The sequence below is a fragment of the Actinospica robiniae DSM 44927 genome, assembly GCF_000504285.1.
GTDB lineage: Bacteria > Actinomycetota > Actinomycetes > Streptomycetales > Catenulisporaceae > Actinospica > Actinospica robiniae.
In genome coordinates this window covers 1,679,505-1,791,355 of the sequence record NZ_KI632511.1, presented here as the reverse complement: position 1 = coordinate 1,791,355, position 111,851 = coordinate 1,679,505, and the positions used below count along the sequence as shown (strand labels likewise).

General features: G+C 68.7%; 109 protein-coding genes, 8 pseudogenes and 1 riboswitch (2 of these 118 cut by a window edge). Of the genes and pseudogenes, 50 read left to right on the top strand and 67 right to left on the bottom strand.

All coding sequences use genetic code 11. The features are described 5' to 3' along the window. Both ACTRO_RS07740 and ACTRO_RS07735 read right to left on the bottom strand, forming a co-directional pair. Positions 1–714: the 5' portion of a sugar phosphate isomerase/epimerase family protein gene (locus ACTRO_RS07740; protein ID WP_169739852.1), read on the bottom strand. The gene continues 213 nt to the left of window position 1, outside the view; 714 of the gene's 927 nt are visible here — the first part of the coding sequence; it begins with the start codon at positions 712–714; its stop codon lies off the left edge, out of view. Positions 715–716: 2 nt separating this feature from the next. Further along, positions 717–1,751, bottom strand: coding sequence for a Gfo/Idh/MocA family protein (locus ACTRO_RS07735; RefSeq protein ID WP_034262363.1), 1,035 nt, complete (start codon positions 1,749–1,751; stop codon positions 717–719). 258 nt (positions 1,752–2,009) lie between these two features. On the opposite strand from ACTRO_RS07735, the gene ACTRO_RS07730 reads away from it, so the two are divergent. Continuing rightward, positions 2,010–2,750 (top strand): hypothetical protein, encoded by a 741-nt coding sequence (locus tag ACTRO_RS07730; protein ID WP_034262360.1) that lies wholly within the window; start codon positions 2,010–2,012, stop codon positions 2,748–2,750. 1 nt (position 2,751) lies between these two features. Here the strand turns inward: ACTRO_RS07730 and ACTRO_RS07725 are convergent, their stop codons facing one another. Beyond that, on the bottom strand, positions 2,752–3,447 hold the full coding sequence (locus ACTRO_RS07725; RefSeq protein WP_034262357.1) for an HAD family hydrolase: 696 nt from the start codon (positions 3,445–3,447) through the stop codon (positions 2,752–2,754). Positions 3,448–3,637: 190 nt separating this feature from the next. Here ACTRO_RS07725 and ACTRO_RS07720 point away from each other — a divergent pair, with 190 nt between their 5' ends. Further along, a complete protein-coding gene (locus tag ACTRO_RS07720; protein WP_211244156.1) occupies positions 3,638–5,995 on the top strand; it encodes a glycoside hydrolase family 31 protein in 2,358 nt (785 codons plus the stop codon). Here the strand turns inward: ACTRO_RS07720 and ACTRO_RS07715 are convergent. From ACTRO_RS07715 to ACTRO_RS07675, 9 genes are all read right to left on the bottom strand, one after another. Then, positions 5,989–7,017, bottom strand: coding sequence for a Gfo/Idh/MocA family protein (locus ACTRO_RS07715; RefSeq protein ID WP_169739851.1), 1,029 nt, complete (start codon positions 7,015–7,017; stop codon positions 5,989–5,991). The two genes, ACTRO_RS07720 and ACTRO_RS07715, sit on opposite strands and share 7 nt — an antisense overlap. Positions 7,018–7,073: 56 nt before the next feature. Continuing rightward, the gene (locus tag ACTRO_RS07710; RefSeq protein WP_051450477.1) at positions 7,074–7,559 is read right to left on the bottom strand and encodes a cupin domain-containing protein; all 486 of its coding nucleotides are present in this window, start codon (positions 7,557–7,559) and stop codon (positions 7,074–7,076) included. Continuing rightward, entirely contained in the window at positions 7,556–8,599 is a 1,044-nt protein-coding gene (locus ACTRO_RS07705; protein ID WP_051450476.1) for a hypothetical protein, read from the bottom strand. Before ACTRO_RS07705 ends, ACTRO_RS07710 begins: the two co-directional genes overlap by 4 nt. Before the next feature lie 155 nt (positions 8,600–8,754). Beyond that, on the bottom strand, positions 8,755–10,173 hold the full coding sequence (locus tag ACTRO_RS07700; protein ID WP_169739850.1) for a trehalose-6-phosphate synthase: 1,419 nt from the start codon (positions 10,171–10,173) through the stop codon (positions 8,755–8,757). Positions 10,174–10,233: 60 nt separating this feature from the next. Then, positions 10,234–11,709: an alpha-amylase family glycosyl hydrolase gene (locus ACTRO_RS07695; protein WP_084316061.1), complete on the bottom strand. Its 1,476-nt coding sequence runs from the start codon at positions 11,707–11,709 to the stop codon at positions 10,234–10,236. A gap of 1,433 nt (positions 11,710–13,142) precedes the next feature. After that, positions 13,143–14,303 carry a phosphoribosylaminoimidazolecarboxamide formyltransferase gene (locus ACTRO_RS07690; protein WP_034262343.1) on the bottom strand — a complete coding sequence of 387 codons (1,161 nt, stop codon included), beginning with the start codon at positions 14,301–14,303 and terminating at the stop codon, positions 13,143–13,145. A 29-nt stretch (positions 14,304–14,332) separates the two neighbouring features. Continuing rightward, positions 14,333–14,418: riboswitch (ZMP/ZTP riboswitch) on the bottom strand. Positions 14,419–14,490: 72 nt separating this feature from the next. After that, positions 14,491–15,909 carry a GH1 family beta-glucosidase gene (locus ACTRO_RS07685; protein ID WP_211244155.1) on the bottom strand — a complete coding sequence of 473 codons (1,419 nt, stop codon included), beginning with the start codon at positions 15,907–15,909 and terminating at the stop codon, positions 14,491–14,493. Positions 15,910–16,075: 166 nt separating this feature from the next. After that, complete coding sequence (locus ACTRO_RS07680; RefSeq protein WP_034262336.1) at positions 16,076–16,549, bottom strand: carboxymuconolactone decarboxylase family protein; 474 nt, start codon at positions 16,547–16,549, stop codon at positions 16,076–16,078. A 96-nt stretch (positions 16,550–16,645) separates the two neighbouring features. Continuing rightward, positions 16,646–17,029: a DoxX family protein gene (locus tag ACTRO_RS07675; protein WP_034262333.1), complete on the bottom strand. Its 384-nt coding sequence runs from the start codon at positions 17,027–17,029 to the stop codon at positions 16,646–16,648. Positions 17,030–17,244: 215 nt separating this feature from the next. Here ACTRO_RS07675 and ACTRO_RS07670 point away from each other — a divergent pair, with 215 nt between their 5' ends. Continuing rightward, complete coding sequence (locus ACTRO_RS07670; RefSeq protein WP_051450474.1) at positions 17,245–17,889, top strand: TetR/AcrR family transcriptional regulator; 645 nt, start codon at positions 17,245–17,247, stop codon at positions 17,887–17,889. A gap of 230 nt (positions 17,890–18,119) precedes the next feature. Here the strand turns inward: ACTRO_RS07670 and ACTRO_RS07665 are convergent, their stop codons facing one another. After that, on the bottom strand, positions 18,120–18,752 hold the full coding sequence (locus ACTRO_RS07665; protein ID WP_063627939.1) for a TetR/AcrR family transcriptional regulator: 633 nt from the start codon (positions 18,750–18,752) through the stop codon (positions 18,120–18,122). A 96-nt stretch (positions 18,753–18,848) separates the two neighbouring features. Between ACTRO_RS07665 and ACTRO_RS07660 the strand changes: the two genes are divergently transcribed. Then, entirely contained in the window at positions 18,849–21,047 is a 2,199-nt protein-coding gene (locus tag ACTRO_RS07660) for an MMPL family transporter (RefSeq protein WP_034262330.1), read from the top strand. 381 nt (positions 21,048–21,428) lie between these two features. On the opposite strand, the gene phoU is transcribed toward ACTRO_RS07660, so the two are convergent. Continuing rightward, entirely contained in the window at positions 21,429–22,067 is a 639-nt protein-coding gene (phoU, locus tag ACTRO_RS07650) for a phosphate signaling complex protein PhoU (protein WP_034262324.1), read from the bottom strand. Between the two features lie 407 nt (positions 22,068–22,474). On the opposite strand from phoU, the gene ACTRO_RS07645 reads away from it, so the two are divergent. Then, positions 22,475–23,134: a restriction endonuclease gene (locus ACTRO_RS07645; protein WP_211244154.1), complete on the top strand. Its 660-nt coding sequence runs from the start codon at positions 22,475–22,477 to the stop codon at positions 23,132–23,134. Positions 23,135–23,615: 481 nt separating this feature from the next. On the opposite strand, the gene ACTRO_RS43010 is transcribed toward ACTRO_RS07645, so the two are convergent. Continuing rightward, the gene (locus ACTRO_RS43010; protein WP_157435916.1) at positions 23,616–24,467 is read right to left on the bottom strand and encodes a right-handed parallel beta-helix repeat-containing protein; all 852 of its coding nucleotides are present in this window, start codon (positions 24,465–24,467) and stop codon (positions 23,616–23,618) included. Positions 24,468–24,508: 41 nt separating this feature from the next. Further along, positions 24,509–26,269: a multicopper oxidase family protein gene (locus tag ACTRO_RS07630; RefSeq protein ID WP_211244153.1), complete on the bottom strand. Its 1,761-nt coding sequence runs from the start codon at positions 26,267–26,269 to the stop codon at positions 24,509–24,511. Between the two features lie 417 nt (positions 26,270–26,686). On the opposite strand from ACTRO_RS07630, the gene ACTRO_RS07625 reads away from it, so the two are divergent. Beyond that, entirely contained in the window at positions 26,687–27,376 is a 690-nt protein-coding gene (locus tag ACTRO_RS07625; protein WP_034262319.1) for a hypothetical protein, read from the top strand. 262 nt (positions 27,377–27,638) lie between these two features. Here ACTRO_RS07625 and ACTRO_RS07620 read toward each other — a convergent pair whose 3' ends face one another. Then, positions 27,639–28,229, bottom strand: coding sequence for a TetR/AcrR family transcriptional regulator (locus tag ACTRO_RS07620; RefSeq protein WP_051450471.1), 591 nt, complete (start codon positions 28,227–28,229; stop codon positions 27,639–27,641). Positions 28,230–28,367: 138 nt separating this feature from the next. On the opposite strand from ACTRO_RS07620, the gene ACTRO_RS07615 reads away from it, so the two are divergent. From ACTRO_RS07615 to ACTRO_RS07610, 3 genes are all read left to right on the top strand, one after another. Continuing rightward, a complete protein-coding gene (locus ACTRO_RS07615) occupies positions 28,368–29,342 on the top strand; it encodes a quinone oxidoreductase family protein (RefSeq protein ID WP_034262316.1) in 975 nt (324 codons plus the stop codon). 312 nt (positions 29,343–29,654) lie between these two features. Then, positions 29,655–29,825 (top strand): hypothetical protein, encoded by a 171-nt coding sequence (locus ACTRO_RS51360; RefSeq protein ID WP_157436805.1) that lies wholly within the window; start codon positions 29,655–29,657, stop codon positions 29,823–29,825. Between the two features lie 71 nt (positions 29,826–29,896). Further along, on the top strand, positions 29,897–30,085 hold the full coding sequence (locus tag ACTRO_RS07610; protein WP_034262312.1) for a hypothetical protein: 189 nt from the start codon (positions 29,897–29,899) through the stop codon (positions 30,083–30,085). Between the two features lie 8 nt (positions 30,086–30,093). Here ACTRO_RS07610 and ACTRO_RS51355 read toward each other — a convergent pair. The 3 genes and pseudogenes from ACTRO_RS51355 to ACTRO_RS51350 form a co-directional block, all read right to left on the bottom strand. Continuing rightward, positions 30,094–30,415, bottom strand: a pseudogene (locus tag ACTRO_RS51355) (transposase); the annotation flags it as partial. A 266-nt stretch (positions 30,416–30,681) separates the two neighbouring features. Beyond that, a complete protein-coding gene (locus tag ACTRO_RS49540) occupies positions 30,682–31,149 on the bottom strand; it encodes a hypothetical protein (protein ID WP_034262308.1) in 468 nt (155 codons plus the stop codon). 250 nt (positions 31,150–31,399) lie between these two features. Further along, positions 31,400–31,561: pseudogene (locus ACTRO_RS51350) on the bottom strand (cytochrome P450); the annotation flags it as partial. 23 nt (positions 31,562–31,584) lie between these two features. Here ACTRO_RS51350 and ACTRO_RS46990 point away from each other — a divergent pair. Further along, a complete protein-coding gene (locus ACTRO_RS46990; protein WP_157435914.1) occupies positions 31,585–32,031 on the top strand; it encodes a hypothetical protein in 447 nt (148 codons plus the stop codon). A 374-nt stretch (positions 32,032–32,405) separates the two neighbouring features. Here the strand turns inward: ACTRO_RS46990 and ACTRO_RS07595 are convergent, their stop codons facing one another. The 4 genes from ACTRO_RS07595 to ACTRO_RS07580 all read right to left on the bottom strand — a co-directional run bounded on the left by ACTRO_RS07595 (position 32,406) and on the right by ACTRO_RS07580 (position 36,865). Beyond that, complete coding sequence (locus ACTRO_RS07595) at positions 32,406–32,867, bottom strand: SRPBCC family protein (RefSeq protein WP_034262303.1); 462 nt, start codon at positions 32,865–32,867, stop codon at positions 32,406–32,408. Beyond that, a complete protein-coding gene (locus ACTRO_RS07590; RefSeq protein ID WP_034262299.1) occupies positions 32,864–33,331 on the bottom strand; it encodes a hypothetical protein in 468 nt (155 codons plus the stop codon). The genes ACTRO_RS07595 and ACTRO_RS07590 overlap by 4 nt, the downstream gene beginning before the upstream one ends. A 281-nt stretch (positions 33,332–33,612) precedes the next feature. After that, positions 33,613–36,036, bottom strand: coding sequence for an ABC transporter permease (locus ACTRO_RS07585; protein ID WP_034262296.1), 2,424 nt, complete (start codon positions 36,034–36,036; stop codon positions 33,613–33,615). Positions 36,037–36,118: 82 nt separating this feature from the next. Next, positions 36,119–36,865, bottom strand: coding sequence for an ABC transporter ATP-binding protein (locus ACTRO_RS07580; protein WP_034262293.1), 747 nt, complete (start codon positions 36,863–36,865; stop codon positions 36,119–36,121). A gap of 142 nt (positions 36,866–37,007) precedes the next feature. On the opposite strand from ACTRO_RS07580, the gene ACTRO_RS07575 reads away from it, so the two are divergent. Together ACTRO_RS07575 and ACTRO_RS07570 are read left to right on the top strand one after the other, a co-directional pair. Next, positions 37,008–38,207: a sensor histidine kinase gene (locus tag ACTRO_RS07575; RefSeq protein WP_211244151.1), complete on the top strand. Its 1,200-nt coding sequence runs from the start codon at positions 37,008–37,010 to the stop codon at positions 38,205–38,207. Next, on the top strand, positions 38,204–38,884 hold the full coding sequence (locus ACTRO_RS07570; RefSeq protein WP_034262290.1) for a response regulator: 681 nt from the start codon (positions 38,204–38,206) through the stop codon (positions 38,882–38,884). The genes ACTRO_RS07575 and ACTRO_RS07570 overlap by 4 nt, the downstream gene beginning before the upstream one ends. A gap of 527 nt (positions 38,885–39,411) precedes the next feature. Here the strand turns inward: ACTRO_RS07570 and ACTRO_RS07565 are convergent. The 5 genes from ACTRO_RS07565 to ACTRO_RS07545 are packed head-to-tail and all read right to left on the bottom strand — an operon-like array spanning position 39,412 to position 44,797. After that, complete coding sequence (locus tag ACTRO_RS07565; RefSeq protein ID WP_034262287.1) at positions 39,412–40,557, bottom strand: ABC transporter ATP-binding protein; 1,146 nt, start codon at positions 40,555–40,557, stop codon at positions 39,412–39,414. Between the two features lie 5 nt (positions 40,558–40,562). Then, complete coding sequence (locus ACTRO_RS07560) at positions 40,563–42,155, bottom strand: ABC transporter permease (RefSeq protein WP_051450469.1); 1,593 nt, start codon at positions 42,153–42,155, stop codon at positions 40,563–40,565. Then, positions 42,152–43,204 carry an extracellular solute-binding protein gene (locus ACTRO_RS07555; RefSeq protein ID WP_034262284.1) on the bottom strand — a complete coding sequence of 351 codons (1,053 nt, stop codon included), beginning with the start codon at positions 43,202–43,204 and terminating at the stop codon, positions 42,152–42,154. The genes ACTRO_RS07560 and ACTRO_RS07555 overlap by 4 nt, the downstream gene beginning before the upstream one ends. A 41-nt stretch (positions 43,205–43,245) precedes the next feature. Beyond that, positions 43,246–43,524: a hypothetical protein gene (locus ACTRO_RS07550; protein WP_034262282.1), complete on the bottom strand. Its 279-nt coding sequence runs from the start codon at positions 43,522–43,524 to the stop codon at positions 43,246–43,248. Between the two features lie 58 nt (positions 43,525–43,582). Beyond that, complete coding sequence (locus ACTRO_RS07545; RefSeq protein WP_084316058.1) at positions 43,583–44,797, bottom strand: phosphodiester glycosidase family protein; 1,215 nt, start codon at positions 44,795–44,797, stop codon at positions 43,583–43,585. 270 nt (positions 44,798–45,067) lie between these two features. Here ACTRO_RS07545 and ACTRO_RS07540 point away from each other — a divergent pair, with 270 nt between their 5' ends. Genes ACTRO_RS07540 through ACTRO_RS07530 form a run of 3 tightly spaced genes read left to right on the top strand, consistent with a single transcriptional unit; the run spans position 45,068 to position 47,136 of the window. Beyond that, on the top strand, positions 45,068–45,709 hold the full coding sequence (locus ACTRO_RS07540) for a DedA family protein (RefSeq protein WP_034262277.1): 642 nt from the start codon (positions 45,068–45,070) through the stop codon (positions 45,707–45,709). Positions 45,710–45,726: 17 nt separating this feature from the next. Next, the gene (locus ACTRO_RS07535) at positions 45,727–46,167 is read left to right on the top strand and encodes a BlaI/MecI/CopY family transcriptional regulator (RefSeq protein ID WP_051450468.1); all 441 of its coding nucleotides are present in this window, start codon (positions 45,727–45,729) and stop codon (positions 46,165–46,167) included. A gap of 9 nt (positions 46,168–46,176) precedes the next feature. Next, positions 46,177–47,136, top strand: a complete 960-nt coding sequence (locus ACTRO_RS07530; RefSeq protein WP_034262274.1) for a M56 family metallopeptidase — start codon at positions 46,177–46,179, stop codon at positions 47,134–47,136. Positions 47,137–47,143: 7 nt separating this feature from the next. On the opposite strand, the gene ACTRO_RS46985 is transcribed toward ACTRO_RS07530, so the two are convergent. Both ACTRO_RS46985 and ACTRO_RS07520 read right to left on the bottom strand, forming a co-directional pair. Next, entirely contained in the window at positions 47,144–47,410 is a 267-nt protein-coding gene (locus ACTRO_RS46985) for a substrate-binding domain-containing protein (RefSeq protein ID WP_211244150.1), read from the bottom strand. Positions 47,411–47,499: 89 nt separating this feature from the next. Beyond that, positions 47,500–48,429 (bottom strand): COG4705 family protein, encoded by a 930-nt coding sequence (locus ACTRO_RS07520; RefSeq protein ID WP_063627938.1) that lies wholly within the window; start codon positions 48,427–48,429, stop codon positions 47,500–47,502. A 306-nt stretch (positions 48,430–48,735) separates the two neighbouring features. Between ACTRO_RS07520 and ACTRO_RS48775 the strand changes: the two genes are divergently transcribed. Further along, positions 48,736–48,918, top strand: coding sequence for a substrate-binding domain-containing protein (locus ACTRO_RS48775; RefSeq protein ID WP_211244149.1), 183 nt, complete (start codon positions 48,736–48,738; stop codon positions 48,916–48,918). Positions 48,919–49,078: 160 nt separating this feature from the next. On the opposite strand, the gene ACTRO_RS07510 is transcribed toward ACTRO_RS48775, so the two are convergent. Together ACTRO_RS07510 and ACTRO_RS07505 are read right to left on the bottom strand one after the other, a co-directional pair. Further along, positions 49,079–49,810, bottom strand: coding sequence for a response regulator (locus ACTRO_RS07510; protein ID WP_084316057.1), 732 nt, complete (start codon positions 49,808–49,810; stop codon positions 49,079–49,081). Further along, positions 49,807–51,414 carry an ATP-binding protein gene (locus tag ACTRO_RS07505; protein WP_211244148.1) on the bottom strand — a complete coding sequence of 536 codons (1,608 nt, stop codon included), beginning with the start codon at positions 51,412–51,414 and terminating at the stop codon, positions 49,807–49,809. Before ACTRO_RS07505 ends, ACTRO_RS07510 begins: the two co-directional genes overlap by 4 nt. 205 nt (positions 51,415–51,619) lie before the next feature. Between ACTRO_RS07505 and ACTRO_RS07500 the strand changes: the two genes are divergently transcribed. The 3 genes from ACTRO_RS07500 (at position 51,620) to ACTRO_RS07490 (ending at position 54,487) form a co-directional block, all read left to right on the top strand. Beyond that, entirely contained in the window at positions 51,620–52,450 is an 831-nt protein-coding gene (locus ACTRO_RS07500; RefSeq protein ID WP_034262265.1) for an ABC transporter ATP-binding protein, read from the top strand. Continuing rightward, positions 52,447–53,334: an ABC transporter permease gene (locus ACTRO_RS07495; protein WP_034262263.1), complete on the top strand. Its 888-nt coding sequence runs from the start codon at positions 52,447–52,449 to the stop codon at positions 53,332–53,334. Before ACTRO_RS07500 ends, ACTRO_RS07495 begins: the two co-directional genes overlap by 4 nt. A 64-nt stretch (positions 53,335–53,398) precedes the next feature. After that, positions 53,399–54,487 carry an ABC transporter substrate-binding protein gene (locus tag ACTRO_RS07490; protein ID WP_034262261.1) on the top strand — a complete coding sequence of 363 codons (1,089 nt, stop codon included), beginning with the start codon at positions 53,399–53,401 and terminating at the stop codon, positions 54,485–54,487. A 77-nt stretch (positions 54,488–54,564) separates the two neighbouring features. Here the strand turns inward: ACTRO_RS07490 and ACTRO_RS07485 are convergent, their stop codons facing one another. Genes ACTRO_RS07485 through ACTRO_RS07475 form a run of 3 tightly spaced genes read right to left on the bottom strand, consistent with a single transcriptional unit; the run spans position 54,565 to position 57,650 of the window. Beyond that, complete coding sequence (locus ACTRO_RS07485; RefSeq protein ID WP_034262259.1) at positions 54,565–56,379, bottom strand: ABC transporter permease; 1,815 nt, start codon at positions 56,377–56,379, stop codon at positions 54,565–54,567. Positions 56,380–56,382: 3 nt separating this feature from the next. Then, the gene (locus ACTRO_RS07480) at positions 56,383–57,126 is read right to left on the bottom strand and encodes an ABC transporter ATP-binding protein (RefSeq protein ID WP_034262256.1); all 744 of its coding nucleotides are present in this window, start codon (positions 57,124–57,126) and stop codon (positions 56,383–56,385) included. Continuing rightward, positions 57,123–57,650: a PadR family transcriptional regulator gene (locus ACTRO_RS07475; protein WP_034262253.1), complete on the bottom strand. Its 528-nt coding sequence runs from the start codon at positions 57,648–57,650 to the stop codon at positions 57,123–57,125. Before ACTRO_RS07475 ends, ACTRO_RS07480 begins: the two co-directional genes overlap by 4 nt. 70 nt (positions 57,651–57,720) lie before the next feature. On the opposite strand from ACTRO_RS07475, the gene ACTRO_RS46980 reads away from it, so the two are divergent. Next, entirely contained in the window at positions 57,721–58,026 is a 306-nt protein-coding gene (locus ACTRO_RS46980) for a hypothetical protein (protein ID WP_157435910.1), read from the top strand. Between the two features lie 199 nt (positions 58,027–58,225). Here ACTRO_RS46980 and ACTRO_RS07470 read toward each other — a convergent pair whose 3' ends face one another. Together ACTRO_RS07470 and ACTRO_RS07465 are read right to left on the bottom strand one after the other, a co-directional pair. Continuing rightward, complete coding sequence (locus ACTRO_RS07470; RefSeq protein ID WP_051450466.1) at positions 58,226–59,440, bottom strand: hypothetical protein; 1,215 nt, start codon at positions 59,438–59,440, stop codon at positions 58,226–58,228. Positions 59,441–59,494: 54 nt separating this feature from the next. Next, on the bottom strand, positions 59,495–60,193 hold the full coding sequence (locus ACTRO_RS07465; protein ID WP_051450465.1) for a DedA family protein: 699 nt from the start codon (positions 60,191–60,193) through the stop codon (positions 59,495–59,497). 696 nt (positions 60,194–60,889) lie between these two features. Between ACTRO_RS07465 and ACTRO_RS07460 the strand changes: the two genes are divergently transcribed. The 5 genes from ACTRO_RS07460 to ACTRO_RS07440 all read left to right on the top strand — a co-directional run bounded on the left by ACTRO_RS07460 (position 60,890) and on the right by ACTRO_RS07440 (position 65,631). Then, complete coding sequence (locus ACTRO_RS07460) at positions 60,890–61,846, top strand: M56 family metallopeptidase (RefSeq protein WP_034262249.1); 957 nt, start codon at positions 60,890–60,892, stop codon at positions 61,844–61,846. A 110-nt stretch (positions 61,847–61,956) separates the two neighbouring features. Then, entirely contained in the window at positions 61,957–62,307 is a 351-nt protein-coding gene (locus ACTRO_RS07455) for a hypothetical protein (RefSeq protein WP_034262246.1), read from the top strand. A gap of 98 nt (positions 62,308–62,405) precedes the next feature. Beyond that, on the top strand, positions 62,406–63,059 hold the full coding sequence (locus tag ACTRO_RS07450) for a response regulator transcription factor (RefSeq protein ID WP_034262243.1): 654 nt from the start codon (positions 62,406–62,408) through the stop codon (positions 63,057–63,059). Further along, positions 63,050–64,318, top strand: a complete 1,269-nt coding sequence (locus ACTRO_RS07445) for a sensor histidine kinase (RefSeq protein WP_034262240.1) — start codon at positions 63,050–63,052, stop codon at positions 64,316–64,318. Before ACTRO_RS07450 ends, ACTRO_RS07445 begins: the two co-directional genes overlap by 10 nt. Positions 64,319–64,356: 38 nt before the next feature. Then, positions 64,357–65,631 carry a COG4705 family protein gene (locus ACTRO_RS07440; protein ID WP_034262237.1) on the top strand — a complete coding sequence of 425 codons (1,275 nt, stop codon included), beginning with the start codon at positions 64,357–64,359 and terminating at the stop codon, positions 65,629–65,631. A gap of 192 nt (positions 65,632–65,823) precedes the next feature. Here the strand turns inward: ACTRO_RS07440 and ACTRO_RS43005 are convergent, their stop codons facing one another. Together ACTRO_RS43005 and ACTRO_RS07425 are read right to left on the bottom strand one after the other, a co-directional pair. Next, on the bottom strand, positions 65,824–66,417 hold the full coding sequence (locus tag ACTRO_RS43005) for a Clp protease N-terminal domain-containing protein (protein WP_084316056.1): 594 nt from the start codon (positions 66,415–66,417) through the stop codon (positions 65,824–65,826). Further along, positions 66,414–66,650, bottom strand: a complete 237-nt coding sequence (locus ACTRO_RS07425) for a helix-turn-helix domain-containing protein (protein WP_034262234.1) — start codon at positions 66,648–66,650, stop codon at positions 66,414–66,416. The genes ACTRO_RS43005 and ACTRO_RS07425 overlap by 4 nt, the downstream gene beginning before the upstream one ends. Positions 66,651–67,305: 655 nt before the next feature. Between ACTRO_RS07425 and ACTRO_RS07420 the strand changes: the two genes are divergently transcribed. Further along, positions 67,306–67,899, top strand: a complete 594-nt coding sequence (locus ACTRO_RS07420; RefSeq protein WP_051450463.1) for a UbiX family flavin prenyltransferase — start codon at positions 67,306–67,308, stop codon at positions 67,897–67,899. Between the two features lie 21 nt (positions 67,900–67,920). Further along, complete coding sequence (locus ACTRO_RS07415; RefSeq protein ID WP_034262231.1) at positions 67,921–69,408, top strand: UbiD family decarboxylase; 1,488 nt, start codon at positions 67,921–67,923, stop codon at positions 69,406–69,408. 702 nt (positions 69,409–70,110) lie between these two features. Here the strand turns inward: ACTRO_RS07415 and ACTRO_RS07410 are convergent. Next, on the bottom strand, positions 70,111–72,636 hold the full coding sequence (locus ACTRO_RS07410; RefSeq protein WP_157435906.1) for a glucuronyl esterase domain-containing protein: 2,526 nt from the start codon (positions 72,634–72,636) through the stop codon (positions 70,111–70,113). Between the two features lie 1,118 nt (positions 72,637–73,754). Here ACTRO_RS07410 and ACTRO_RS07405 point away from each other — a divergent pair. Then, entirely contained in the window at positions 73,755–74,018 is a 264-nt protein-coding gene (locus ACTRO_RS07405; RefSeq protein WP_034262226.1) for a hypothetical protein, read from the top strand. A 17-nt stretch (positions 74,019–74,035) separates the two neighbouring features. Here the strand turns inward: ACTRO_RS07405 and ACTRO_RS07400 are convergent, their stop codons facing one another. Together ACTRO_RS07400 and ACTRO_RS50845 are read right to left on the bottom strand one after the other, a co-directional pair. Further along, complete coding sequence (locus ACTRO_RS07400; RefSeq protein ID WP_157435904.1) at positions 74,036–74,350, bottom strand: hypothetical protein; 315 nt, start codon at positions 74,348–74,350, stop codon at positions 74,036–74,038. Between the two features lie 155 nt (positions 74,351–74,505). Further along, positions 74,506–74,751, bottom strand: a pseudogene (locus ACTRO_RS50845) (peptide-methionine (R)-S-oxide reductase); the annotation flags it as partial. 546 nt (positions 74,752–75,297) lie between these two features. Here ACTRO_RS50845 and ACTRO_RS07395 point away from each other — a divergent pair. Next, positions 75,298–75,660, top strand: a complete 363-nt coding sequence (locus ACTRO_RS07395; protein ID WP_034262221.1) for a nuclear transport factor 2 family protein — start codon at positions 75,298–75,300, stop codon at positions 75,658–75,660. A gap of 141 nt (positions 75,661–75,801) precedes the next feature. Here ACTRO_RS07395 and ACTRO_RS07390 read toward each other — a convergent pair whose 3' ends face one another. Genes ACTRO_RS07390 through ACTRO_RS07380 form a run of 3 tightly spaced genes read right to left on the bottom strand, consistent with a single transcriptional unit; the run spans position 75,802 to position 78,540 of the window. Further along, positions 75,802–76,647: a helix-turn-helix transcriptional regulator gene (locus ACTRO_RS07390; RefSeq protein ID WP_034262219.1), complete on the bottom strand. Its 846-nt coding sequence runs from the start codon at positions 76,645–76,647 to the stop codon at positions 75,802–75,804. 57 nt (positions 76,648–76,704) lie between these two features. Next, entirely contained in the window at positions 76,705–77,583 is an 879-nt protein-coding gene (locus ACTRO_RS07385) for an NAD(P)-dependent oxidoreductase (RefSeq protein ID WP_342673754.1), read from the bottom strand. A 30-nt stretch (positions 77,584–77,613) separates the two neighbouring features. Further along, entirely contained in the window at positions 77,614–78,540 is a 927-nt protein-coding gene (locus ACTRO_RS07380) for an SDR family NAD(P)-dependent oxidoreductase (protein ID WP_034262213.1), read from the bottom strand. 934 nt (positions 78,541–79,474) lie between these two features. On the opposite strand from ACTRO_RS07380, the gene ACTRO_RS07370 reads away from it, so the two are divergent. The 5 genes and pseudogenes from ACTRO_RS07370 to ACTRO_RS50840 all read left to right on the top strand — a co-directional run. Then, positions 79,475–79,966 carry a DUF4265 domain-containing protein gene (locus ACTRO_RS07370; protein WP_051450462.1) on the top strand — a complete coding sequence of 164 codons (492 nt, stop codon included), beginning with the start codon at positions 79,475–79,477 and terminating at the stop codon, positions 79,964–79,966. A gap of 167 nt (positions 79,967–80,133) precedes the next feature. Then, complete coding sequence (locus ACTRO_RS07365; protein WP_051450461.1) at positions 80,134–80,565, top strand: SMI1/KNR4 family protein; 432 nt, start codon at positions 80,134–80,136, stop codon at positions 80,563–80,565. A 432-nt stretch (positions 80,566–80,997) separates the two neighbouring features. Beyond that, the gene (locus tag ACTRO_RS07360; RefSeq protein ID WP_034262204.1) at positions 80,998–81,624 is read left to right on the top strand and encodes a TetR/AcrR family transcriptional regulator; all 627 of its coding nucleotides are present in this window, start codon (positions 80,998–81,000) and stop codon (positions 81,622–81,624) included. An 87-nt stretch (positions 81,625–81,711) separates the two neighbouring features. Then, entirely contained in the window at positions 81,712–82,404 is a 693-nt protein-coding gene (locus tag ACTRO_RS07355; RefSeq protein ID WP_034262202.1) for an alpha/beta fold hydrolase, read from the top strand. 216 nt (positions 82,405–82,620) lie between these two features. Next, positions 82,621–82,773: pseudogene (locus tag ACTRO_RS50840) on the top strand (IS982 family transposase); the annotation flags it as partial. A 210-nt stretch (positions 82,774–82,983) separates the two neighbouring features. Here the strand turns inward: ACTRO_RS50840 and ACTRO_RS43000 are convergent. Together ACTRO_RS43000 and ACTRO_RS07345 are read right to left on the bottom strand one after the other, a co-directional pair. Next, positions 82,984–83,337, bottom strand: a complete 354-nt coding sequence (locus ACTRO_RS43000; RefSeq protein WP_157435902.1) for a hypothetical protein — start codon at positions 83,335–83,337, stop codon at positions 82,984–82,986. Positions 83,338–83,583: 246 nt separating this feature from the next. Beyond that, positions 83,584–84,837, bottom strand: a complete 1,254-nt coding sequence (locus ACTRO_RS07345) for an MFS transporter (RefSeq protein ID WP_084316054.1) — start codon at positions 84,835–84,837, stop codon at positions 83,584–83,586. 71 nt (positions 84,838–84,908) lie between these two features. Between ACTRO_RS07345 and ACTRO_RS07340 the strand changes: the two genes are divergently transcribed. Next, complete coding sequence (locus ACTRO_RS07340; protein WP_034262200.1) at positions 84,909–85,751, top strand: LysR family transcriptional regulator; 843 nt, start codon at positions 84,909–84,911, stop codon at positions 85,749–85,751. Between the two features lie 154 nt (positions 85,752–85,905). Here the strand turns inward: ACTRO_RS07340 and ACTRO_RS51345 are convergent, their stop codons facing one another. The 4 genes and pseudogenes from ACTRO_RS51345 to ACTRO_RS07335 all read right to left on the bottom strand — a co-directional run bounded on the left by ACTRO_RS51345 (position 85,906) and on the right by ACTRO_RS07335 (position 87,901). Next, a complete protein-coding gene (locus ACTRO_RS51345) occupies positions 85,906–86,061 on the bottom strand; it encodes an AMP-binding protein (RefSeq protein ID WP_084316052.1) in 156 nt (51 codons plus the stop codon). A 110-nt stretch (positions 86,062–86,171) separates the two neighbouring features. Next, positions 86,172–86,366: pseudogene (locus tag ACTRO_RS51340) on the bottom strand (AMP-binding protein); the annotation flags it as partial. A 35-nt stretch (positions 86,367–86,401) separates the two neighbouring features. Beyond that, positions 86,402–86,515, bottom strand: a pseudogene (locus tag ACTRO_RS50835) (1,4-dihydroxy-6-naphthoate synthase); the annotation flags it as partial. 174 nt (positions 86,516–86,689) lie between these two features. Next, complete coding sequence (locus ACTRO_RS07335; RefSeq protein ID WP_051450459.1) at positions 86,690–87,901, bottom strand: MFS transporter; 1,212 nt, start codon at positions 87,899–87,901, stop codon at positions 86,690–86,692. A gap of 48 nt (positions 87,902–87,949) precedes the next feature. Between ACTRO_RS07335 and pdxR the strand changes: the two genes are divergently transcribed. Then, positions 87,950–89,365, top strand: a complete 1,416-nt coding sequence (gene pdxR, locus ACTRO_RS07330; RefSeq protein ID WP_034262197.1) for a MocR-like pyridoxine biosynthesis transcription factor PdxR — start codon at positions 87,950–87,952, stop codon at positions 89,363–89,365. Between the two features lie 230 nt (positions 89,366–89,595). Here pdxR and ACTRO_RS07325 read toward each other — a convergent pair whose 3' ends face one another. Further along, on the bottom strand, positions 89,596–90,108 hold the full coding sequence (locus tag ACTRO_RS07325; RefSeq protein WP_034273588.1) for a YceI family protein: 513 nt from the start codon (positions 90,106–90,108) through the stop codon (positions 89,596–89,598). Positions 90,109–91,230: 1,122 nt separating this feature from the next. Here ACTRO_RS07325 and ACTRO_RS07320 point away from each other — a divergent pair. Continuing rightward, positions 91,231–91,671: a hypothetical protein gene (locus tag ACTRO_RS07320; RefSeq protein WP_034262194.1), complete on the top strand. Its 441-nt coding sequence runs from the start codon at positions 91,231–91,233 to the stop codon at positions 91,669–91,671. Here the strand turns inward: ACTRO_RS07320 and ACTRO_RS07315 are convergent. Genes ACTRO_RS07315 through ACTRO_RS07305 form a run of 3 tightly spaced genes read right to left on the bottom strand, consistent with a single transcriptional unit; the run spans position 91,617 to position 96,710 of the window. After that, a complete protein-coding gene (locus ACTRO_RS07315) occupies positions 91,617–94,376 on the bottom strand; it encodes a bifunctional YncE family protein/alkaline phosphatase family protein (protein WP_034262192.1) in 2,760 nt (919 codons plus the stop codon). The genes ACTRO_RS07320 and ACTRO_RS07315 overlap by 55 nt on opposite strands. A gap of 22 nt (positions 94,377–94,398) precedes the next feature. Further along, on the bottom strand, positions 94,399–95,772 hold the full coding sequence (locus tag ACTRO_RS07310; protein WP_034262189.1) for an ABC transporter permease: 1,374 nt from the start codon (positions 95,770–95,772) through the stop codon (positions 94,399–94,401). After that, positions 95,772–96,710 (bottom strand): ABC transporter ATP-binding protein, encoded by a 939-nt coding sequence (locus tag ACTRO_RS07305; protein ID WP_034262186.1) that lies wholly within the window; start codon positions 96,708–96,710, stop codon positions 95,772–95,774. Before ACTRO_RS07305 ends, ACTRO_RS07310 begins: the two co-directional genes overlap by 1 nt. A gap of 114 nt (positions 96,711–96,824) precedes the next feature. On the opposite strand from ACTRO_RS07305, the pseudogene ACTRO_RS50830 reads away from it, so the two are divergent. Continuing rightward, positions 96,825–97,601 (top strand): annotated as a pseudogene (locus ACTRO_RS50830) (ATP-binding protein). On the opposite strand, the gene ACTRO_RS07295 reads toward ACTRO_RS50830, so the two are convergent. Beyond that, complete coding sequence (locus ACTRO_RS07295) at positions 97,573–97,905, bottom strand: hypothetical protein (protein ID WP_034262184.1); 333 nt, start codon at positions 97,903–97,905, stop codon at positions 97,573–97,575. The pseudogene ACTRO_RS50830 and the gene ACTRO_RS07295 sit on opposite strands and share 29 nt — an antisense overlap. A 178-nt stretch (positions 97,906–98,083) precedes the next feature. Here ACTRO_RS07295 and ACTRO_RS42995 point away from each other — a divergent pair, with 178 nt between their 5' ends. From ACTRO_RS42995 to ACTRO_RS07275, 5 genes are all read left to right on the top strand, one after another. After that, complete coding sequence (locus tag ACTRO_RS42995) at positions 98,084–98,359, top strand: hypothetical protein (RefSeq protein ID WP_051450458.1); 276 nt, start codon at positions 98,084–98,086, stop codon at positions 98,357–98,359. Positions 98,360–98,364: 5 nt separating this feature from the next. Beyond that, positions 98,365–98,604, top strand: a complete 240-nt coding sequence (locus ACTRO_RS42990) for a sensor histidine kinase (protein WP_051450457.1) — start codon at positions 98,365–98,367, stop codon at positions 98,602–98,604. 64 nt (positions 98,605–98,668) lie between these two features. Then, complete coding sequence (locus ACTRO_RS07285) at positions 98,669–99,238, top strand: LuxR C-terminal-related transcriptional regulator (RefSeq protein WP_051450456.1); 570 nt, start codon at positions 98,669–98,671, stop codon at positions 99,236–99,238. Continuing rightward, the gene (locus ACTRO_RS07280) at positions 99,235–99,468 is read left to right on the top strand and encodes a hypothetical protein (RefSeq protein WP_034262180.1); all 234 of its coding nucleotides are present in this window, start codon (positions 99,235–99,237) and stop codon (positions 99,466–99,468) included. Before ACTRO_RS07285 ends, ACTRO_RS07280 begins: the two co-directional genes overlap by 4 nt. Positions 99,469–99,520: 52 nt before the next feature. Continuing rightward, positions 99,521–100,507, top strand: coding sequence for a hypothetical protein (locus ACTRO_RS07275; protein ID WP_034262176.1), 987 nt, complete (start codon positions 99,521–99,523; stop codon positions 100,505–100,507). A gap of 165 nt (positions 100,508–100,672) precedes the next feature. Here ACTRO_RS07275 and ACTRO_RS42985 read toward each other — a convergent pair whose 3' ends face one another. Next, positions 100,673–101,020: a hypothetical protein gene (locus ACTRO_RS42985; RefSeq protein ID WP_051450455.1), complete on the bottom strand. Its 348-nt coding sequence runs from the start codon at positions 101,018–101,020 to the stop codon at positions 100,673–100,675. Positions 101,021–101,218: 198 nt separating this feature from the next. On the opposite strand from ACTRO_RS42985, the gene ACTRO_RS07265 reads away from it, so the two are divergent. Continuing rightward, on the top strand, positions 101,219–101,497 hold the full coding sequence (locus ACTRO_RS07265; protein WP_034262173.1) for a DUF7660 family protein: 279 nt from the start codon (positions 101,219–101,221) through the stop codon (positions 101,495–101,497). Between the two features lie 155 nt (positions 101,498–101,652). Here ACTRO_RS07265 and ACTRO_RS07260 read toward each other — a convergent pair whose 3' ends face one another. Continuing rightward, the gene (locus ACTRO_RS07260; RefSeq protein ID WP_157435898.1) at positions 101,653–101,898 is read right to left on the bottom strand and encodes a hypothetical protein; all 246 of its coding nucleotides are present in this window, start codon (positions 101,896–101,898) and stop codon (positions 101,653–101,655) included. 759 nt (positions 101,899–102,657) lie between these two features. On the opposite strand from ACTRO_RS07260, the gene ACTRO_RS48000 reads away from it, so the two are divergent. Then, positions 102,658–102,819, top strand: coding sequence for a hypothetical protein (locus ACTRO_RS48000; RefSeq protein ID WP_169739846.1), 162 nt, complete (start codon positions 102,658–102,660; stop codon positions 102,817–102,819). Between the two features lie 112 nt (positions 102,820–102,931). Here the strand turns inward: ACTRO_RS48000 and ACTRO_RS49530 are convergent. The 5 genes and pseudogenes from ACTRO_RS49530 to ACTRO_RS42965 all read right to left on the bottom strand — a co-directional run bounded on the left by ACTRO_RS49530 (position 102,932) and on the right by ACTRO_RS42965 (position 104,967). Further along, positions 102,932–103,305 (bottom strand): annotated as a pseudogene (locus tag ACTRO_RS49530) (peptide deformylase). Continuing rightward, complete coding sequence (locus ACTRO_RS48760) at positions 103,274–103,489, bottom strand: hypothetical protein (protein ID WP_051450453.1); 216 nt, start codon at positions 103,487–103,489, stop codon at positions 103,274–103,276. Before ACTRO_RS48760 ends, ACTRO_RS49530 begins: the two are co-directional and overlap by 32 nt. Positions 103,490–103,582: 93 nt before the next feature. Further along, positions 103,583–104,452 (bottom strand): formyltransferase family protein, encoded by an 870-nt coding sequence (locus ACTRO_RS07250; RefSeq protein WP_051450452.1) that lies wholly within the window; start codon positions 104,450–104,452, stop codon positions 103,583–103,585. 12 nt (positions 104,453–104,464) lie between these two features. Further along, entirely contained in the window at positions 104,465–104,707 is a 243-nt protein-coding gene (locus ACTRO_RS42970) for a hypothetical protein (RefSeq protein WP_051450451.1), read from the bottom strand. Next, positions 104,683–104,967, bottom strand: coding sequence for a hypothetical protein (locus ACTRO_RS42965; protein ID WP_281177962.1), 285 nt, complete (start codon positions 104,965–104,967; stop codon positions 104,683–104,685). Before ACTRO_RS42965 ends, ACTRO_RS42970 begins: the two co-directional genes overlap by 25 nt. A gap of 115 nt (positions 104,968–105,082) precedes the next feature. Here ACTRO_RS42965 and ACTRO_RS07240 point away from each other — a divergent pair, with 115 nt between their 5' ends. Genes ACTRO_RS07240 through ACTRO_RS07225 form a run of 5 tightly spaced genes read left to right on the top strand, consistent with a single transcriptional unit; the run spans position 105,083 to position 109,591 of the window. Continuing rightward, a complete protein-coding gene (locus ACTRO_RS07240) occupies positions 105,083–105,736 on the top strand; it encodes a methyltransferase domain-containing protein (RefSeq protein ID WP_051450449.1) in 654 nt (217 codons plus the stop codon). 20 nt (positions 105,737–105,756) lie between these two features. Then, positions 105,757–107,007 carry an MFS transporter gene (locus tag ACTRO_RS45445; RefSeq protein WP_169739844.1) on the top strand — a complete coding sequence of 417 codons (1,251 nt, stop codon included), beginning with the start codon at positions 105,757–105,759 and terminating at the stop codon, positions 107,005–107,007. Next, the gene (locus ACTRO_RS46975) at positions 107,004–107,963 is read left to right on the top strand and encodes an AMP-binding protein (protein ID WP_169739843.1); all 960 of its coding nucleotides are present in this window, start codon (positions 107,004–107,006) and stop codon (positions 107,961–107,963) included. Before ACTRO_RS45445 ends, ACTRO_RS46975 begins: the two co-directional genes overlap by 4 nt. Before the next feature lie 51 nt (positions 107,964–108,014). Continuing rightward, a complete protein-coding gene (locus tag ACTRO_RS46970; protein ID WP_157435890.1) occupies positions 108,015–108,800 on the top strand; it encodes a phosphopantetheine-binding protein in 786 nt (261 codons plus the stop codon). Next, positions 108,797–109,591: a thioesterase II family protein gene (locus ACTRO_RS07225; RefSeq protein WP_211244145.1), complete on the top strand. Its 795-nt coding sequence runs from the start codon at positions 108,797–108,799 to the stop codon at positions 109,589–109,591. Before ACTRO_RS46970 ends, ACTRO_RS07225 begins: the two co-directional genes overlap by 4 nt. Here the strand turns inward: ACTRO_RS07225 and ACTRO_RS07220 are convergent. The 3 genes in view from ACTRO_RS07220 to ACTRO_RS07210 are tightly spaced (at most 2 nt apart) and all read right to left on the bottom strand, a layout consistent with a single transcriptional unit that may run on beyond the window. Beyond that, positions 109,495–110,031: a retropepsin-like aspartic protease gene (locus ACTRO_RS07220; protein WP_034262167.1), complete on the bottom strand. Its 537-nt coding sequence runs from the start codon at positions 110,029–110,031 to the stop codon at positions 109,495–109,497. The genes ACTRO_RS07225 and ACTRO_RS07220 overlap by 97 nt on opposite strands. Further along, complete coding sequence (locus ACTRO_RS07215; protein ID WP_034262164.1) at positions 110,024–111,292, bottom strand: MFS transporter; 1,269 nt, start codon at positions 111,290–111,292, stop codon at positions 110,024–110,026. The genes ACTRO_RS07220 and ACTRO_RS07215 overlap by 8 nt, the downstream gene beginning before the upstream one ends. 2 nt (positions 111,293–111,294) lie before the next feature. Continuing rightward, on the bottom strand, positions 111,295–111,851 hold the 3' portion of the coding sequence (locus ACTRO_RS07210; protein WP_034262161.1) for a phytanoyl-CoA dioxygenase family protein. The gene runs 337 nt beyond the window's last position; the window shows 557 of its 894 coding nt (coding positions 338–894); the start codon falls outside the window, past its right edge; the stop codon is at positions 111,295–111,297.

Below are 111,851 nucleotides of genomic sequence, written 5' to 3'. Positions count from 1 at the left end.
AGGCTGCAGGAGGTCGAAGGCTTGGTTCAAGATCTCGATTTGCCGGCCGACGGTGTCGGGGCTGAGCAGATTTGCCGGATCGAACACGATGCCCAGGGGTGCGTCGTCGCCGATCTCATGCAACAGGCGGGCCGCGAGCGCGGCGTTCGCGATCACATTGCCCGGCTCCGGCTCGACGCCGAGCCGCACGCCGGCGGCAGAGGCCGCCTCAAGCAATTCGTCGAGCGTACGCCTCAGATCGGTCCACGCGTCTCGGCTGCCATTGTCCGGATGCGCGTGCCACATGTCGTCCGGGTCCCGAGTTCCGCTGCACAGGGTGACAACCTCCGCGCCGAGCAGCGGGGCTAACGCTACGAGGCGGACCGCCTTGCGGACGGCGGATTGCCGGGTCGCAGGGTCCGGGTGCACTGCGTTGAACGTCGCCGAGACGCTGGGGATCTGTAGACCGTACGCGCGGAACGCATCGCGCACCTCTGTGAACTGTGAGCCGTTGACTTCGTCCGCGAGTGTGGAGAGGCCGATGGCGGCGAAGTTCCAATGCGCGAGAGAATAGCCGGCTTCGGCGACAGCTGTTGCGACCTGCGCGGCGCTCTGTCGGCGGAAGGTCCGGGCGAAAATGCCAAGTCGCGCTTCGAAGGCCACAGGCTCATCTTGAGCGGCGCCGTCCAGCGGCGCGCGCGCGATCGCGGGATCGCCGTCTTCGAGTTCTGCCACCACTACAACGTCACCGTATGGCCCGTTGCCGCCGCCGTTGTGATGGCGTCGATCAGTTCAAGCGCGGCCACGCCATCCGCGGCGTCCGGTGTAGTCGGGCCGTCTTCGCGGATTGCACGGACGAACGCCTCGACCTGTCGTTCGTAGGCATCCCCATCGGGCAGAATCGGCTCGATGATCCCGCCAGCGCTGTAGGCGCGCACTGTCGACGCGCGCCGGTAAAATGGGAAGTGGGTGTCGACGCGCACGGACCCCTCCGCACCGAAGACCTCGATGCCTTCGGCCGGGACTCCGGGAACGTCTACGCTCAGTGTAAGTGTGCCCATCGCGCCGTTGGCCATGGTGAGCAAGGCTGTCCAGGCCTGATCTCGGCCGTATCCGCGATGCTGCGCAGTGACGGTCGCGACGTCTCCAAGCAGATATCGCACTGTGTCCAAGACGTGGGCGCCATGGGTTGCGAGCAGGTAGCGCTGCCGGTCGGCCTTGATCTCTGCCTCCTTCGGCGCCGCGGCCTCGTCCGCGAACACGACCGGAAAGAGAGCTGCCTCGATCTGCGGGCGCATGTCGCCGATTCGGTACCAGACATCGAAGGTTCGGGCCTGGCCGAGGGATTCCGCGACGAACCGGCGCGCGAACTCCAACCCCGGATCGTGTCGTTTCATGGCCCCGACCTGGAGCTTGAGCGCTGTGCCGGTGACCTGGACGGCCAGGGCACGACCTTGCGTCGCGTCGGCGGCCAGGGGCTTCTCGACGAGGACGTGCTTGCCGGCGCCCAGCGCCGCGGAGGCGAGGGCGTAGTGGAAGCGATCCGGCGCGGCAATGAGCACCGCCTCGACGTCCGGATCGTCGAAGATCGCCTCGGTCGCGGTATACGCGGCCGGCACTCCGTACCGACCAGCCACCGCCTCGGCCAAGCCTGGCCCTGGGTCGCTGACCGCGACCAACTCCACACCGTCTGCCTTTTCCAGTGCCGGCAGGTGCGCGACCTGGGCGATCCGCCCAGCGCCGATCAATGCCAGGCGCACTCGCTCCGACACGGCAGCGCTCCTCCCGACCCGTCCGGGTCACCGTTGTACGCGGGCAACATTAGCGAAGCAACGCATCCGCGTCGAACATAAACGAGAGGAGTCAAAGGTGTGTCAGATGTCGGCAACGCAGAAGGTGGATCGGGCTGAACCACACACACTAGCCCACGAACTACAGTAGCCTCATACGGTAAGCCAATGGCCGGCGCAGCCGGGGTGGGTCTGGCGCGGGGAGGAGCACGCGTTATGGATCGGGCTAGGTACCAGGAGTTGCAGTTCCACACGCTGCGGAAAGAGATCGAAAACTGCCTCGACCGCGCGTTCAAGATCATGGTCGGCAGTGCCACGCTCATTCCCGCTGTCGTCGGCATCGTCGCCTACTACTCGGCGACCCCCATCCTCATAACCCTGCCGATGGTGGTCGTCGTCACCGTGCTGCTCTACCTCAATCAGTGGAACAGTATTATGCGGTGCGGCCGTTACATCCGGTTGAACATCGAAAAGGAGATCATGGGCAGTGATGGGTGGGAGGCCTGGCTCGAGTCCACCTATGACCCCAATATCGGATCGGTCGACAACCGTCTCGTCGACACATATCTCGTCTCCGCATTCTACCTGCTGGCCGGCGCGTACTACTTCGCCACCGCGTACATCGCATTCGCCTTCGCACGACATGCGTACGGGGCCTCGGCAGGCTGGGTCGTGGCCGCCGTCTACGCAGTGATCGGCGTTTCGATGGGCACCATCATCTTGCGAAGGGTCCCGACGAATACGACGACGCAGCAGGAACGGGCGAGCAAGGCGCTGCAGCTCGGTAGCGAGGGGGATGGCCACGCGCCCGCACCAGTCGTGACACCCGTGACCGAGGAGTCGGAGCCGATCGAGGAGTCGGGGCCGGCGGTCGAGCTCGAACAGCCGCCCACCGAATCACCGGCGCCGGCCGCAGCGTCGGAGTGGACTGCGGAGCAAGAGGCGACGGCGGTGCAGGAGGCGACTGCGGCTCCCGCGTGAGTCAGTCGGTCCCCGCGGATCCGACCTGCTCCAGCAAGCCGAGAACCGCTGCCAGCCCGCGCGGGCGCTGGCGCAGGGGCTGGACGGGCAGGAGGAGGGTCGGCATCCCGGCGAACACGGCACCGCCGTCGGCCACCGGGTCGTCGCCGACCATGATCGTGGACGCTGGATCCGCCGCGAGCAGCTCGCACGCATGCCGGAACAGATCCGGGTCAGGTTTCTCCTTCGCCATCTCGTAGGAGAGCACGAACGACGAGATCGCCCGTTCCACTCCATAGTGACGGAAGACAAACCGGATGTCCCAGCCGGTGTTGCTCAGCACTGCGACCGGCACGCTGCGCCGGGACAATTCAGCGAGCACCGGCGCCGTGTCCGGAAAGGGAGACCAGAAGGGCGGAGCACAGAGCACCGTGTACATAGCTTCGACCAGCTCGGGATCAAGGCCGGCGTGCGAGAGCCAGCCGCACGTAGCCTCCCGATGCGAGGCCCTGGACAAGTCCCGGCCCTGCTGCAGGCGTACGACATCAGGATCGTGCCGCGCCTTGGCCGCCTTCGACCAGATGACTGCGGCCCCCTCGAGATCCAGCTGCCGCCCGATGTCGGCCGCTGCGTGCAGCACCCAATCGGGGCCGTCCTGGAAATGGAACAAGGTGGCGTGGAAGTCGAACACGACCGCATGAACCTTGGGCCCGTCCAACCTGCACCTCCCTACCTGGCGCCTACCCTGATATCGCGTTACGCATCCGCACTCCATCCGACGACAATGGAAGACCGGCTACGCGATGTTGAGATTTCACGCCTTCGGGCCCGACGCCGCCGCTGACCCGCGGTGCGTCGTCCAAGGTCCAGGCTATCGCTTCTCCGTTTTGACCGACCGGCTCATCCGTATGGAGTGGAGCGACCGGGAGGAGTTCGTCGACCTGCCGACCCAGCTGGCGGTCAACCGCCGCTTCCCAGTGCCCGAGTTCACAGTCACCGACGAAGGGGGAACCCTCAATCTCTGGACGCGCTCCCTGCATCTGAGCTACAACCGAGAGCGGTTCACCCCGGAAGGGCTCAGCATCTCGCTGCGCACGAAGCCGCCGACCGCCCTGGTGACAACATGGCGATTCGGCGAGACGCTGCCGTGCCACCCGACCGCCCTGGACAACCTCGGCGGCACGGTGTCGGCACTCGACGACGCCGACGGCCCGGTACCGCTCTCGTCGGGCGTTCTGTCTGCGAACGGGCTGGCCGTCATCAGCGATCCGCGAGCGATGCTCTTCACAGCAGACGACTGGTTCACTCCCGGCCCCGAGACCGGGGAAGACCTCTACTTCTTCGGTTACGGGCGCGACTTCCGCTCCGCGCTACGCGACTACTTCCATCTCACCGGCCCGAGCCCGCTACTGCCCCGGTATGCTCTGGGCAACTGGTGGAGCCGCTACCACCGGTACCGCGACGAAGAATACCTGCAGCTCATGGACAGGTTCGCCGCCGAAGGCATCCCCCTGTCCGTCGCAGTCCTGGACATGGACTGGCATCTCGTCGACCTCGACCCGGAACTCGGCGCCGGGTGGACCGGCTACACCTGGAACCCCGAGCTCTTCCCGGACGCCCCCGCGTTCCTGCGTGAATTGCACGAACGGGGCCTGGCCGTGTCCCTCAACCTCCATCCCGGTGATGGGGTGCGCCGACACGAGGCAGCGTACCCTCAGCTCGCCCGGGCGCTCGGTCAGGACCCGGCCACAGGCCGCGAGGTGGCCTTCGACCCTGCCAGCCGGGACTTTGCGGAGCACTACCTCTCGCTCCTGCACCATCCGCTCGAAGAACAGGGCGTGGATTTTTGGTGGGTGGACTGGCACTGGCAGGCCGGCGGCGCCACACGCGCCCGCGGCGTGGACCCGCTCTGGTTGCTCAATCATCTGCATTATACGGACTCAGGGCGCTGCGGACGTCGGCCTCTGACGCTCTCGCGCAACGCCGGACCCGGCGGCCACCGCTATCCGGTCGGATTCTCCGGCGACACCATTGCCACCTGGGCCTCACTCGCCTTCCAGCCGTACTTCACCGCGACTGCGGCGAACCTCGGCTTCTTCTGGTGGAGCAACGACGTCGGCGGCCACATGCTCGGTGCCCGGGACGACGAGCTCGCCGTGCGGTGGTATCAGTTCGGTGCTTTCTCGCCGATCAACCGGCTGCACTCCAGCCGGAGCCGGTTCGACTCGCGCGAGCCGTGGCTGCGTGGAACCGAGGCAGCTGGGATCATGGCCGACTTCCTGCGTCTGCGGCACCTGATGGTGCCGTATATGTACAGCGCCATGTGGACCGCGCATACTGATGGCCTCGGCGTTGTCCGCCCCATGTACCACGACTACCCGGACCAGCCCGAGGCTTATTGTGTTACGAACCAGTACATGTTCGGCCCCGACCTGCTGGTCGCTCCCGTGACAGCGCCGGCCGACGCCGTATCCCACTTGGCTACCGTGTCGGTCTGGCTGCCCGAGGGGATCTGGTTCGACTTCTTCACCGGTCGCCGCTACACCGGCGGCCGACGCTTGGTGCTACACCGCCGACTGGCGCAGATGCCTGTGTTCGCCAGAGCGGGAGCCGTGATCCCGCTTGCAGCCGATCCCATGGCGTCCGCCGACGCCAATCCGGCTGCAATCGTCCTTCGGGCCTTTCCCGGCTCTTCGGGATCGGCGGTCCTCTATGAGGACGACGGCTCGGCGTATCCGACGACGGCTGAGCGGCACGAAACGCCGGTAACCACGCATTGGTCGGACGTCGGAGACGATACCGCCGAACTACACCTGGCCATCGGCCCCGTCAAAGGTCAGGGCAGTTTGACAAAGCGCATTGTGCTGCTCGATCTCATCGGCGTGCAGACGGCGCCGGTCGCTGCCGCACTCAGCCGTCCGGCCGCCGGCGAGGAGCGGCCGGTCAGTGGGTCGGACCGGGTGGGCGTCGGGCCGCTGCCATCCGGCGTGATCGTGGACCTGGGCTGCCTCGATCTGTCCGTCGCCGTCGCCCAGGTATCCCGGCTGCGGCCGCTCAGCCGCACCACAGCGGAGGACGTGTTCGACATCCTCCAGGAGGCAGCAATCGACTATGAAGTCAAGGAACACGCGTACGCCGCCGCCGAGCGATACGCGGCAGGCCGGCTCTCTGGGACGGCGCTTGCCGGGCTCTGGCACTCCCTCGCGCTGCCCGGCAACCTGTACGGCGCCCTGTTGGAGATCATCTCAGCTGCCGACGACTACTGAGGACAGTACCCGCCAAGCTCGACGAACCGCCCTGAGGCTATGGAATCCTCGATGGCGAACAGGATCCGCGCGGCGTCGAGGGCCTCGGCGGCACTAGTTCCCAGCCCAGGCGCCGACCCGTTCAGCGACCTGCAGAAGTCCTCGACTTCGCGGCGGTAAAGGTCGTCGTCTGCGCACGCGATCTTCTTGACGTGCCCGGCCGATTGCGCTTTCGCTCCGACGACTTCGACGGCGGGCGCGGCTCGCTCGCCGAGGAGGCCGCGCGCGTGCGCCGTGCCGCGTTCGAACACGATGCGCACGTCGTTTCCGGCGGCCGCGGCTGCTTGGGAGGCGACGATCGTGACCGCCAAGCCCGGGTAGTCGAGGACGACAGTCACCGCATCCTGCACCGCGGCGCCATTGATCCGGTGCGCGGTGGCGCCGGCTCGGGTCGGCATGCCGAACAGCAATAGCGCCAGATCGATGGCATGGACCCCGCAGTCGAACATGGCGTTCGAGCCGCCGAGCGTCGGATCGAGTTTCCATCGGGCGTTCGATGCGGCATGGTTCATCAGAAAGCACCAGTGCAGGTCGGCTGCGACCGGAGCACCCAGGTCGCCGCAGCTGATCAACCGCGATAGTTCGGCGACCGCCTGCTGGTGCCGGACCTGGTGAGCGAGAGCGAACGGCAGGCCGCCTGCGCCGAGCAGTCCGGCCAGCCGCGGATAGTCCGCACGGCGAGCCGTCAACGGCTTCTCGCAGATGACCGGAGTGCCAAGCCGAAATGCGAGTTCGAGGTGCGGCAGATGCAGAAACGGCGGCGATCCGATGAAGACGACGTCGTAATACGGCCTGAGCTCGGCGAACTGCGCTTCGCTCGCAGCCAGACGGATAGTCGGATCAACGGCAGCCACCGCCCTGAGCCGGTCCGGGTCGCGCCCGTGCATGACGGTCACGCGGCAATCCGTCGACGCAAGAAGCGCCGGAAGCGTACGCTTTAGTACGGTACCGGTTCCGGCCAGGACGCCGATCCTCCACGACACATCGTGCGGTGTCCTCGAGGCGCCCCTCGAGGACACCGGGTCAACCCCTTTCGAGGTCACTTCCGTGCGCTCGGCGGCTGTGGCTCGTGTTCAGCGGCGATACGCCCGGCACCGCGGCCCGTGTCGTCGGCGAGGCGCACAACATCATCGAGCTCTGGTGTGGACACCTCCACGATCACGAGATCGGTGACGGCCTCCACACGGTGTACCACGCCGGGCAGCACGTGGACGATCTGCCCGGAAACGAGCGGATGCACGGTGGCTGGCGCGTCCGGGGACTCGGCCCGGTGCAGCCGGCCGATGCCGGACAGGACGAGGTTCGCCTCCTCCTTGGCGCGGTGGTACTGCAGGCTGGTACGCAGACCTGCACGGACGATGATCAGCTTGAAGCCGAACGGCGCACCTTCCGGCACCAACCAGCGCTCCTCGCCCCATGGTTTGCGCACCGTCTTCGCCTGCCCGGCTGACAGGCTCCCGGACGGCGCCTCGCCGCCTTCCGGCCATGTGGCATTGTTGAGTAGGTCAGTCAGGATGTCCGTCATGGCAGCGCTCCCCACGCTAAATCGGCGTACCGGCCGAGGCAACGGTCCAATGCCTCGCCGAGCACTGTGTCGACGGATGTGCGCCGGGCCCGGCCAGCGTGGTCCGCGCGTTCCTTCAATTCGCGGAACTCGTCCGTGCCGAACACGTAGTGGCCGGCCAGGACGGCACGCTCGAAGTCGCCGGTGTCCTCGGCCGCCCATCTGCGCCACCTGCCGGAGTCGTAGGCGAGTCCGAGGAACCGGTCACGCTCGGCGGTCAACTGGGACTGTGTCAGCAGATCGAGGAATGCTCGGGTCTCGCAGACCCCGAACTCAGGCGCCACGTTGACCGCCCCGGTCCCGCGTCGAAACAGCTCGCCGACGGCGCGGGCCGGCAAGTAGTCGACGTTGTGCGCCTTGAGCGCGACACCGGAGTCGCGGCAGCGGCGAGCGATCTCGCCTACGGTGCGGCCCACGTCCTCCGGCGAACGAGCCATCAGCCCGCGGTTGCCAGCCGCGACCACCATGGTTCCGGTCTGCGCCACCACGAAGGTCGGCTTCGGCAATCCGCGCGCGGAGATCTCCTGCATGATCTGGTCGAGCCGCACGGCGAAGCGATCCGGGTCGTCAGTGTCGGGTACCTGCCGTTCGAGGCCGATCTCGTAGGCGACGCGCTGCCCGGTCGATTCCGCGTAATTCTTACAGGCGTCGTAGAGCACGAGCAGACGCTGCAGGGCCCTGTCGAACTCGGCCTCGCCCGCACTGTCATGCGAGGTATCGAGATGAAGCAGATCAAACCCCGAATCGATGTCGGCGCGCAGGGAGATCAGGCAGCGACCGATGGCCCGGGCCTCCGCGCGGTCCGGCGTATCCGATGCCAGTTCACCGGGAGCCGCGTCATCCGGGTGCTGCCACGGTCCGCCGTGATCCCGGCACAGCAGCATCAACCCCTTTGGGTCGTGCTCTCTGACGTATCCGGCGAAGCCGGAGGTCGACCACTGCTCGACGTAGCCACCGCCGAGTTCGACGCACTCGATCTGGCCACGGCTCGCCACGAGCATCACGTGACGCTTTCGGCGGTATGCCAGGCGAACCGCCGCGTCGACGACGTTTCTGGATACCGGTCCGATCCCGAGCCGCGAGGGTACCCGCGGGGGCTCCGTCCGAACGTCCACTCTCCCCTCCCTGGGACGCATACGCACGAACCGGGACGCGGTCAGCCTCCAGACGTGTGGAGAATCGCCTGTAGCCACGTCGCCGCGGTCTCGGACCGCACTGCGGCCGCTACTTCGCTAGCACCGTTCAGTGTACTGCGAAACAGCGTGCTTTCCAGTGCGTCAGCAGTCGAACTCACATCGAAAGGCTGAATCGGCACTGCGTGTCCGGCCAGCTGCGGGTACACCCCGGCGTTCACGGACAGCAGCAGCGGAGCGTCGGGGTTGAGCACCACTGCCTCCTTCGCGACCATGTTCAAGCCGTCGAATGTCGGGTTGACGAACACGGCGGAAGCCAAGGACAGTGCCGCGGCCGCCCTGTTGCGCGGGCTGCCGGAACCGTCCGGATAGACGAGGGTGACCGCGTCGCGCCCTGCCCCGCAGGCGTCGTTGGCGCTACGCGCCAGGTCTTCGCACAGGGCCCTGTACTCCCGGTGGCGTTCGGTGACCAGCCTGGGCATCGAGACGATCGCGCAGAACCAGTAGTCTTCGGCGATGGCAGGGCGCCGGGTGATCAGCTCTCGGTAGGCGGCGAAGCCGCGGGCCACGTTCTTCCACAGGTCCATCCGGTCCACCCGTACGATGAGGCGCCGCCCGCCCGCCTGGGCAGTGAGGGATTGCCGCCACCAGTCCGTCTTCGGGTCGCGGGAAAGCTCATCGAGAACAGCGGCGTCGATCGGTCCAGGCGCCACCGTCACCACCGTTTCGCGCCCACGATAGGCGATGCGACGTCCGTCGACGACCGCGTCCGGCAGAAAGCGTTCTACACAGCCCGCGAACGCGTCGGCCCACCGACCGCTGTGGAATCCGACGAAGTCGCAGGTGAGCAAGCTCTCCAGGATACGAGCGATCATCCAATCCGGAAGCAGCCCGAAGTAGTCCGGCTCGCACCAGGGGATGTGGTGGAAGTACGCGAGCCGGCCGGCTCGGCCACGGGTACGGGTACGGGCGGCGAGGAGGCCGGGGACCAGCATCAGATGGAAATCGTGCACGAGCGCCACTTCGTCGGCCCCACCTTGGAGCGCTTCGGCCATGGCGTCGGCGAATCGCCGGTTCACCTCTTCATACGCGCCCCAACCCCGAAGCACGTCGGCGCTGAACAGCGGCGCCGTGGCTGTGTCGTGGAGGTAGTGGAAGGTCCACAGCAGGGTTCTGATTGTTATGGACTCCCGCTGCTCGTCGATGAGGGCCTGGTCCAGCGCCAGCGGCTGCCAGCGGACATCCCTCTCATAGGCTGTTCGGTCCGGCCGCTCCGGAGCCTCGCCGGAGCTGAGGCCGGGCGCCGAGAAGATCCAGCGCCCGCCGACCTCGCTGAGCAGGGCGGTGAGGATCGGTACCAGCCCCCCCGGAGTCGCTTGCCCGGCCGCCAGGACGGAGCCGTCCGGGCCAACCTGCAGTCCGCTGTTGGAGCATGTGACCAAACGCATAGGCGGATCCTTCCGAATCGCCGGCCTGGTCTGCCCGGCCGGCCTGGTGACGATCTATCTCTCAGAGGGCTGACCGCCGGTGCTGTCGGGGTCGGCAACCTGAACGACGGCGGACCTCGGCCCGAGGCGCCCGGGCTCGACACGCCCGGTCATGTAGACCAACTGACCGGGCCCGAGTTCGTGGTCCTCGTCCCCGAGATTGAGGCTGATCGTATGGCCGCCGCGGCGAAAAGCCAGGAATCCAGGTTCGGCTGCCACGATCCGCACCGGCCCGCGCAGTTCGCGCCGGAGTCGGATGAGCGTCCGATACTGCTCCAGGGTCGATCCGGCTGCTCCGCGCTGGTCCTCGACGTTGCACACCTCGGGGTCGATGAAGGGGAGCCACGGCGTCCCGGTGGTGAAACCACCCGACCGATTCCATTGCATGGGGTGGCGCACCGCGTCCCGCCCGCTACGGTCGCGCAGGTCCGGGCCGCCTGGGCCGTCGACCATACCGATCTCGTCGCCCTGGTAGATGAACGACCATCCCGGCAGGCTCAGCAGGAGCACCGCCGCGACACCCGCCAAGTCGCGGCCCCACCGACTGACCATCCTTGGCTGGTCATGGTTCGAGAGCGCCCAGGCCAGATTGCCTCGTCCGGCTAGCCCGGCGCCATCGATCACACGGGCGAGGGCGACGCCGTCGAGCGGGGCTCTGATGAAGTCGAAGGCGAAGGAGCAGTCGGCAAGCCGCATGTAGGGCAGCAGTTGCTCGTTGGGCAGATCTGCCTCGACCACCAGGGCGGCATCCGGAAACGCTGTGGCGATCTCTTTGAGCTCGGTGAGCACCTGGGGCAAGTTGCAGGTGTGGACGTGCTGGAGGCTCCAGTACTGTGCCCAAGGGTCCCGCTCACGGCCGCGCAGGGCCGACGGATCTGCGAGCGGCTCGTCCTGAAGCCCGGGATCGACGGCGATACCGTCCAACGAATCCAGCCGGAACCCGTCAACACCGCGGCCCGTCCAGAAGCCGAGGATCTCGTGGACCGCCCGGCGTACCTCGGGATTCCCCCAGTTGAGGTTCGGCTGCTCGGGATAGAACCGATGATAGTAGTAGCGGCCGGCCTCCTCATCGTGCCGCCAGGCCGATCCACCGAAGACGGACAGCCAGTTGTTCGGGATCTGGTCCGCCCAGATATACCGGTCGGGGTGCTCACGGAACCAGAAGTGCTCGATTGAGGTATGCCCGATGATTACGTCCAGAATAACCGCGAGACCACGCGTATGTGCCGCGTCGATCAACGCATCCATATCCGGCATCGAACCGTACTCGACGTGAATGTCGAGATAGTCGGAGACGTCGTAGCCGAAGTCGAACTGCGGCGAACGGAACACAGGCGTAAGCCAGAGGCCGTCCACGCCGAGATCGACGAGATGGTCGAGACGGGAGGTCAGCCCGGCGAGGTCACCGATACCGTCGCCGTTACTGTCGGCGAAGGACCTCAGGTAAACCTCGTACAGCACCGGGTCCCGGCGCAGCCGTTCCCTTCTCATGGGGTGGCCGACTCGGTCGACGGGATCGCCGTGCAGACAACCGCTCCGGCGCGTTGACTACCGCGGGCGTTCTCGGCGAAGCCGTGCGTCGGTGCGTGTAGGTCGCGCGGAAGCTCGGTAGCGCCGGGCCGAAGAGCGCTGCCGGCGCCAGTCGCCGCTCCGATGCTCCGGGCATCCGTGCCGGGCACAATCAGGTCAATCAAAGATGCGCCATTTGCCGAGGACACTGGAAGTACCTTTTTCTTCAAAGGTGTGCCGACGTTGCAGTATCACGAAGGTTACCAGAGCAGGCCGCGTGGCGCAGGCTTTTCGAAGCAAAGGTCAACCGGATCGAAGGAATGGGAATATAGCAGAGGTAGGCCAATAACAAGAAAGACTAGCCAGAAGTCGATTCGTTCCGCCACGCCCTCCTTCGACAGTCTTCTGACGTTCACCGACGCCCGGAACGGGATCGGCGAGTGTCGAGCGACCGGCCGAACGACGAACTGGTGTCCTCAGCAGCCCTCGTACGACGCCGTCGGCGGCGGTCGGGGCCGGCGGGCGTAGGCGTCGGCGAGGTCGTCAACAACACCGTTGGAATCAAGACCGCCAGAGGATCGTTCCACGGCAAGACCCGGATCGTAGCCTGGACGCCGACGGAACGCCGCCCCACGCTTCCGCGGACGCCTGAGCCGAACTCTCGCAACATCCACATACGGACCCGGCTGCCACGCCTGCGTGGCAGCCCGCTCCAGCAGCGCGCCCGCAGGCTGGATCCACGCCCACGCGGGCACTGATCCAGAAATCGCCACTGAACACTCGCCGGCTTGACGAAGACGATAGGGGCATCTCCCTGATCACGCCAGGGCGATCCCGCGGTGACGGGCAGGGGTGCGACGGAAACACGGCCACGCTGGGCCCGAAGCCTGCCGCAGCATACGCGCCGGTCAATCCGGTCGCGCGTGCCTGTCACCACCGGCGGCGCTGCGCGGTACCCAGGTGCCGGCAAAGCCCCGCGCCAGACTCAACACACAGCTTCTGACCAGCCGAAACAGTCAAAGTCCGGCTGGAATACTAGGGCCGGGCTTCATCATCACGATCAAGAGTTCACGCGATCGGAGACGACGGCGAGGACGTTCATGTGGATCGCGGTGCCGCTGGCGAGGCGCTAGACCCTACAGGGCCGGGTACAGTCAGAAGACCCCTGACTGTACGCCGGCATATCCATGCCAGCCCTGCCCAGCTCTGCCACGCGGGCCACACCAGACGCGCTCCCTCGTTATCGTCGACCTAGACGGTATGTAGGTGCCGGTTTGTGAGGCCGGGCCTCGCTCGCAAGTTGTCGTGGGTTGCCGGTCGGCGCAGCCTGACCGGTAGTGCCTACATCTGCGGGAGTCCCGGTGTTTTCTGAGCGTAGGTCGTGGGGGTGATTTCAAAGGGCCGGCCCGCGGCGCTCAGTGGTGGAACAGGCGCAGGCCGGTGCGGGCGAGGACGATGTCGTGTTCGCGGCAGGCCTGTTCGACTTCGGAGGAGCGGGTGGATCCGCCGGGTTCGGCGATGTAGCGCACGCCGTGGCGTCGGGCATGGTCGACGTTGTCGCGGAAGGGCAGGGCACCGTCGGAGGCGAGGGCGACGCCGTCGAGACCTGCGATCCACCGCGAGTGCGCGTCGGCGGTGAGTGCCTCGGCGGGCACGGACAGGGCCTCGGCGAAGCGGGTCGCCTCCTCGCCAGTCAGCCCGCCTTCGATGAAGCGGATCTGCCAGTTGATCCGCTCCTGGCGGCGGATTTCGGGACGGAAGGCCATAGCGCGAACGGACGGGTGGCGCCGCAGCCACCACGTGTCCGCCTTGGCGCCGGCGAGCCTGGTGCAGTCGACGCGGGACTGCTGCCCCGCGCCGATGCCGATCGTCACCCCGTCTCGTACGTAGCAAACGGAGTTGGACTGGGTATAGCGCAGGACGACCAGCCCGAGCAAGAGATCGGCGACGGCCCGGGGTGGCAACTGCTGCCCGTCCACGGCGCGGGTGAGTACGTCGGCCGTCACCGGTGCCGTGTCGCGGTCCTGAGTCAGACGAAGCCCGAACACCTCGCGCGTCTCGCGTGGTGGCGGGCTGTAGCCCGCGTCGGCCTCCATCACGAGGAACCGGCCGTCCTTCTTACGGCTCAGCTTCGCGACCGTGCCCGGCGCGTATCCGGGCGCGATGATCCCGTCGCACACCAGCCCGCTGAGGACCTCGGCCAGCGCCTCGTCCACCGGCTCCGAGACGGCGGCGAGGTCTCCGTACGACGATTTCGGATCCGCGTCGCGGGCACGCAGATAGGCGCCGGCCACGGCGCTCAGGTCCGCCGCGGACACGCCGTAGAGTTCGGCGATGTCGTCCTCGACGGGGCCGGAAGTCGCCGCCCCGGCGGGCGAGACGTGTTTGAACGAGGTGGCGACTTCCCGGCCCAGGACTCGGCGCGCCTCGCGGACCAATTGCCATCCGTTGAGCGCGTCGAGCATGTTGATGAGCGAGGGGTTCCCGTTGAGCACACGCAACGGCCATCGGCCTTGCGAGACCGGCGCGGCCTCCGCCGCGCCCTGGTGCGGGTTCATGCCATAGCGCAGTTCCATAACCCTGGCCTCCTCAGCGGCATCGCTGACGGAAGCGCCCAGGCGGTCGACGCTCGCATCGGATCCAAGCCGCTTCCCGGTGGTCACTCCACCCTCGCCAGTCGCAGCTGCACGCAACCTTATCGGTTCCGCGCGCCCGGCGCCCGGATACTTCGGCATACGCCCGGGAGGCGACGAGTCAGGCAGCCTACTGATCCGCCGGGATGACACCCGTTTCGGCGAGCTTCGTGTACCAGAGCGCGCTGTCCTTCCGGGTGCGTTCCTGGGTCTCGTAATCGACGTAGACGATGCCGAACCGCTTGGAGTAGCCGAAGGCCCACTCGAAGTTGTCCATCAGCGACCACACGAAGTACCCGGTCAGCGGCACTCCGGCCTCGATCGCGCGGTGCGCCGCCACGAAGTGGCGCAGGAGGTAGTCGACGCGTTCGGGGTCGTGCACGCGCTTGACGCCGTCCTCGTCGACGACGTGGTCGCGGTACGCCGCGCCGTTCTCCGTGACCACGATCTCGTATTCGGGGTACGCCTCGTGCGTTGCGACGAGCAGGTCATAGAGACCCTGCGGCGCGATGTTCCAGCCCGTGTCCGTGCGCGGCCCCGGCTGTTCGACGGGCTGGACACGCGTCGCGCCCGGGTATGCGGTTCCCTCGGTCGAGTGCTCGGAACTGCGCTGCGCGGTGCCGGTGCAGTAGTAGTTGACGCCCAGCACGTCGATGGGCTGGTGGATCAGCTCGAGGTCCCCGTCCTGCACGAACGACCAGTCCGTGATGTGCTTGGTGTCCTCGAATAGATCGGCCGGGTAGAAGCCGCGCAGCTGCGGGTCCGTGAAAGCCCGGTTCTGCATCGTCTCGATCTGGCGCTTGGCATCGACGTCCTCGGGGTTGGCGGGATCGGCGGCGTAGGCCATCGCCAGGCAGTGGGTGACCGAGAACGTGGCGTCCGGCCGTGTGACGACCTTCCGCAGTTCGATGAGTGCCAGGCCGTGTCCGAGGTTCAGATGATGCACGGCCCGGAACGAGTCGGCTTCGTTGCGGCGGCCGGGGGCGTGTTCGCCGCTCGCGTATCCGAGGTAGGCCGAGCACCAAGGCTCGTTGAGCGTGGTCCACACCGCGACCCGGTCACCGAGGCGCTCGCCCACGACTCGCGCGTACTCGGCGAAGGCGTAGCTCGTCTCACGATTGGTCCAGCCGCCACGGTCCTCGAGCGGTTGCGGAAGGTCCCAGTGATACAGCGTCACGACGGGCTCGATGCCGCGTGCGATCAGGCCGTCGACGACCTTCTCGTAGAACGCGAGGCCGGCTTCGTTGACCTCGCCGGTCCCGGCGGGGATGACGCGCGGCCACGCGATGGACAGACGGTAGGCGGACAGGCTCAGGCTCTTGATGAGGTCGAGGTCTTCCTCGACGCGGTGATAGAAGTCGACTGCGACGTCACCGGTGTCGCCGTTCTCGACGTTGCCCGGAGCGTGGCTGAAGGTGTCCCAGATGCTCGGTCCGCGTCCGTCCTCGGTGGCGGCGCCCTCGATCTGGTAGGCAGAGGTCGCGGCGCCGAACACGAACCCCTCGGGGAACTTCAAGCCGCTCTCGCGAAAGTCGTCGGTCCCACCCATGATCTCCTCCATCTTTCTGCCGACTGTCGAGCCGGTTGTCCTTCAGCTGTCATGCACCCGCCGGTGAGGCTGCGGCCCGGCGCAGCCTGAGGGCCCTTACTTCTCCGTGTACGCAATGATCTCGCCGCACCCGGACGTACGGCGTCATCCGGTATTCCGGCCGGAGTCAGGCGTGCCGGCCGGCCCGGTAGCCGCCTGCCGGCTGCCGGATGATGAGGTTGCCGCGGTTGAAGGCGTTGATGAGCGAGATGGTGGCGACGAGTGCGGCGAGTTGCTCCTCGTCGTAGTGCAGGGCGGCGTTCTCCCAGGCCGCGTCGGTGACGCCGCCGGCGGCGTCGGCGACACGGGTGCCCTGCTCGGCCAGTTCGAGCGCGGCACGCTCCGCATCGGTGAAGACCGTCGCCTCACGCCAGGAGGCGACGAGATTCAGCCGCTCCCACGACTCGCCGGCGTGGACCGCGTCCTTGGCGTGCATGTCGGTGCAGAAGCCGCAGCCGTTGATCTGGCTCGCCCGCAGCTTGACGAGCTCCTGGACGGAGCGCGGCAACGTCGAGTTCGCGAGGGACCGGTCGGCGGCGATCAGATGTCTGGCGAACTCGCTGAAGGTCGGGCTGGCGACGGGGTTGAGCCGTGCGTGCAAGGCGGATCTCCTCAGGTGGTCGGGCTGGCTGTGGATGTGGATGTGGATGTGCTGCGGCCGCGGGTGTCGGCGCGGAGGGCTTGAACGGGGATGCGATCAGCCGGCGAGGTGTGCCGGGCCCAGGCGGCCCCACGCGATGAACACGGCGAGGGCGAGGTAGGCGAGATTCACTCCGACGAGGGCGAGTTGACCGAGTCGGCCGTGCGTGATCATCGCGCCGATCATCAGCGCCACCCAGCACAGCGCCGTCACCGGCACCATCACGGGTGCGATGTGCAGCACGGCGGGCAGGATCAGCCCGAACGCGGCGAGCAGTTCCAGGGCGCCGAGGCCGGTGATGAAGGTCGGGCGGGCGTTCGCGGTCCATTCCCCGCCGCGTGTCGCGGCCAGTTTCTCCTTGGGCACGAACAGCTTGCTGGCGCCGCCGACCAGGGCCACGACGGCGAGCAGGCCGGTGGTGATCCACAGTGCGAGGTTCATGGGGTCTCCTTCGAGGGCGCATGCGTGGCGTAGACGTGATGCATGGGGAGCGCTTGCGTGGCACGGCGTCATATTGCAGCACCGTGCATTCACTGCACTACTGTGCATCCAATGCACAAAGGTATACGCTCGTGCCGAAGGGCCGTCAAGCGGATTCCGAAGGGCCGTCAACCGCCGTTCGGCGCGCAGCGAGGACTGGAGAGCAGGAGAACACGATGACGACCACCACCTCTGAAGATCCGGCGCGCCGCGGCGGGCGCGAGGCCCAGCGCCGGCGCACCCGCAAAGCGATCGTGGACGCGGCGATCCGCCTCAGCGCCGAGGGTGCCGCGCCGTCCATCGACGAGATCGCGGCCGCGGCCGACGTGTCGCGGCGCACGGTCTACCTGTACTTCCCCACCCTCGATCAACTGCTGCTCGACGCTGCTCTCGGCGCGCTCAACGAGCCCGCGGTCGACAAGGCCCTGGCCGACCCGGCCGTGGACGATGCCGGAGACCGCATCGAGGTACTCGTCAAGACGCTGTTCCAGCAGAAGCCCGACTCGCTGCCGATCGGCCGGCGCCTGATCCGCCTGACCGTCGATCCGCCTGCCGGCGGCGCCCAACCTGCCGCCGCGCCGCGGCGAAGCCCGCGCCGGATCGCCTGGCTGGAGCAGGCCTGCGAACCACTGCGCGCCACCCTCGGCGAGGAGGCGTATCACCGCCTCATCTCAGCCCTCTGCGCGGTGGTCGGCTGGGAGGCGCAGATCGCCCTGCGCGACGTGCGCGGCCTCGACCCGCAGGCCGAACTGGACACGGTCATCTGGGCCGCCCGCGCGCTCATCGCCGCCGCGATCAAGGAGAACGCCGGTCGCGCGTAGGACGGTAGCGCGCAGGACGCTCGTCGGCATTGACTTCGGCCGTCCGGCGTCCTCGAATTTCAGCTTTCGAGTTCCAGCTCTCAGCGACTATTCCGCATCTCCAGCAAGACCGCGGTAAGTACTCCAGCCGTAGATCGTGATCTGACTTAAAGTCATCTACCTTGTGGCGCAACGGACGTACCGTCGGCGGCTGCGCGCCTCGTCGTGGGTGACGCCGCGGCGCGTTGCGATCAGGGGGATGATGGCGCCGCAAAACCTTGTCGTAGCGCTTGTCGGAGCGCGGTGCCGGCTTGGGAGCTGGTGAGGCGCTCGGCGCGGACTTCCTCTCCCGCGGCGTGGCCGAGTGCGATGGTCGCGGCGATGATCCAGCTGGTCGGCAGGGCGGGATCGAAGTCGCCTTCGCGCTGCCCGCGCTCGACGAGCTCGCGGAGCAGCGCGGAGACCGGTTCGTGCCGTTGCCGTTCATCGTGCGGGTCGCGCGCCGGTCTCGAGGCGTCGAGCAGCGCGGGTTCGGATTCGAAGGCCTCCCAGCTGATCTGGATCAGCCGCTGCAGCGCCTGTGCCGCCGAGCCGCGGCTCAGGTCGACGGCTTCGAGCGCCGCGGTGACCCGGTCGGTGGCCCGGTCGGTCAGAGCCCGGGAGAGCGCGTCGCGCGAGGGGAAGTGCGCGTAGACGGTCTGCCGGGTCAGGCCGGCGGCCTTGGCGATCTCCGCCATGCTCGCGCCCGGGTCGCGGGCGAGCACCTTGGCTGCCGCATCGAGGATGGCCGCCACGCTCCGGTCGGCATCGGACCGGCGGCGGCGCTGCCGGTCGCCGTCGTCCCGGCCGGGCGCGCCGTCCTGGTCGCCGCTTAAGTTTGACACAGTTGACAAGGATAGCAGACGAGGTTAGCTTTGACACTCCTGTAAGAATTAATGCCCCGGCGGGCGTTCCCCCGGGGCACTGTCGAAGGACCCTCCATGCGTCGCATAGCTCTGTTCTGCTCGGTCCACGCGCGATGGGTGATCTTGGCATGGGCCTTGGTCGCGGTCGCGGGCATCGCCGTGACCGCCGGCGTGTCCTCGCGGCTCAGCGCCTCTTTCACCCTGCCGGGAGAGCCCGGATACGAAGCCAACCAGGCCATCCTGAGCGCCGTCGGCTCCGGTGGCGCGCAAGACCCCGCGCTGATCGTGGTGGGCGTGCCGCCCGGGCAGGAGGTGACCTCCAGCGCCGTGGCGGCCGCGCTCGCCCGGGGCGACGCGGCGCTCACCAAGGCGCTCACCGTGCCGGGGCGCCACGCCCCGCGCGTGATCTCGTACGCCAGCGCGGGCGACCGCGCTCTGGTCAGCCGAGACCTGCGCACCACGTTCGTGCTGGCGTATCCGCCGAACGACGGTGGCGTCGACGTCAAGCCGCTCGGCCAGAGCGCCGGGGCGATCTATGCCCGGGCCGCGGATCTCGGCCCGGGCACCACGGTCGGAGTGACCGGGATCGGGGAGCTGACCGGCTCCAGCGGCGGCGGGACGGGCGTGCTCGCCGAGACGGCGATCGGCGCCCTGGGCGCCATCCTGATCCTGGGCTTCGTATTCGGGTCCTTCCTCGCCATCCTGCCGCTGATCACCGCGCTGGCCTCGATCCTCACGACCTTCCTGCTCGTCGGGACGCTGACCACCGTCGTGGACGTGTCCGTCTTCGTGCAGTTCATCGTCGCGCTGATCGGCCTGGGCGTCGCGATCGACTACTCGCTGCTGGTGGTGACCCGATGGCGCGAGGAACGCGGCCGCGGCCGCACCAATCAGGACTCGGTTCAGGCGGCGTTGCACACCGCAGGCCGCTCGGTCCTCTACTCCGGGCTGACCGTCGCCCTCGGGTTGCTCGCGCTGGTCGTGCTGCCGGTACCGTTCCTGCGCTCGATCGGCTACGGCGGCGTCCTGATCCCGCTGGTCAGCGTCCTGGTCAGCAGCACCCTGCTGCCCGCCCTGCTCGCCACCGCAGGGCCCTTTCTGGACCGGCCCCGCCGCCGGAACGCGCGCACCGGCCCTTCGCGCGGGTGGAGCGCATGGGCTCGGCTGGTCATCCGCCATCGCAGGATCGCCGCAGTCGCCGGCCTCGCCGTGCTGGCGGCGCTGCTGGTACCCGCGTTCTCACTCGTGGCCGGCGAACCTTCCTCCACCTCGCTCGCCTCCTCGGGCACGACGAGGCAGAACGCCGAGCGGCTCGCCGACGCGTCGATCCCCAGCGGGGTGCTGACCCCGATCCAGATCCTGACCGACCCCGGCCACGCCGACGCCGTCCTCGGCACGACCCGTGCGCTGCCCGGCGTCTACGGCGTCCTGCAGACCGGCACCCTTGCGGATCAGGCGCACGGCGTCGCGGTCATCGACGTACTGCCCGAGCGCGAGACCAACGCGGCCGGCGGGACAATGCTGATCGACCAAGTCCGCAGTGCCACCGCCGGAATGAACACGCAGGTCGGAGGTTCGGGCGCTCAGTTCCAGGCATTCAACCACGCGGTCTACGGCTCGTTTCCGCTCATGCTCGCCCTGATCGCGGTGATCTCCTTGATCCTGCTGACCCGGACCTTCCGCTCCCTCGTCCTGGCGGTCAAAGCCCTGGCTCTCAATGCCCTGAGCGTCGGCGCCACCTACGGCGTCCTCGTGCTGGTCTGGCAGAAGGGCCACGGATCGAGTGCGCTCTGGAACATCGCCGCGACCGGAGCGATCACGAACTTCGTGCCGCTGATGGTCTTCGCGTTCCTGTTCGGGCTGTCCATGGACTACGAGGTCTTCATCCTGGCCCGCATCCGCGAGGCATACGACGCCGACCCGCAGTCCGGCACCGACACCGCGATCGTCGAAGGGCTCGGGCGCACCGGTCGCCTGGTCACCAGCGCCGCCCTCATCCTCGCCCTGTCCTTCTTCGCACTCTCCCAGGCACCGGACACCGACCTCAAAGTTCTCGCCACCGGCCTCGGCGCGGGCATCCTGCTCGACGCCACCATCGTGCGCGCCCTGCTCGTCCCGGCCCTGCTATCCATGTTCGGCCCCTACAACTGGTGGCTCCCCACCCGCTTCGCACGCCTTCTGCACATCCCGCCCAGCTCGCCGCGCCCGCCGGCCCGTCACGAGATTCCGGCCCAGCCCGAGCAGACGGCGCCGACCGTATCAGGAACCTCATGACCGCCCGGCACGCGGTACGACCACCGGGCCCCGCTAGGTCGCCGGCGAGCCGCTCGAGAGAACGCGCGCCACCGCGGCTCGAACGGCAGCCGTTCACTCGATCGTGGCTGCCGCCAGCCTGCGATTCGTCAGACTTATCCGAAATCTCGTGCTACACGTCCGCCGATGGTCGGCCGTCGTGTACTTCCCGGTCCGCAAGGTGACGAAAGCCGAGGTCGAGGTGTCGAGGGACGTGGTGTGGATGGGCCGCCTGGTCCGCCGGATGTTCAAGGGCGCGGCGCTGGCCAACCCGGTTCTTCAGAGCCTGACACCGAGTGAGCCGGCCCGGGCGCACGCCGTGTTTCCGCCGTTCGCGCAGCCGGGCCGGGGGGCTGGACGAGCCTACTGCTCCCCGGTGACGAGGAAGACCAGCCGACGGGCGACGGAGACGGCGTGGTCGGCGAAACGCTCGTAGTAGCGGCTGAGCAGCGTCACGTCGATCGCGGACTCGATGGTGTACGGATTGTCCTGCGAGAGCAGGGTGGTGAACACCTCGCTGTGGAGCCGGTCGACGGCGTCGTCCTCGGACTCGAGCGTGCGGGCCGCATCGACGTCCTGGGCCTCGACGATGTCCGCGACCCGTTGCGCGAGCTGCGTCCCGATCCGGCCCATCCGCTCGAAGACCGGACGCAGTTCCTCGGGCACCGCGTGCTCGGGGTGACGCATCCGGGCGATCTTGGCGATGTGCCGGGCCAGGTCGCCCATGCGCTCCAGGTCGGCGCTCATCCGCAGCGAGGTGACCAGGGTGCGAAGGTCGCCGGCCACCGGCTGCTGGCGGGCCATCAGGTCCAGCGTGCGCACGTCGAGTTCGCGGTGCAGCGCGTCCACGGCGTCGTCCGCGGAGATCACCGCTTCCGCAGTGGCCAGGTCGGCCTCCAGCAGGGCGGTGGTGGCCCGGGACAGGGCCCGGCCCACCAGACCGGCCATCTCGACCAGGGTGTGGCCGACCGAGTCCAGTTGCTCGTGGTATTCGTCGCGCATGGCGCGGGCGCTCCGTTTCTCTTCGCCGTGTGGCGTTTCTCCGAACGCCACACGGTACCGGCCGCAGCGTGCAGCGCGCCGTGGCCGACATGAACGGATGGCAACGGGAAGCTGAATCCTGTCGGCGCGCTCGGCCGGCGCGCGCCGCGGCCATCACTGGGTACTGCAGCGTGATCTACCGTGTGCTAGGCGGAGAGCAGCACCTTCAACGCGCGCGCTTCAGAGCGCCGATCGATGATCTCGCGCGCCGGTAGGCCAGATGCAAGCCTTCTGATTTGCTGGACGAAGCCGCGCGGATACGCCGTGCCGGGCCGAGGAGCGAGATGGCGCAGCAGCTCCGAACGACGAAGACGTCCCAGGCGAAGGCGACGCGAGCTTCTCGCCGTGGCGCCTCGGAGCCTGCTGCGATGGCGATGCAGCAGCCCTCCGGTGTGCGCGGCGTGGTCATCGTGCCTGTCGGTTCGTTCCTGTGCACGATAATCCTGACGTTCGTCATCCCGTCCCTGGCGTGGCTGTGGTGGCTGGTCAGCGGGGTGATCGCCGTGTGGGCGATACTGTCCGGGCCGATCAGACGAGGCAGGCGGGAAGCCGCCGCGGAGCGTGAGCGTCGCGCCGGGATCGCGGAGGCCGACCGGTATCGCCGGCTTGTGTCGCTGGATGCCATGGCCGGCACTGATTTCGAGCGTCACGTGGCCAACCTGTGTCTGCGCGACGGCCTCGTGATCGTACGGTCCGGCGGCGGCGCGGGCGACTTGGGCGCGGACGTGATCGCCAACCTGCCCGACGGTCGCCGCGTGGTCATCCAGTGCAAGCGGTACCGGGCCTCCGGATCCGTCACCGGACCCGAGATGCAACAGTTCCTCGGCACGGTCCGTGCCGAGCACGGCGCCGACGTGGCCTTGTTCGTCACCACCGCACGGCGCTTCACCCGGCAAGCCGCGGAGCTGGCCGGCCGCCACCAGGTCTACCTCATCCAACGCGATCGACTCGCATTCTGGAACAGCGGCACCTCCTTGCCGTCCCTCCTGGCCAGCTGGGAAAACCATCGGGCAACCGGCGAGCGCTGACCAGCGCCGCGAACGTCTGTGCCGACCAGGCCACAGGCCGCGACCAGTGGACTCGCCCGGCTCGAGCCGTCCGCCCATCGAACAGGTGAACGCGTTGACGACGCTTCCCGGCCTATTCATCCTCACCGTCGAAAGAGCCGACGGGGTGCTGATCGCGGATGCCGCCGGTGAGATGGCGCTGTCGGCGCCGAGTATGCGCCCGACCCGGCGCCTTGCGGGCGCACGCGCCAGACGCCGCGGCCTGATCCGACGCTAGTTTGAAGATACGGTTGGAGCGAGTTGATGATCGGCTGGGTGCTCGCCGCTTCGCGTCGCCCGGGTTTCATCGATCCACCCGTCCACCTGCCGGGAGGTCAAGCGGCGGTGGCCCCCGCGTGCTGTTTTCCTTATTGCACGCCACGGAGACGCTCACCAGATGGAGGCGTCCCTCCACGAGCCGTAATCGGCGGACAGATTCATCCGCGGCGCATATCGCGATGGCTCACGGACAGAGGTCGGCTGGGACGCAGTTGTCGGGGTTGTTGGAGGCGACGAGGGTGCGTGTCAGTGTGCTGGTCGCGCTGGCGGCCTGGTAGATTCCGCCGCCGCTGCCGGGGGTGGGGGCGGCGGTGTTGCGGGTGATGGTGCTGTCGGTCGCGGTCATTGTGCCGGCGCCGTTGTAGATGCCGCCACCGGTGTATCGGGCGGTGTTGTCGGTGACGTAGCTGTGGGTCAGAGTGACGGTGCCGCCGAAGTTGTAGATTCCGCCGCCTTCGCCGATCTCGTACTCGGCGGTGTTGTGGCTGACGGTGCTGGCCTGGAGGGTCAGAGTGCCGCCGTCGTTGAAGATTCCGCCCCCGCGTGGGGAGGTGTTGCCGGTGACGGTGCTGGTGTTCAGGGTCACGGTGCCGCTGTAGCTGTTGATTCCGCCGCCGCGGTCCGCGTCTCCGCCGGTGATGGTCAAGCCTTGGAGGGTGCTCGTGCTGCTGTCGATGGTGAACACGCTTGCGTGTGTGCGGCGCCGGCCTTCGACGGTGACGGTGCCGGGGACGGCTTCGACGGTTAGTGAGGCCAGGGCGGGGGCGTCGATCTCGTCGTTCTCCGTGTACGTCCCGGCGGCGACGACGACGGTGACGGCGTCTCCGGTGTAGGTGGCGGCATTGTGGATGGCGTAGTAGAGATGCCGGCAAGGGTGGGCGCGCGCGGTGCAGGCGTTGTCGGCGTCGTGGCCGTTGGTGGCCACGTACAGCGTCTTCGCTTCCGGCGCCGACGCGTACGCGGCGGGTGACGCGGCTACGATCGCCGCGAGGGCCGCGGCTGCGGCGGTGGCGGGCCGGCTGAGAGGCGGTCTCATCTCGCGGCGTTCCTTTCGGTGGGGTAGCGGGTCGGTCGCGGTCAGGCTCGCTCGATCGTCCACGGGCGCATCAGGTCGTCGTCTTCGTGTTCGAGGATGTGGCAGTGGTGGATGTAGGTCGCGGGGAATTCGGCGCCGCTGCCCGGGATCCCCGCGAGCGTCTCCGTCGGCGGATCGAACTCCTGGATGACGATCCGGGTGACCATCTCCGCGTACGCCTTGACGGTGTCCTTGCGGCACAGCGCCTCGTCCGGGTCCGGCGGGATCGGGGGACCGGTGAAGTAGTCCGCCAGCACCGGCAGGTCTGCCGGACGGCGGCCGCCGTCGATCCACCTCTCGTAAGCCGCCTGATAGCCGAACGCGTCGATCGGCTGCCGGTTGAGCACTTGGAAGTTGACCAGGTGCACGTGCATCGGGTGGGCGTCGTGGTTGGGGTTGATGTACTCCCAGATCTCGGTCGAGCCCGCTTCGATGAAGTCCTGGGACGGCGCGGCGAACGGCACCGCGTTGAGCGTCATGGTGGCGAACATCTCATGCTGGTAGATGACCCACTCCCGGCGGCGGGTGTCCGCGGCGACCTGGATCGGTTCGACCGCCGGGAGGTTCAACTCCCGCGGTCGCCTCGTCCGATCGGGGCCGGAGAGCGGCTTGGTGACCTGGAACTGCATGATCTCGCTGATCTCCGGTCCGACGCCGCCGGGGAAGTGGACCGGTGCGTTGTAGTTCGTCAGCGTGACGTTCGTGCCCATGGGCAGGTCGCTGAAGTCGACGATCAGGTCGTAGCGCTCAGCGGAGGAGAAGAGGAAGTTGAGCATGCGCAGCGGGGCGCGGAAGCCGCCGTCGGTTCCGATCAGCCAGAACGGGAGTACCCGCTCGGGCAGCACGCCCGGCGGGACGGCGAATTTCAGCCGCCAGAAGCGCTCGTTGGAGGCGTTGAGGAAGCGCAGTCGGTAGCGTCGCGGTTCGACGGCCAGGAACGGAAATGCCTTTCCGTTGACGACCGGGGTGTCCTCGCCCTCGCGCTCGGTCATGGTGTACGCGAGCGAGCCGTCGGGGTGGAAGGTGCGGTCCTGCAGGATCAGGGGAACCTCGAACTCACCCTGCGGCAGTCCGAGCGACGCCTCGGCGGGATCGCGGACGAGGTACAGCCCGGCCAGACCCGCGTAGACGTTGACGCTGGTGAGCCCCATGCCGTGGTCGTGGTACCAGAGCATCGAGGGGTGCTCGTGGTTGGTGTAGCCGAAGATCGCCTCATTGGGTTTCACGCGGCTCGGGTCCAGGGTCGAGTAGGACTCGGCGTGGACGCCGTCGGGGCTGAAGGACTGTTTCGGCATGCCGTCGGACTGCGGTGCGGTGTAGCCGCCGTGCTTGTGCACGACGTTCCACACGTTGACGTTCGCGGGGAAAGGCATTTCGGTCTGGTAGGGAGGCGGGGGGATCGGGGTGAGCTGAGCGTTTCCGCCGCGGATCTGGTCGACCACGTACTGGAACAGGTGGGTGGTCGGCAGCTGGTTGCGGGTCATCAGGACGATCGGCCGGTCCACGGTCGCGTTGATGGTCGGGCCCAGATAGCCCATGCCGATCGGCTTGCTCAGGTCGTTCGGGTCGGCGGCCCAGTAGCCCCATACCCTCGCCGGCCCGAGATCGCGGTGGAACCGCCAGGTGCCCGGCCGCATCGCGATGTCGTAGTAGTCGGCGCCCGGATACACCGAGGGGTCCGGGACAGCCGTCAGCGGCAGTGGCAGCGGGTCGACGTACTTCGCCAGCGGAGGAGTCTGCGGGATCGAAGCGTCCGCAGACATCGCTCCGTCAGCAGAGGCCTTCGGGCGCCCGGCCGCGAACGCGGCCGCCTGCGCTCCCGGCGCACCTCGTCCCAGCACTGCCGCGCTCCCCATGGCGCCGGCCGCGAGAAATCTCCTGCGCTCAACCATCGTCTCCAGCCTTCACTCGCCTCACCTGGCGCTTAAAGGAATACAAGGCTGGTTCCGGCTGCTTCAGCGGCACGCCGGAAGTCGTGCGAGAGTCACCCGATGAGCCGAGCCGGGCAGGGGCTCGACATATATCAGGGTAGGAGTATATTGCCACAATCTCGACTCGTGGTGGATCGGTCACCGCGGGCCCCGGCGGGCGACGTCGCGCCGCATCCCGGTGGGGCTGTCAGGGTGACCTTCCAGCTCGGGTCCCTCGGCAAGCGGAGGTCGAGCGCTAGAAAACCAGACATGAAACCTCTGACGCGCATCCTCGTGCCGACGATCGTCGCCGGCGGCATCGCTCTCGCCGGCGCTATGCCCGCGGCGGCCACTCCTGCGGGTCCTGCCATCCCGCACCTCGTGCCACACCACGACGGCCGGAGCGCTGGGCCGAGGTCAGCCGATCTGGCCTGCCGGGTGTTCGTCGAACAGGACGACTTCTTGTTCCCACTCAACAAGAACGGCATCACCAAGTCGCCGAATGAGATCAAGGGCGCCACGGTGGGCTGCTCGTCGCCGAACGGCGAGTTCGCCCGCGGCAACCGCCACCACCACCCCGTCCTCCTGTCGAGCAGCTACACCTCGGTCGGCGGGCCCTCGGTGAACAACGTCACCGAGCTCAACCACGACTGCACCAGCATCGCGCAGAACGCCATGCTCGAATTCACCTGGAACACCGGCGATAGGAGCATCGGCCGCCTCACCATCGACGCCGCCGGAAACGTGACCTCGAAGATCCTCGCCGGCGTGATGACGGGCGACAGCTTCACCTTCACCGGCCCGGCGGTCGACCACATCGACTCTTACGTGACCTACCTGGGCTCATGTAGCGCCAGTCGTACTTCCGGCGAAGAGGACGGCTTCATCTTCAACTCCTGGCTGCCCGGCGCAACCGGCTCGAACGGCCACGAGATCGGTCTCACCTTCACCCACAAGTGACCTTCGTCAGGACTCGGCCACCGTCACCCGATTTCGCCCGGCCTCCTCGGCCGCGTACATAGCGTCGTCGGCGGTGCGCGGCCGCCTTAAGCTCGAGCGCCTCGAGCAGTTCGCGCCGGTTGGCCTTCGTCGCCATGGCCACGGGCTTGATCGCGCAGACCGGCAAGGGCGCAGTGACCGGTTGAACTCGTGACGCGTAGCGTCGACGCCCGCAACCGGCAGGAACCTGCTGTCGGGGGTGGCAGGGTTCGGATGAACGGCTTCAGGATGCGCGGCCGGTCAAGGCTTCCGAGCGGGCCAGGTCCATCCGTTCCAGCGTCGTCCAAAGCGCTGCGCGCCCGGCCTCGTCAGGTTCGCCGGCGGTCATCTCGGCCATCATCAGCTCAGCCGCCATCGCCACCACCAGGCGCGCGGCGGCGCGTGGGTCCGGCCAGCCCATCGCCTCCAGGTCGGGCTCGGCCAACTCCACGAAGACCGCGTTGCGCGCGTCCACCTTCGCGGCCACGCCCGGCGCGTTGCGCACCTCCAGGGCAAGGGCCTTGACGCCGCGGTGCCGCATGGACGATTCGAAGTAGGCCTCGATCATCTGGCGCAGTCTGCGCCAGCTCGGCGCGTGCCCGTCCATGGCCGCTGCGACCGCGGCGCCGGACTGCTCGGTATAGCGCCGGTGCAAGGCGTCGAGAAAAGCGTCGCGATCGGCGAAGTGTACGTAGAAGGTGCCTTTGGCGACCCCGGCGCCGGCGACCACCCGGTTCACACTCATCCCGGACAGGCCGTGCTCTTCGGCCACCCTCAAGCCCGCGTCGAGCAACGCATCCCTGGTCGCCAGCGCTGCTTCGGCCCGTGCGGTCATGCCGTACAGGATACGCGCAGCTTGGGCGACGGTTCGTTGACCGCGGTCTCCACCGTCGGATAGAGTGACCGACCGGTCGGTCATCCAAATTGGCCGATCACTTCAGAACGCCGGTTTCCCTCCGACAGAGGCGGTTCCATGCGCGCAGCGGTAGTCCACCAGCACGGCCTCGCCCCCGAACTGGTCGAGCATCCGGATCCGGTTCCGGCCCCGGGCCGCAGCCTGATCCGGATCACGGCGGCGGCCGTCAACCCGATCGACGTGACCATCTCCGCCGGCAAGCACCCGCTGGGCCGCCCGGCCCTTCCCCACGTGCCCGGGATCGAGGGCGCGGGCGTGGTCGTCGAGAGCGAGACCCTCACGCCCGGCGCCCGGGTGCGCGTGCAGGTGCCCGGCGGATTCGTCGGCGGGACCCTCGCGGAACTCGTACTCGTCCCCGATGCCGCCTGCCTGCCCGTCGCGGACGGAGTCGAGGACGACCAGGCGGCCGCCCTCGGCGCGGTCGGTATCAGTGCCCTGGTGGCGCTCGAAGACCTCGCCGCGCTGCGGGCCGGCGAATCCGTGCTCGTCCTCGGCGCGACCGGGGCTCTCGGCCGGGTGTCAGTGCAGCTGGCAAGGGCATTGGGCGCGCAGACGGTGCTCGCCGTGGGGCGTACCGCCGAACGGCTGGCATCGCTGCCTCCGGCGGCCGACGGGGGACCCGACGCGACGATCCTGCTCGATGCCACCGATCCGCAGGACCTGAGGCGACGGCTGGCCGAGGCCGGCGGCCCGGTGGATGTGGTCATCGACTCGCTGTGGGGCCCGTACGCCATGCCCGCGCTGTCCGGACTCGCTTTCCGCGGACGCTACGTCAACCTCGGCCAGAGCGCCGGCGCAGAAGCCGCCGTGGACTCAGGACTGCTCCGGCACCAGTGGATCAGCCTCACCGGGCTCAGCGGAGCGGCGATCCCACCCGATCGGGCCCGAGCCGCTTTCGCCTACCTGATGAAGCTCGCCGCCTCGGGCCGGCTGAGCCTGCCGACCCACGTCCACAAACTCGACGACGTCGCACGCGCGTGGCAGGCGCAGGCGGTCGGATCACCCGGCGCGAAGTTGATCGTCCGCCCCTGACTCTGATCAGGGCCGTCGCCGGGCTGGGCGGGGGAACGCTTCGGTGAGCAACGAATCCGACCCCGTGAACCGCGCGGGGCGTGACGACGCCGCACGTCTGCACCGCCTGTTCGAGTTCTTCGGCGCGACCCAGTGCCACGGCCGATCAGCCGTCGATGAGACGCTCAGCCGAGCAGCGGCGGCCGACTCCGCACTGCTCGGCCTGCTCCTGGACACACCTGGCGAGCAGCGTCGGCCGAGTCTGCTGTTCGTGAAGCGATCCGCGAGGCCCTGCGACACGGCGCGACGCAGACGAACGAGACCTAGCGCTGCATTGCCCTGCGCCTGGGTCTGGAACATGTGCGCCGGCGTTGGCCGGGACCGGTAGCCCTCGTGGAGGTCGGCGCTAGCGCCGGGCTGAATCGACCAGCACCCGATCGACCTCACCAGGCGAACGGCCCTGGCATGGCTGGAGGCGTTCATCTGGCCGCAGGACGCTGCTGAGCTACCTCGGCGCCGACGCCCGCTCCGCCTTCGTCGCCCAACTCGACGCGATAGCGCGTACCGGGCGGCGCGTGGCGTGGGTGTTCTGCGAGGCGCCAGGCCTGCTGGCCACGACGGACCTCCAGATCGCGGCGCTGAACGGTCCGGTCGGGCAGCGGAAGAATCTGTGCGCGCTCGGCGTCAGTCTTCGCGGTACAGGAAACGACGACACGCTGCTGGCGCTCGCGGACCCGTACTTGCGCTGGCTCGAACCGCGCTGAGCGCCCGATCAATTCAGGGTCTGTACCGGAGCCCATGAGTGGGGCCGGTAGTCGAGACTAGTTGTTGACGGTGGTGCGGTCTTCCTAGTACAGGGTGGCGTGTTGATCACGCTTCCAGCCGACGGTCTGCCGTCGGCGTTCTTCCGGTTAGGCCGGTGGTCCCGGATGGCGAGGTGGCGGCCCTTGAGCGCGGCGTCCGGAACGGGGAAGTGCCCGCCGCGGCGGTGGCCTGTCGGAACCGGGTGTTGGGGACTCTATCGCGTTGGTAGTGTAGATCAGGCGCCTGATCTGAGGTGGGAAGGCGAGGAACGGGTTGAACGCCTCCCACGAGCTCTGTTCTGAGGCCGAGCGACCACCAGAGTTCGATGGATCTGGTGGCTTGACCGAGCGCGGCAGCCCGGCGCCGACGTCCGCCCAGCTCGGTTCCTCTCATCGGAGAGGGGATGAGATCGAGGCCCGGGCCGCGGGTCACCGGATGAGCACGTGGATGCGCGGAGTGCTGGCAGCGTCCCGCGAGTGGGACGAGTACCGGCGCGGCCTCAGCCGTTTCCACGCGCTGATGCCCGGTGTCCCCGCCTGCCTCGGCCGGCGGGGCCCTACGAGCAGCCCGCGGGAATGGACTCGATCAGGTTCCTGAGTGGCTTCGCGGGGATGGCATCCAGGTCGTATCCCGGGTTGTCCATCGCCCACGCCACTTGCATGCAGTAACCGGGATCGGTCACCGCGATCTGCTCCAGCCAGGAGAGCATGGGGGTGCAGTCGGTGTGGTTCACCTCCCCGTATTCATCGACCTTGGGCACCTGGTCTGGGGAGAGGTAACGCACGAACAGGTCCTGGTCATCGACCAGCGAGCAGGACGGTGAAGGCGCGGCGCTCGTGGCCGCCACCGCCGCGACCGACCCCGCCGGCCGCGCTCCCGTCGCCCCGCTCGATCCGCCGCACCCAGCCAGGGCCGGCAAGCCGGTGAGGGCGAACACGAGCCAGGAGGCGCGCGGCGAGAGACGAGCCCGGCCCGGCTCCGGGTACTGCGGGAAACGGCCGGGACCCGGCCTCTGGCGCGCCATGCGGACTCCTTCGAAGGTGCGACGACGGCCGGGACCATATCCGCGGACCCGACCCGCCGTCAGGGCGACTCACGCTCCGTGATCGGACCGCGACGCTATGTTCGAGCGTGTTCGAAGTTTGATCGTGCAACGGCCGTATGGGCGCGGCGCGGCAACCCGGTCCTCCTACCCGAACCGCCAGCCAGCGGGCACAGGCAGGACGATCTGTGTGCGCGCCGCCGCGGAGTCGTTGGGGCGCACGGCGAAGGTCGAGCCGATCGGGGTCCGGGAAGGCGACCGGGTCCCGGTTGCCGATGGTGTTGGCGAGGATCAGGCCCTCGCCCGTGCGGATGACCTGGCCGTCCAGTTCGATGTCCTCGAGCAGGGCCCGGCGCAGTCCGGCTTGCACGACGCTGAGATTCCGCAACAGCTCTTCGACCGCGTTGGCGAATCTCTGTGCAGGTCCAGCGCCGCGCGCGGGCGGCCGAGCTCGCCCGGGTGCTGGAGAAGCGCGAACGTGCCGAGCGCGATCATGTGCGCGGTGGTCTCGTGCCCAGCCACCAGCAGCAGTACGGCCATCTGCGTCACGTCATCGTCGATCAGTTCACCGGTCCCGATCCGTCCGGCGAGCAGGGAGAGCACGCCGTCGTCCGGTTCGGTCAGCTTCCGGCTGACGAGCTCGTTGAGGTAGTCGGACAGGCGGGAGCGAAAGGCTTCCCGCTCCTCCTTGCCGGCGCTCGCTCGGATCAGGATTTTGCTTTCTTCCTGGAAGAGGGTGACGGCTTGTTGAGCGCTTTGACGAACAAAACGCTGGTGTCGGTGGGCAGAGGTCCGTGGTGTCAACGTCTCGTGAAAACTGACCCCGTGCGGGCTCGCGGCATCCTGATCGAGCAGGCATCATGACCCGGCGCTACATCATCTGGCACGACCGCCACCGCGAGGACCAGCGGCCACGTCGCATCATCGCCCGGGCGAACGTGGCCTGACTCCAGTGCCCGGACGATCATCGCGACGGCCGTCGCCGCGTCCCCGGCCTCGGCCTGATCCGAGGCCCCAATGAAGAACGTGGGCTGCCCATCCGGATACGTATCCACCTGTGATCCACCCCGGCTTCTGAGGCGGCCGTGAAGCAAGGTTTGCAGGCTGGTGTTCGAAGGCTGAGCCTTGAGCAGTTGGCAGGTGAGCACATCTTCAACGCCGAAGAGCTCGGCTGTTCCTGTGGCCGCTGCATGGTGATGACGGGCGTGTGCGGACGGCGCGCGGGGGAGTACCGCCCGTCAGCTTCCGTGGATTTGCTGGAGTTGCGCGAAGCGGGTGAGCGCGTGCTGCAGCGCCCGTGCGAGGACCGGGCGGGCGAGGACGAAGCCGTACGCCCCGAGTCTGCCGCCGGGAATCTCATAGCGCTCATGCCACGTCAGGGTCGAACCGTCGGACTCCTCGGCCACCGGGACGATCTCGAAGGTGGTCAAGCCCCGCACGATCTTGCCGGTGTGGCGCATCACGCAGCGGGTCGGCGGCCTCCACTCGGTCACCTCCATCGGGTCCGCGAAGCCCAGGCGGCCGAACCCGGTGTACGCCACGATCCGACCGCCCACCGCCCTGCCGTCGCCGTCGACCGTCTGCACGGTTGTCGCCGGCATCCATTCATCATGCGCCGGCCAGTCGGTCAGCGCGTCCCACACCGCCTGTGCACCGGCGCGCACTCGCACGCTCACGGCCACCTCGTGCGTGCTGTTCACGCCCGAGCCCCGTCGCCGGAGACGGCCTCGTAGGTCCCGAGGCCGTAAGCCAGGTGGGGCAGCGCGTCGGAGAGCCAGTCACCCACGGACCAGGAGCGTGGATCGCTCACGCCCAGCCGCACTATCGGGAGGTTGCCGGCGGCCATCGCGAGTGCGGCTACGGTCGCAGCGCCTGCCCACAACGGCAGGCGCACACCCATTCGGCGCAGCCCGGCGCTCAGCACGCCGACCCCGGTGCCCACCGCGATTCCGCTGAGCGCGCCCAACCCGGTCACCCGGGCCTGCCGGTCGGGGCCCGCGCCTGGGATACACACGTTCGCCCGGGCCGCCACGGCCTCGGCTGTCTCCTCTGGAGTCGTGCTGGAGGGGCGGCCGCGCACTGCCATATCCAGGTGGGTTGCCCCGTTGAGCGCGCACGTGCCCGCGGCGCCGGCCATGACGCCTCGCACGATCGTGTTCATCATGCGCGGCTGGTACCCGACGTTCCGGCTCTTCACGCGATCGCGGCGGGAGGGAAAGGATAGTCTCCCCGAAAGGAGCAGATCGCCCGGCCTGGGGCGTCGCGCGGAATCTGATCCCTCTGCTGGGTGCCTCTCACGCCTTTGTGTAAGGAAACAATGTCGGAATGCCGACCTCCTGATGGTATTAGCCGGGGGAGGTCGGCATTGCCGTTCTTGCCGCGCCGCGCCGCGCCGGGCACGCACTTGCTGCTGCGGTCGGCGCCGCCGCTCGATCGTGCTCTGTCCTACTCGGTCCGCAGCGCGGTAGCGGTCCGGGTCCGCGCCGCCCATCTGGCCGGCAGCAGTGCGCCGAGCAGGGCAATCACGATCCCGCCGGCCAGCAGGGGGATGAGCAGCCCGGCGGTGTAGACGTGGGACACGCTCGGCGGCAGGTGCCGGCCGATCGCGTTCCCCATCGGGGTCAGCGTCGCCTTCTCCACCGCCACCCCGAGCGGGACCCCGATCAACCCGGCGATCAGGCCGGTGAGGGTCACCGAGGTCAGAACCATCGCAATGGTCTGCTTGGGTGTCATCCCGAGGGCCTTGAAGATCCCCAGATCATGAACCCGCTCCCGGGTGTCCTGCACCACCATGCTCAGCACGCCGAGCGCGGCGATCGCCGTCATCATCAGCGTGAGTGTGGCCACCAGGGCGCCCATGGTGATCACGATGATGTTCTTGCCCCCGCCCGAGTTCGGCTGGACCGAGGCGTTCAGGGGGGTCAGCGCGGCGACGGCCGAGGCGGACCAGTGCGCTCCGTCGACGTTCGCGGCCAGCTCGACGTTGAACTGGTCGATGTGCGGGGTCAGGCCCGCGGCGGTGAAGGTGGCCGCATCCGTCATGACTGTGTAGTCGCCCTGATTGGTGTCGAAGTTGACGCCGACGACCTTCAGTGTCAGTTGCTTGTTCTGCTGCATGACGGTGACGTCGTCACCGACGTGGATCCCCACCGTCGAGGCCAGCTTGTCGCCGACCACGGCCTCGCCGGGGGCCGAGTACCAGCGACCGATCAGCAGTTCCATGCCCGTCCAGGAGAAGTCGCCGGCGGTCGTGAACACCTTCGCCGTTTCGCCGCCCGGTGGGGCGCCGACCATGGTCGCGCCGCTGTCGCCCCAGCCGAACGCGGCCTTCGTGCCCGGGATCCCGGCGAGCGCGGCGGCCACCTTGGCGGCCCCTGCACCGTCCAGGTGCACGTTGCGCGGGTCGTTGGGGCCGTAGAAATCCCCGGACCGCCACTGGCCCGCGTCGGCGCTGGGGATCACGAACTCCGACGCGACGCTGAAGCCCGAGGTGCTGGCGTCCAGGTACCTGTTGAACCCGGTCTCCAGCCCTACCGCGAACGTGACGCTCACGACGCCGAACAGCACCGCCGTACCGACCAGCACGGCCCGGGCCGGCCGGGCGAACGGCTGGGCCAGCCCCAGCGACACGGCCCGGGGCAGCGGCAGCCGCGAGGCCAGACGCTGCGCAGCCTGACCGCCCCCGGCCATGGGGGCGTGGCCGACCACCAGAGCTCTCACCGCCGACATCCGGCCGGCCCGCAGTGCCGGGATCAGAGCCGTGACGCCGACGATCAGCAGGGCGCCCAGCGGCATCACGGCGCTGACCCACAAGGGAATCGAGGCACTGGCCGCGCCGAGCTGCTTGGTGGCCCCGCCCAGGATCGGCACAGCCAGGAGGTTGCCGAACACCGTGCCGAGCACCGCGCCGAGTGTCGCCGGGATCATGGCCTGCGCGGTGTGGGCGCGGGCCACCTGCGAAGGGGTGAAGCCCAATGACTTGATGATTCCGATGCGCCGGATTCCCGAGGCCACAGCCCCGCTGACCACGATCGAGATGATCAGCACCGACATGAACAGCCCGAGTATCGCGAAGGCGATCAGGAACGGCACGTAGGCCTTGGCGTTGCCGGTCGCCTGCTGTTCCGTGGTCAGGTACGACTGTGCGGACTCGACCGACCCGGCCGGCGCGGCGGCGGACACCGCCTGCTTGTCGGCGGCGATGTCGGCGCCGGTCCCGGCCTTGGCGAACCGGTAGAGCATCTGCTCGTCAGACTTGGCGCCGGCAGCGGTGAGCCGTGCGAAACCGTCGGCTGTGACGAAGCCGGTCGCGCTGCTGGTCACCGAGTCGGCGAAGCCGACGACCTTGAACGAGGGCTTGTCCGGCAGGGAGGAGAACACCACCGAAGCGCCGAGGCAGCCGGCGGCATACTGATTCCACGGCAGGGCGATCTCACCCGGGCTCATCGGCCAGCGCCCCCGGGTCAGCGCCAGCTGGTCCATCCCGGAGGTGCGACCCGGGTCGGGCCGGGTGGTGACGGTGATCGGACCGGTGTCGTGGCCCGCGAAATCCTTGTCGGGGCAGTCCGTGCCGATCGTCGTGTCCAGGGCGGCGGCGATCGGGTACGGTCCGGCCGCCTCGGTGACGCCGGCCGCGTGCGCGGTGGTGGCGGCCTGCGCGGCCGTGACCTTCGAACCGTCGAACTGGACCGCCAGGTGCGCCCCGTTCCGAGCACTGAAAGCGTGGTCGAACGGGGCCTGTACGACGGCCAGCAGGCCGAGGGAGAGTACCGAGGACGTCACCGCGGCGAACGTCGTCAGGGCCATGACGAGGGACTGGACCCGACGCCGGCCCACGCCGGAGCGCACGACCTTGCCCAAGGCGCTCACCGGCTCACCGCCGGCAGCAGGCGGGCCGCGGCCCGGAATCCGACCTCGAAGAGGCGCCGGAGCATCGACGGCTTGCGCAATGTCATCCGACCGCTCCCGCCGGCCGGGTCAGCGGCGTGCGGGCGGCGAGGCCGGCACCGCTGTCGCCGTTGACGACGTCCCGCTCGACCGCGCCGTCCACCAACTCGATCGTGCGGCGCGCGGTGCTCGCGGCCAACTGCACATCGTGGGTCACCAACAAGATGGTCTGACCTTCGCCGTGCAGGTCCAGCAGCAGCCGGCGCACGTCCTCGGCCGAACTCGAGTCCAACGCGCCGGTGGGCTCGTCGGCCAGCAGCAGCGCCGGCTTGTTCATCAGGGCCCTGGCCACCGCCACGCGCTGCCGCTGCCCGCCGGACAGCCGCTGCGGGTAGGCCTTGGCGTGCTGGTCGATGCCCAACGAGCCGAGCAGCTCGAGGGCCCGCCGCTTCGCTTCGCCCTTGCCCATCCCGGCCAGCTGCGCCGGAACCATGACGTTGTCCCACACGGTCAGGTCGTCGAGCAGATTGAAGAACTGGAAGATCATGCCGATCGAGGCCCGGCGGTACTTCGCCGACCCGGCCTCACCGAGCTGGTCGACGCGGGTGCCCTCGACGGTCACGGTGCCGCTGGAAGGCTTGTCCAGACCCGCGACCAGGTTCAGCAGCGTCGACTTGCCACTGCCGGAGTGGCCGAGGATCGCCACGCACTCACCGGACGCCACGGACAAGGTCACACCGGCCAGCGCGGGCGGGCCGTCGCCGTACTTCTTCGTCGTGTCGCGGAGGTCGATCATCGGTGCATTCGTCATGGCGGAGAACCTACGAACGCAGTGCCATCCCTCGCGTCGGCCGGTGGATGTCACCTTTCCCCAGGTCATCGGCCCGAGGGTGTATCGCGCGTACATCCCCGGGCCGACGCGGAGAGCCGACGCCACTGACTACGATCTTCGTATGGAAGAGCTTCTCCAGCGTCTCTCGACATCGAAGCGCGTGACCTGGCTGACGTCACAGGGCGTGGTGCTCGCCACCGCCTGCATCTACGCGCTGATGCTCGCCTTTTCGACGCCGGGCCCTGACGACGGCCTGTTCCGGTTTCCCGACCTCGGGGCCTACCAGACCATTGGTCTGTACGTCGTGCTCGCACTTCCGGTCCTGCTGGTGCGCCGCCTGCCGGCGACCGTCTTCGCGGCGATCCTGGGCGAGTCAGTCCTCGGCGACATCTTCGGCGCGCGGCCCATCATCGTGTTCGTTCTGCTCGTCGCCTTGAACGGGTACCTCGCCGCCCGGCGGCCGAAGGCTGCCGCCGTCGGCTCCGTCGCGGGCGTCGCGGCCGCGTTCGTCAACGACATCCACGTCCCCGGGCAGTACGTCGGTGACGCGGCCCAGTGGGCCGGTGGGTTCGCGTTGTGGTTCGCGGTCGCGTGGGTCTTCGGCGGGGTGTATCGCAAACGCCGCGAATACCTCGAGGCACTGCAGGAGCAGACCGCGGCCCGCATCGTCATGGCCGAGCGGCTGCGGATCGCCCGTGAACTGCACGACAGCGTCGCGCACAGCATCGGGATCATCACGGTGCTGTCGGGTGCGGCCGCGCGGGTCGTGGAGACCAAGCCCGAGCAGACGCGGCAGGCGCTGACCGGCATCGAGACCACCAGCCGGGAGACGCTGCTGGAGCTGCAGCGCATGCTCGGGGCACTACGCCGCGCCGAGCCGGACGACGCCATGCCTCAGGCCGCTCCGCTGGCGCCGGCCGGCAGCCTGGCCGACGTCCCCCAACTCGCCGAACGCACGGCCGGCGCCGGGGTTCGGGTCCACGTGACCTGGCAGGGCGAGCGGCGTCCACTGCCGCCGGAGATCGAGCTGTCGGCGTTCCGGATCATCCAGGAGTCGGTGACGAACGTGGTGCGCCATTCCGGGGCGCGGACCTGCCGGGTCGCGGTCGGTTACGAGCCGACAGGAGTGAGGATCGAGGTGGTGGACGACGGGGACGACGGTCTCGCCGGGCCGGGCCGTCCGAGGTTCGCGGCGGGGGCCGGCGGGAGCGGCTTCGGTCTGCTCGGCATGCGCGAGCGGGTGACGTTGCTGTCCGGCCAGTTCAGCGCGGGCCGGCGGCCGGAGGGCGGCTTCCGGGTGACGGCGAGCCTCCCGGCATGAGCGTGCGGGTGCTGCTGGCCGACGACCAGCCGCTGATGCTGGTCGCGCTCGCGATCCTGGTCGGCGACACCGACGACCTGGAGGTGGTCGGCGAGGCCGGCGACGGCCACGAGGCGGTACGCCTGGTACGTGAGCTGCGGCCGGACGTCGTGGTGATGGACATCCGGATGCCCGGCATGGACGGGATCGAGGCGAGCCGGCAGGCGACCGCCGAACCGGACCCGCCCAAGGTGCTGGTGCTGACGACCTTCGACGACGACGAGTACGTCTACGGCGCACTGCGCGCCGGGGCCAGCGGATTCCTGCTCAAGAGCATGGCCCTGAACGCGATCCTGGATGCGATCCGCGTGGTGGCGGCCGGCGACGCGTTGATCGCGCCGAGCGTGACCCGACGCCTGATCGCGGACTTCGCCGGAACGTCCGGCCCCACGGCCCCCGGCGACGCCGAGCCAGCCGGGGACTCGAGTGCCATCGCGGGGATCACCGACCGGGAGCGCGAAGTGCTGGCCCTGGTCGGGCGGGGACTGTCGAACGGCGAGATCGCCGAGCGGCTGGTGATCAGCGCGGCGACGGCGAAGACGCACGTCGCGCGCCTGTTCGCCAAGCTCGAAGCCCGGGACCGCGTCCACCTGGCGATCATCGCCTTCGAGACCGGACTCGTACCGCGTAGACGCTAGCCGAGCTGGATTCTTGCGGAGTGGGGGAGCGCAGGTGACAGTCGCCCACTCCGAGACTGCTGAAGGTCGGCTCGGCAGGACTTCCCAGCGTGCTGGAACGCTATCAGCGTCGCACGTCACGGCTGGCCGGTCAGATCTGTGTTGTTACTCGAGAAATGGCCGGGCGCGCGAGCGAACCCACGTGCTGCCCGACCGCAGCGACGACACGCTCGAGGCCTGGCTGCGCGCGCATCCCTGTAGGACATGTGGGACCGCCGCCCGAACGGCGTTCTGATCAGGGCGAAGGCCAGGCCGCCCAGACCTGTTGATTGATTACAACGACCGCTACAGGTGTGGTGCACGAAGTCCGCAGAGTTAAGCCGCATCACGCGCATGGTGCGGCGAGACTACGTCGGCTTCCGGTGTTCTCGTGTGGAAAAGGGGCGACGGCAGCGCTCTCCTGGCGCCGGATGCATCCGGCCTCGGCCCAGGGCGGCGTGGCCGGTTCGTGCGCTGTGGCCCGGTTGCATCGACCCGTGGGCTGCACCTTAGGCCGAGTGTTCTTCGTCGTGCGAAGGCATTGCCCAGGTGGTTACCGGTCCGCGCACGCTGACGGTGACCGGCGTGCCTGCCGCGATCGGAGCGGCTGCGGAGAGTCTGGCGATCAGGGCCTTCGGCAGGCGCTGGCCGTTCGCTGCGCTCACCTCCGGGTGCGGGCGAATCGTGAGCATCATGTCGTGGCCGAAGTAGTCGCAATGTTCGACGACTCCGTGCAGGTCCCCGGGTGTGCCTTCCTGGTCGGTCTGGCCACTTTCCGGTATGTGTACCGCGAGTTGTTCGGGGCGGATCAGCGCGATCGCGGGGCCTTCGGCTGGTGCCTGCTCGCGGGGGGTGAGCAGGCCGAGCGCGCCGGCGTCGGCGCCACGTGGGGTGAGCGCGACCGGCACGAGGTTGGCCTCGCCGACGAAGCGGGCGAGTTCGGGGTCCACGGGTGCGTCGTAGAGTTCCTGCGCGGTGGCGTGCTGGATGACCCTGCCGTCGCGTAGGACGGCGATGCGGTCGGCCATGGACAGGGCCTCGTCCTGGTCGTGGGTCACCAGGATCGCGGTGCAGCCGCTGGCGCGCAGGATGCCCAGGACGTCGGCGCGTACGGCGGAGCGCAGGGTGGCGTCGAGGGCTGAGAAGGGCTCGTCGAGCAGGACGAGGTCCGGGTTCGGGGCCAGGGCTCGGGCGAGGGCGACGCGTTGTTGCTGTCCGCCGGAGAGCTGGTGCGGGTAGCGCTCGGCCAGCGCTGTCAGGTCGGTGAGGGTGAGTAGTTCGTCGATGCGGCCGGTGCGGCGCTGGGCGCGGGCGAGGCCGAAGCCGATGTTGCCGCGTACGGTCAGGTGCGGGAAGAGTGCGCCGTCTTGCGGGACATAGCCTATGCGGCGCTTTTCCGGCGGAACGGCACGTCGTGCGTCGTCGACGATGTGGCCGTCGAGTTCGATACGTCCTTGGTCGGCGCGTTCGAATCCGGCGAGCAGGCGCAGCAGCGTGGTCTTGCCGCTGCCGGAGGGGCCGAGCACGGCGGTGAGCGCACCGGTTTCGATCGTCAGATCGATCCCTCTGAGCACCGGTGTGGAGCCGTACGCCTTGTGCAGGCTGTTGATGTTCACGACCGCGGTCTGGGGGCGCGTCTCGGTTGCGATCGCCATCGGGGTCACGCTCCTCGTTTCTTGTCGAACCAAAGACCCAGCAGAAAGCTCGGGACGACCGCGATCGCGACGATCGCGGTCGCGTAGGGTGCGGCGGCGGCGTAGGACTGGTCGTTCTGGTAGGCCCAGAACTGGGTGGCCAGGGTTTGGACTCCGGTGGGCAGCAACAGCAGCGTCGCGGTCAGTTCGGTGACCACGGACAGGAATACCAGGCAGAAGCCTGCGGCCAGTCCCGGCGCCATCAAGGGCAGTGTCACCCGAAGCAGGGCGACGGTCGGCCGCTTGCCGAGCGAGCGTGCCACCTCCTCCAGGCGGGCGGGGGCATGGGTGAGCGAGGAGCGGGCGCACACCAGCGCGAGTGGGCAGAACAGGATCGAGTAGCCGGCCACCATCAACAACGGGGTCTGGTACAGGGCGAAGGCGAATCTGACGCTGAAGAAGACCAGGGCCATCGCGATCACCAGGCCGGGCAGTCCCTGCACGCTCAGGGCCGCCGACTCCAGGGTGCGCGAGAGCCGGCTTGGATGGCGGTCGACGAACATGGCGACGGGCAGTGCGAGCAGGCTCGCGCCCAGGGCGGCGAGTAGCGCGTAGAGCAGCGTGGTCTCGGCCGCCGCCGGCACCGTGGCCAGGGCCGGGAGGGTGGTGGATCGTGGTTGGGTGAGCCAGTAGACCAGGGTGGAGATCGGCACGCCGAGCGAGAGCCCGGCCAGCAGCAGCAAACCGGCGGTGACCGGGACGGCGCGGGCGCCGAGGCGGTGGCGGTTCGGCGGACGCCGCGTCGCGCCGGTGCGTACCGCGCGCCCGCGGTGGTCGGTCGCGAAGTGCCGCGCCGCCAGCACGCCCAGCCCGAGCAGCACGAGGACCAGGGCGAGCGCGCTGGCGGCGGAGGAGGAGAACGCGCGGGTGAACTCGGTGTAGACCGTGGTGGTGAAGGTGTCGAAGCGCAGCACCTCGAAGGCGCCGTACTCGGCCAGCAGCGCCAGGCACACCACCAGGCACCCGCCGAGCAGGGCGGGGCGGATCTGGTGCAGCGTGACTTTCCGGAAGACCGCGACCGGCCCGAGGCCCAGTGAGCGCGCCGCCTCCTCCAGCCCCGGGTCGGAGGCGCGCAGCGATGCCGCGACCGGGAGGTAGACCAGAGGGTTGAGGCTCAGGGTCATCACCAGGACCGCCCCGCCGAGCCCGTGCAGCGAGGGCCAGATCGAGGACCAGGTGTAGCCGACGATGAAATCCGGGATCGCCAGCGGCAACACGATCAACGCCGACCACACACGGCGCAGCGGCAGATCGGTGCGCTCGGTGGCGAACGCGGCCGCGGTGCCGATCACCGCGCACGCCGCGGTCACGCACACGGCGAGCTCAACGGTGTTGACCAGCAGGTGTGCGGTCAGCGATCGGAAGAGCAGCCTCAGGAGCGGGGCCCAGCCCGCCTGCGCCGTCTGAACGCACAAGAACACCAGTGGCAGGAGCGCCAGCGCCGCCGCGGTCGCCGCGAGCGCGGATATCAGCGGGGGACGGCGGGCCCGGCGCGTGCGCACGGGCGGCGCCGCCTCGATCGCGCCGCCGCCCCAGGCGGTGTCAGCCTGCGAGCTCACAGCAGCTGCGCCTGCTGAAGCAGCGAGATCGCGGTCGATCCGTCGCCGAGCGCGTCGATCGAGACCGTGCCCGGGTGCAGGGTGGCGAGCGCGGGCAGTTCGCTGTTGGCCGCGATGCCGGGCAGCAGCGGGTATTCGAAGCTGTCGGAGTCGGCGATGATCTTCTGGGCCGTCGGCGAGGTGAGGAAGGTGATGAACGAGGCCGCGGCGTCCTTGTGCTTGCTGGAGGCGAGGGTCGCGATGCCGGAGACACTCACCACGTAGCCCGGGTCGCCGTTGGCGAAGAACGCGATGTGGGAGCCTGCCTTGGCGGTGCCGCCGTCGTCGGCGGCCTGCCGGTACCAGTAGTAGTTGTCGACGACACCGATCTGCACATGGCCGGCGTCGACGTCCTTGGCGACGGTCTCGTTGTCGGGCAGCAGGTAGCCGGCCGCGTTCGCCTTGATCCCGTTGAGCCACTCGGCCGCGCGCTGGGTGCCGTACTTCTCGGCGATCGCGGTGATCATCGGCTGCAGGTCGGTCTCACTCGGGGCGAAGGCGAGCTTGCCCTTCCACTGCGGATCGGCGAGCGAGAGCGCCGAGGCGGGCGTCTGCGCGGCCGTGACACCGTTGGCGACCACCATGCAGGTCACCCGGGCCGTGATGCCCACCCAGTCGCCCTTCGAAGAGTCGTAGCGGGACGGGATCGCGCTCAGCGCGCCGGTCGGTGCGGCGGCGAGCAGTCCCTTGTCCTGGAGTACTTCGAGGGCCGGGGAGTTCTCCGCGTAGAACAGGTCCGCCGGAGACTTCGAACCCTCCTGCTCGATCTGCTGGGAGAGGGTGCCCTCATCGTTGGAGCGGACCGTGATCCGTACCGCCGGATTCTGCTTCTCGAACGCGGCCACCAGCGCCTGGGTCGTCTGCTCGTGCTGGCCGCTGTACATCACGAGTGTGGTCACACCCGATTGCGCCGCGGCCGGAGCCGAACCGCCGAGAGCGCTGCACCCCGTGGAGGCGATGGCGAGGGCGAGGGCCGGAAGGGCGGCCGTGAGAAGGCGGTGACGAGGCATCGGCGGTTCCTGTCGGTCATGAATAATGAAGACCAGATGAATTAGGCGAGGCTTACCTTAGCACTGCGATCGTCGGGCTCGACGCGGGCTGCCACCGCAGCGATCGGCGCCGTGCGCAAGCCCACGACCATCCGCTCAGCAACGAGATCGACGGCCGCGGTGCCGGGTGCGAAGGCGGACAAGACCGCGCCGCGGTTGGCTTCTCGGGCTGTCTCAAGGTGCTCGTCAGGGTCTGCGAGGTAGGCGCCGAGGGCGGTGACTTGCTGTTCAAGCTGCGGGATGCGTCGTCTGAGCTGGACGACGTCGTCGAGTGAGCCCAAGCTCTGCCGAGCACCGATCCGGCGGACCGCACCCGGGGTCTGATACCCGGCAGGACGGTCAGCGCAAGTGCACGGAGACGAAGTCGCGACTGGCCGGCTGCAGGTACCGGTCGGCGGGCTGGGTGAAGTCCCAGAGCTTGCTCGGGTGGGGATCGCGGGCGTTACCGCTGTAGGTCATGAACGAGACCCACGCGGGGTTGATGTCGAGTTCCATCGCGTTGACGGCGCCGGCGGCTTTGAGCAGGTGGGCGAGAGTACTGACCGAGAGCGAGGGTCCGCTGACATAGACGATGTCGCCGGAGGCGGTGATCCCGACACCGGAGCGGGCGACGAAGAAGTTGTTGTTGATCGTGAAGCCCCACTGGCTGCCCGAGCCCGCGAACGAGCCGGCCTGGATGCTCCCGTGGTCGACCAGGAGGCTCAGATTCTGACGGACTGCGAGTACCTCGGGATTCATCGACAGGCCGCTGCCCCAAGCGCCGATCCGGAGCGAGCCGTCGCGGTAGAAGACCTCTGAAGCCTTGCCGGTCACGAGGCGTGCGGCGGTGACGCCGCTTGCGTAGTAGCCGCCCCGCGCGTCGTCGGGGTGGATCTTGAATCCTCCGTTCCATGTCGCGACCAACCCGTCGAGGGCCGCACCGGATACGGAGTCTGGAACGGGCCACCTCCCGCCGGGCTGTTGGAAGCCGGGTTGGAGCGTGAACGACAGCGACTTCTGGTTCATCCACACCGCATAGGCGAGAGCCGAGGTGTGTTGGGAGTCCGGGCGTAGCGCGGCCTCCTCGAGGACGGGGCCGCCAGTCGGGCCGTACTTCACCGGATGCCATACGCCCTCGCCGGGCAGCGGGTGTGCCGCCTGCGCCGGGATGTCCGTCGGCAGGTCGATCAGTGCCGAGGTGTCCGGATGCGGGGACGGGGACTGGCTGCCCAACAGGGCCTTCTGCTGGGCGGGGCTGAGCGCGCCGCCGGTGGGCGGCGGGGTGTACGTCGAGTCCTCCAGCCACGTCACCGCCCAGCTCAGGTGGTGGTCGCGTCCCCATTCGGCGATCCGTGCCGCCACGCTGTCGGTTCCCGGCGCGCTCAGGTACGGGTAGATCGTGACGCCGACGTACCCGGCCATCATCAGCACCACCGCGGCTGTGCCGCGCAACGCCCAGATGAGCGGCCTGCGAAGACGCGCCGGTATGAGGGTGCGTATCCGGCTCCGCCCTCGGCCGCGCGGTGCGACTCGCGAGCTGACGCTGCTCGGCGGGGAGTCCACGTCTTCGGGCATCGGTACCTCCTGGGTCGGCTTCCGCGGATGGGGCCGTCTCTTGAGAAGTGCGGCGGGCGATCGCGACGAGCCCTAACTTCTACAGTCGTGTAGTATTTCTACAGCGCTGTAGTAGTTCTGCGCCAGGCGGGCGACCGTCGAGGCGCGGCGGCGAACATTTACAAGCGTGTAGAATTAGCTCCGGCCGGGGACAGCCGGACCGCCCCTCCATAGGGCTGTCCCCGGTCGGCCCGCCAGGATCGGCCGCTCAACCCGAAGGACTCCACGGACATGCAGAGTTTCATCGCCCACTACGGCTACCTGGCGGTATTCGTCCTCATGCTCGCCGAGTCCGCCTGCATCCCGATCCCATCCGAACTGATCATGCTGTTCGGCGGCGCCTTAGCCTCCGGCGCGGTGGCGGGCGGGCACCTGAACCTCATCGGGGTGATCATCGCCGGAGTCGTCGGCAACGTCGCGGGCAGCTACCTGGCCTACTACGCCGGCAGCTACGGCGGACAGGCCGCGCTGCGCCGCTGGGGGCGCCGGATCCGCCTGCGCGAGCACGACCTGGACCGTGCGACCGTATGGTTCGAGAAGTACGGTCCGGCTGCCGTCGGCTTCGGCCGGTGCCTGCCGGTCATCCGTACCTTCATCTCGCTCCCGGCCGGCATCGCCCGGATGAACCCGCTCCGCTTCGGCGTCTACACGGTGGTCGGGTGCATCCCGTGGACGGCGGCCCTCGGCTGGGCCGGATACGCGGTCGGCAGCAGGTGGGATTCGATCGCCAACGACTTCCATGGCCCGACCTATGCGATAGCCGCCGTCGTGTGTGCCGCGGCGGCTATCGGTATCGCGCTCTTTCTTCGCGCTCGCCGCGCCCGGCCGAACGAGTCGGCCCCCGCGGAAACGGCTGAAGTGCGACGAGACTGAAGAACGGAGAGTCCGGAATGGAACCGATACACCGAGACAGATCCGCGCCGCAGAACGAGACGACGCGACGTGCCGCAGGCGCCTTGGAATCCGCCGTCATGGCAGTCCTGTGGGAGGCAGGAACGCCCCTGACCGCGGCCGAAGTGCGCGAACGGTTGGACATGCGTTTCCACACGGGGCCAGATGGACTGGCGATCTCGACGATTCTCACGATCCTGGGTCGGCTGCGCGAGAAGAACGTGCTCTCCCGTGAACGCCGAGGCCGTGCCTTCCGGTACGAACCGCTGGCCGACGAGGCCGGACTCGCTGCCCGGCGATTGACGGCCCTGCTCGACGCCGTCGCCGACCGCGGCGCGGTGCTCTCCCGCTTCGTCGAGGACCTTCCCGATCACGACGAACAGCTTCTGCGGGATCTGCTCGATCTGCGAACCCCGACTTCGTCTCCCGACCTCGGCTGAGGGCGATCCATGCGCGTGTTCGTCTACGTCACACTGGTGTTTCCGCTTGCGGCCCTGCCATTGGCGAGGCTGGCCACCGCCCGATTGCATCCGCGCCACGCGGCCTGGGTCCTCAGCGGCGCCGCGGTGGCTCTCGCGGGCACGAGCTGCGGCGCACTGGGCCTCCTGGTGATCGCGGCACTCGTTCGCGTTCCGGTGCTTGCCCGGCTCGCGCATCTGTCGAGAAGGGTCGTCGGAACCACCGACCCGACGTCGGGCTTGGTCGCGGTGTGCGCGGGGATCCTCTTCGGCGCCGCACTTCTGGGCACGATCGCGTTCGCCGTCGCCCGCATCCGCGCCCTGGCAGCGGCGTTCGGGCACGCCAGAGCTCTGCCTGGCCGACATGATCTCGTGATCACCGAAGACGATGCCGCGGACGCTTATACGGTTCCCGGGCGCCCGGGGCGGATCGTGGTCTCCACCGGGATGCTCGCCGCGCTCGACGAGCCTGGCCGACGGGCGCTGCTGGCCCACGAGCAGGCGCATTTGGGTGGTCGGCACTATGTCTTCGGCACTGCCGTGCGTCTGGCCGCGGCCGCCAACCCGCTCGTGCGTCCGTTGGCTGTCGCGGTCGACTTCGCGCTCGAGCGCTGGGCCGACGAGCATGCCGCCCGTGAGATCGGCGATCGTCGGCAGGTGGCCGCCGCCATCGCCGCGGCAGCGATCGCGACCAAGCGGACCAGGCCCAGCCGGAATCCATTGTTGGCGATGGGAGCCGTACTCAGCCGCACCGGCGACTTGCGACTCGATGGTGCCGGCCCGGTGCCTCGTCGGGTTGCGGCGCTGCTCAGCCCGACTCCGCGTTCCAGCGTGATCGCGCTCATCGCGGCTCTCGCTGTGATGGCCCTTGCCGCCTTCTGTGCGCTGGAAGCGGCGAACGACCTGCATGAACTGATCGCGCTTGCCCACATCGAACGGGCGCGAAGGTGAACGGGGCTCAGGTGGATTCTCGTAGGACCAGGTGACCGGCGCCGAAGGCAAGCCTGGTGAGGTCCAGGCCGAGGATGTGTCTGGCGGCGGCGCGGCCGTGAGCCTCCGCATCGATGTGGACGCTGGTGAGCGAGGGCTGGAAAAGGGCGCCGTGCTCGCCGGCGTCGAATCCGATCACCGCCACGTCCTCGGCGACGCGGAAGGCCCGCATCACTTCCTCGCCGGCTAAGCCGTTCGACGGGAGGGACAGGCGTATCAGAGGCTGGAGGCCCAAGAGCGCACCCGCCTCGGTGGAAAATCCAAGCCGGGCGTCGACAACGGGTGACGGCTTGTCTGGCAGCGCGAAGGCCCAGGGCGCCGATATCAATGCCCTTCATGTGGCATTGCTCGGCGGCCCGGGTCACGTGCCGCAGTTCCAGCCGTGCGTGCAGCGGCATCCGTGTGCTGCACGTCTTTCTTCGTGGTGGCGAGGTAGGTGACGGCGAGGGCGATGAGGAGGGTGAGTGCGGCGGTGACCGGTCCGTCGCCGAGGCCCATGCCGCTGAGGTTCTTCGGTTTGCCGAGGCCGTCGGCGATCGAGGCGCCGAGTGGTCGGGTGAGCACGTATGCCGACCAGAAGCAGAGCACTGGGTTGGCGTGTCGTGTTTTCCATGCGGTCAGGGGGATGAGGATGAGTCCGGCGAACAGTGCTGCGGAGGGCCAGTAGCCGAGTTTGAGGGTGACTGCGGTGAAGTCGCCGATGGCGGTGCCCATGGCGAAGGTCGCGACGACCGCGGCCCAGTAGAACGCTTCGCGGCGTGGGGTGTTGATGCTGTGGATGTCGAGGGTGTGCTCGGTGCGGCGCCAGGCGGTGAATACGGCTGCGAGTACGAGCGCGTAGAAGATGCTGGAGGCGGTATACGGCACGTGCAGGGCGACGTGCATCACGTCGGCGGCCATGGTGCCGAACACCCCGACCATGGCGACGCAGGTCCAGTAGGGCCAGGCCCGGTAGCGGGCCTGTTTGAACTGGATGATGAGTGCGGCGAGGAAGGCGAAGAAGCCGAGCACTACCGCGATCTGGGCTCCGAGCGAGGAGTTGACCAGTGCGTCCGATGCGCTCTCGCCCAGCGCGGTGGATAAGGCTTTGACGATCCAGAAGGCGAGCGCGACTTCGGGTACGCGCAGTGCGCCGCAGCCGGTGCCCTCGACCGCCGGCCCGGACGGCTGCCCGGCCGCTCGCCCGGTCGGCTGTGGCGGGCGCCACAGCGCCGGTCCGGCCACGTCCGCCTGCCGCCACTCGTCCCGGCTCACGCCTCAACCTCCGCATGATATCTACATAGTTGTAAATCTTATCGTGCGGGAAGACGCGCTATCGGCGGCTTCAGTTCCGCCGACGCGGGCCGTGCGATCGCGGAGGGTCCAGGCGCGGTTTTGCAGCCGACCGTGGAGGCCCGCGCAAGCTTAGTTGTACGTGAAGGCCCTATCTATGATCGCTCCGCGTGTTCAGCCTCTCCGCCAAGTGAACTGCCTAGGGAGGCATGAGCAATGACGCTTATCAGGCAACGTCGGCTGACATCTGTGGTGGTTGCGGTAGCCGCGTCCGTGGCCTCCGCAGGCATGAACTTGCACGTGTGCGACGGTCAGGGCCAGCCCAGCACCGTCGCGTCCTGCGTGAGCCCGGCCGTCACCGCGATCGCCGCGTTCTCCGACGTGATCGCGCTTCGCGCACTGAGCGCGGCACACGACCAGGGCTTGGCCGTCCCGGGAGACCTCGCCGGCGCTGACCTCCGTGCATACTGACGCCGAGGTATACGGGCGTCTCGCGGCCCGCAACCTGCTCGGGCTGGCCGCCGAGGGCCTGACGCCGGAAGGGGGACGCGTGGTCGAGCGCGAATGCGTCTGAACGCGCCGGTCGATCCCAACGGCGACGGGCGTCGCCGTAGCCTGAGCGAGGAGGGGATCAACGCTTCGCCGTGGGGCTTGCCTCAGGCATCGCGTACCTGTGTTCCGGACGGCCCGTGGAGCCGTACTTCAGCTGGATGCGGACCATCCCGTTTCGGGCCAAATGGCTGAGATACCGCTGTGCCGTGGGCCGGCTGATCCCCACTTGCGCAGCCACTTCGCTCGCCGACACATCCCCGTGGGCGGCGCGCACAGCGTCGCGGACGAGCTCCAGCGTCGGCGCACTGTGGCCCGGCGCCGGCTCGCTCGACGGGACCGGACCGCGCAACAGGCCGAAGAGGGCGTCCACCTCGGGCTGGTCGGCCTCCGGTCCGAGCCCGGCGATGCGTTCACGCAGGTTGCGGTACGACTCGAGCCGCTCGCGTAGCGCGTCGTATCCGAACGGCTTGACGAGATAGTGCACGGCGCCGATCTGCATCGCGGCGCGCACTGTCGTGACGTCGCGGGCGGCGGTGATGACGATGAAGTCGGGATGCTCGGCCCGCTCCACCAGGCCGCGTACGACGCTGATGCCGTCGCCGTCGGGCAGGTACACGTCCATCAGCACAAGCTCCGGCCGTAGTTCGTCGATGGACTCGAGCGCTTGAGCCGCGCTGTGGGCTGCTCCTACGACGCGGAACCCCTCGGTCTTCTCGACGAATGCGGCGTGGATACGGGCGACACGGAAGTCGTCATCGACGACCAGGGTTCTGATTCCTTCGGTAGCCGTCGTCTCCTCCAGGGCCGTCACACCAACACCGCCACTTCCGCCGGGATGCCGACCTCGAACGTCGCGCCCGGCCCCACGCTGACCGAGATCGTCCCGCCGAGCCGCTGGACGATGCGGTGGACAAGTGCCAGGCCCAACCCGCGGCGCAGGGACCCTGACTGAGGCTTCGTCGAGAATCCGTCCAGGAACACCGCGTCGACGTCCTCGGCCGCAATGCCCGGACCGTTGTCCGCGACCTCGATCGTGATGCGTCCCCTGTCCTCGACGAGGAGCACCCGCACTCGTCCCGGACGGTCTGCCGGATATCCGCGGGACCCGACCGCGTCGAGGGCGTTGTCGATCAGATTTCCCAGGATCGTGGTCAATGCCTGCGTCTTACCCGGAACCTCACCCAGCCACGATTCGTCGGCCACCTCGAGCTCGATCCCACGCTCGGCGGCGACCGTCGCCTTCGCCAAGAGCAGCCCGACGATCAGCGGGGCGCCGATCCTGGCTCGAAGCCGCTCGGCGACCTCGGTCTGCGCAAGGCTCAGATCGGTCAGATAGTGCAGCGCCTCTTCGGCCTCGCCGAGTTCGAGCAGGCCCGCGACGATGTGCATGCGATTGGAGAACTCGTGCTGCTGCGCCCGTAGCGCGTCGGTCAATCCGCGCACGCTGTCGAGCTCGCGCAGCAGGCCGGCCAGCTCGGTACGATCGCGCAAAGTGACCACCGAGCCGTGCAGGCGGCCGCCGAGCACGACCGGCATCCGATTGACGGTCAGGCAGTAGGCGTCGGTGAGTACGACCTCGTCCCTGCCGTCGATCGCGCCGGAGAGCACTTCACGCAGCCGTCCGGGCGCCACCACGTCCTCGATCCAGCTGCCCACACCGTTCGAGCCGAGCTCGAGCAGCCGTCGCGCCTCGTCGTTGACCATGGTGATCCGCCCGGCCCGGTCGAACGCGATCATGCCCTCGCGGATGCCGTGCAGCACGGCCTCACGCTCCAGCAGCAGTTTTGCGATCTCGTCGAGCTCGAGCCCGAACGTGCGCCGCCTGAGCCGACGGGAGAGCAGCCAAGAGGCGAACGCACCCATCACCAGGGCGAGGGCGAACCACAGGACGTAGGGCGGAAGGACACGCCAGAGCGTTGTGGAGATCTTGCTCTCCAGAATCCCCACCGATACCTCCCCGACCAACGTGCCGTCCGGGGCATACAGCGGAACCAGGGCGTCGGCCGAGCGGCCGAGGCTGCCGTCGTCGGTCACGACGTGCACCTTGCCGTCCTCGGCAACGACCGGTTCGGAGACCTGCTTGCCGATCAGCGCAGGATTGGGATGCGAGTGGCGGACCCGGTTCATGTCGATGACCACCACGTACGCGGCACCGGTCGACTGGGTCACGCGCTCGGCGATCCGCTGCTCCTCGTCGCCGCACGGCGGCGCTGCCGCCTCCAAGCACGCGCCGACCGCGTCGATGTCGGCGGTGGTCTCGGCGATGGATACGGCCTGCTGTCCGGCCTGCCAATCGAGTTGTGTGCGTTCCTCCCGCGCGAACAGGACGAATCCCACCAGGACCGTCGCGACCAGGATCGCCACCTGGCCGACGAAGATCTGGCTGGAGAGCCTGCGCATCGCGCCTCGTCGCACCTGAAGGATTGTGGAAGCGGCGCCTATGGCCGGGCAAGGAAATCCGGGAAAAGCATTCAATCCGTTATCCGATATTCCGTGAACTCAATGCACAAAACCCGGGGAAACGCGGGGAACGCGAGTTACGACCACAAGCGAGACAACCCCGATCCGCCGCTCCTAGCGTGTGGCCTCCCCGATCAATGAAGACAGGAGGCGATCCGAGATGACCGCGACGACATCCGCGGGACCCGGCGCCCGGATCGAGATCGCCGGCGTGACGAAACGTTTCCTCACTCCGGACGGCTCGATTTTCACCGCGATCCACGACGTGACCTTCGACGTGGAACCGGGTCAGTTCTGCGCGGTGGTCGGGCCGACCGGCTGCGGGAAGTCCACCACGCTGGGCCTGGTCTCCGGACTCGACCGGCCCAGCGAGGGCACGGTCCGCGTCGGCGGGCGCGCGGTCGAGGGCATCGCCGACGGTGTGAGCTTCATGTTCCAGGCCGATGCCCTGCTGCCGTGGAAGACCGTGCTCGGCAACGTCGCGCTCGGCCCCAGCTTCCGCGGTGTGCCCAAGCGCGAAGCGGAAGCGTCCGCGCGCGACTGGGTGCGCCGGGTCGGCCTGGCCGGCTTCGAGGACCGGCACCCGCACCAGCTCTCCGGCGGGATGCGCAAGCGCGTCGCCATGGCGGCGGCGTTGATCAACGAGCCCCGGATCCTGCTCATGGACGAGCCTTTCGGCGCTCTCGACGTGCAGACCAAAGCGATCATGCAGACCGAGCTGCTCGGCCTGTGGGAGCAGTTACGTCCTTCGGTGCTGTTCATCACGCACGATCTCGAGGAAGCCGTGGCTCTGGCCGACCGAGTCGTGGTGATGACCTCCTCGCCGGGGTCGGTGAAGGCGGTCTATGACATCGACCTGCCACGCCCGCGCGGCGCCGTCCAGGACATCCGGTTCCAGCCCGAATTCCTCGAGTTGCACCGGCAGATCTGGCAGTCCCTGCGCGAAGAAGTCGAGCTCGCATACGCCCGCACGGCAGGAGCCGCAGCATGAGCCACCACGCCCCCCGACTCGAAAGCCAGGTCGTGCCGTCCTTCGAGGTGGGCAAGACGAATCCCGGCCGCCGCATCGCGCGCACGCGCAGATTGCGGGTGCTGGCCGCGCAGATCGTCCTCGCCGTCTTCGTCATCGGCTCCTGGCAGCTCCTGACCGCCTGGAAGGTCGTCGATCCGTTCTTCTTCGGCCAGCCGAGCGGCATCGCCAAGCAGCTGAGGGACTACTTCGCCCAGGGCGACCAGGCGACCGAGTTCGGCTCGTACTGGTCGCAGATCTTCACGACGCTGCGCGAGGCGGTCTTCGGCTTCCTGGTCGGTACCGCCGGTGGCATCGTGTTCGGCGTAGGCCTGGGCGTGAGCCCCTTCCTGGCCAAGGTCATCGGCCCGTACATCAAGATCATGAACGCCATTCCGCGCATCGTGCTCGGCTCGATCTTCCTCGTCGCCTTCGGCCTCGGTCCGACGCCGAAGATCCTGCTGGCAGCGGTACTGGTGTTCTTCGTGGTCTTCTTCAACGCGTTCCAGGGCGTGCGCGAGGTCGACCGCAACATCCTCAACAACGCGCGGGTACTCGGCGCCTCCAAGCTGCGCATCGTCCGCGACGTGACCCTGCCCTCGGCGCTCACCTGGATCATCGCGAGCCTCCACACGGCCTTCGGATTCGCCATCGTCGGGGCGATCGTCGGCGAGATGCTCGGCGCGCAGAAGGGCCTCGGCCTGGTCATCGCCACCGCGCAGAACCAGTTCAACCCGGACGGGGTGTTCGCCACGATGTTCGTCATCGCCGCGATCACGCTCGTCGTCGAGCTCCTGCTCACCCGCGTCGAGCGCCGCCTGCTCTCGTGGCGCCCGCCCTCCCCGTCCGAGGCCGCCGCGATCTGAACCGCGGCCCCGGGTCAGCGTTCCACCCCGTTACCCGTCAACGAAGACATGGAAAGGCTTTGCCATGCTCAGAAGGACCCTCACCGGTGCCGCCGCCGGCGCCCTCGCCCTGACCGGTACGCTCACTGCCTGCTCGAGCTCCGGCTCGGGCTCCGGTTCCGGCGGCAGCGCGGCGCTTCCGACCGTCACCCTCATGGTCGGCGGAATCGACAAGCAGATCTACCTGCCTTACGAACTCGCCCAGCAGCTCGGCTTCTACAAGAAGTACGGCGTCAACATGGTGCTCACCACCGAGGTCAACGGGGGAGTCGGCGCCGAAGACGCGATGGCCTCGGGACAGGTGGAAATGGCCGGCGCCTGGTACATCCACGCCATCGACTTCCAGTCCAAGGGCAAGGCTGTGCAGGACATCGTCCAGCTCTCCGGTGCTCCGGGTGAGCGCGAGATGTGCGCCACCGGCAGCGGCATCCACTCGGCCGCGCAGTGGACCGGCAAGACCCTCGGCGTGACCGACCTCGGATCCGGCACCGACGAGCTGACCCAGCTGCTGGCGAGCAAGTCCGGGCTCACCACCAAGCAGTACAGCCGGATCGGTGTGAGCGACGGGGCCACGGCCATAGCCGCGCTCAAGACCGGCAAGACCCAGTGCCTGATGACCACTCAGCCGACGGTGCTGCAGATCGAGCAGCAGAACATCGGTTACTCGGCCATCGACCTGGCGACCGCGTCCGGTGCCACTGCCGCCCTCGGCGGCACCTGGCCCTCAGCCGGCGTGCTCGCCCGCACCGACTGGGTGGACTCGCACCAGAAGGAGGCTCAGGACGTGGTTGACGCGCTGGTGGCGACGATGCACTGGATTGCGACGCACTCGGCGACCGACATCGCGAACGCACTGCCGCAGACGTACGTGCAGAGCAACGGATTCACCAAAGCCGAGTACATCACCGCGCTCACTCAGGACAAGGGGCAGTTCCTGCCCGACGGCATCATGCCGGCCGGCGGCCCCGAGACTGTGATGGCCACCGAGAAGGCGATCGGCGCGAATGTCGATTCGGTGAAGTTGAGCGACACTTTCACCAACACCTTCGCGGTCGCCGCGAACAAGGCTGAGGGATTCACGACCTCTTCGACGCCGGAGCCGGGCAACGGCTGATCAGGTGATGACCGCGTGCGGCGAGGCTTCGGCCTCGCCGCACGGCGGTCTGCCCCAGGGCAACAGCGCAGCCTGGATCACCCCGTGGCTTTGAGGGAGTGTGCGACGGGCCCGCGGGCGCCGATGCGGACGGGAATGATGGTGAGTAAGCTGACAGCGAGCGGCGTGAAGAGCACGACGAGCGCAAGACTAGGTGCTGGTGGCACTGTTGTCGTCGCGCCGTGGGGCGTGAAGGCATAGTAGATCCCGATTCCACAGGGGATGCCGAGGATCGCTCCGATAAGGGTCAGCAGTCCCTGGGTTGCGGACAGGCCCGCGACGATTTCTCCCGCGGTTGCTCCGAGAGCCCGGGTGAGGGCGGTGGTGGCTCGCGCCTCGAGGGCTGTGGTCCAGGCAATGAAGACGGCGTTGACCACCGCGAAGACGGTCAGCGCTGCCGAGAGCATGACAACGGCCGCGTTCAGACGGGCCTTGAGCGGATCGCTGGGGGCGATAAATTCCGGGTTCGCTTGGGTCGCATGCATGATCAGCACAGCCGTCAAGCCGCTCACGGTCACCGTCGTACTGGCGACCGTCAGAGCTGCCCGCCTGGGCCGGCGGGCAGCCAGGCGCGCACCGACCAGAAGTGGAGCGGGCAGGTGGGCGGAGAGCTTGATGCTTGCCGCTCTGCGCCGCGGAGTCCGGGGCTGGTCCATGAGGGAGGAGACAGTGCTGCGGCGTGTCGCGTGCAGGGTGGGAAGAAGAGTCGCGGCGGTAGCCAGGAACAGCCCCAGTGCCGTCACTGCAGCGACGGCCGGAAGGTCTATGCCGGCGGTGGTCGTCGCGGCGAGCAGGCCGGCGCCCGGTCCGCTGATAGACGGTGCTGCCAGCTGCCCGAGGAGGAGGCCGATTCCCGCGGCGATCAGTCCGATGACGCCGTTCTCACACAGCAGCACGAGGGCGACGAGTCGCGGTGTGCCTCCGACGGCTTTGAGGAGTCCCACTCTGCGACTCTGCTCAGCCATACGCCCTCCGACCAGCACGGCGACGCTGGCGAGAGCGAGGAGCATGAGCAGGGAGCTGCCCGTGAGCAGGAAGAGCTGGACGTTGGCGAGAACGCGGGCGTCCGCGTCTCGGACGTACTGCGCGGTGTACAGGACCAGGTGGGAGTGCGTGGGCTTGGTCAGGGCGACGGCATCGGCGAACGACTTCGCGGTGGAAGGATTGGTCAGCCGCAAGTTCAGGTAGTAGGCGAGAGGTGAGGACGAGGCGGAGCGGCCGATTGCCACCGCTTCGGCTTCGGTCGTCCAGACCAGGCCCGGGTTGTAGTGGCCCATGGTGAGCACGCAGGTGAAGGCGCAGATATCGGGATAGTCCGGGACGGCGGCGCTGACCGCGATACCCACGACCTCGAGATTCTCACCCCCGAGGATCATCCGCTCCCCGACGTGCACACCGAGGGCCTCGGCGAATCCGGCTTCGAGGACGACGCCGCCGGGCCGCACCCAGCCGCCCTGGATCAGCTTCGGCTGATCGACCGCGGCCGGCAGCTCGCTGCGCCCTTCCACCTCGGCACCTTCGCGGGCCTGCCCTCGCTGAATCAGCGTCCAGGTCACCGGGAACGGCCCGCTGCTCGCGGCCACGCCAGACGCGTGTTCGAGGGTAGCAACCTGCCCAGGGTCGATTCGCGCACCGGCGTGCGGACCATCGGGCAGGAGCGTTGCGATGACGTCGGGTCCGTTGGTGGCGGTCTGGGTGCGGGCGTAGGGGTTGTCGATCGCGCCTCGCAGCGCCAGCCCCAGAGTCAGTGTCGTCGCCGCCGTCGCGATGGCGAGCGTGAGCAGGAGCGCCTGCGCGGGACGGCGGCGCAAGTCCTTGGCGACCAGGCGTCGGATGAGGAGCAGCCTTCCCATCGGTCAGCCCTCCAGCCCGGCGAGATCGGCGAGGCTCGCGCGCGTGCCGCCGGTCAGCCTCATCTCGTCCACGAAGGCCCCGTCGCGCATCGTGATCAATCGGTCCGCAGTGGCGGCGATGCGCTCATCGTGTGTTACGACCACAACGGTCAGTCCCGACGCATGTAAGGCCTCGAACAGGCGCAACACGTCCAGGGTGGAGGCGGAGTCCAGATTGCCGGTCGGCTCGTCGGCCAGGACGATCGTCGGCTCGTTGGCCAGCGCCCGAGCGATGGCGACGCGTTGGCGCTGGCCACCGGAAAGCTGCGAGGGCAGGTGCTGGGCGCGGTCCGTGAGCCCCACCTGGTCGAGAAGCGTTCGGGCGCGCTCGCGGGCCGCGCACGGGGAGCGCCTGGCCAGCAACGCCGGAAGTTCGACGTTCTCCTGCGCGGTCAGCTCTTCCATGAGGTGGAAGGACTGGAAGACGAACCCGATCTCGCTCTGCCGGACCCGAGCGGAGCCGCGCTCGGAGAGCCGGTCGGTGCGGCGTCCGCCCAGCCATACCTCCCCGGCCGTCGGCCGGTCGAGGCCGCCGAGCAGGTGCAGGAGGGTCGACTTGCCGCATCCGCTCGGTCCCATCACCGCCACCGACTCGCCGCTCGCGATCTCGACGTCGACCTCGTCGAGCGCGCGTACGAGTGCTTCCCCCGTGCCGTAGTCCTTGCGCAGACCGCGAGCGCACACTAGCGCTCCCCCCGTGCTGTTCATCGCTTTCCCCTTCGTTCGGTCCATGTACGTTCACACGCCTCGAGCCAGCGCAGGTCCGCCTGAAGCCTGAGCACGATGCCCTCCAGCAGCAGCACGGCTTCGGAATCGCCCGGCTCGGCCATCGCGGCGCGCTGTGCGTCGCGCAAGCGGCGAAGCAACTCGCGACGCTGCACGTCGACGAGGGCGATCGGATCGGCCAGGCGGCCCTGGTCGGCGACGATGAGCTTCAGGTGGAAGTCGGCTTGATCCTGTTTGGGCCACGTGACGTCGGCGAGCCACTCGGCCAGCCGCTCCCGTCCTGCCGGTGTGAGGCGGTAGCTCTTGCGGTCCTGCCGTTGCGCGGGCTCTTCGGCTCCATCACGTTCCACCAGCCCGGCCTTTTCCAAGCGGGCGAGGATGACGTACACGTGGCCGGCGTTCAGCCCGTCACCGACCGGCCCGAGTGCGGCCTCCAGCCGGGCGCGAAGCTGCGAACCATGGCGAGGCTCCTTCGCGAGGAGCGCTAAGACGACTTCCTGCTGCACCGACCGCTCACCTCTCTAACGGTTATAGTCTAACCGTTAGAGAGGTAGGCTTGTCAACGGACCGACGGCCGTGGCCAGAGGGCGGCATGGCCCTGGCGGTGCTCAACCAACGGCTGGTGCGCAACGCGATCTCGAGGTCTTACTCGGCATCGCGGATGAGGTCGGCTACCTGGGAGCCGTATGCGCGCACAGCGGTACGCGCATCGCCCCCGAGCTCGCGGAGATTCTCAGCGCGGCCGACGCCGATGCGCTGCGCGCCGTCGGCTTCGTACGCGGACCGGCGCATGTGGAGCTCAACATCATCGCTTTGGCGAGGGGAACGGTAAACGGTGGGCTGCCGTTCGGGCTCCGGCATCAGTGCCAAAAGCGGTTGTGATACCCGGATAGTCCGGCAGCCCACCTGGCAGGTCAACCCAGGACCCACCATGTACGGGCAATCCCAGTGCCCGCGCCAGGATCTTATTTGCGAGTATTTTCAGAACTGGCAAGGAACCTGCTCAGATCCGGTTAAGATCTTCAACGCTCATCAGCGGAACGCTGTGTCTGGAAGCCGGCGCACCTGGCCGCATTGCCGGTTATCGCAGCGTTGCGAGGCGATTGTCCGTGGCTGGCGTATGTGTGCTTGACGCCGTCGGCCCGAACAACAGGGCGCAGGTGAAGGCGATGACGAGCGATAGTCTCATCTGGCCGCGCAATGCGGCATCGGAGATGAGCAGGGGCGTTGCGGCGAGAACGGCGCCCGACGCGACGGTCCAGATCGGCATCCACAGACCTGAGCCGACGAGGTCCCAGAGCAGCGCTCCGAGCAGCACGCCCGCGGTGTAATAGCCGTATACGCCGGGATCCAAGGCGACGCGCGCGCCGACGCCGAGCAGGATCAGCGCAGGCCAGCGTCGGCGGCGCACGGCCTCGGCGCCCAGCAGACAGGCGAGAGCGATCTGCGCCGCACGGTCCCATCTCGGTGTGACCGGATCGCCGACGCCGAGGGCACGCAGGGCCGAGTCGCGCTCGTTCGTGATCGTGAACTGCGATGCGGCCGCGACCGTGTGGAAGTCGGCTGCGACGAATGGGAGCCAGCCGAGCATCACGACGAGTGTCGTCCATGCTGCCGCGTAGTGCCATGCTCGGCGAGGCAGAGCGAGAATCATCGGGAGGAACACCAGCGACCACGGCTTGGCATCAACTGACAGGCCGAGGCAGACTCCCGTGAGCGCGGGCAGGCCGGCGGCGACCGACCAGAGTGCGACCAGCGCGAAGATTAAGGCGAGGACGTCGTCGAGGTGAGCGTATGCCACGCTCAGATCAGTCCAGCCGATCATGAAGGGCGCCCCGCCGACGAGCATCGTATGATGCCAACGCCGGTCGCCGATCGCCTCGGGGCGCGAGGCCGCAGCGATCCGTTCGATGACGTGCAGCGCGACGAGCCCGAGGCCCGTCATGAATATCTCCGCCGCGTACAGCCCGTTCGCGGGCCCCATGTGCCGTAAGCCCTGGGCGACCACGAAGCTCACCGGGCCGATCTGCAGCTGGGGATAGTCGGCGTAGATGTGCATCCCTCCGGTGGGGGCGCCTCCGCTCGCGCCGTCGAACAGCAGCGCGCTCCCGTGCACGAAGTAGTGCCAGGAATAGCCGCCGCGGCGGGCGAACCAAATCGAAGTCAGCGCGGCCCATATCGTCAGCGCGCCCCAACGCTGTAGCCGGAGCCGCTTCGTTTCGGCCGGGTCAGCCTGTGTTCGGTCGCTCGGGTCGACGATGGTCTCAGGTAGCGGTGTTTTCGGCGCTCGCGTCAAAGGGCTCACCCCGTTCGCGTTCTCGGGTCCGACGGTTGAGCGGATTACTGGGTTTCAGTGCGGCGCAGTCGTGGCGGCGAGGTCCGGTTCTCCTCCGACCGCCAATCGCGGCATCGGGGCGGTCGGGGGTGTAGGTACGAGGGCCCGTCGCGCCCGCAGGCAGGTGAATATGAAGCCGAGTGAGGCGGCGACCGGGAACGAGAGCGCAGCCAGCATGAGGACTTCCGGGACGAAGCGTTCGAGCCCCGGAGCTACGCGCCCGATGAGGTAACCGCCGGAGATGAGGGATCCGGTCCAGGCGAGTCCGCCGAGCGTGGCCCAGCCGGTGAATCGCGCGACCGGGACACGTAGCAAGCCGGAGAGGGGCCCGGTCGCCGACCGCGCCAGGGGGATGAACCTGGCGGCGACCAAGGCCGGCCCGAACCCGCGCCGCGCGGTGAGCCGTTCGAACCTCTCCACCGCTCGCACGACGTGGCGCTGCGGGCGTCGTGGTGAGAGCGCTCGCGACCCGAGCCTTCCGAGCAGAAGCCCGGCGTGCGCTCCGAGCACTGCGCCGCTCGCCGCCGCCGCGAGCATCCAGGGCAGCGGCAGGATTCCGGCGGCGCAGACGAGGCCGACCGTGAAGAGCAGAGTGTCGCCAGGCAACACGAATCCGATCGGTAGCGACGATTCGGCGAACATCACGGCGAACACGGCGGCGGGAGCGTATGGCCCGGTCGTGCTCAGGAGCGCGTTCGGATCGAAGAAGTTCACTTTGCCCTACCTCCCGGAGAGCCGGCGGCGGCGCTGGCTGCGCTTCTTGCTTCTACAAGCTTGTAGTATTTCTACATCGCTGTAGTAGTTCCACGCCACTGCGCGCCCGACTCGGCGGGGTCCCGCGGTGGGTTGCAAACGACACGGCGAGGCGGCTCGCCAGCAAACATCTACAAACGTGTAGAATTTGGAGTCAGCCGGAGACGGACGGCCCACCGCCCCCTCGACGCCGTCCGCCTTCGGTTCCTTTCCACAGCTCGCGGCTGCACGAGAAGCGAAGGACATGAACGTGCAGGATTTCATCGCACATTACGGCCATTCGGCTGTCTTCGCGCTCGGCTACCGCACTGGCGCCTGCTCGGCGGGCCGCGTTGCGCCCGTTGGGTCGGGTGCGGCCGCTAGCCGGCTTTGCTCGTCGCTGACGACTGCCATGGCCCGACCTGCTTAATCGGCCTATGTGCCCGTAACCGCCGCACGGCGGTCATGGAACAGAACGCCGCCAAGGACGAGTACCGCTGGGGAACGGAGCATCCACGATGTCACGAGGACGCGAAGGGCGAGCAAGCTGTCCGGGCGGGTCAGTAAGCCACGCCGACGAATTGGAATCGGCTGTCGTCACCGTCGTGCGGCTTTTGCGCGAACTACTCGATTCGCGCTCTCCGCTGCCCCGCCCAGGCAACAGCTAAGGACGAGCCCGTGCGCGTGTTCGTCTACGCAACGCTTCTGTTCCCGGCGACGGCCATGCCGCTGGCACGGTTGGCCACCGCCAGGCTGCATCCACGTCACGCAGCGTGGCTGCTGAGCGCGTCTGCGGTGGTGTTGGCCGGTACGAGCTGCGGGGCGCTCGGCCTGCTGGTCATCGCAGAACTCGTACGCATTCCGGAGCTCGCCCGCCTCGCGCACTTGTCAAGGAGGGCGATCGTCAGCAATGACTCGACCTCCAGCGCAGTCGCGGCGACCGCCGGGATCCTCCTGGGCGCCGCACTGCTAGCCGCCCTCACGTTCGCCGTAGCAAGGATCCGCGCCCTGGCGGCCGCGTTCGGCCACGCCCGCGCCCTGCCTGGACGGCGCAGCCTGGTGATCACCGAGGACGAGGTCGCGGACGCGTACACCGTTCCGGGACGGCCCGGTCGGATCGTGGTGTCGACCGCGATGCTCGAGGCGCTCGATGAGCCCGGGCGGCGGGCGCTACTCGCTCACGAGATGGCGCACGTGCGCGGTCGCCACTACATCTTCGCCGCCGCCGCACGGCTTGCCGCTGCTGCCAATCCGCTGGTGCGGCCGTTGGCCGGCGCGGTCGACTATGCGATGGAGCGGTGGGCCGACGAATACGCCGCCGACGAGCTTGGCGACCGTCGTCAGGTGGCCACCGCGATCGCCACCGCAGCGATCGCGACCAAGCGGACCCGCCCGCACCGCCGGTCCGCACCTGTCCTGGGGGCCGTGTTCGGACGACCAGATGAATCGCGCGCCGACGGTGCCGGGCCGGTGCCTAGGCGTGTGGCCGCGCTGCTCAGCCCGGCCCCGTGTACGAGTCCGTTCGCCTTGGGCGTGGCTTTGAGCGTCATCGCGCTGGCTGGATTCTGCGCGTTGGAAGCGACCGACGATCTGCGTGAGCTGATCGCACTCGCCCGCATGGAGCGGCATCGGTGACACGGTTGTTGCCAAACCCTGACGACCCGGGGTCTGGCCGGTGATCTCGCGGCCGCCATTGAATCTACAATCTTGTAGAAGTTGTTGGTCGGATACGCAGAGGAGAACGCGTGAACCGTCCCCTGGATCATGCCGATCCGCTGATGCCTGTACTCGCGGACGCGCAGTACCTCGGCAATCCGGTGCTCGGAGCCGATCCCCAGCACTGGCCCGAGATCATCCGCTGCGTGCGCCGCCGCTGGGGCTCGTTTCAGCACCGTCATCCGGCTCCGGCGCCGGACACGCGCGCGGCGCGCGTCGAGGACCTCGCTCGAGGACTGCTCGTACGTTGCACGGCGATAGGAAGAGGTCTGATCGAGATCTCAGACTGCCGGGCACTGGCAAGGCGACTCGCGCTGGTACTCGAGCCGCTGCCGGAGGTTTTGGGCGCCGACCCCACAGCGACTGAGGCGTCGCGATGAGTGGCCGGCGGTCCGAGGCCGGCTCGCGTTCCCCACGTCTCGACAAGTGGGCCAGGGCCTTGGTGCTGTACCTGGCGAAATAGGAAAGGGTCCGACAGGTGCCTTTGATCTTGGTCTGTGAAGATGATCCGACGGTTCGCAGTGTCCTCAAGCGTGCGTTAGAGCATGACGGCCACACCGTCTCCGTGGCCGCCACGGCGGACAGCCTGCTGCGCCGGTTGGAAACTGCGCCTCAACTGATCATTTTGGATCTCGGCCTCCCGGACGCCGATGGCCGCGACGTCTGCGTGGCCGTTCGCGCTCGCGGCGTCGACACGCCAGTGCTGATGCTCACTGCCCTCGACGGCCTGCATCACAAGCTGGGCGGCTTCGAGGCGGGCGCCGACGACTACGTGACCAAGCCCTTCGACATACCGGAACTGCTGGTCCGGGTCCGCGCGCTGCTGCGACGGGTCACTGTGGCTCCTGCTCCACGCGAGGTCGCTCTGGATCCGGCGAAGCACGTGGTGACCTACAACTCGATGAGCGAGAGCCTGACTCCGACGGAGTTCCGGCTTCTGGGGCGTCTGATCGGCGCCCAGGGCGACGCGGTACGCAGGCACGCCCTCATCGCTGCCGGCTGGCCGCACGGGGCGCAGGTCAGTGACAACACCCTCGACTCCTTCGTGCGCCGACTGCGGGCCAAGCTCGCTCCACTCGGTGTGGCCGAGCGCCTGGCGACCGTGCGCGGTGTGGGCTATCGATGGCAGTGAGGGGCTTTCGCGGCCGGATCGTCGTGCTCACAGTGCTGATCGCCACCGCCGTGGTAGCGATACTGATCGTGCTCTCGCATGTGCTGCTGACCAAGGTGACGGACGCCGACGCGCACGATCTGGCGCGTAGCCGCGCCGATGCCGTCGTGGCGAGCGTGACTGTCGTGAGCGGCCGTGTCATGTTGACGGAGAACGGCAGTGAGGCACTGGACGAGGTTGCCTGGGTGTATGCCGACGGACGCCTGATCGACGGGAACGTGACACCGAGCGTGGTCGACCGTGCCGAGGCGTTGGTTCGGGCCGGCAAGTCGCAGAGCGCCTACATCGACGACTATCTCCTGTACGCGCAGGAGGTGCCGGCCGATGGCCACCGGGTCATGGTGATCGCCCGCGTGAACCTCACGCCCTACGAGACATCGAAGCAGCTCAGCCTGACGCTGTCGCTGATCCTTGGTGGCGTGGCGATCCTCCTCGCCGGCGGTGTCGCGCACCTCGTGGTGCGCCGGGCTTTGCGGGTCGTGCGCGAGATGGCCGCTCTTGCCGAGGATTGGGGCGATCACGAGCCAGGGCGCCGCTTCAACCTGGGCGTACCCCGTGACGAGTTCGGAGCGTTGGGCAGCACCCTGGATCACCTCCTGGAGCGTGTCGAGAACGCGCTGGCGGATGAGCGACGGCTCACCGATGAGATCGCCCACGAGCTGCGGACGCCACTCACGGTCTTGCGGGGAGAGGCCCAGTTGGCGCAGTTGTCCGACAGGCCGTTGCCGCCAGAGGCGGTGCTGAGCGAAGTCGACCGCCTCGATGCGGCGATCACCACGATCCTGCGTGCGGCACGCGCGCGGATAGAGGCCGGGACCCGCTGCGATCTCAACTCGGCCACCCGGCAGGCGATCGCCGGTCGGGCGATCGAGGCGGTCGTTCCGCCGAAGGCCGAGGTCGCCATGGCGGGCGACGTCGTCGTGGCGCTTCTCTCGCCGCTGTTGGAGAACGGCCTGCGGTATGCGCGTTCGCGCGTGTGGATCACGGCGCGGATCGAGGGCGAGGTGATCGTGGTCGATGTCCTGGATGACGGACCCGGATTCGATCCCGCGGATGTCGAGCGGGTCTTCGAAGCAGGCGTGACCGGCAACGACGGGCACGGGCTCGGACTGCCCGTGGTCCGGCGCATCGCCGGCCCGGCAGGCGCTGCGGTGCGAGCGATCGCCGACGGGCGCGGCCATGTCGAGGTGACGCTGCCCGCGTCGCGGGTCGGCGCATAGTCAGGTTGTCTGCAGGTTGCCTCCGCAAGGCTCGCCGCATGACAACGACGACGGAAACGCGCACACACGCCGGGCCGCTCATGTTCAACAAGGTCCCGGAGATCACCGTCTGGTTCTGGGTGATCAAGGTTCTGTGCACGACGGTGGGTGAGAGCTTCGCCGACTGGATCAACATGCAGCTGGGCGTCGGCCTGGTGAACACGGCCTGGATCTTCACCGCGGTCTTCGTACTGGTCCTGGCCGTCCAGCTGCGGCTCAAGCGGTATGTCCCGTTCCCGTACTGGCTTACCGTCGTCGTCGTCAGCGTCACGGGCACTCTCTACACAGACATCCTCACCGACCAGCTGAACGTGCCGCTGTGGATCAGTTCCGCGGTCTTCTCCGTCCTGCTCGCCGTGGTCTTCGGCACCTGGTGGCTGCGCGAGCGCACGCTCTCGATCCACTCGGTCACCACCCGGTCGCGCGAGTCGTTCTACTGGCTGACCGTCCTGGTCACCTTCGCGCTCGGCACCGCGACCGGAGACTGGACGCTCGAGCTGACCGGCTGGAGCCCGGGCGTCTCGGTGCTGCTGCCGCTCGGCCTGATCGCCGCGATCACGGCGCTGTGGCGATTCGGCGCGAACCCGGTGCTCTCCTTCTGGCTCGCCTACATCCTGACCCGCCCTCTGGGCGCCAACATCGGCGACTGGCTCGCCTCACCCAAGGTCGCCCAGAGCCCTGGCGATCCGACCGGCCTCGCGCTCGGCACGTTCACCACCAGCCTGGTCTTCCTCGGCCTCATCCTGGCGACCGTGGTCTACCTGACGGTCACTCGTTCGGACGTGACCGAGACCTACGAGGCGGCCCACGACGGACACATCACCTCCAACGTGGGCAGGGAACGCACCGCGCTCCTCGGCTTCGGGCTGCTGGCTGCCGCCACCGCAGGCCTGCTGGTCTGGGCTCACGGTCAGCCGCACGTCGGCCCCGCGCCCGAAGCCGATGCCACCTCCACTGTCCAGCTGGCCCCCGGTCAGGCGGTGAAGAAATTCCCGCCCGCGGAGGTCGGTGCGCTTCGGGCCCTCACATCGACCTCGCTCAAGGATGCGCGATCGGGGGACCCGGCCGGCGCTCATGCGGCCGTGCAGTCGCTGCGTGATCTTTGGGACGCTGATCAGGAATCCCTGCAGCCCCTGGACGACACCGGCTGGACCTCGATCGACGCCCAGATGGACAAGGTGCTTAAGACCTTCGGCATCGACCACTCGAACCCACCGATGTCGGCAGCCCAGCAGGAGAGCGAGCTGAGCGCCCTCTTGGCGGACCTCGGCTGATCTCCCGCACAGCGCCCCGACTCTGACCGGCGGGTCCATCGCGCCGAGGGCAGCCGCGCCGAGGGCGGCGAGAGATCTCGCTGGCTCGGCGCGGGTCACGCCCTTCAAACCGGTCTGACACCGAGCAATCAGGCTCCTCGGCCGTCTACTCCCTTTCCTGCACCCACTGCCTGCCAGCCCTCTGATGCGGCACTATCCGAGCTGCTCGATCTCCGCGGCCAGTCGCGGAAGCGAGACATCGAGGCCGGCCAGGACGGCACGCAGTGCGCTGGCGGGTGAGCGGAGCAGCGCCTTAACGAGTGCTGCGGAGTCCGGGGCGGCGGCCGGGTCCGCTGTGGCTGCGATCGAAGCCGCACGGTCTAGGCACGACCGTGCTTGCCGGGTGATAGGCAGGTGGCCGCTCGGGGCCCGGCGGCCGTCGCGGCGCGTGAACCGCGCGCGTCGGGGGCGTCGGGCCGGCCGATCGAGGCTGCCGGGGCCGAAGGCGTCGTCAAGGCGCGCGCGGACGACATCGAGGTCGATGCCGATCGCCGCGAGCGCGTCGCGGTCGAGGTCGCCGAGGGTGGTCGCGGTGGCGGTACGGCCGTAAATCAATACCTGAATTTCCCTTCCGACGCTGTCCGGAGTCACGCCGTGTCCGCGCAACGTGCTCCCGATACTGTCGTCGGCGCCGGCCAATCCGAAGAGCAGGTGCTCGCAGCCGATGAATCCCTGGCCCAGGTAGCGTGCCTGAGCCTGTGCGCGGATCACCGCCGCACGCGCTTCGCCCTCTATGCGTCCTGTCATTCTCGCCCCCGAACTCTCGGGCCGTGCTTGCGGTGCACGGTCTGCTTGGTCACGCCCAGTCGCGCCGCGATCTGCTGCCAGGACCAGCCCAGTCGGCGCGCGTTGTCGACTTGCAGGATCTCAAGGCGCTCGGTGAGTTCGCGCAGCGCGGCCACGGCACGCAGCCCGACGTCGGGGTCCCGGCTGGCGGCGTCCTCGGCGATCTCGGAAGAGCTTTCCACGTCCGTCAGCATATGCTGACAGACGTGTGCCGTCAACAAAAGCTGACAAACCAAGGTCCCCACCCGCGGCGCGGCGGCCACCGCCCCACGACCCGCATGACGGCCGTAGGCCGCAATTGAGGCCGAGGCAACTCGTAGAGCGCGGTTGGATGGTGGAGGCGGCTCCGGGAGTTCAGCGCATACCACCCCAGGTTGCGGGGCATCGGCAGTGCTCTGCGGCTTCGTGCGACCGTACCGGGCAGCGGACGGTGGGCGGTGGTGGAGGAACTCGGGCTCGTCGTCTGCCACGACGCAGCTTTGCTGAGACGTCCGTGGAAGCGCCGGGTGCGTTGGACTACTCCTCAAGGACCTTCGTCTCGTGTGCCAGCACGTCGCCGGCGAAGCTGTGCCAGATGTCTGCGTGCTGAGCCGCGGACATGCTGTTGATCGCTGCTTAGGCTATTTGATCAGGCTTTCCGCGCCAGGGCTTCCAGTGTCGGCCACGACGGCGACGGTACTACCGGCGATCGTGCGGGTCGCGGGACTTCGCGGCGTGGCGTCGCTGTCGGGACTGTGCGAAATGCACACTCCGATCGGGTACTGCGGCACTTCAGCCCGCTCCTCGCAAATGACAGGCTCAGAGCGCTGACACCACCGCCCGGAGCTGAACAGGAGAGAGCGCACCGCCATGACGAACGACTCCGACCACGGAGATGACAAGCACCCGCGGCGCCTGGTGGTGGGGATCAGCGGCGCGACCGGGATCGCGTACGGGATGCGCGCGCTGGAACTCGCTCGAAAAGCCGGGGTGCAGACGCACCTGGTCGTCACACCGGCCGGCCAGCAGACCCGCGCCTACGAGACGGACCTGACCGCGGCCGATCTGGCCGCGATGGCGGATGTGACCTACCGTCCGGCGGACGTCGGTGCGGCGATCGCCAGCGGCTCCTTCCGGACCGCGGGGATGCTCATCGCGCCGTGTTCCATCCGCACCCTGTCGTCGGTCGCGTACAGCGGCAACGACAATCTGCTGACACGGGCGGCGGACGTGACGCTCAAGGAGCGGCGCCGGCTGGTCCTGCTGGTGCGCGAGACACCGCTGACGCTCGGCCATCTCCGGGCGATGACCGCGGCCACCGAGTCCGGCGCGATCGTGATGCCGCCTGTGCCCGCCTTCTACCTGCGGCCGCGGAGCCTGGACGAGGTCGTCGAGCACACCGTGGGCCGTGCCTTGGAACTGTTCGGGATCGAGGTCCCGGACCTGCCCCGCTGGGGCGAATGACCGTCTTGGGAAGGACATTACGTGAAGCACCTGCGCAGCCAGCGCGAGTTCATCGAGGCGCTCGAAGAGATCGGGGACCTGCAGCGGATCGAGGAGGAGGTCGACTGGAGACTGGAGATCGGCGCCGTCATCCGCCGCTCCTACGACCTACGCGCGCCCGCCCCGCTGTTCACCAACATCACGGGATATCAGGGCACGGGCTTCGGTGTGCTCGGTGCTCCCGGCGCCCTGTCGGGGCCCGGCCACCCGCTGGCCCGGATCGCGCTGGCCCTCGGGCTGCCGGCCGAGGCGACCGGGCCGCAGATCATGGAGACGATCGTCGCGGCCCGCGCCCGGCCCGGGATCGCGCCGCGGGTCGTCGCCGCCGAAACCGCGCCGTGCAAGGAGAACATCGCGCTCGGCGACGACGTCGATCTGCTGAAGTTCCCGACGCCGCTGATCCACGGCAACGACGGGGGCCGCTACATCCAGACCTACGGCATGAACATCGCCCGCACACCCGACGGGTCCTGGACCAACTGGTCGGTCAACCGCATGATGATCGCCGACAAGAACACCCTCGGCTGCCTCATCCCCGGCCCCCAGCACCTGGGCATCATCCGCGCCCAGTGGGCCGCGCAACGCAAGCCGCTACCGGTCGCGCTGGCCCTCGGGGTCGAACCGGCGCTGCCGTTCGTCGGCGGCATGCCGCTGCCCGAAGGCGCCGACGAGTCCCACTTCCTCGGTGCGCTGTTCGGCGAGGGCCTGGAGGTGGTCCCCGCCGAAACCGTGGACCTGATGGTGCCGGCCACCGCCGAGATCGTCATCGAGGGCCACATCGCCTTCGACGAGACGGTGCTGGAAGGGCCGATGAACGAGTACCCCGGCTACAACGCCCGGGAGAAGTCGCTCAAGCCCGTCTTCCACGTCTCGGCCGTCACCCACCGGAACGACGCCGTCCTGCCCGTCGTCGCAGCCGGACCGCCGGTCGAGGAAGACCACACCGTCACCGGCACCATGCACGCCGCCGAGATCCTCTACCAGCTGCGCGAAGCCGGTCTGCCGGTCGCCTCCGCATGGTTCTCCTTCGAGTCGGCGATGCACTGGCTGATCGTCTCCGTGCGATCGGACTGGCACGAGGAGACCGCCGTCCCGTCGACGGAACTCGCCCGGAAGATCGGCGAAGTGGTCTTCACCGGCAAGGCCGGCTTCGGCGTCCCGAAGGTGCTGCTGGTCGAGGACGACATCGACATCACCGACGTCAACGACGTGGTGTGGGCCTTCGCGACCCGGACCCACCCCGAGCACGGCGAGGTCCACTTCCCGGCCCTCCCGCACGTCCAGCTCTCGGTCTACCTCTCCGAGGCCGAGTCCCACTCCTACCGCGCCGGAAAGGTGCTGCACAACTGCCTGCTGGCCGACCTGTTCGCCAAAGAGGACCGGCCGGTCAAGGGCAGCTTCGAGAACGGCTGGCCCACCGACATCCAGCAGCGCGTGCTCGCCAAGTGGGAGACCTACGGCTATCGGTGAACGGCGGGAGCCGGGGGGAGTTCCTATTGTCAAGACCTGTAGATGGTGGGGTCCCCGTTCGGGCTGCGAGGTTCATCGAGTCACGCTCGGGCTGCCGCCTGAGCGGTCGAGGGGTGTTGGGGATCCTCGGCGATGTACTCGGCCCATTGCGGATTGGCAACGCCGTTGCCGGCTGCACGTGACCAGACGAACAGGACGCGCAGGAATCGCCGGGTGGTGGCCTCTTCCCCGGACTCGGCAAGGGCGTCTCCCGCGTTTCTGAGTCGTTCCGGCTTCCATCCACGGCTCCGTCCTTGGTGCAGGTCCGCGAGCCGCTCTGAACTGCAGGCCGAACGCTCTACCGTGGACGGAAGCCGGTGCGATTCACAAAGGGTGTACGGCGAAGTCTCGGGTTGGTACACCCTGTGATCCGTGGGGTCGGGGTATCACTTCCTGTGATCTCAGTAAGTCGCGTGTGTCAAGGAGCGTGCGGGAGGACTCCAACGATGAAACAGGCTTCTGCCGATCTGGGCCGCACGCCTCGCCGCGCGCTGAGGCTGCAACCGACCTTGGAGCAATGACGAGGGGCCCCGGCCGGTACGCATCCGCCGAAGCCCCTGAGGCCGCACCTGGTCAACCCCGGACGCGCGTCTCCACAGAGACGAAGGGCGGGCCGGCTATGCCGGCCCGCCACATCAGAACACGATGACTTTCACTAGGCTGCTACAGGGCGAGGCGCACCGGCCCGCCGAGCATGTTCCCGGCGGCGTCCACTGCACGGAACACCACCACGGACCCCGCGCGGAAGGAGACCGGGCGGGCGTAGACGACCTGGACGGAGGTGCCGTCGGAGGCCCAGCGGGTGCTCCACGACGACGCCGCGTCCATGCCGATCCCGAACTCGCCCGGGTCCAGCGGCTGGTCGAACCGAAGCGTGAACCCTGCGGAACTCACGTCGCTCACCATCATCTTCGCGGTGAAGCCCGTCGTGGCAGGCACCGACACGGGTCGCGCACCGGTGTCGGTGGCCGAGTTCGGATACAGCGGCCAGCGGCCGTGGAAGTTCCCGGACAGCGGCGTGTTCTGCAGGTTCTGCGACGCCCAACTGGGCTTCTCGCCGAGCGCTGAGGTGAACCCGTCGGTGTTCACGCCGGCGTAGTTCGGCACCTGCGCCTTCGTCAGCTTCAGATCCACGGCGAAGGTGAAGCCGGGAAGCGCCTGGAGCTTGAGATTGCGTGCGCCGAACGCGAAGCTCACCGTCCCGTCCCAAGGGCCGTCCGGCGCACCGGTCAGCTTCAACGACGCGCCGAAGCGCTCGACGTAGCCCTGGTGCTGCCCGTCGTCGACGATGCTCGCCGTCAGCCTGTCACCGTTGACGAACATCTGTACCGGGTCGTCGGCCGAACCCCAGTTGGCCAGGGGGCTGGAGAACCCGACCGCCATGCCGTCGGGCACGCCGCTGGTGAGATTCAGGCCGTGGCGCAGAGCGTCGCTGAGCGAGAAGCCGGCCAGCTCGATCCGGTTCTCGTCCTTTCCCGGCCCGCTCACGTCGGCGACGTACCGGCCGAGCTTCGTCTGAGCCCCGGAGAGCGAGAACGTCGCGACACCGTGGGGCGCGCCACGCACGAGGCGGGTGCCGTCGGGCAGGGTCAGCCGCACCTGGTGCGCGTCGGTGTGGAAGCTCAGCTCCCGCGCCAGGCCCGCGGTCACGAACGTGTCCTCGCTCCACAGCACGAACTTGCCCGGCCGCGCCCACGGCACGAAGAAGTTCTCGAGGTCGTAGGGATTGCGGGTCATGTCGGCGATCGAGGCGAACGTCGCCTCCGGGTAGATCACGCCGCTGCCATCGATCGCGGCGCCGTTGGAGCCGGCGAGCGAGTCGAAGTGCCGGCGGGTGAGCGCGGTGCGGCGGCCGAAGGCCTTGTCCATGATCGCGATCAGGTCCGGCAGATCCCGGTCCTGATTGGCGTGCTGCGCGTCGCGCACCACCCAGCCGATGTTCCCGCCGGCCCCGAGCAGTTCGTACGCCTCCTTGCCGGCCTGCATCGAGAGCACCGAGCTCGGCGACCCCAGCCAGGCCTGCTGCGCCTCCCCGGTCCAGAGGATGAAGGGCCGCGGGGCGACGAGCGCGGCGACGGCGTGCAGGTCGAACGGGGAGTGATCGGTCTTGTCCGGCAGGAAGTCCTGGGCCTTCGAGCAGAACCACGCCGACTCGCTCGGGTTCCCGATCGCCCGCTGCACCGTCTCGTTCAGCGAATAGATCTGGTCGTATCCCGAGGGCACGTTGTAGGTGAACATCTCGCTCTCGGTCCGGTTCCGGAAGCCGGTCAGACCGCCGCCGCCCGGGTCGCTCGGTGCGGCGACGGCGATGCGCGCGTCGAAGGCCGCGGCCAGCGCGGCGGCCTTGCCGTTGCGCGAGACGCCGGTGACGGCCGTACGCCGCGGGTCCAGGTTGAACCGGCCGGCGCCTGCCGCGTCGTTCGCGATCGCGTCGAGGATGCGGCTGATCCCCCAGGCCCAGCCCATCAACGCGCCGCTGTCGAACTCGTACACGCCCGCCTGGTACGGGTAGAGGACGTTGTAAGCACCCGTATGCGGGTTGTTCGCACCGTCGGAGTAGACCGAGCCGGTGTTCATGGCGATGTACCCGTACCCGTTGGCCTTGAGGGTCGCCACCTGCTCCGCGGACAGGCTCCCGACGACCAGGACGGACGGGTAAGGCCCCGGGATAGCGGTGTCGACCCCTTGTTCCGGCACCGAGAACGCGTCGATCTTGATCGTGGCTGTGGTGCTTTCGGGGGCGGAGGGGTCGGTCACGTCGACCACCATCTGCGTCGTCGCCGGCACCGCGACGAGCAGGCTCGCGTGCGAAGGCGTGCTCCAGCTGTCGCCCACCGCCCAGCTCTGGAAGCCGGAGGGAGCCGTGTACGTCGAGGTCGCGATGAAGGACATGACCGGGCTGATGACGAATGTGGAGGGATCGAGCGTGTACGAGCCCGATGGCAGCGTCACCGTGAAGGTGGAGAAGTCGAAGGCCGCGGAGAAGTCGACGACGGAGGTTGCCGGAACCTGCACCTGCCGGAAGATCGACCCGGCGGCCGGCGTCGGGTGCTTGTAACCGTAGAGGTAGTACTGCATCAGGTCGGAGAGCTCGGCGGCACGCGCGGGCCACTCCGAAGCTCGCGTCACCCGACCGCGACCGGGCTCGAAGAACGCGAACAGATCCGGCAGGCTCCCGGTCGAAGGCATCCGCGTGACGTCCGCGGGAAAGTACGACCGCGGCGCCATTGCGCCGCCGACACCGGCGGCGGAACCCGACCCCGCTGGTGCGGCCCAGGCCGTCCCCGCCGCGGTCACCGTCTCCAACCCACTCACCCCGAGCGCGGCGACCCCCACGCCGCTCAGGAACATCCGCCGTGAAACACCGGGCCGCGCCGTCGACCGAGGATCCGACATCGCACCCTCCCATTTCCGAAAGTTTCGAATGTTTCTATGAAAACTATCTGCGCAACTCGGAGCCTGCCCGCAGGTCAGCGCACTGTCAAGAGCCCGGATGTGAGCCCTGAGATGGATGTGACGCGGCGTCGGCGCCGATGGGCCCCCTGACGTGTGTCGCGGGGCCGCCGAACTCGACTGAAAATTTTCCGAAAGAAGCTCGAACGTTCGCGCCTGTCTCACTCTGTGACATGACCTCGTGCTCGGGCCCGACGGCCGTGCTCTACCCCGCCGCCGACCGCGCTGAGGCGCTGCGCATTGCCCCGCACTGGCTCGCCGGCTGTGATGACGCGGAGCACGAGTGACACGCGAGTGGAAACGGCAAAACAGTGCCCTCATACGGTGCGAAGGCCAGGAAGCAGGCTTCATGTATGTGGAGATGGTGGGCGACCGCCAAGGTTGCGGATTGGAAAGGGCCTACCACGCCCTCGTCGGCCCGTAGCGGGAACTGTTGCGATGTCCCAGACAAGGCAGCTCGCGAATCAAGGCTCGTAGGCGCCGGCCATGCTTATGCGTGGAAACATAGGCTGGCCTGGCGCTCGATCAGAAGCGTGGGCGAGGGCAGCCGAGCCGGCGGGCGCCGCAGATTTCAAGCGCAGAGCACTGGTTTTGCGCGAAGTGCTTGCGAGAGCGCGCCGACGCTCACACCCACGATGGCGAGGAATCGCCATGGCCGACTGGGCGACGAAGCATCCGTCGGGCAAGTCGGGATCGGCGATGCGTTCGAGCGTGACGTCAAAGAACGCACGAGCAGCGGCCACGAGGTCCGAGCGGCACACGCCAGGGCGGCGTAGTACTTGCCGCCATAGCGCGCGGCATAGGGATCAAGGCAGCGTAGAGAGAGCTTCTCCTTGCCGCCGAGATAGGCGTAGATGGAGTTGCTGCGTTCGGTCGAGCGCTACCTACACAACCTCCCCGGGGCCGATTTGGGCGCGGCGCGGGCGATCGCACGAGTGAGGACGACCGGCGCGCTCTATCCGCAGATCAAAACCAACTACGACCCGTCGTCTTCGGCACGTTCGAGCATAGCCTCCGTTCGACCCATGACCGCGGCGAGCAAGCACCTTCTTCTCCCAAGCCAGGAGGGCATCGTCGATGCGATGCTGGGCTCGGCGGGCGTGATCGTGCGGTGTTGACCCGGGGCGCCGGGCTTCTAATCTGTGACGGGTAAGGCGCTGCCAGGAGCGGTCAGCTCAGTGACAGCGCCCAGGTGCTCTCCGTCTGTCCCGATCATGTGCACGGCGTGGAGCACATGAGGGTTGGGTGTGAGGTGGGGCGGGACCATGAAGTAGCCGTCGGTGACGGTCGCCACTGCTTCGCATTGTTCGGTGACCACCCGCACCGAGGCCGCGATGTGGGTACCCACCGACCCGATGACGAGGCTGCCGGCGCGCCCCAGGGAGATGTGGTTGCCGGGTTCGGCGCACGCGCCGAACCCGGCGGCACTCTGGCCATCCGGGCCGATCACATCCACGTGGTAGCAACGGGATCTGACTCCCTCGGCCGTGCCTCGTACTGGCGGTACTTGATTCGCAGAGCGTGCACGCTGCTGCGAAACGTCCGGCGGCTACGCCCGGTAAGCGGCGGCCTCTCATGCAGCGTCTGGATCAACTTCGGTGCGGTTCAGTCTGGCAAATCTACTGGATTCAAACGCAGCGAGAGACCGTTGATGCAGTAGCGCTTGTCAGTGGGCGTGGTGAACCCTTCGCCTTCGAAGAGTTCGCCGAGATATGAGCCACACTGGGTGCACAGGACAACAGGGGCCTGCCCGAACGACGACCCGACCGTCACTGAGTCGAGGCTCTTGGGGTCGAAGAACGACGGCCAGCCGCAACGGGAGCCGAACTTCTCTTCGGAAGTGAAGACCTCGGGTACGGCAGTCGGACTTCGTGGACTGACGTAAAGTCAGTGCTTTTGAGCTGCAAGGTTTTTCAGCTCAGCGAGCGGCTGCGGCAGCAGCGGGAACGGAAGCGGGCCGCTCCGTGATCTCCATGTTGTGACGCAATCGGATCAAGGAACGGCCTTCTCGGCCACTCTGGCGGGAGGGAGCGATCGGGCACGAGCGCCCCGACCAATTCAGGACGCCAAGCAGTCTGTCGGCCTGGATGAGACCCAGGTGCGCGGCTATCGCGCTTGGAAACGGCACACCGCCCTCGCCCTGGCCGCCTACGCGCTGCGGGCCGTCGCATCGGCCCTGGCCAAAGCGGCCCACCCACAACCCGTCCTGCCCGACGACGCGGACCAGCGGGCACCCGTGGACTGTGGCATGACCGCATTGACCGTTCCCGAGATCCAGTGCCTCCTGACCAGGGCCAACACCTGGCGAATACCGGCGAGACAGGACCTTGAATTCCGCTCACGGCGTAGTCGCGCGTCTCGGCCAACGAGGCGGGCCGGCGCGGCTACGCTGTCCCCGTGATCGATCAGGACGCCGTACAGGCGGCGGTAGACGGGGAACTGCGGCTGCTGGACCCCGGCGTGCGCGCATCTGCCGCGCTGAGCTCACAGCTGCTGGATCCCGAGTTCGTCGAGTTCGGTGCGTCCGGAACACGCTGGGACCTTCCATCGATCCTCGCGATGATGAGCTCGGAATCACCCTCGACCGAGCCACCTATCGAGGTCAGCGAGATGTCGGGAACCGTCCTTGCTCCGGGCGTCGTCCACCTGACATACCTGTCCGACGGAGCCGGGCGACGCGCACGGCGCAGCTCCATCTGGCGTCAAACGCCGAAAGGATGGCGCCTGTACTTCCACCAAGGGACTCTGACAGGCGCTTGACGCCCTGCTCCCATCAGCTGTCGAACAACGTCCTTCGCGGGCTTACAGCAGCATCAGCCCACGAAGTGCGACTGCCGACCCAGGTAACAGCATGAGTCTCTGGCCCGCCCGGCCCGGCCGACGTCGTTGCGAATGTCATCGTCAGCGCTGTCCGGAATGGACCGCTGAATCGTTGCCGAGCTCGGTGAGCTTTCGTGCCGATGGGCTTCCCGGCGCCGCGTGATAGACCACGATGAGCTGGCCGCTGGTTCCTGCGACGGCAAGCCGCTCGAACTCCAGGCTCATCCGGCCGACTACCGGATGGTCGAAGTGTGAGACGCCCGATCCGCCCGGGCTGACATCGTATCGAGCCCATAGGTCTTGGAATTCTCGGCTTGCCGTAGACAACTCGTTGACCAACTCCACCACGCGGACGTCGTCGAGTTCCGTGCCCACGAGCGCGCGTAGGCTCGCCACGGCACGGCTGCTCATCTCGTCCCAGTTCAGGTAGAGCTTGCGCAGGTCCGGATCGAGGAATGCAGCGCGGATGACGTTGGATCCCGGCTGGTTGGTCGGGGTAAGAGCTCTGGCGAGCGCGTTGGATTCGAGGACGTCCGCGTAGCGATTGAGGATAATCACGGGAGTGGACGACCACCATGTCGCGATCAGCTCGCGGATTCCCGCGCTCACCTGGTCCGGCTCCGGCTTGGAAGGTCTGCTCGGCCGGCGAGGCGATGGGCCGGCGAGCGCGTGGAGGTGGGCGACGGCAGCCGCGTCCAGGCGCAGCACACGGGCCAACCCATCCAGAACCTGACCGGATGGATTCGTGTCGCGCCCTTGCTCCAGTCGCAGGTAGTAATCGGGGCTGATTCCCGCGAGCAGCGCGACTTCCTCCCGGCGCAGACCGGACACGCGCCGCCTGCGTTCCCCAGGGGACAACCCGACGTCCTCAGGCTGGACGACCTTCCTGCGCGCCCGTAGGTAGTCGCCCAGCAGGTTCCCGCTCATGACTCCTACGGTACGTCGCGCATGCCCTGGTCTGCCAGAAAGGGCCGTCGCCGCCTGTCAGTCCTGGTCGCCTGCGACCAACCGCGCCGCCAGCGCCAGGCCGTGGGCGCCTTCGACAGCCTGCCGAGTCATGTCGGGTACGTCCCGGCCCAGCGCCTTGACCGCGGCGTCGAAGATCTCCATGTCGATGAGCTGCAGCGTCGACAAGTGCTCGGCGTTGTCTGTTGTCACCGGCCCGCCAAGCGCCTGCAGAGCGAAGCTCGAGCCGCTCCCGGCCAGCAGGATGTCGACGAGGGCCTCGATCTCGAGTCCCAGATCCTTGGCCAGACCAAGGATCTCTTGGACATTGCGCTGGTTCATCATGAGTAGCGTGTTGTTCATGAGTTTGCTGAGCTGGCCGGACCCGGTGGGCCCCATGTAGGTGACTTTCTTCGAGAACGTTTCGAAGATCGGACGGCACCTCTCGAAGATCTCCGCCGAGCCGCCCACCATGGTGCTCAGTCGGCGCGCCACCGCGCCGGCGTTGCCGCCGCTGACCGGCGCATCGAGTACCTGGATGCCCTTGGCCGCGGCCAGCTCGGTCATCTTCGCGGCGAACTGCGGCAGGCCAGTGCCGTGGTTCACGATGACCGAGCCAGGCTTCATGCTCTCGAGGAGGCCTCCTCCGGTGAGGACGTCCTGGATATCGGCGTCTTCGCGTAGGCAGAGCCCGACCACGTCACTGGCGCGGCCGAGTTCGGCGACGCTCTCATGGATTGTGCGGGGGAGCCCTTCAAGCGCGGTGAGCGAGCGACTGCGGCGGGCCCAGACGTGGAGCGACTCGCCGGCGCCGGCGATTGCGCGGGCCATGGGGGCACCCTGGTCGCCCAGACCGATCCACCCGATCTGATCTCTCGTCACATGGTCATTCACGTCATTCTCCGTTCCCCAGAAGATCCCGGCGTTTCAATGCGCTCGACTGGGGTGTCAGCGCCCGGCTTCGCGCAGGAAGCGGTGCGATGTCTCCCAAATGCGGTCGGCGTTCTCGGCGTCGAGTGCGTACGGCGCCACGCCGCGCGCCCATCCGTTTCCGTCCAGCACCTGGACCGCCTCGTTGCAGTCCTCGAAATAGCGTCCGCCCACGCCGGCGAGCTGAGGCGAGGTCGCCACCAGGATCGTGGTCGCTGCACCCTGCTCCACGGTCTTCCGCTGCTCCTGGGGCGTGCGCAGCCCGCCTGTGTGCTTCTGGAGATTGGTCGCGATCGCACCGGGCGCCAGAGCATTGACGGTGATGCCGTCGGCAGCCCATCGCTTCTGTGCGGCCACTGCGAACTGCACGGTCGCGGTCTTGGACTGACCGTAGGCTCCGATCGGCTCGTAGGCACGGTAACGGTAGTTGATGTCATCGAAGACCACCGGCGAAATGAGGTGCCCCTGGGACGCGACGACAACCACGCGCGCGTCCCCATCAGCGGCCAGGGCGCCGTGCAGACCGTTCGCGAGGGCGAAGTGGCCCATGTGGTTGGTCGCGAACTGCATCTCCCACCCCTCAGAGGTGCGCTGGAGCTCCGGGATCGCCAGTACGCCCGCGTTGTTGATCAGCAGATGCAGTGGCCCGTCCCACGAGTTGACGAACGCCGCGACCGAGTCCTGGTAAGAGAGGTCGAGGCGAGCCACGTGGATGTTCTTGTTCCCCGTCGAAGCCGCGATCTCCGTGGCGATCTTGTCACCGCCGTCCGTGTTGCGAACAGCGAGAGTGACCTCGGCGCCCACGGACGCCAGCACCCGCGCCGTCTCGATGCCGATCCCTGAGGACGCACCGGTGACGACCGCGCGCCGGCCGGTGAGGTCGATGCCACCCGCGACCTCGGCAGCCGTGGTTGAGAAACCGAACGGAGTGGTAATACGAGTCATCGTGCCAGGCCTTACCTGTAGATATCTTCTCCCGGGCGAGTGCACGCCATGGGCGAATCGAACCGACAAGCCCATGATGCGGTGGCGGCCAGGGCGCAGCTAGAACCCTCTTAAGCCTAGGACTAGCGGGACCAGGTCAGCCGACCCCCGTGTTCGGGCGACGCAGACGCGCGGCGGCAGATGTCGCCCGAGTGGTGCAATCTCCGCGACGGGGTGTGTGTGAAAGTGGGTCTTTCGCACGTCAGGCGGTGTGCGTCGCGAGGAGAGGGCGGCGAGCGCTGGTCAGATCAGCTTCTTCCCCGTAGACAGACTCAGGAGGCTTCCGTGTCCGCTTCGTCCAAGTCCACCTCGGCCGCGATCCGGCCGTTCACCGTTCCGACCGCTTCGGAGTCCGAGCTCATGCCCGGATTGGCAGAAGGCGGCATCTGGTAGGGCCGAGCGCTCAACTGCGTTCAACGGGCACCGGGCCGCAAGCTGGTGCGTCCCAGTGTCGTCCGCTGTGGTCTGCTCTTGATCGACTGTCGTCTGACGGCTTCTGCTGTCGTCTGTTGCCGGGGCTTTCGCTGACTTCCTGCTGACTGCTCGGCCTGCCACGATAACCTCGTGACACGGGATGGAACCGGCATCTGGGCGCTACTCACGCTTGAGCGACCGTGGCGAACCGTGGCCGATGGAGTTGCTTCGGAGTCGCTCATTTCCACAGTGTGGTCACAGCGCTGGACTGGCCGACCGACTATTGGCCCGCCCTCGCGCTGAACCGGCTCGAGGAAGGCTTTCCCATCGACGCAGCCATTGTGGAGGCGCTCCGCAGCCTCCATGAGCGGCCTGACATGTCTCAGCACATCAGACATCGACGGGCACGCATCGGGCACGTCATGTTTGTGCGGTGACCCCTGGTTGGTGCCAACCGCTCGTAGTCCGCCATGCTGGCCTGGTGACTTCTGATCAAGCTGAGTATGTGAAGGTGCGATTCGCGCTCGAACGCGATGCTGATGGTTGGCCTCCCGCTGGTAGTGAGGGATTGTGGGCGGTCGACCTCGGCGACGGGCTGGTACGGATCGACAACAATCCGTGGTTCGCGCGCAACGTGGCTGCCGGTGACGTTGTTCGTACATCGACTGACGATGACGGGGTCCTGTGGTTCGCGGAAAAGGTCGAGTGGTCCGGCAACTGCGCGATCCGTGTCGTGCCGTTCGCCAAGGGCGCGCTGGCCGGCAGCCGTCAGGCGGTCATCGACCTGTTCGCGCCGCTCGGGGTCGACGGCGAGGGAATCGAGCAGTTCGGCATGGTCTCGCTCGGTGTCCCGCCCGAAGCCGACCTGCCGCGGGTCAAGGGCCTGCTGGTTCGCGGAGTCAGCGAGGGATGGTGGGACTACGAAGAAGGTTGCATCGGCGACACCTGGGCAGAGGTCGAGCTCGCCGAATGACGTGACCCTCTCGATGCGAACTCGGGGCACTTGGGTGACGAATACGGGCATAACTCCGCGAGGTAGGTCGGCGAACGTCGTTTGACCGCGCCTTCCAGCAGGCCTGTTGCTGTACTTCCCTGCTGTACTCGCTTCGCGTCCGGCCGGCGTAGGCGAAGATGGCGCCCATGAACGACGACGAGCTCGTTGCGGCGCTGCGGGCCGACGCGGTCAGGTCCGGGAACCTGCAACCGTCAGCCACACAGGACGCGCTTGCTGAAGCCGAGCGAATCATCGGGCTTCCCATCCCGACATTGCTCCGTCGCCTGTACCTCGAGGTCGGCAATGGAGGCTTCGGTCCGGACCTGATGGGCGTGCGGGGCGGGTTCCCGAGCGCGAACTTCGATGACATCGCGGACCTCTACCAAGACGGCCCCGACCCGGACGGCGTGATACCCGATGGGCTCGTCCTCGTGTACGACTGGGGTTGCTCGATCTGGTCGATGGTCGACTTTCGCGACCCGGTCGGGCCCGTGTGGCGCGCAGAGAGCGGCGCACTCTCTCAAGAGACCACAACGCTCGCCCAATGGCTGAACAGCTTCATCGAAGAGTCCGACTAGCCGGCTCGAGCAGTGGCACGTGCCGCGCACACGCTGGGCCACATTCGACGCAGCGGGGCTGCTCGGATCAACCCCGGGGGCTGCGCGACGACTATGTCGCCGTCCTCGTCTGCCTGATCATTCCCTAGAGTGCAGGACCCCTGGAGAGGGCAACGTGACGCGACACTGCTACGTGGCCGTCCCCGACCGGCCCCGCGGATGCGGGGTATCGCATCGAGCAGTGTGAACAGTCGGGTGCTGTCGTGCCTGTTGCCGCCGGTCAGGCTCGCGGCGAGCGGGATGCCCCGGCTCTCCCGTATGCCTTAGCGGTTCTCGAGGAGTCTGTTTCGCGGCGGCGCCCTGGGTGCCGCCGGTCGGGCCGGATACGCGCGGCTTCCTGCGTGTTAACCTCCGTGATGAGAGGCGACTCTATTCATCCTGCGGAGGAGCACCATGGACGCGACCGCGGCGCGGGCCGAAGGCGGCCGGGTCAATCAGAAGAAGCGCACCCGCGACGCGATCGTGCGCGCGGCGGCGGAGCTGATGCTCGCCGACGGCGAGTTGTCCATGCCCGCGATCGCCGCAGCCGCCCTGGTCTCGGAGGCGACCGCGTACCGGCACTTCCCGGACCTGGCCGGCCTGCTGCGCGAGGCGATGAACGATCAGCTGCCTGATCCCGCCACCGCGCTGGCCGCGGTGGCGGATTCGCCCGACCCGGTCGAACGCGCGGGGTATGCGGCGGAATTCCTCGCTCGGCACGTGCTCGCCCGGCAGAGCGCGGTCCGCACCATGATCGCCGCGACGATCGCCAAGCCGGGCGCCACTGCCATGCGGCCCGGTCTGCGCGTCGGCCTGATCGACTATGCACTCGCCCCCGTCACCGACCGGCTGGCGGCCGCGGATCCCGAGCGCCTCGCCCGGCTCAAGCAGGGCCTGTCGGTGGTGATCAGCGCCGAGGCCGTGCTTTCGCTCCTGGATCTGTCCGGCCTCTGCGCCGAAGAGGCGGTCGCGAGCGTCGCCCACACCGCGAAGCTGCTGACCAGTGCAGCCATGTCCGAGGCGGGTGGCGCACAGGAATGAGAGCTGACTCTCATCAGTAAAGCTGGCTTGCATCAGTGGCCCGGGTTGGCTAACTTCGTGAGAGTCAACTCTCATGAAGGAGTAGCCATGGTGCCCACGTTCCTTTTGCTGCACGGTGGCGGCGGCCCGGCGACGGTGAGCGCGTTCGCCGACCTGCTCGCGGCCCGCGAACAAGTCCGCGTGCTCGCGCCGACCCACCCCGGCTTCGCCGGCACCGACCGGCCCGAGCACCTCGCGAGCGTCGCGGCACTCGCCCGGCACTACGCGGATTACCTCGACGAACAGGACGCGCAGGACGTGATCGTCGTCGGCAGCTCGCTCGGCGGATGGATCGCCGCCGAACTCGCCCTGCTCGGCAGCCCCCGCGTCCACGGCGCCGTGCTGGTGAACGCCGTCGGGATCGAGGTGGACGGCCACCCCGTCGCGCAGGTCGCCGGCCTGAGTCCGAGGGAACTGGCCCGCCTGTCCTTCCACAACCCCGCCCTCTCCCCGGCCGCGAACGCCCCCGCCGGCCGGCCCGCGGGACCCGGACCGGACATCCGTGCCCTGACGGCCTATGCCGGGCCGACGATGTCCGATCCGACCTTGCGTGAGCGGCTGGCGAAGATCGAGGTGCCGGTGACAGTGGTCTGGGGAGAGAGCGACGGCATCGTCGACGTCGCCTTCGGACGCGCCTACGCCGAGGCCATCCCGGGAGCCCGCTTCGTCCTGCTGCCCGAGACCGGCCATCTGCCGACCGTCGAGTCGCCCGAACGACTGCTGGCCGTGGTACGAGCCTAGTGTCCCTCACCGCAAATTCGCTGCAGAAATCGGCCCCAGCGCCCGCCTGGCTGCGTTGCCGAAATGCCCACAGACGAGGCGAGTATGAGGGCATCCCGGCGCCTTGCCAGACGAACGCTGGAACCGATTTCTCATGCAGCGAATTTCCGGATCGGGACACTAGACGACGTATTCCAATCGCCTGCGCGATGAGGTGAGGGGGTCCAAGCTCTGTTTTTGACGACAGGCCTGGACAACCTCATCATCGCACCTACGTGAAAATCGACGACGACCTTGCCGGAATCCGCCGAGTCGGTCGGCCGCCGCAGCTCACGGACAGCGAGCTCGTCTGCCTGGCCGTGGCCCAGGCGCGGGCCGGCTTCGCCTCCTACGGCTACTGCGCCTCCCACTCCCGATTCCTCTGGGGCCTTACTTCCCCCCATACCGATAGCGAGCCGGGCCACCCCACTCACCGGGCGACCGACGCAGCAGCTCGATCTCATCCCCGGCGAGCACCTCGCTCGCCGACACCGCATCCTCCGTCATACACCGAGCCCACCTACGCTTCAGGTCCCCGCAGCTCACCCGCAGCACACCCCCTCAGCGGCCGGGATCGGCCGGCTCAGTAAGGCAGGCGGCCGCTGGCGAGCGCACGGTGCGGGCCCATGCGTCGAAGTCGTCGCGCAGGTAGCCGGGGTCGACCGGTTTGAGCCGGATCCGCGGTCGCTGGTCGAGCCACCAGACCTCGAACTCGGTCCTCGTTCCGACCGTCGGCCACTTCGACACGTCCAAGGGCAGCATCAGCACATCGACGAGCCCGCCGACCGCCAGGCCCACATCGACCCCGATCCCGATGCCCCCGGGCCGCGGCACCCACACCACAGTCCCGGTCAACCGCTGGCCCAGCCTCAGATGCGACCTCAACTGCTCCCAGGACTCTTCGACCGCAGACACCTCGCCATCGTCCACCACCCGAGCGGATCGCGCACGCTGCGGACGTGATCGCCTCCCCACGCCGAAGGAGCCGATCCAACGCCGAACCGTACTCGCAGGCCTCATCAACGAGTGCCGGTCAGCATCCTGAAGCCCCAGGTCGCACCATCGGTGGAGTTCTCGACCACCATTACAGGGTCAACACGGTCCCGGCGGTCTGGTGATCAGGACGACAAGGGCCGTGTAACGGGAGACTGTGACGGCTCGTCAGTACGCCGTGTGGGCGGGGGAGTGGGACGCCCCGCACGGCTCAAGACCCGGCGCCTGGTCGAGGTTGGGGTCGTCGAGGCCAGGCCGTGTTCGGACGGGCGGGCGGCGCGAGAGCAGGAATCCGGTCAGTGCGGTGGCCAGGCCGGCCAGCCCTGCCGCCGCGAAGCCCCCCGCCGGAGCGGAGAGATCGATCGCTGCCCCCGCGATCGGGGCGCCGAGTGCGAAGCCCGCGCTCAGCGCCGATGACTGCAGGCCGGTCGCCTCACCCCGGACACCGGCGGGAGCGAGCCGGCTGACCGCGTCGGCCACGGTGGACAGGGTCGGCGCCGTGAACACTCCCGCACCGACGCCGGCCACGCACAACCAATGCCAGTCGTGAGCCAGCCCGGCCGGAATGGTCGCCACAGCGAGCAGTCCGAGCAGCAGCCACGTGGGCAGCGGCCGCGACCACGTGCCATACACCAGCCCGCCGATGATCGATGATGCGCCGTAGACCACGACGACCACGCCGGCCCAGGACACCTGGCCGGTGTCTTTGAGCGTGGCGATGATGGCCAGTTCGGTACCGCTGAGCAGCACCGTGGCGCCGAACGCCATCACCAGGACGGCGATCATGCCCTTGCCGAGCCATTCCCGGCGGCCGTGTCGGCCGGCGTGCTCGGCGCCCATCGCGTGATCGGTCCGCAGCACCGGGTCGAGCAGGGCGATCCCGACTCCACCCGTCGCGATCGCGGCGCCGGCGCCCCACACCATCACGTCGGGGGACAGCTTCGCCGCGCAGAGGATCACGATCGGCGGGCCCAGCACATACGACAGCTCGCCTTGCACCGACTCCAGCGCGAACGCGGCCCTGCGCTGCCCTGTCGTCGTGGCCGCGGTGATCGCCTGCCTGGTCACCAGTTGGGCCGGGACCATCAGCAGACCCGCTGCGAAGGCGGCGGGTAAAAGAACCGGATAAGCCAGGACGGGCACACACAGCCAGAACGCGACCTGCACCGCGGCGGTCAACAGCAGCACGCCGCGCGCGCCCCGCCGGTCGATCAAGCGACCGAGCAACGGCCCGCCCAGCGCCAATCCGGTGGTCAATGCCGCTGCGGCACTACCGGCTGCCGCGTAGCTCATATGCAGGCCCAGCACGACATACAACGTCAGTGTCATCATGTCAGCCGCGAGCGCGGCGCGGGCGATCAGCGAAACACTCAACAGCGACGCCAATCCCGGCACGGCAAGAACTTGTCGGTAACTGGTCACGCCCCGAGGCTAGGATGCCGCCGGGGCCATAGGAAGCCGCGAATCCGTTGTCGGCGGCATAATGGATGCTTATGGCAAGGGACCTTGAGACCGCGCTGCTGCGCTCGTTCGTCACCGCCGTACGGGCCGGCAGTATCAGCCGCGCCGCGACCGCGCTCGGGCATACGCAGCCTGCGCTCAGCCAGCAGTTGCGCAAGCTCGAGAGCACCGTCGGGCGTCCACTGCTTCACCGCTCGCCCTCCGGAGTCACACCGACCCGAGCCGGCGAGGATCTGCTGCCCTACGCAGAACGCATCCTGTCACTGTCCGAGCAGGCACTCACCGAAACGCGACGCGCGCTCACCGGCCACTGCGGCGTAGGCCTGCTCGAAGACCTTGCCCTATCCCAGCTCCCGCAGACACTCGCCGACCTCGCCCGGCTACACCCCGGCGCGAGGTTGGAGGTGCTCAGCCTGTCCAACGCCGAGATGCGCCAGGCCTATGACGCACGCCGCGTCCAACTCGTGCTCGACGCGGTGCAGGACCTGCCCGGGCCGCCACGCTGGACGGCACGTCGCCCGCTGGCCTGGGCCATCGGCCAGGGCGTGGACGCGACTGCTGATCCGCTGCCGGTGGTGTTGTTCTCGCACCCGTGCTTCTGGCGCACCTCATTGCTGGAATCACTCGAAAGCACAGGCCGGCGCTGGCACATGACGTTCGAAAGCAACAGCCTGGCTGGAGTTCTCGCCGCGCTGCGCGCCGGGCTCGGCGTCGCGGCCCTGACGGCTTCGAACCTCGAACCGGCCATGCTCGGCCACGGCCACGACACCCTACCTCCCCTACCCGACATCGAACTCGGTCTCTCCCGGCACCCGAGCGCCGACGGGGATCCGCTGGTCGACGCTGTGGAAGCCGCGCTGCGACGCATGATCTGAGCTGCGGGGGTCGACCCCCGGCGTAGTGCCGAGAAACGTCCGCTGCGCGTCATCACCGCCGGTCCCGTGCCCGTGGCCGCTCAGCGGACACGGGCACGGGGTCTGGCTGTGCGCGCTCGCGGTGCGCGCCTCAGGCCTCTGCGTTCCAGACGGCTCACACCTCGGCCTCGAACGCGAGCGAGGAGAAGACCGCGAACCGGGTCCCGGCGTTCACCGAGAAGCGGCGCGCGGCCCGCGCGGTGTAGTTCGCCAGCGCACGGTGGTCGATCTCCACGCCCTTGGGACGGCCGGTGGAGCCGGAGGTGTAGATGAGGTAGGCGAGGTCGTCCGGCCTCGGCGCCCGCGCCGCGTCGGAGCCGTCTGCGCCATGTCAGAGGCCTGGGCCAGGCAGTGCCGCGCGCCCGAGTCCGCGAGCACGTCGGCGAGCCGGGCGTCCGGGTGGTGCGGCTCCAGCGGCAGATAGGCGGCGCCCGACTTCAGGATGCCCCAGAGCCCTGCGATCGTCTCCGGGGTGCGGTGCGCCATCAGCGCGACCACCGACCCCGGTCCGGTGCCGAGCGCGGCCAGATGCGCGGCGACGGCACAGGACCGGGCGTCGAGCTCGGCGAAGGTCATCGAACCGCCGGGCCGGCGCACCGCCTCCGCTTCGGGGCGATCGTGACCCGCGGGGGCTCGGCGTCGGGGAGCAGTCCCCGCGCCCACGCGTGGTCGACGAAGGTGTCGTTGGGACACGGCGAGTAAGCGATCGTCAGCGGGGCGGGCATCAGTGGCCTGCCGGCCTGTTCCGGGGCGTCGTGCCCGCGATCAGTGGGCTCATGGCGTCCTGCTCTCCCTCCGCTTGAGCCGTCGTGGCCGGGCTCCAGCGAAGCACACCCGGCCGCGGCCGCGGCCGCACGAGCGGGCCGGGCCGGGACTGGGAGTTCCCCCGGAATCCGTGCTCAGGCCCGCCTCGTGGTCCGGCCGGCGCGGGAGCCGGCGGCCGGCACGGCGGCGAGCATCACGGCGCCCGTCATGATGAAGGCCGCGGGATACCCCGTGTGCCCGACCACGAGCCCGAACGCCGCCGGGCCGGCACCGTAGCCCGCGTCGAAGGCGAGGTTCCACAGCGCACTGGCGGTGCCGGCCTCGGCGGACGGCATGCGCTCGATCATCAGCGCGAAGGTGGCGTTCTGTACGATGCCGAAGCCCACGCCGAACAGGGACATCCCGACGAGCACGGCCACCGCGGAGGTCGGCCAGAGCATCGCGCCGAGCGCGAGCGCGGACAGCAGCAGGGAGGGCGCCAGCAGGCGGGCGTGGCCGTGGCGGTCGCCGAACCGTCCGGCCCACCACCGGCTGACGGTGGCCGTGAGCGACTGGGCCAGCAGGCCCGCCGCGGCCAGGCCGCCGGAGACGCCGGCGGCCAGCGGCAGGAAGGAGACGACGATGCCGGCGGCGACCGTGGTGGACGCGAAGATCAGCGCCAGCCGGATCTGCCCGCTGCGCCGGATGCTCTCCAGCAGCGGGGTGGGCTGCGCGTCCGCGGCGGCTTCGCGGGCGCCTCGGTCCTCGCCCCCCGGCAGCCAGGGGAGCCCGGCCAGCGGGACGAGCGCGGTGACCGCGGTCGCCAGGATGACCACGCTGCCGCCGAAGTGCCCGGCCAGCCAGACGCCCAGGGGTAGCGCGACGATGCCCGGCGCGGTGGCCACCACCCCGTACAGGCCCAGTCCTTCGCCGCGCCGTTCCGGCGGAAGCAGCATCGCGGTCAGCGCCCCGGCGACGACGGTGCTCAGGCCGAAACCGATGCCGCGGACGAGGCTGACCGCCACGATCACGCCCAGCGCGCTTCCGGGGTGCAGCAGGAGTGCCGGGACACCCAGCAGAAGGGCCCCGGCCACGAGCACGCTGCGGTGCGCGAAGCGCCGCATCACCACGGCCGAGGCGAGCTCCGCCACCACCGTGCCGGCCAGCAGCACGCCGGTGACCAGACCCGCGCCGCCGCTGCCGGCGGTCGCGGCGTACACCGGGGTGACCGAGACCAGCAGGTAGAAGCTGCTGAGCGCACAGAACTCGGCGAGGAAGACCAGTGCCAGCGGCCGGCTGACGATGCGCGCGGCGGCTTGGCCCGTGCCCGTCTGCGGCTGGGGATCCGTCTGCGTCAACGTCGTCATACCTTCGAAGGTAGGTCGGCAGGCGGAGCGCTGGTAAGGTCCAATTCCATGGCGGTCGAGTGGTCCGGTTTGAGTCCGGCGCTGCTGATCCGGCTGGACCGGGACAGCGGGCAGCCGCTGCGAGCCCAGCTCGAAGACCGTCTGCGCGAGGCGATCCGCGGCGGTCGGCTGCCCGGGGGCGAACGGCTGCCCTCCTCACGCGAGTTGGCCCGCGAGCTCGGCGTGTCACGCGGGCTGGTCCAGGACTGCTACCACCAGCTGCTCGCCGAGGGGTATCTGACCAGCCGCACGGGCTCGGCCACGCGCGTCGCGCGGTTCGCCGCCACCCGGCCGCCGTCGGCACCGGCACCGCAGCCGCCGCGACCGGCCCTCATCGCCGACTTCCGGGCCGGAGTGCCCGACCTGGCGAGCTTCCCGCGTGAGGACTGGGTCCGCGCGGTGCGCACGGCCTGCGCGAACGTGGCCAATGCCGACCTCGACTACGGCGACCCGCGCGGCCACGAGGTCCTGCGCCGGGTGCTCGCCGGGTACCTCGGGCGGGTGCGCGCCGCGGCCGCCGTGCCCGAACAGCTGATCGTCAGTTCCGGGTTCGCGCAAGGCATCAACCTCGTCCTGCGCGCCCTGGTCGAGGCCGGCATCCGGTGCGCCGCGTTCGAGGACCCCGGCTACGGCAGCGTCGAGAACAGCGAGACCCTGCGGGCCGCCGCCCAGCTCGGACTCCGGGTCGTGCACGTCCCCGTCGACGAGCACGGGATCGACGTCGACGCCCTGGCGGCCGGCGGCGCGCAGGCCGTCGTGGTCACTCCGGCACACCAGTCGCCCACCGGGGTCGTGCTCGCGGCCCGGCGCAGGCAGGCGTTGGTGGACTGGGCGGTGCGCGAGGACGCGTTCGTCATCGAGGACGACTACGACTCCGAGTTCCGCTACGACCGGGAGCCGGTCGGCGTGCTGCAGGGCCTCGCCCCGAGTCGGGTGTTCACGATCGGGACCGTCAGCAAGACGCTCGCCCCGGCCGTGCGCCTCGGCTGGATCCTGGCTCCGCCGGCGCTCGCCGCCGCGGTCGCCGCGCACAAGCAGGTCGGCGACCGCGGCTCGTCCACCCTGGACCAGCTCGCCCTGGCCGAACTGCTCGGCTCCGGCCGCTACGATCGGCACCTGCGCCGCATGCGCTCGCTCTACGCCGTCCGCCGCAGCGGGCTCGTCGACGCGGTCGCCGAGCACGCCCCGAGCGTGCGGCTGACCGGCCTGGCCGCGGGCTTCCACGCCGTCGCGCACCTCCCGCCGCATGCGCGCGAGCACGAGGTGGTCGCCGCGGCCCGCGAGCGGCTCGTGGGCCTGCACGCGATGGGCGGCTACCGAGCCGTCGACCAGGACGCGCCGGCGCAACTCGTCCTCGGCTTCGGCAACGTCCCCGAGCGCGCGATCGCTCCGGGCATCGCCGCCGTCGCCGACCTGCTGTGCTGAGGCAGAGCCTGTCGCCCCGCCCCAGTTTCCTGCGTCACGCGCGCTCTCCGACAGGCGAGCCACGTGTGGTCCCCGGTCCGCCGAGGGACGAACTCGATTCACCATGACGGAGCCTGCGGGGGACGGACCCGAGCGGAGAAGGCGGTGCGGCACCGCGTCGACGCCGGCACCACGCACCCCACGCGGCCGGGCACGCGGCAGTTGCGTGTCGCGGACGCTCGGCCGGCGGGTCAGGCCGAGGGAGCGAAGTACAGATCCACGGCCACGGACGTCAGGCCGCGGATCATGCCTATCTGATTCCAGGTCAGGCCGTACTCCTCCCGGTCGATCGCCGCGTTGCCGCGCAGAGCGATCGCGTCGCCGTCCGCCTTCTCCGCGCGCGCGGTGAACGAGAGCGGGCGGGTGGTGCCGCGCACGGTCAAAGTGCCCTCGACCTCGACGGTGTCGCCCTCCCGCGGCGTGATGCCGCGTGCGGTGAAGACGATGGCGGCGTGGTTCTCGGCGTCGAGGAAGTCCGCGGAGCGCAGGTGTTTGTCACGCATGGGCAGCCTGGTGCTGAGCGAGGCGGAGTCGACGGTGAGCGTGCCGGTGGCGGCGCCGCTCGGCGAGACCTCACCTTCTCCGCTCACCGAGGAGAACCTGCCTTTCACGGTGACCAGACCCCAGAATGTCTTGTGCCGGAACCTCACGGTGGAGCGGGCAGGGTCGAGTTGCCAGTGTCCTGGTTCGGGGGTGAGCGGCATGGCGGCCTCCGAGACTGAGGTGAAGCGGGATCGTCCGGATTCGAGCACTGCCAAGCTACCCGAGTCGCGCGGCTTCACGGCGCGTGCCCGCAGCCTGATACCTGCGGCGGGGGTGCGGGGATTTCGAATGTGGGGAGACTGCCAGAGTCGCCTGCTCCTTGGCGGCGGGCGATGCAGGGATCGAATCCACGACCTCTTCCTCCCGACGGGCACGCATCGGGCACGACGTCTCGTCATGCGGCCGTGAGCGCCAGTCGTCCGTCTGGTTCCTCGACAACCTTGACGTCGATCGTCGAACCTTCGTCCTCGAGCAGCCGGAGCGTGAAGTACGGAGACAAGTCCGAACAAGTCCGGCAGGAACGGCCAGCCATCCTGCTGGTCGTAGTCGAGCTGCGAGGCGAACGTAGCGGACGCGTGCCATCCGCCGGCATCGGCCGTAACGCTAAGCTCGACGTCGACGGATCCCAGGCAGGTGCTTCGGTTCGCCCACCACTCCAAGCGCGCGGGTCCTTCGTAGCGATCCATGCTGCGAGTACGGCGACTTCGCGGTTCGCTGGCGTGACCCCTCGATCCGAACTCAGTGCAACCCATGGGCAAATCAGGGCATACCCAAACGGGCTACCTCAGCTAGCGTCGGCCTGAACCGCTGATCGTCGTGCTCGTTGCTGTACTCGACTGCGGTACCGCCATGCAGATCTAGCGCGCCGTGCTTCTGGCGTGGCGCCGAGACCTTTCGGCCCGTGAGTCCCCGCGATTCACCGTTTGGCTGCTTCCCGACGGGCAAGCATCGGGCAAATCTAGAGTCTCGGCAGTTCGTAACCGTCATCCGGGTCCGCCTGTGCGGCGGCGGCAACCGCCTCGACTTCGGATCGGGTCTTCGGCTGGCGAAAGATGAACTCGTCCAGTCGTCGTCATCGTGCACGGTGGACCCCGCCTCCGGCGCCGCCCGCCGCGGCGGACTGAAGGGCATGCGGCGCGCCGGCTCGCCGCAGGTCGCAGGACTGGTTTGTCATGCGACGATGCGAACAGCCAGGCCCCTTCCACTACAAGACACGGTGCGCTTCCGATGCGCTTCCGGCCGGACGTGGCCCTCGGCGTGTGCTCTGCTCGTAGGACGATCGCGTGGATGACGAGGGCCAGCACCCTGATCCGGCGATCGCTACGATCCACGGTCTGGCCCCGACGTCGCATTCCCAGCTCCGGCGGCTTGTCAAACCCGACGTCGCCTTCCTCTTCGATTGGTCGCCGAACGCGAGCATGATCGCCGCGAGCGATGCTGTGGCCGAACTGATCGAGACCATGGATTTGAGCGTTGCCGAGCCGTTCGCCGCGGATGACGCCGCGCTGGCGGAGCTGGCCTTGCGAACGCCGACGCCCGGCCGGATGTCCCGGCCGGGCGCGTTCGACGTGCGACGGCTTACTCAGTGCTCTCGATCATTGCCCTGCTTCGGCACAGCGTGGCTGTGGTTCTTCAGTACCGCAGCGCCGCGCTTCTCCAGCGCCGTGGTTCAGTCGCCGTCGGCGGACGGGATGAAGGCGCCCGGCACGTCGTTGGGCGCGTAGATCTTGCTGTCGCCCGGGTACGGCTTGGTCCAGCCGTTGTTCTGGTAGTACGTGTAGCGGTTCATCTGCTCCGGGTTGGCGTAGTCCGGAACGGCGGTCGACCCGGTAAGGTGCTGCTGCTTGGCCCAGGACTGCCACTCGGCGGCCACCGACTTCTCGGCGGTCGGCACGCTGACGGCGGCGAGGTTCGCCTGGGCGACGGAGGCGGCGGTCTGGCCGGAGGGCACGTTCTCGCCGCAGGAGGGCTCGGTGGACAGGCCGAGGGTCAGCGAGGTCTGGTTCGGCACCGCGTTGAACGGCGTGTAGTTCGGCTTGTCGGTGAACGCCGTGGTCATCGGGGTGGCCGCGGAGTCGAGCTGGTTCATCGGCTGGATGCCGAGGATCTGCTCGATCGTGCGGACCATCGTGATCTGCGTGTAGTACTGGTCGTCGACCACGCCGTGCTGGGCCCAGGGGCTGATGACCTGGACCGGGGCGCGGTGGCCGTCCACGTGGTCGAGGCCGGCCTGCGAGTCGTCCTCGACCACGAAGATGACCGAGTCCTTCCAGTACTTGCTGTGCGAGATGGTGTCCACGATCTGGCCGAGGGCCAGGTCGTTGTCGGCGACCTGGGCGGCCGGGCTGGTCGGGCCGCCGGTGTGGTCGTTCGAGAGCCAGAACATGTTCAGGTTGGCCGGGCCGTTCTGCTCGAAGTCCTGCTTCCAGACCTGGGCCTTGTACACGTCCGGCACGGACAGGTCGAACTGCGGGAAGCCCGGCACCGTCACCGCGTTGAGGGACGGGATCGCCGAGCCCTCCTGGATCGGGTACGCGCTCGGGTCGCCGGTGGCGGCCATGGTCTGCGACTCGCAGTAAAGGTTCTGCCAGGTCGCGCCGGCCGGCTTGCTCTCGATCGAGTCGAACTCGCCGAAGTCCTTGACCGTGTCGCCCGCGGCCTCGGCCCCGGTCCAGATGAAGCCGGACTCCTGGTGGCCCAGGACGTCGCTCTCGGTGTCGTAGCTGCGCAGGTACTCGCCCGCGGAGGACTCGGTGTACTCCGGGTCGTCCGCCTGCATCAGCCAGTTGTGGCCCTCGGCCGAGTTCGTGCCGGCGTCGTAGAAGTTGTCGTAGAGGCCGAACTGGTCCGCCAGCGCGTGCTGGTTGGGGGTCACGGCCTCGCCGAACTGGGTCAGCGCCGGATCGCCGTTGCCCTGCGGCATGTCGCCGAAGACCTGGTCGTAGGTCCGGTTCTCCTTGACGACGAGGAACACGTGCTTGATCGTCGAGGGGTCGCCGATCTTCGCCGGCACCGGGACGGCCTTCTTCGCCCCCTTGCCCTGGGCGTACTGCACCGAGTTCTTGGTCCAGCCGTTGTACTGGAACACCTTGCCGGTGTAGCCGCGGATCGCCTGGTCGCTCGGCAGCGTGAAGTGGGTGACGCTGCCCGTGGTGTCGTGGGTGTTGTGGCCGGCCGCGGTGGTCGGACGCAGCGCGTCGATGCCGCGGGTGTTGGCCACCACGATCTGGTTGCCGTCCACGGCGATCTCGGCCGGGAAGTAGCCGGTGGGCAGCAGGCCCACGTAGCTGACCGGCTGCCGGGCCGAGGAGAAGCGGTAGACCGCCACCGCGTTGGCCCGGCCGAGGGAGACCAGCAGGTGGCCGTCGGCGGTCAGGGTGATCGCGTCCGGCTCGTAGCCGACCGAGGACTCCGGCCAGGGCTGGGTCGAGATCGTCTGCATCACCTTGCCGCGGGTGGCGTCGATCACCGAGACGGTGTCGCTGTTGGTGTTGGCCACGAAGATCGTCTTGCCGGCGGCGAACACCGCGGTGGGGTGCAGGCCGACGGCGATCTGGCCGACCGCCGCGGTCGGGTGCGCCGGGTCGATGACGCTGACCTCGCCGGTGGTGGAGGAGCCGGTCTTGCCGTTGGCCGGCACGGCGGTGCCGTAGGAGTCCATGGTCGTGTCGCCGGCCTGGGCGGTGCGCCCGCCCTCGTCGGTGACGTAGAGCTTGCCGCCGACCATCACCATGCCGCGCGGGGCGATCCCGGTGTTCCAGCTCTGCGTGATGGCGCCGCTCGCGGCGTCGATGGCCACGACCCGGTTCTGGCCGTTGACCGCCGCGTACACGGTCGAGCCGTCGGCGGAGAAGAGCGCCTTGGCCGAGAGCGCGTGCATCGCGCCGTCGGCCGCGATGGCGACGTTGACCGGGTTGGCCAGGCTGCCGTCCGCGTTCACATTGAACTTGGTGTAGCCGTCGGTGCGGCCGATCCACAGCGAGCTGCCGTCGGGGGAGTAGGTCGGCGAGGCCTGGCCGACGTCGTTGCCGCTGATCTTCAGGTCGGCGGTCGCGGAGTTCCCGATGACCTGCTGGACCGTGTAGGTGCGCAGGTCGATGATGACCAGCGCGACGCCGCCGTCGGTGACGGTGGCGGCCATGTGGCTGCCGTCCGGGCTGATCGAGGCGGCCATGATCTTGCCCTGGTTGAGCACCAGGCTCGAGCCGATCGGGTTGAGGTACTGGTCGTCCGGGAGCACCTGGCCCTGGTCGGTCTGCTGGCCGACCTGCTGGGTGCCGAACTGCTGGGTGGACGCGGAGCCGACGCCGGCTCCGGTCAGGACGAGCACGACGGAGGCGGCACCGGCCGTCCTCAGGCGGCTGCGGGTCCGGCCGGAAGTGGGTTCTGCTGTCTTGCCCTGCGGCAGCTTGCGTCGCGTTACCTGCATCGGTGGGATCCTCCGGTGGGTTTCAGGGGGTGGCAAGCAGGTCGACGTTCCCGTCGAACTGCCAGAGCGGGTTCGGCACGTCCCCGTCCGCGGTGTGCACCAGGAAGTAGCCGTTGACTTCCTTCGGTCCGTCGCCGTCGGCGATGTACCGTCCGTTCGGGGTGACGTCGAGCTGGTAGATCGCCTGTCCGGTGAGCGCGGCGCCCGGAACGTGCCAGGAGACGGTGCAGCGCCAGTCGTCGCCGGGACCCTCCTGCGCCGAAAGCCCTTCGGCCTTGACGCAGGACGCTGAGGCTTGCAGCTGCGTTTCGGTGACCGGCGGACGGTGCAGCTGCTGTTCCTGCAGGCGGTAGAGGTGCGCGAACTCGGTGGCGAGCGAGCGCTGAAGACCGGCCTGGTCGATGCCGGAGCCGGTGGCCCCGGTCGCGCCGGCGATCACGCCGGCGCAGAGGGCGAACACGCCGATCAGCGGCAGCGCGCCCATGGCCAGGGCCTTGCGACCGGATCCGTCGTGGGTGAGGTTGGTGAAGTCGCGGCGGACGAACAGCAGGTATGCCAGCGCGGTCGCGGCCGCCGCCCAGATGAGGCTGACCGCCACGCCGATCAGCAGCGGACTGAGTTGCTCCGGCTCGGCGAACAGCCCGTTCCAGGAGATGAAGGCGTAGCCGGGCAGCGCGAGCCGTACCGCGACCGGCAGCGGCAGCATCTGTGCCACCTGCATGCCGAGCCCCACGATGACCGGCAGCAGCAGGCCCATCGGCGAGCGGCCGAGCGCGACGGAGCCGAGCAGCCCGATGCCGGCCAGGGCGAGGGTCGGGGCCAGCGCGCAGGCCCAGGCGAGCAGGATTCTGCCGGCCGCGTCTCCGGCGGCGAGGGTGTGCCCGTCCAGGCCGATCAGCGGGTGGCTGCCGGCCGCGATGAGCCCACCGACCAGGCTGGAGGCGATGAGGCCGGCCACCAGCAGCACGATCACGCTGAGGCTGGCCAGGGCTTTGGCCGCGAAGATCCGCCGGTGCGAGCGGACGGCGACGAGCAGATGGCGCCAGGTGCCGAGCCGGTCCTCGGAGGCGAACACGTCCCCGGCGACGAGCGAGGTGATCAGCGGCAGCCCCCAGGTGCCGGAGAATCCCAGGGCCACCAGCGGAGCGGCCCACGCGGTGGCGTGCAGTTCGCGGCCGAACAGGGTGTCCGAGGGCAGATTCGCCTGCTGGTCGATGCCGATGACGACGATCGCCGGGCCGAGCCAGCAGATCAGGATCAACAGGCGCGTCCGCCACGGAGAGAACTGCTTGACCAGTTCGAAGCGCAGCACGCGGTGGACCGGAACGGCGCCGGCGGTCTGATGTCCGGAGGGCGGGTTCTCGGCCGAGGGGGCTTCGGCGACGACGGCGGCCATCAGTTCTCTTCCTCCTGCTCGGTGAGGGCGAGGAACGCGGCCTCCAACGGAGAGATCACCGGGGCCAGCTCGCGCACGGCGACGTCCGCGCGCACGAGCCGCGCCACCGCCTCGTCGAGCGCGCTCACCTGCGCGCTCAGCACGATCACCGCCGGGTCGTGGCGGTTGACCCCGTCGGAGCCCGACAGCACCCGGATGCCGGGGACGTCCCCGGCGACGGCGCGCGCACGCTCCGGATCCGAGGTGCGCAGCCGGTAGTCCAGTTCGCGGTTCTCGGCCGAGAGCTTGGCCAGCGGGCCGGAGAAGACCACGCGGCCGGTGGCGAGGATGGTCACCTCGGAGCACAGCGCCTCGAGGTCGTCCATCCGATGGCTGGAGAGCACCACCGTGGTCCCCTCGTCGGCCAGCCGGCCCAGTACGCCGCGCACGTGCTTCTTGCCGGCCGGGTCGAGGCCGTTGGACGGCTCGTCGAGCACCAGCAGCCGCGGCCGGGTGAGCAGCGCCGCGGCCAGGCCGAGCCGCTGGCGCATGCCGAGCGAGAAGCCGCGGACCTTGTCGTCGGCGACCTCGGTCAGCCCGACCTGGTCGAGTGCCGCCTCGATCCCGGTGGAGCGCGCGTCCCGGTGACGCAGTGCGGCGAGCGCGGCGAGGTTCTGCTTCGCGGTGAGGGTGGGGTAGAGCCCGGGGCCGTCCACGAAGCCGGATACGCCGTCGGGCGTGGACAGCGCCCGTCCGACCGGGGTGCCCAGGATCTCCAGCCGGCCCTCGTCCGCCACGGACAGCCCGAGCAGCAGGCCGAGCAGGGTCGTCTTCCCGGCTCCGTTCGGCCCGACCAGTCCGTGGATCCGGCCCTGCGCCACGTCGACGTCGATATGATCGAGTGCCACGACATCACCGAAGATCTTGGTGATGCCGCGGCCTCTCACTGCCACAGTCATGTCCTGGGTCCCCTTCTCACACGGCTTTCAGAAACCTAGGCACGCCGCGTGACGATCAGCCTTGATATAACTGAATCCAGGGGGAACGTGAGGGGTCGGGGCGTGGAAGCCGGCATGCTCGAAACCTTCGACGCCCGCCCGGCCCAAGCCCACGGCGGGGACCTCGGACACCTCGAGTTCCTCCAGATCCTGTGCGACGACGAGATCGCCGCCGCGAGGCCCAGAGCATGGCCCGCCGCCTGGCCGCGCCCGCTTCGAGACCGCCGCCACCCTCGAAGGCTTCGACTTCACCGCCTCCCCGAAGCTGCCTGCGGTCCAGATCCGCGACCTCGCGGCCCTATGCCGGCTGCACGCCGGCGAGTCCGTCCTGGTCTACGGTCCCGTCGGGGTAGGCAAGACCCAGCTCGCCCAGGGCCTGGGCGATTTCGCGGTGCGCACCGGCGCAGAGGCCCGTTTCCACAAGACCAGCAAGCTGCTGGCCGACCTCGCCGGCGGACACGCCGACGGTACCTTCGCCAAGCGCCAGGCCGCCCACGCCAAGCCCGCCGTGCTCATCCTCGACGACTTCGCGATGCGCGAGTTCACCGCCCAGCAGGCCGACGACCTCTACGAACTCGTCTCCCAGCGCATCACCGATCACGCATCCCTGGTCATCACCGCCAATCGGGCGGCCCAGGATTGGTACGGGCTGTTCCCCAACCCGTCGTCGCAGAATCCTTGCTCGACCGGCTCATCAACACCAGCCACCAGGTCTTCATGAACGGACCCAGCTACCGGCCCAACAAGCGGCCCAAGGCGAAGACCCGATGCCCACCGCCCAGCCGCCGACCTTCACGGGTGCGTGGAAGGAAACTTCGGAGTGTCAGCGACCGCGCTTCTTCCGCGAGGTGACAGACAGGCCGCAGAGAAACACGAAGGCCATCCAAGGCCAGAAGAAGACTGAGCTCGCCAAATCGGCGACCAGCACCGCGGCCACGACCCTGGCGCCGAGAGCTCTCGGGGGCAGGGCCAGGGCCATCCAGCCCCAGCACACCACGGTGAACACTGCGGCCAACCCGAGCGCCAGCACCAGTGAGCCCCATCGATCCGCAGCCGCGAACTTATCAGTCCCCGACGTCGAATCGCGACTACGGCCGGTGAACGCCTGACGGAAGCCGACGACCGCGAAAATGGGGCCGACGAACGGCACCGACACCAATATGCGCCTCCGCGAGGCGCCCAGCCGACTCCCTTGACCCGTTCCCGAGGTCCCCACCATGCCAAGTCTGCACGAAACGCCCAGTGCATGCCAGGAGCTGCCCTTCTGTGCATGACCCGGCGCATGCCAGTGAGCGAGCCCTGATCCCGACAAAACCCCGAGAAAGGAGGAGGGCGTGGGGAATTACGCCGTCGTTCCCCTGAGCACCGGAAACGGCGATATCGCCACCGCGCTGGCGAAGGCACAGGACGCCAGCCGGGACGCGCTCGCCGAGATGCGCCGCATCATCCGGGGCATCTACCCGCCGGCGCTTGCCGAAGAGGGCCTGATCCCGGCGCTGGGCCTGCTGGCCGACCGGATGCAGGTCCCCGTCCGGCTGCGCGTCGAGCGGCCCGCGGCGACACCGGCGTCCGTCGACGCGGCCTGTACTTCTCGATCGCCGAGGCGCTGACCAATGTGTCCAAGCACAGCGGTGCCACCGAGTGCGGCATACACCTGAGCTGGGACGAGAACGACGGCCAGACGTACGTGAGCGCCACCGTGACCGACAACGGACACGGTGGCGCCGATCCGGCGGGTGGCGGCGGCCTGGCCGGAATCGAGAGTCGGATCGAAGCGCTCGGCGGCGCGGTCAGCGTCGCGAGCCCGCCCGGCGGACCGACCTCGGTACGGATGGAGTTGCCATGCGAGTCGTGATCGCCGAAGACGACACCCTGTTGCGTGAAGGCATCGCGGCGCTGCTGCGTGCCAGGGGATCGACGTGGTCGCCGCGCACCCCGACGCCGACGGTCTGGACGAGACCATCGCGCATTTCGATGCGAGTCTCGCCGTCATCGACGTGCGGATGCCGCCCACCTACATCGACGAGGGCCTGCGGGCCGCGATCAAGGTCCGTACCCGCCGCCCGGGCTTCCCGGTACTCGTGCTCTCAGCCCACGTGGAGACCCGATACGCCAGTGACCTGCTGGCCGACGGCGCCGGAGGCGTGGGCTACCTGCTCAAGGAACGGGTCGGCGCCGTCGAGGACTTCCTCCGCACTGTGGAGCGCGTGGCCGGCGGCGAAACCGTCCTCGATCCGGAGGTCGTCGGCGCCCTCATGCGGCGCGGCCGAAGCCCCCTCGCTGCCCTCACCGCACGCGAACGCGACGTGCTCGAACTAGTCGCCGAGGGCGACCGCAACGGCGAGATCGCGGCCAAGCTGCACGTCACCGAGACCGTGATCAAGCACCGCCGGGCCGGGATGCTCTCACCCGTCGACCACGAGCAACGCTACCACTTTACTGGTCAGTGTCCTGACTCCCCTACCGCACTCATGTCCATAGCCGCATGAAACCCGGTATCTACGCCCCGGGTGCCACCTCAGCCGCGCCCGAACCCGCATGCTCCGACCTCGACGCGCGCTCCGGGGGGATCGACATCGATCCCGAACTGGACGCTACGGCCGACCCGGCGTCAGACTCACTCTGGACTGACTTCTACAAGGTGGTGCGGACGGTCGTGACCGATCCGGTAGTCGACGAAGTCGGCGAGGATGCCGTTGTCGGAGCCTTCTGCCTCTGACCCGGGACACCGGGCGGCAGAAGCAGGGCACGAGACAGGAGGTCGATCGCCGATGCTGCGGCGCGAAGCAGACGGGGTTGCGTGGTACCTCGCCCGCAAGGGGTACAGCGACACCCGCCCGCCCGGGCGGGTGCTGGAGCTGCGTTGGACCTGCCGGACAGGGCAGACGGCGATCGGCGAGCACCTGGTCGGCGTCGTCGAGGACATCCAGCGCGCGATGGCTCGGATCGCCCTGCCGGTAGAGGTCGAGCGGCTGTCCATCGGGTTGGGCACCGGCGCCGCGGAGGAGCTCCCGTACTCCGCGGCCGGTCTCTCGCAGCTGGTCGAGCAGCTCGCGTTGGACGCTTCGGCCCGGGTCACCGTCGTGCTCGGCGCGCCGCCGCGGGACGGCAGGCGGACGATGCTCGATCTGAGTCTGCACACCAACTGGTGGGCGAGTGCGGTGTGGAGCGGGCGGCTGGCTCCCGGCTTCAACGCGAGCGGGGTCAACGAACTCGATCCGCTCGTGGACGCCGAGGCGAACGCGTGGAGCGTGGCGCTCGCGGAGATCTGCCACCGTACCGACGCGGTGTGGGGATCGGTCATGCTCGACTACGAGGTCAGAGAATACACCGCGTACGAGCTGTATTTCGGCATTCAGGAAAAGGACGGTGAAGCCCGCGCGGACGAACATCCGCGAGGATATCATTGGGCGAATATCCTCTCAGCCGGGCATATCCGCGTACTCGGCGGCAGATCCGCTCTCGAGAAGCGATGCGCTGAACTGGGGCTTGACGCGCTCCCCATCGCCGACGAGGAGGAGGGCGCGATCCTTGTCCGCGATCCGCGACCGATCTCCGAGTTCGACGATGAGCGTCTCGGCGCGATGCGCGAACTGCTGGACCCGATCCTCCTCCACGAGCCCTATCACTGGTACGCCGGCGCCCCCCTGCGCGTGTTCAAGGAGCCGGGCACCGCGTTCCGGCCGATTCCGCTCGATCTGGATCCCTGCCGATCGGTCTTCGACGACGACGAACAGCCCGATGACGATGACTACTGAGCCTCAAAGCACGGTGCGGTAAATGCTGACGGGTGGCTGGGTTTCGTCTACTGATCTGGGCCCGTTTCATTCTCTCTGGTGGCCCCGGCTGGGTGATCTGCCCCGCTTGTTCGGGTGGCATCGATAAGAACTGCGGTAGAACGCTGGCGGATGGCGCCGTTGGTGTCAGTCGCTGGTGTCGGCCGGCTGAGCCGAATCCTGGCCAAGCTCATAGGCTTCGCCATCGTCGCCTTGGAGCCGAGCACTCATGTCTGAGGCCACTCGTATTAGCGCGTCCGTGACGGGTTCATAGAGCGTCTCGTCACGCCCATAGGGCTTGTTGACCGTGATCTGCCCATCCCGCCACCACAGTAGGAGTTCAATGCCGCCGGGGACGTCGAGGGCAACATCTGGTCCGACGGGCCGGAGGTCTTTCCGCTGGTCGACTAGCGCCAACCATTCGGCCTCGCTGATCGGGTGCTGGTCGCTCTCGAACCACAGCTCCGCCCGGGTGATGTGCAGGTCATACCCCATGCTGGAAAGGCTATCGCGCCGCCGTCGCTGCGGGTTCGGGCTGTAAGCTTGGGAAGCAGAGTACCCACACTCGCGCTGACCTGTGCACTGGTCAGCGGTTCGATGCGGAGTCGATCTCCCGTGAGTCCCCGTGATTCACCGTTCGGCTGCCTCCCGACGGGCACGCAACGGGCACGGCTTGGTCAGTAAGCTCTGAACATGACCGATCCGTACAGCATCGATGTGCACGCCATCGCTTCGCGTCAAGAGTTGGCCGCCTTCATCGAGGCGCTCAGCGAGGACTTCGCCGCCAACGCCGATGCGTGGGAGAACGTGTCTGTCGGTACATACTTGAGCGCGCTATCCCGGTGGCTCGGGTCGGCCGACTCCTGGGCGAAGAACATGACCCGCTTCCAGCCAGATCTGTGGATAGACCCAGAAGCACCGTCGTGGCAACTGTTTGCCGCAGCGCTGCGTGCCGCGCGGACGTACGAGTAGGTGCACCTTGTCGGCGTGACCCCCTCGATGCGAACTCGGCGCAACCCCTGGTCAAACCCGCGCATACCCGAACGAGACGCGTCAGCAAGCGTCGACCTGGACCGCTGAACGTCGGTCCTGTTGCTGTACTCCGCTGCGATACTGCCGTAACGCGCTCAAGCGTCAACTCCGAGGTTCTGGAGAACATCTCGAATCCACACCTGCTGAGCGGGATCAGCGGAAGCCGCTATTCGGTCAAAAATCTCGGCAAGCTCTCTGCGCTCAGAAGCGCCCATCTGATCAAGCTCGTGGCTCATGTCCTCTAAGGCATTCACCGCCGCATGTGAGTCCATGCCGAACTTGGCCGCGTCCTCAAGCATCGCCACGGCAGAGAGCAAGGCCTTCACGAGATAGTCCGCCACCACAGGCTTTCCACGTCCCTACTCCGACCGAACCGAGCGTCATGGGCCGCAGCCTATATAGCGGGGATGATCCGAGTTGACCCGCCACCACCCTCCCAACCGCAGCCTCCCCCGCCATCCATCCCCGAGGCGGTCCGCCGGAGGCGTTGCCTTTCGTTCTTCGCCTCGGTCGCTGTGTCCGGCTGCGTGGCGTCGTCCAGGTCGTCGCATTCCTCGAGAGTCGGCGCCGACGGCTCCGGCCGTGGTGCTCCCAGGCGTGCGGTGGTCAGTCCTGCGTCCGTGTGTCTGTCTGGTGCTCGTGTCCTCGCGGGAGCTGGCGCGCCGGCGCACGCGCGGAACGCAGGCGTGGGTCCGGCGGTGCCAGGCTCCCGCGGTGGCTTCGTGGCATCCGTGACCCCGACGACTTCGGGCAGCCCGGCCGCTCCTGCGGCTTCGCCTCGGTGAGCTTCCCTGTGGTCGTGGTCGTCGGTTGGCTGTCTCTCGTCGGGAGCTCGTGCGCGCCCAACGGGCGCGCCTTGATCCTCGTAGAGAAAGTTCTGCCCACTCCCGCGCGTCACTCCTTGTCCGGTTCCGGTTGATGCCTGACAGTGTGGCTTCGGTTGATGCTTGACACCGCTTGTCCCGGATCTCAGGCTCCGGGCTCGTGCTGGTGGAGTTGAGCGTGGTCGAGCAGCGGTATCACGCGGTCTTGGAATTGGCCGCCGGATTGTCGGTGACTGAGGCCGAGACACGATGTTGCGGCGTCGCTATGGTCTAGTCATGGACAAGCGCTCGCTCGTCGTGTTCATCGCGATGCTGGCCGTCACGGTAGGAGTAAATTTCCTTTTTTTCAGACACCAGGTCTGGCCACGGCTGGCGGTAGACGTCGGCATTGCCGTGGTCTTCGGGACTGTCTACGTCAGGTTCCTCAGGCAACGCTGATCGAGTCACCTTCCCGCTTTGGATCTCGGGTCCCCGTCAAGCATCGCCAGGAGCCGAAGCGTCAACCATCACCTGGGACCTGACACCGCGCGTCACTCCGCGCGAGAGATCGTCAGTACGTCCACTGCTGGCCGGTTCCGCGATACTCGGTGACTGGGATGGGCTGGGTGCCCGGTCGCATCCGATCGCGGCAGAGCACGCCGAAGAGGTGGTCCACCTCGTGGGCCACGAGCCGGGCGAGCCCGTCTTCGAAGATCGTGATGTGTCGTTGCCCGTTCACGTCCTGGTGCTCGACCTGGATACCGCGTGACCGGGGAACCATGCATCGGACGTCGAAGAAGCTTAGGCAGCCCTCGTACTGCTCGTCCTCCTGGTCGGCCTGCTCGTGATCCTCGGGTTGAACAGCGTGATGGTCTCGCCTCTGCCCGGCGTCTTCACGATCGCTACGGCTCGATCAATGCCGATTTGCGGGGCCGCGATGCCCATGCCCTTGCCCGAAGATGTGGGCGGCACTGACGCGCTCGGCTGCTGAGTTGAGTTCGGCCACCACGCGGCGCGCGTCCTCTGCCTCGGCCGGGAAGTCGAACGGCCGGGCTGTCTGGCGCAGGAACGCGTCACCCTCCTGCAGAATCCCGAGTGATCGCATGGTTTCGCTCGCGCTGGTGGCCATGGTGCCTGTCTTCTCGTCGTGCTCTGGGCGCGCTCGGAACCTCCATTCGAGCCGGTAGCGTGCGTCGAGGTGAATCGGTCCGCTCGTCAGTCCTCATGGCCCGGCTTTCGCCCGGCGTCGCATCTCGAGGTAGCCGCGTTCGGCCGCCGCCTTCGTTGCTTGAGCGAAGTCTCGCCGCTTGAACTCGGGGCCGGGTTCGCGGTCCTCCGTGCCGTCCGTCTGCGGTGTCGGCGGGGCGATTCGGGACGCCTGGGCGTCGCGGGCGACTTCGGTGAGCAGTCTGAATCCCGTCGCGAAGGACCTGCCTTTGCACTCCCAGATCGACTCGGCCGCGAATGGGTCATCGAGCCGCTCGGCGCGCACGATCGGGCCCGTGTCCACGCCCTCGTCGACGAAGTGCACGGTCGCGCCGGCGGCGCGGCGGAAGTATTCGGCGTCTGCGCGGGCGGCGACTTGTTCGATGGCGAACATGCCGCGTGCGTGCGGCAGGACGGCCGAGTGGGCGTTGAACAGCATGCCTGCGGTTGTCTTGATCCACCAGCTCGCCAGCAGCCGATCCAGGAAGACGAATCCGTGCAGCCTCTCGTGCGCCTGGCTCATGGCCGTCAGCCACGCTTCTGCTCGTGCGCTGTTCAGGTCGTGGCCTAGGAAGGTTGCCGTGCCGGGGTCCAGGGCGGTGACCGGCCGCGCCGGTATGCCTAGCAGCTTGACCATGGCGAAGTCCGTGTCGCCCGCGTCGGGGTAGAGGGCGAGGAGTTCCCTCTGCTCCATATCGCTCAGCTCTCTGCGCCCGTGCAGGCGTTCGTGAAACGACGCGCGGTTTGCGAGCACTTCTTCGGGCAGCGGGTCCGCGCGCAGTGTCACGCCGAGGAATTCCGGGTCCGTGCCGAACTCGTCAAGCCACTGGTTCACCAGGTAGCCCGAGTGGAAGGTGTTCTCGGTGAGCAGGAAGAAGGCCATCATCCGTCCTCAGGGTTACAGGCGCAGGCCGATTCCCAGGTCGCGGGCCACGTGGAAGACCGGTTCGGCCACGGCGAGGTCGAGTACTGACATGCCGAACGGGTTGCTCAGGATGACGTCGGTCTCGGACTTGCGGCCCGGTACCGCGCCGGTGAGCACCTCCCCGAGCGTGCCGTCCACGCGCCGGGCGCCCGCTCGGGGGACGGCCTCCGGGTGGGCCTCGCCTTGCGGGCTCAGCAGTTCGCCGGCCCGGTACATGCGTCCGAGCAGCCTTCGCTGGCCGCGCTGACCAGGCCCCAGTCGTCGACGAGTACCATCGCGGCGGCCTCGACGACGTCGGGCATCGCGTCGTCGAGTGAGACGTGGGCGAGCAGCGCGCCGGGCTTGAGCCACGCGTACGGCAGGTAGCCTTCTGTGACCGTGGTGACGGGGACGACGAGGTCGGCCCGCTCGACGCAGCTACGGGCGTCGGCGGTCACCGTCACCTTCAACCGGTGGCCTGCCGTCGTGTCGCGCAGGGCCTGCGCCAGCGCTTTCTACGCCGACACACTCGGGCAACTGCCCGAGACGATGGCGGACCCCGCGGTCTATGCTGGCCGGAACGGCGCCATAGTCGGCAAGGGGAGCTGCGGAATGAGCCGCTACGACGCGCTTCCGCTCGTCCGCAGGCTGCTGCGGGAGCTGCCCGGCCCGGTGGACACCATCGTCGACCTCGGCTGCGGGGACGGGACGATCCTGCTGGACCTGTGCGGCGACGGGCCGAGCGGCGTCGGCGTCGATCCGCATCCGCCGAGCATCGCAGCGGCCCGCCGGGCCGCGGCCGAATCCGGGCTCGAAGTCTCCTTCGCCGTGGACAGCGCCGAGGGCTATCTGGCCCGGGGCGACGGGCTCCCGCGCGGCCGCACGGCCTACCTGACGGCGTTCTCGCTCCAGGAGGTGCTGGAGCAGCAGGACCGGGACGCCGTGGTCCAGTTGGTGCACGCCGCGGTGCATTGCGCCGAGGACTCCCACCTGGTCGTGATCGAAGTCGACCACCGGCCTGACGACCCGTCGAAGATGCGGCACGGCCTGGGGACCGCGTACTACAACCCGTACTACCTGCTGCACCAGGTCACCGAGCAGCGTCTGGAGACGACCGGCTTCTGGCGCCGGCTCTTCAGCGACGCGGGGACCCGGGTCGAGGCGTGGATGACGACCGATCCCCGGGTCGACTCGACCGCGCTGGAGTTCGGCTGCCTGCTCTCCCGCGCCACCGAGGCGCCCGGAGGCGAAGGGGGCGACGCGTAGCCATGCGCGAGGTGTTGCGCTTGCGTGATCTGCGCTATCTGGTCGTCGGCCAGTTCCTCTCCAACGTCGGCGACTGGTTCATGCTGCTCGCCGTGCCCTACTACGTCCTGAGGCTGAGCGGCTCCACGCTCGCCTCGGGACTGGCCCTCGCGACCGAGACGGTGCCCGCCCTCCTGCTCAGCCCGGTGGCGGGCGTGCTCGTGGACCGCTGGGACCGGCGCCGCACGATGATCGCCACGAATCTGGCCCGCGCCGCCGCGGTCGGCCTCATGCTGACCGTGCACCGGGTGGGCGAGATCTGGATCCTCTACACGGCCCTGTTCATCGAGGCCTCCTTCAGCCAGCTGTTCAACCCCGCGCGCCAGGCGATGATCCCGCTCATCGTCGGGCGCGGGCCGCAGCTGCGCGCGGCCAACTCGCTCAACGCCCTGGTCGGCGGCCTGGTGCGGCTGATCGGCGCCCCGCTCGGCGGCGCGCTCTACGCGCTGTTCGGGTTCGCGCCGATCGTCGCGGCGGACATCGGCAGCTACCTCGCCGCCGCGCTCTCCGTCGCGCTCATCAGGACCCGGCAGACGCCGGAAACCAAGCCGAAGCGGGCTTCCGGCGCCGCCCTCGCCGTATTCCTGCGCGAGGCGTGCGAGGGCTGGGCGCTGGTCGCCCGCACGCGCGGGCTGCCCCCGCTGTTCCTGGCCGGCGGCCTCGCCGCGGTCGGGAACAGCACACTGACGGTGCTGCTCGTGCCCTACATGAGCGAGGAACTCGGGGCGGGCGGGCGGACCCTGGGCGTGCTGTTCGCCTTCTTCGGCCTCGGATTCGTCATCGGGGCCCCGCTCAGCCGGGTGCTCGGCGCCCGGGTGCCGGCGCGGCTGCTGCTCCCGGGCTCGTTCCTCGCCCTCGGCCTGGCGTTCCTGGCCACCTTCAACCTGCACTCGGTCGTGGCCGACGCCGCGCTGTTCACCCTGATCGGCATCCCGGCGATATGCGCGTTCGTGACCGTCGACACCTCCGTCCAGGCCGCCACCCCGGACCACGCCCTGGGCCGGGTCTCAGCGTCCTACTTCACTGTGCAGGCCGGGTCCACCATCGTCGGCGGGTTCGGCGGGGCCGCGCTAGGCGGCGCCCTCGGCGTGGTCTGGGCGATGAATCTGGCCACTGCCTTCGTGCTGGCCGCGGCCTGCGCGGCCGCGTTCCTCCCGAGCACGCTCGCGGGCAGCGCCGAGCAGGCACCGACCGAACCAGCGGTGCTCCTCGAGGACGGAGCGGAACTGTGACGACGCCGGAGTCCGTGCACCGGCTCTTCGTCGACTGCGCGCGCCGGACGCCCGAAGCCGTGGCCGTCCGCGCCGGGGAAGACCGGCTCACCTACGCGCAACTGGACGCGCGCAGCGATGACGTGGCCCGGCTCCTGGCCCGCGCCGCCGGTCCGGGCGACGTCCCGGGCCACGCCCCCGTGGCCGTGCTGATGAACCGTTCGACGACGTCGATCGCCGTGCTGCTCGGCATCCTCAAGGCCGGCCGGGCCTATCTCGCGCTCGATCCGCGCGACCCCGACGGGCGGCTGGCCGCGCTGCTGCACGACGCCGGGGTCGAACTCGTCATCTGCGGACAAGAGCACCTCGGACGCGTTCCCGCCCCGATCCGTGAGCTGCTGCCACCCGAGCCGTCCGACGTCGACGAGCCGCAGGCGCCGCCGACGCGCGTCGAGCACCCCGGCCGGACCGCCTACATCGCGTACACCTCGGGATCCACCGGCTCGCCGCGCGGGGTGTGCGTGCCGCACCGCGCGGTGCTGCGCTTGGCGCAAGACCCCGACTACATCGACGTCCGGCCGGACGACGTGTTCCTGCACGCCGCGCCGACCGCCTTCGACGCGTCTACCTTCGAGATCTGGGTGCCGCTGCTGCACGGCGCGGCCGTGGTCCCTGCGCCCCTGCCGGACCTGAGCCCGGTCGAGCTGATCGAACTGGCCCGCCGTGAGGGCGTCACGGTGTGGTTCCTGACCACGGGACTGTTCCACCAGGTCGTCGATGCCGGATTGGCGGACCTGCCCGCGCTGCGCTACCTGCTGACCGGGGGCGACGTGCTCTCGGTACCGCACGTCAACCGCGCATTCGCCGCGCTGCCCGCAGCCCGGCTGATCGCCGCCTACGGCCCGACCGAGAACACCACCTACACCACCTGCCACCCCGTGTCCGCTCCGGTGGAGCAGGGAACCGTCCCGATCTGACGGCCCGTCAGGGGGACCTCCGTCCTCATCCTGGACGCGGACCTGAACCCGATGCCCGACGGCGAGACCGGCGGGCTCTTCGCGGCGGGCGAGGGCCTCGCCGACGGCTACCTCGGCCAGCCCGCCCTCACCGCGCGTCGCTTCCTGCCGCACCGGTTCGCGCCTGAACCCGGGGCCCGGATGTACGAAACCGGAGACCTCGTGCGCCGGCGGCCCGACGGCACGATCGAGTTCATCGGGCGCGCGGACTTCCAGGTCAAGATCCGCGGATTCCGGGTCGAGCCCGGCGAGGTGGAGGCCGCGCTACGCGCACTGCCCGGCGTGCGCGACGCTGCGGTGGTGCCGCAGCGCGACAGCGTCGGCGGCCGGACACTCGCCGCGTTCTACGAGAGCGACGACCCGCTGCCGACACCTGAGCTGCGCAAGGCCCTGCACGCGGTCCTCCCGCACTACATGGTCCCCGCTCGGCTGACCCGGATCGACACGCTGCCGCTCAACGCCAACGGGAAGGTCGACCGCTCGGACCTCGCGAGCCGCCGCAGCCGGCAACGTCCGCAACTGACCCGGCCCTACCGCGCGGTCAGCACCGAGATCGAGGCGTGGCTCACCGGCCTGTGGGAGGACGTCCTCGGCATCGACGGGATCGGTGTGGACGACGGGCTGTTCGAGCTCGGCGGCCACTCGCTGCTCGCCGCCCGGATCACCACCGCGATCTCCGGCGAGTACGGGGTCGTCCTCGAGGCCCGCGGGTTCTACGAAGACCCGACCATCGCGGGAACGGCCACGGCGGTGCGGGGCCTGATCGAGGACGCGGAAAGGACGGCCGGCGGCCGATGAGCCCGACCACGCGATCCGTGACCGGCGCGACGATGCTGCGCGCAGAGCCCGGCGACGGCGAGTTCGCCCTCTTCGCCTTCCCCTACGCCGGAGTGGGCGCGTCCGCGACCTACCACGCCTGGCCGCGGGAGATCGGCGACGGCGTGCTCTGCCCCCTGCAGCCGCCCGGCCGGGAGGACCGGACCGACGAGGCACCGCTGCGGACCCACCGCGAATTCGCGGACGCGACCGTCGCCGCGATATCAGGGTACGTGGACCGTCGCTATGCCTTCATCGGGCACTGCGGCGCCTTCCCCTACCTGGTGGAGACCACGTTCCGGCTGCAGGAGGCGGGACTGCCGCTGCCCGAGCGCCTGTTCTGCTCCTCCTGGGGGCCGGCCCACCGCGGCCTCTACGGCCGGCTCAGCTTCGTCGACCTCGAGACCTTCGACGCGGTCGCCGAGATCCAGGACATCTGCCTGGCGCGGATGGGCTTCACCCTGCCCGCCGACCACGCGGAGCTGGCCGCCCGGAGCCTGCTGTTCGACATGCGCGTGGAGCGCGGCTACGCGTACGACGGCGAACCCCGCATCCCGGTGCCGGTGACGGTCATCGGCTGGAGCGCCGACGAGGTCGTGCCGCCGTCCGTGGTCTGGCCCGGCTGGGAGGGCTGCGCCGACGCGGACTTCCACCTGCTCGACGGGGACCACTGGAGCTACCTCGAAGGCCCGCCGGAGCTGGCCGCCCTCGTCGCGGCCGCGATGAAGCCGGCGGCAGAGTTCGACGATAGTGCGGTGGTATCGCGGGAGTAGGCGGCCTTCCTAGTCTGCGAGGTGAGATCCCGGTCAACACAAGGGGATGGTCCGATGGCCCTTGACGTCGCAGGCTCCGCAGGCTCGCCGGCCAATGCCACGTCGATCCGCAGATCGCCGTTACGGCGCCGGCCGCCGTTGACCCGGTTCAGGTCCGTCGCCAGCAGCGGCAGGCCGGGCGACGGAACCCCGCCGAGCTCGAACAGCGCGTCCACGACCTCGAACACCTCGAGGGTCACCGCGCCCGCACCCCCGACGCGCCGGCCGGATGCCCGCGTCTCCAGGCCCAGGTCCGAGGTGAGGGAGAGGCACAGGACCGTGCACATGGCGCCGGTGTCGAGGAACGCCGAGACGCTCTTGCCGTTGACGGCGGCCGGGGCGTGCAACTGCCCGGCGAGGCCGCGTTCCAGCGGCACGCTCACCTGATCGCGGCTAGCCATCGGCGCTGCTCCCCACCACGCTCGCCCGGTCGACCGGCCCGGGCGCGGGCCCGGGATCGGCGAAGTCCAGGCCGCCGGGCACGAACATCGGGCCCAGGGTGCTGGCGGCGAGGACCGCCGCGCCGAGGACCAGGATCGCGCCCGCTCCGAAATGCGAGGCCAGCGGGCCCATGGCGGCCAGGCCGATCGGGTACAGCAGGCCGCTGACGAAGTAGTCCAGGGACATGACCCGGGCCAGCGCGCGCTCGGGGATCCCGCGTTGCAGCGCCGTCATCCAGGCGATGCCGAAGAACTCCAGGCCCGCCCCCGCCAACGCCGTCGCGGCGCCGATCACGAACACCGAACGGGACACCGCCATGACGGCGAGCATCGCCCCGAACGGCAGGAGCGCGGCCAACGCGGCGGCCCCCGGCCTGGACGGCCGCCACCGGCTCGCCGCCAGCGCGCCGAGCAGGGCCCCGGCGCCGAAGGTCACCAGCAAGGCGCTGTACGCGGGCGTGCCGTCCAAGCGGGTGCGCGCGATCACCGGCAGCAGCAGGGTCCAGGTGGCGGAGGCGAAGACCATCTGCACACAGGACATCAGCATCACCGCACTCACCCACGGGCGCTTGGCGACCTCGGCGAAACCGCCCGCGGCGACGCGCAGCGACATGCCTTCCCCGGTGGGCTCGGGCCGCTCCACCCGGATGGCCGCCAGGCAGGCGCAGCTGACCACGAAGGTCGCACCGTCGATGAGGAAGGCGCTGCGCAGGCTCCCGAGCGCGACCAGCAGGCCGCCGAGCGCCGGGCCGGCGATCATCGCCGTCTGGCTGGAGAGCGACATCAGGGCGTTGCCGGACTGCATGTCCTCGTCCGGGAGGACCTGGGGCACCACGGCGCTGAATGCCGGGGTGAAGATGCCCTCGCCGGCGCCGACCGCGGCCCCGCAGACACAGGCCAGGCCCACCGAGACCGGATACCGGCCCAAAGCGAGGCCGGCGACGCCGCCCAGGCACAGCAGGTTCGCGGCGAACATCACGTGGGTGCGCCTGACCCGGTCTGCGAGCACGCCCGCGGGAAGCACCACCGCGACGAGGGCGACCGAGCGCGCCGCCAGCACGAGTCCGAGCCCTGACGCTCCGCGGCCCGAGGTGAGCAGCAGGGTGGCGAGGGCGATCGGGAAGACGCGGTCGCCGAACAGGCTCACGCTCTGCCCCGCCCACAGCACCCTGAAGTCCCGCGTGCGCAGGGGCGCGAAGGTCGAGGCGGGTCGGTTCTTCATCGTCACACCCATTCCGTGGCCGGCTCCACCGTGTCGTCCTCGGTGAGCACCGGGCGTTCCAGGAAGTAAGGGGCCTCGAACGGCACCCGGTCCTCCGGCGCGAGGTCGTTGATCCAGTCGGGGTAGCTCGTCTGATGGTAGGCGAGCCGGGGCGGGACGGTGCAGTTCACCTTCGGCACCTGGCGCATCAGGATGACCCGCCGCTGATGCGCCGCGCGCCACGGCAGCGTGCCGTGCAGCAGGGCCTCCGTGAAGACGATCAGATCGCCCGGCTCCATCTCGATCTGGCGCACGAGCTCGGTGTCCTGCTCCCACTTCAAGATGGACGCGGGGCAGTGCAGGTTCGCCTTGGGGCTCCCGGGAATGCAGGCGAACCCGCCGTCCCCGGCCCGCGCGGCGGTCAGTGCGAACTCCAAGGTGATCATGCCGCAGCGGATGACGTCGTTCGCGTACGAGTAGTAGGTCACCGGCGAGAACCACCGCTGGCCGGAGCCGTGCAGGCACATGCCGTCGGCACCCTGATCGGCGAGGATGATCTCCGGTGCCGAGTCGAGGCGCC

Excerpts from the sequence above, each read along its gene's own strand:
- ACTRO_RS07645 (WP_211244154.1), top strand. The coding sequence starts at position 22,475 with ATGGCGATGCAGCAGCCCTCCGGTGTGCGCGGCGTGGTCATCGTGCCT.
- ACTRO_RS07390 (WP_034262219.1), bottom strand. The coding sequence starts at position 76,647 with ATGAGCGGGAACCTGCTGGGCGACTACCTACGGGCGCGCAGGAAGGTC.
- ACTRO_RS07445 (WP_034262240.1), top strand. The coding sequence starts at position 63,050 with ATGGCAGTGAGGGGCTTTCGCGGCCGGATCGTCGTGCTCACAGTGCTG.
- ACTRO_RS07570 (WP_034262290.1), top strand. The coding sequence starts at position 38,204 with ATGAGCGTGCGGGTGCTGCTGGCCGACGACCAGCCGCTGATGCTGGTC.
- ACTRO_RS07325 (WP_034273588.1), bottom strand. The coding sequence starts at position 90,108 with ATGCCGCTCACCCCCGAACCAGGACACTGGCAACTCGACCCTGCCCGC.
- ACTRO_RS07555 (WP_034262284.1), bottom strand. The coding sequence starts at position 43,204 with ATGCCTCGTCACCGCCTTCTCACGGCCGCCCTTCCGGCCCTCGCCCTC.
- ACTRO_RS43010 (WP_157435916.1), bottom strand. The coding sequence starts at position 24,467 with ATGAGACCGCCTCTCAGCCGGCCCGCCACCGCCGCAGCCGCGGCCCTC.
- ACTRO_RS07305 (WP_034262186.1), bottom strand. The coding sequence starts at position 96,710 with ATGACTGTGGCAGTGAGAGGCCGCGGCATCACCAAGATCTTCGGTGAT.
- ACTRO_RS07620 (WP_051450471.1), bottom strand. The coding sequence starts at position 28,229 with ATGACCGCACGGGCCGAAGCAGCGCTGGCGACCAGGGATGCGTTGCTC.
- ACTRO_RS48760 (WP_051450453.1), bottom strand. The coding sequence starts at position 103,489 with ATGGCCACCAGCGCGAGCGAAACCATGCGATCACTCGGGATTCTGCAG.
- ACTRO_RS07575 (WP_211244151.1), top strand. The coding sequence starts at position 37,008 with ATGGAAGAGCTTCTCCAGCGTCTCTCGACATCGAAGCGCGTGACCTGG.
- ACTRO_RS07590 (WP_034262299.1), bottom strand. The coding sequence starts at position 33,331 with ATGATGAACACGATCGTGCGAGGCGTCATGGCCGGCGCCGCGGGCACG.
- ACTRO_RS07280 (WP_034262180.1), top strand. The coding sequence starts at position 99,235 with ATGAAACCCGGTATCTACGCCCCGGGTGCCACCTCAGCCGCGCCCGAA.
- ACTRO_RS49540 (WP_034262308.1), bottom strand. The coding sequence starts at position 31,149 with ATGGCGCGCCAGAGGCCGGGTCCCGGCCGTTTCCCGCAGTACCCGGAG.
- ACTRO_RS07485 (WP_034262259.1), bottom strand. The coding sequence starts at position 56,379 with ATGGGAAGGCTGCTCCTCATCCGACGCCTGGTCGCCAAGGACTTGCGC.
- ACTRO_RS07335 (WP_051450459.1), bottom strand. The coding sequence starts at position 87,901 with ATGACGACGTTGACGCAGACGGATCCCCAGCCGCAGACGGGCACGGGC.
- pdxR (WP_034262197.1), top strand. The coding sequence starts at position 87,950 with ATGGCGGTCGAGTGGTCCGGTTTGAGTCCGGCGCTGCTGATCCGGCTG.
- ACTRO_RS07500 (WP_034262265.1), top strand. The coding sequence starts at position 51,620 with ATGACCGCGACGACATCCGCGGGACCCGGCGCCCGGATCGAGATCGCC.
- ACTRO_RS42970 (WP_051450451.1), bottom strand. The coding sequence starts at position 104,707 with ATGTACCGGGCCGGCGAACTGCTGAGCCCGCAAGGCGAGGCCCACCCG.
- ACTRO_RS07705 (WP_051450476.1), bottom strand. The coding sequence starts at position 8,599 with ATGCTCGTGGCGAGCCGTGGCCAGATCGAGTGCGTCGAACTCGGCGGT.
- ACTRO_RS07530 (WP_034262274.1), top strand. The coding sequence starts at position 46,177 with ATGCGCGTGTTCGTCTACGTCACACTGGTGTTTCCGCTTGCGGCCCTG.
- ACTRO_RS07675 (WP_034262333.1), bottom strand. The coding sequence starts at position 17,029 with ATGAACCTCGCACTGTGGATCACCACCGGCCTGCTCGCCGTCGTGGCC.
- ACTRO_RS07265 (WP_034262173.1), top strand. The coding sequence starts at position 101,219 with ATGACCGATCCGTACAGCATCGATGTGCACGCCATCGCTTCGCGTCAA.
- ACTRO_RS07220 (WP_034262167.1), bottom strand. The coding sequence starts at position 110,031 with ATGGCTAGCCGCGATCAGGTGAGCGTGCCGCTGGAACGCGGCCTCGCC.
- ACTRO_RS07360 (WP_034262204.1), top strand. The coding sequence starts at position 80,998 with ATGGACGCGACCGCGGCGCGGGCCGAAGGCGGCCGGGTCAATCAGAAG.
- ACTRO_RS07315 (WP_034262192.1), bottom strand. The coding sequence starts at position 94,376 with ATGCAGGTAACGCGACGCAAGCTGCCGCAGGGCAAGACAGCAGAACCC.
- ACTRO_RS07310 (WP_034262189.1), bottom strand. The coding sequence starts at position 95,772 with ATGGCCGCCGTCGTCGCCGAAGCCCCCTCGGCCGAGAACCCGCCCTCC.
- ACTRO_RS07495 (WP_034262263.1), top strand. The coding sequence starts at position 52,447 with ATGAGCCACCACGCCCCCCGACTCGAAAGCCAGGTCGTGCCGTCCTTC.
- ACTRO_RS07425 (WP_034262234.1), bottom strand. The coding sequence starts at position 66,650 with ATGCTGACGGACGTGGAAAGCTCTTCCGAGATCGCCGAGGACGCCGCC.
- ACTRO_RS07670 (WP_051450474.1), top strand. The coding sequence starts at position 17,245 with ATGACGACCACCACCTCTGAAGATCCGGCGCGCCGCGGCGGGCGCGAG.
- ACTRO_RS07440 (WP_034262237.1), top strand. The coding sequence starts at position 64,357 with ATGACAACGACGACGGAAACGCGCACACACGCCGGGCCGCTCATGTTC.
- ACTRO_RS07695 (WP_084316061.1), bottom strand. The coding sequence starts at position 11,709 with ATGAGAAGGGAACGGCTGCGCCGGGACCCGGTGCTGTACGAGGTTTAC.
- ACTRO_RS07720 (WP_211244156.1), top strand. The coding sequence starts at position 3,638 with ATGGAGTGGAGCGACCGGGAGGAGTTCGTCGACCTGCCGACCCAGCTG.
- ACTRO_RS07420 (WP_051450463.1), top strand. The coding sequence starts at position 67,306 with ATGACGAACGACTCCGACCACGGAGATGACAAGCACCCGCGGCGCCTG.
- ACTRO_RS07630 (WP_211244153.1), bottom strand. The coding sequence starts at position 26,269 with ATGTCTGCGGACGCTTCGATCCCGCAGACTCCTCCGCTGGCGAAGTAC.
- ACTRO_RS07215 (WP_034262164.1), bottom strand. The coding sequence starts at position 111,292 with ATGAAGAACCGACCCGCCTCGACCTTCGCGCCCCTGCGCACGCGGGAC.
- ACTRO_RS07565 (WP_034262287.1), bottom strand. The coding sequence starts at position 40,557 with ATGGCGATCGCAACCGAGACGCGCCCCCAGACCGCGGTCGTGAACATC.
- ACTRO_RS07535 (WP_051450468.1), top strand. The coding sequence starts at position 45,727 with ATGGAACCGATACACCGAGACAGATCCGCGCCGCAGAACGAGACGACG.
- ACTRO_RS07275 (WP_034262176.1), top strand. The coding sequence starts at position 99,521 with ATGCTGCGGCGCGAAGCAGACGGGGTTGCGTGGTACCTCGCCCGCAAG.
- ACTRO_RS07225 (WP_211244145.1), top strand. The coding sequence starts at position 108,797 with ATGAGCCCGACCACGCGATCCGTGACCGGCGCGACGATGCTGCGCGCA.
- ACTRO_RS48000 (WP_169739846.1), top strand. The coding sequence starts at position 102,658 with ATGGACAAGCGCTCGCTCGTCGTGTTCATCGCGATGCTGGCCGTCACG.
- ACTRO_RS07540 (WP_034262277.1), top strand. The coding sequence starts at position 45,068 with ATGCAGAGTTTCATCGCCCACTACGGCTACCTGGCGGTATTCGTCCTC.
- ACTRO_RS07615 (WP_034262316.1), top strand. The coding sequence starts at position 28,368 with ATGCGCGCAGCGGTAGTCCACCAGCACGGCCTCGCCCCCGAACTGGTC.
- phoU (WP_034262324.1), bottom strand. The coding sequence starts at position 22,067 with ATGCGCGACGAATACCACGAGCAACTGGACTCGGTCGGCCACACCCTG.
- ACTRO_RS07410 (WP_157435906.1), bottom strand. The coding sequence starts at position 72,636 with ATGCCTTCGACCGGGAGCCTGCCGGATCTGTTCGCGTTCTTCGAGCCC.
- ACTRO_RS48775 (WP_211244149.1), top strand. The coding sequence starts at position 48,736 with ATGAACTTGCACGTGTGCGACGGTCAGGGCCAGCCCAGCACCGTCGCG.
- ACTRO_RS07240 (WP_051450449.1), top strand. The coding sequence starts at position 105,083 with ATGAGCCGCTACGACGCGCTTCCGCTCGTCCGCAGGCTGCTGCGGGAG.
- ACTRO_RS07480 (WP_034262256.1), bottom strand. The coding sequence starts at position 57,126 with ATGAACAGCACGGGGGGAGCGCTAGTGTGCGCTCGCGGTCTGCGCAAG.
- ACTRO_RS07490 (WP_034262261.1), top strand. The coding sequence starts at position 53,399 with ATGCTCAGAAGGACCCTCACCGGTGCCGCCGCCGGCGCCCTCGCCCTG.
- ACTRO_RS07580 (WP_034262293.1), bottom strand. The coding sequence starts at position 36,865 with ATGACGAATGCACCGATGATCGACCTCCGCGACACGACGAAGAAGTAC.
- ACTRO_RS07250 (WP_051450452.1), bottom strand. The coding sequence starts at position 104,452 with ATGATGGCCTTCTTCCTGCTCACCGAGAACACCTTCCACTCGGGCTAC.
- ACTRO_RS07380 (WP_034262213.1), bottom strand. The coding sequence starts at position 78,540 with ATGACTCGTATTACCACTCCGTTCGGTTTCTCAACCACGGCTGCCGAG.
- ACTRO_RS07690 (WP_034262343.1), bottom strand. The coding sequence starts at position 14,303 with ATGGAACTGCGCTATGGCATGAACCCGCACCAGGGCGCGGCGGAGGCC.
- ACTRO_RS07660 (WP_034262330.1), top strand. The coding sequence starts at position 18,849 with ATGCGTCGCATAGCTCTGTTCTGCTCGGTCCACGCGCGATGGGTGATC.
- ACTRO_RS07710 (WP_051450477.1), bottom strand. The coding sequence starts at position 7,559 with ATGACGGACATCCTGACTGACCTACTCAACAATGCCACATGGCCGGAA.
- ACTRO_RS07340 (WP_034262200.1), top strand. The coding sequence starts at position 84,909 with ATGGCAAGGGACCTTGAGACCGCGCTGCTGCGCTCGTTCGTCACCGCC.
- ACTRO_RS07545 (WP_084316058.1), bottom strand. The coding sequence starts at position 44,797 with ATGCCCGAAGACGTGGACTCCCCGCCGAGCAGCGTCAGCTCGCGAGTC.
- ACTRO_RS07365 (WP_051450461.1), top strand. The coding sequence starts at position 80,134 with ATGAACGACGACGAGCTCGTTGCGGCGCTGCGGGCCGACGCGGTCAGG.
- ACTRO_RS46970 (WP_157435890.1), top strand. The coding sequence starts at position 108,015 with ATGCCCGACGGCGAGACCGGCGGGCTCTTCGCGGCGGGCGAGGGCCTC.
- ACTRO_RS07405 (WP_034262226.1), top strand. The coding sequence starts at position 73,755 with ATGGAGTTGCTGCGTTCGGTCGAGCGCTACCTACACAACCTCCCCGGG.
- ACTRO_RS43005 (WP_084316056.1), bottom strand. The coding sequence starts at position 66,417 with ATGACAGGACGCATAGAGGGCGAAGCGCGTGCGGCGGTGATCCGCGCA.
- ACTRO_RS07625 (WP_034262319.1), top strand. The coding sequence starts at position 26,687 with ATGAAACCTCTGACGCGCATCCTCGTGCCGACGATCGTCGCCGGCGGC.
- ACTRO_RS07685 (WP_211244155.1), bottom strand. The coding sequence starts at position 15,909 with ATGGGTGGGACCGACGACTTTCGCGAGAGCGGCTTGAAGTTCCCCGAG.
- ACTRO_RS07355 (WP_034262202.1), top strand. The coding sequence starts at position 81,712 with ATGGTGCCCACGTTCCTTTTGCTGCACGGTGGCGGCGGCCCGGCGACG.
- ACTRO_RS42985 (WP_051450455.1), bottom strand. The coding sequence starts at position 101,020 with ATGGGGTATGACCTGCACATCACCCGGGCGGAGCTGTGGTTCGAGAGC.